Here is a 115,343-nt window from a genome sequence, read left to right as displayed (position 1 = left end):
TCCCTGCAACGGTGCTGAGTTCTTTGAGAGTATCAATATCGAGTGAATTTAGCTGCTCAATGATTGGTTCAGTGTTTTTTTGTTGGAAAATCCATTCAACAACATCTTTTACTAAGTTGAGTCCTCCTTGCTGAACAATACGTTTATAATTATCTGCATCCTCCAATATTTCACTAATTGTATCGCCAAGTTCTGATTGTGATATAGTTGAGAATTTCTCATAGTCATTTTTTTCAATGAGGCCATAAGATTTTCTTTCCTGCTTTTCATATGAGCGAAAATTTGTAATAAAGGTTTCCAATAGATTGATTTCATCAATATTCTCATCATCAAGAGTAAATGTTCGCTCCTCTTGGTGTTCCCACCCTCCCTTAAATTTCTTGTAAGACTTTAAGGTCAAAACATTATGATGATGTTCTTTTGTTTCCCGGTCAAGTATTTCATGAATTATAGCAAATTTATAAGTTTGAGGTCCTTCTTTTATAAAACAACTCTGTGTCTTGCCGACATTGGGATTGTTTTTGCTAAAGTTCCTTTCGATTTCAGCCTTAACCTGTTCTGGTGTCGTCTCCGCAGAAAAGTCAAATACTCTACTTGCTGTCACTGCCATATTAGAATAGAAGATTATACTTAAATATCTGTAACGCACAAAAAACTTACCAAGTCGTGGCTTATCCAGTATCAACTACAAAAAACTTGACTTTCAGTACATTCTACCTGTCGCCTAAACGCTGTATTTTTAGCAATTTTGGAATATACATCCAATGGGAATAAGGGCTTGTAAAATCTTAGTTAACTCAATTTTATGAAGTATTTTTAACCTTTGTATCCTCGTTTGATTGGGTTATGGAGGCTTTTTAAATGAAAATTGCGAATTTAGATTAACAATACTGTTCTACTTTCCAGTCGCTTATATTTCGCTGAACTAAATTGCAGCCAATACCAATAAGAAATATTTCTTTTCTTTTGATTAAATATTTTTCAAAATACTTCTGTCCTTTGATTTGATTTAAAGCAATATTGGAGTTAGTTGTTTTAAATTCCATTATTATGATTTTTGTGTCTAGCTCAATCAATGAATCTATACGACCTATGTTTGTTTCATCTTCACTTATTATTGCAAAGCCAAGAGTTTTAAGTAAAACATGAACACTGGTATGGAAATACGCTTCTGTAACTTTTATATTATATGATAAACTGGCGAAAATAGACTTTACATCCTCAAAGAATTGATCAAATTCTCCGTCAATTAAGAGTTGTTTCATTTTGTCATTTAGATTGTACTTTGATATTTCTGTCTTTATTTTTGGTAATGGTAGCCAAGCAATATGCCTTGCAACCTTCTTGTCGACTTGTGCAAACTTCGAGACTAAACCTTCGATTAAATTTTTTTCTTTACTATAATCAGATTCTAGCTTGTTTAAATGTTTTCCTTTTATTAAGATCTGGTAAGAACAGATTGCCCAATCTTCAAATTCAAGGGCTGCTAAATCTTCGAAAAATTCCTCAATCTCAGATTCTCTAATAATTTCAGCCGAGATATTTCTTCTATATCAACTAAATACCCAAAAACTTCTTCTTTTAAATTCATATACAATTCGCTTTAATCACGCATAACAATTAGAACGTTTCTTTAAGCAAGTAAACACCCTAAACTTATTTTGTCTTGTCTAGCAAAAGTATTACGCTATAACAAGTTAGTTACTTAACGAGCCGTAAATCTGTCGCCGAAAAGATGGCATAAATATTTTATCTTTAAACCCATTAAGCCCTTAACGTAGTAAAGGACGAAAAACTACTGAACCTTATCATTGAATGAATCAGCGAGAAATAGTTTGCTGTTAAGCCTCCAGGCTAGCACTTTGTCTCCTCTTAAAAAAGAGCCCTCTTCTCTGCAAGCTACCCCTTTCCCCAAATACCTTTCCCAAACTTTATTAAGCGGCTAAAAACAGGGTAATCTTTCTGCCAAATACCCACTTTCCCAAATGTTTCCAAAATTGAGATCGTGTTTTGTACACACTTGACCGGGAGTCAATCTAAGCACGGTCAAGTTGTTGTGGATGAAAAACGCACATTTTCAATGTTACGCACAACGGCCGCCAACCGATTCTGTGTTCCGAAGAAAAACAGCTCTGTTGCTGCTCGGCACGGGGCTACTCACGTTTCAGGCATCGGGGCAGTCACTCAACCTCAATCAGGTAGTTGAACAGAGCGTTCGGCAATACCCGTTTCTGAAAGCCAAACAGGCCGAAATCAGTAGTGCCGAACGACGGGTGGCTGCCAGCCGGACGGAGTTTCTGCCAAACATGATTGTTCAGGATCAATACAATTATGCCACCAGCAACAGCCTGAACGGCTCGTTTTTTCCGAACGAAGGCACAAATATTTCTACGTCGGGTGGCGTTCGGGCGACCAACGTTTCGCAGGCTAGTTTCGGTAGTTTTACCAGTGCGTCCATCGAATGGCGGGCCATTACGTTCGGGCGGGTGAAAGCGAACGTAGCGGTGGCCAATGCCGATCTCCAGCGCAGTCGGGTTGACTACGAAAACGAGATTTTTCAGCACCAGGTCCGCACGATCGATTCGTATTTACAACTCCTCATTAATCAGAAACTGGTTCAGATTCAGCGGAGTAATCTGGAGCGGGCGCAGACGTTCAAACGCGTGGTCGATTCGGGCGTCCGGTCGGGCATGAAGGCGGGGGTGGATAGTTCACTGGCTACGGCCGAAGCCGTTCGCGCCCGGCTGCTGCTCCTCGAAAGTCAGCAGCAGGAACAGGTTCAGCGGTTGCGACTGTCGGAACTGACGGGCCAACTTCAGGCGAATATGCAGGTCGACAGCATGCAGTTCTATACAAGTCTTCCGAACGGTACGTTCCTGTCTGACTCACTCTCTCCGAAAAACCCAGCGTTACGACTTTTTCAGTCGCAGATCAATCTGTCAGCAGCCCGCAGTCTGGCCACGCAGCGGTCGGGTATGCCGACTATTTCGCTGGTTGGGGTTGGCAATGCGCGCGGTTCGGGCTTTTCCAATCAGGGGGATATTTTCCAGAGCAATCAGATCAATGGCCTTGGGTATCAGGTATCAAACTACCTGGTGGGCGTAGTCGCCCGATGGAATCTGACCAATATGCTACGTAGTCGGCAGGATTACCACGCCGATCTTTTTCAGGTGGAACGCTCACGGCAGTTGTTCAATACGCAACGGCTACAAATCACCCGCCAGTATCAGGAAGCCGAAACCCAATATCAGGTGGCGCTGGAGCAGGCCCGGCAGGCACCGATTCAGTTACGGGCCGCCCGGCAAGCGTATAATCAGGCAAAATCGCGCTACGAAAGCGGCCTGGCCGATCTGATAACGCTGCTTCAAACGGTTGTAACGCTCAACCGGGCGGAAGTCGATGGCTACGTAGCAACCAGCAACGTCTGGCGTTATTTGCTCCTGAAATCTGCCGCCGATGGCGATCTGTCACTGTTTATGAATCAGGTAAAATAAGTCGATAATCTTCAGTTGATAGTCGTTTGTGAAAAAGCGACACGAGCTATGGACTGAGGACTACTGACTAACGACTAAAAAATTATGTACAACATCATTCGTTCTGCGTTGCGAAAACCCATTTCGGTGGTCGTGGCCGTTATGGGGCTTCTGTTTTTTTCGGTCATGTCGTTGTTTACCATTCCGGTCGACATTTTTCCGAACCTCGATCTGCCGACGATCTACGTCGTACAGCCCTACGGCGGTATGGCGCCTGATCAGATGGACGGCTTCATTGCGACCCGCTATCAGGATCACTTCCTGTACGTATCGGGTATCCGCGACATCGACGTGAAAACCATTCAGGGGTTGTCGCTGATCAAACTCTCGTTCTATCCCGGCACCGATATGGCCCAGGCCGCGGCTGAGGTTGCCAACAACGTATCACGCGCCAAAGCCTACATGCCGGAGGGTACCGTGCCGCCCCAGGTGGTTCGCTTCGATGCCAGCTCGGTGCCGGTGGGCCAACTGGTTTTCGAAAGCCCAAGCCGCTCACTGAACGAAATTCAGGATTATGCGTCGTCGCGGGTGCGGCCGATGTTCTCCCGGATTGCGGGCGTTTCTAGCCCTCCGCCGTTCGGGGGTAACCAGCGGACGGTCATTGTCAAGGTAAATCCGCAACTGGTACGTAGCTATCAGCTAACACCCGAGGAGGTCATTAAGTCGATTGTCGCCAATAACCAGCCATCGCCCGCGGGCAACATTCGTATCGGCGAGAAAACTTTAATGACGCCAGTAAACTCATTAGTGAAACGGCCCGAAGATTTCCTTAACATTCCCATTCGCGTTGGTTCAGGCCCAACCGTATTCGTGCGTGACATTGCTACGGTTGAAGATGGTGCCGACGTAACGGTGGGCTACGCCCTTGTGAATGGTCGTCGGGCGGTGTACATTCCGGTGGTGAAAAAATCGGACGCGTCCACGCTCGACGTTGTGAACAACATCCGCAAAGCCCTGCCTGAACTTCGGGCAGCCGTGCCGGAAGATGTCAAGATCTCTTACGAATTTGACCAATCGGTCTACGTAACAAACTCGTTGAAAAGTCTGGTTACGGAAGGCATTCTCGGTGCGGTATTAACAGGCCTGATGGTGTTGCTTTTCCTGCGCGACTGGCGTAGTGTGATCATTGTGGTACTAACCATCCCTATTTCGATTCTATCGGCGGTGATCATGCTCAATCTGGCGGGGCAGACGATCAACATCATGACCCTGTCGGGACTGGCGCTGGCCATCGGAATTCTGGTCGACCAGGCCACGGTATCGATTGAAAATGTTCATCAGCACCTGGAAATGGGCAAACCCAAAGCGGTGGCAATCTGGGATGCCTGCAAAGAAATCGTTTTTCCTGAATTCCTGATTCTGCTGTCGATCCTGGCCGTCTTTGCCCCCGCGTTCGTGATGAGTGGCGTACCGCGTTCGATGTTTCTGCCACTGTCGCTTTCCGTGGGTTTTGCCATGATTGCGTCCTTCCTGCTCTCGCAGACATTCGTGCCCGTGATGGCAAACTGGTTGCTGAAAAGTCATCCCGCCCACGAAGCGCCAACATTGGCACTCGATGCGAACGAACGGCACATGATTGAGGATGAAGGCGCTCATCCGGTAAAGAATGCCACTGGTTTTGATAAATTTAAACAACGGTATTCGTCATTTCTCGACCGGATTCTGAACATCCGGGGCGTGGTAGTTGGCGGGTATCTGATTGGTAGCCTGGCGATTATCGTCGTCTGCTTCCTGTCGATCGGAACGGATATTCTGCCGCATGGCAATAGTCACCAGTTTCAGATGCGCCTTCGTATTCCCGATGGAACGCGGGTTGAACGTACCGAAACCGCTACGTTGAAAGTGCTGGATATTCTGAAAGAGACGGTTGGTAAGGATAATGTCGAAATCTCGTCGGCTTATGTCGGTACAGTGCCGTCCAGCTATGGTACGTCGAACATTTTCGTGTTCAACAGTGGGCCGCATGAGGCTGTGTTGCAGGTGTCGTTGAAGGAAGAGCATCCCGTGAAGATGGACGATCTGAAAGAAGAGCTTCGGACACGTATTGCCAAGGCCTTACCAACGGCCAGCATCTCGTTTGAGCCCATCGAGCTGACTGAAAAGATCATGAGCCAGGGCGCTTCGACGCCCATTGAAGTGACCGTAGCGGCTAAAGACATCGCTGAAGCCGGGCGGTTTGCCAACAAGATTCGGGAGCGCATGGCAAAGATTGATTTCCTGCGCGATGTGCAGATTGCGCAGCCATTGGCATACCCGGTTCTGAACGTAACAATGAATCGCGAACGCGCTGGACAACTGGGCGTTACGTCGACGCAGGTAGCCCGGTCGATGGTGGCCGCTACGTCGTCAAGCCGCTTTACCGACAAAAATCTTTGGCTCGATGAGTCGAAAGGACTGGCGTATCAGGTGCAGGTGCAGATTCCTGAATACCAGATGGGCAGCGCCAGCGACATTGGCAATATTCCGCTCAAAAGTGGTGAAATGCACCCGCTACTGTCGGATGTAGCGACCTTCTCGGAAGGAACGGCACCGGGTGAATACGACCGCGCTGGTCCAAATCGACTGGTAACGATCACAGCTAATTTGCAGAAAAAAGATTTGGGTACGGCGCAGAAAGCCGTTGAAAATGCCATTAAAGAAGCGGGCGAACCACCACGGGGTGTACTCGTTGAAATGGGCGGCCAGACGAATCTGTTAACCGATACGCTCAGCAGTTTGCAAACGGGTCTGCTGGTAGCCATTATCATTATCTTCCTGCTGCTGGCCGCTAACTATCAGTCGTTTAAATTGTCGCTGGTTATTCTGGCGGCTATCCCAGCGGTGGTTGCCGGGGCCTTATTGATGCTTCTGGCCTGCGGTGCTACGTTGAATCTGCAATCGTACATGGGTTTGATTATGTCGGTGGGTGTGTCGGTGGCCAACGCCATTCTGATGGTGACCAATGCGGAAAACCTGCGGCTGGAAATCGGGGATACGCGAAAGGCGGTGGTTCTGGCGGCCAACAGCCGGATTCGCCCGATCCTGATGACCAGTATCGCGATGATTGCCGGGATGGTACCGATGGCATCGGGTCTTGGCGAAGGGGGCGACCAGATTGCCCCGCTGGGTCAGGCCGTAATTGGTGGATTGATTGCCTCGACGCTGGCCTCGCTGCTGATTCTGCCCTGCATCTTCACGCAGCTTCAGGCGAAAGCCGCCATTCAATCCGTATCGCTCGACCCGGAAGATCCGGAAAGCAAATACTATCATCCGGAAATGAGCCCCAGTGTTTAAACAGCTCTCAGCCATTGTTCCTCGTCAACTTTCAACGGAAACAACCATGACTTCCCCAATCATTATTCGTGCTTTCAATCTTTCGCTCTTTCACTCTTTGTGCCAGAAGAAACCGTTTTTTAACTTGATCGGGTCGGCCTCTCTTGCCGTTGGCATGGCAGCCTGTTCGACGGCCAGTAGCGATAACAAACCCGCCGAAAAAGCGCCTGAAATCCAGCAGGTTGACGTATCGACTGTCCAGGCGTTGCAACCCAGCAAGCAGGTCACGCTTCCGGGTGAACTGAAACCCTGGAATCGGGTAAATATGTATGCCAAAGTGAAAGGCTTCGTGCGGGATATTTCGGTCGATCGGGGCACACAGGTCCGCAAAGGGCAGGTGCTCGCCCGACTCGACGCCCCCGAAGTAATCTCGGAACTGAGTCAGGCGCAGGCTCAGCTACAGGCGCAGGAGGCTACGCTGGTCGAACAAACGACGCGTGCCCGTGCCAGTCGGTTAACGTACCAGCGATTGCTGCAAACGGCAAAAATGGAAGGTGCGGTTTCGTTGAACGAGATCGACCAGGCGCAGGCTAAAATGCAGGCCGACAGCGCGATGGTAGCCGTAGCGAAGGGAACCGTGCAGGCTGCCCGCTCGAATTATCAGGCCAAAACCGAACTCCGGCAGTACCTCACCATCACGGCCCCGTTCGATGGGATGGTAATCGAGCGGAACATCAGCCCCGGTGCGCTGGTTGGGGCGGGGGATAGCGGCAAACCGTTATTTGTGCTGGAAGACAGCCGGACACTACGTCTGACGGTAGCCATACCTGAAACATTCGCCAATCAGTTAAAGACAAAAAGTGCGGTTTCGTTCACGGTTAACGCTATGCCCAATCGCCATTTCAACGCAAAACTGGCCCGTTCTGCCCAAAGTCTGGTGGAAGCTAACCGCGCGATGATGGCTGAGTTCGACGTAGCTAATCCCAGCCACGAACTGAAAGCTGGTATGTATGCCGACGTACTGATGCCGATTGAACGAACGGGTAAAACGATGTTCGTTCCCACAACCTCTGTGGTGAGTTCGAGCGAAAAGATGTTCGTGATCAAAGTGAACGACAAGCGCGCGCAATGGGTGTCGGTGCAGAAAGGCAACGTAGTGGATAGTCTGGTGGAAGTGTTCGGCGATTTGCAGGCGGGTACGACGATCGTCAAGAAAGCATCCGAAGAAATTCGGGATGGTCAGGAAGTAAAAGCAGTAGCGAAGAAGTAATTCTAATCGACTATATGATTAACGGACAAGCCGAAAGTTTATAACTTTCGGCTTGTTATCTTTTATAGACATTTAGCAAGCCACAAATCACCAAAACATGCAGTCAGATCAGTTAGTGAAGCAAATTGAATTTCTTAAAGAGATCGATAAGCTTAAATACATCCAACGTAAAACGAAACTGTTTAACAGCGACAGAAACGAGAATGACGCCGAGCATAGCTGGCATTTAGCGATGATGGCGATTATTCTGGCCCAGCACTCCAATACAACGATCGACCTGTTGAAAGTGCTGAAAATGCTCCTGATCCACGATATTGTGGAGATCGATGCGGGCGACACGTTCATATACGATACGCAAAAAAGCCATACCAACACGGACCAAGAACGCCTGGCTGCCGAACGTATTTTCGGGCTATTGCCCGCCGAACAGGCCGCCGAATACATGGGCATATGGGAGGAATTTGAGGAGAGTCAAACAGACGAAGCGAAGTTTGCCCGGTCAATGGATCGATTGGAACCGTTACTTCAAAATGCGTCTAATAATGGCGGTACGTGGCAGGAATTCGATGTTGATTATGCTAAAGTTTACGAAAAGAAACAGGTGATCCAAAACGGATCTACGGCCATTTGGGAATACGCCGAACAAGTCCTGAACGATAGCGTTGAGCGAGGTATCCTGAAGAAAAACAGGTAAATAAAATAGTCAACGTACTAATACCAGACGCCCCTTTCTTACGGGCCTACTGGCTGTAGTACGTAGTGTATACGCATAAACGCCAACGGGCAGGCTCGCTCCATTCAGCGTGCCATCGAATGGGTTTGGGTAACCCTTGGCAGACGAATAAATCACTTCGCCCCAGCGGTTGAAAATAGTGACCTCCGCATCAGGAAAGGCTTCAATGCCCGGTAGATCCCATACGTCGTTCAGGCCGTCGCCATTGGGTGAAAAGGCATCAGGTATCCAGACACCATTATAAACGGTAATATGAATCGTGTCTTTGGCGGCACAACCTGTACTGTTTTTTACCTCAAGCATGTAAGTGATGTCATTATCAATTGACATGATGGAGGGGTTGCCCAGGCTCGGATTGTCCAGATACGTAGCGGGTGTCCACTGAAACTGATTCGGGTTGCCGGTATACACAGGATCTAACGTAAACGTATTGCCTTTGTAGGTTGTCAGCGAATCGATTAGTTTAATGGTCGGAATAGGGGCAACGACGGCTACTCGGGTGGCAACCGTTCCGGCACATTCGGGAGCCGCTTTAACGGTATACGTGAGTTTATGGTCGCCAATATCCGCTGATTTCGGACTGAATTGATTCCCCGTTACTCCGACGCCAGCAAACTCGCCCCCCGGCGGACTACCCACGAGCGTATACACCGGATTGTCGGGACCGCACACCCCCGGAATCGAGTCAAGCGTGACAAGAAGAGGAGCGAGCTGGGTTATCGTGAGTGCGGGAGACGTACCATCACACCCGTAAGAATCGGTAGCCGTCACACTAAAAATTCCGGCTGTTCGGGTCGTATACTGGCTCCCATTGCCACCTACTTTTGTCCCATCTTTTTGCCATTTATAGGCTTCGCCACCGCTGGCATTCAGCGCTAATGAGTCATTTGGGCAAATTCGATTCTGGCCCGACGCCGATTTAATCAGTGCCTGCACGGCTGCCGATCGTTCGAGTGAAGTGGTGTCGCTGCTCGCTTTACAGCCTACCGTTTTCTGGGTCAGTGCCGCGAAGTAACGGCCCGGTTCGGTCGTGAAAAGCGTGTCGGTTGTTTGACCTGGTAAGGCCTGATTGTCCCGATACCATTGATAGGCCAGTCCGGTGTCGCCCACGGCGGTTAGGATAGCAAAACCCGTTGTGGCGCATAAGTGACCGAGGGTACTAATTTTTGCTTTGGCACTGATTTGTTTAACCGTTAACGTATCGGAATCGCCCGACTTGCTGCAAACGGCTTTCTGAGAGACAAGTAACGTATATTGACCTTCATCACGAACCGTGAGCGTTGCGTTGGTCGCGCCCACTATATTGGTCCCATCCCGACGCCATTGGTAATTCCAGTCGAGGTTGACCGTTGCTACCAGAACGGTCGATTCGCCCGTACAAATAGTCGTTGTTGTGACCTTGGGTCTATCCATAATCTGGACAGTCGGCTCGGGTGTTGTTTGGGGCGGGCACTCAACGACCAGCAACTGGAAGTCACGCCGTACTTCGCCAATCTTGACACCACCGCGATATTCTTCCACTTTTACGGCAAAGACAAACAAACCCAATTGAGTCGCCGTCACTGTTAACTGGCCGGTTTTGGCATTTACGCTCAGGGTGGGGCTACCAGGCATGGCATTGGAAGCACTAAAGCCCGAAAGCCAGCTGACATCCGGATAAGGTCCTGCCGAAATCGCATTCTGATTCGTGCCTTTCTGGTTGAGGGGTGTCACCATAGAATACCGAAGCTCGTCGCCATCAGGATCAGTACCACCAAACGGAAACTTGAATGGATCGCCTATGCAGACATATTCGCCATTGATAGTACCGAAATGAGGAGACGAATTCGTGAAATATAGTCCGTTTTGCTGAAGGGCCGGAAATTCAAGGTAAAAGGTGAACCCTGTCTGATCGGGGTTGCTAATGTTATTGATACCAGCGTTACGGTTACGCGTCTGGTATGAAATGTAATAACCCTGGGGATCATTGTAAGAACCCGGAGCCAGCTGAATAGTGGCTTGATACGTAATGACGACAAACCTGAGATTGCGTTGTGCCGCGCAAAATTCATTCGCATAAACGACTGGTTGCTTGGAACCGGTTTGAGTGACGACGAATGTCGTCATTTGCCTATTGTCGCTTTTGCGGAAAATTCCAAGCATCCCAGAAGTAGCCTGGGTGGCTGCTCCACGGGTTCCGTCTTCAATATATTGGGTGACTGTTATCTGGTAATGACCTTGTACGTCGCCAATGTAGCGCATTTCGATTTGCCCGCCTACCTGATGGGTAGCCAGCGCAGGTATAGAGAGGCTCAATAGCAGGAGCCAGAGTAAAAACGGGAAGGTAGAAATGCGCATAAACAAGTCGTTCTAAATCTCCTGCTTGCTGTATAATTACGACTGTGTTAATTGGTACCTCTTCATAGAAATGGGAACCTGTTACTGAGTAATAAACAAACAAGTTACTTCTAATTTGCCCATTGCGCCAGTTCAATGGCCTTTTTACTGTAAAGAAAGATTATCCGTATTTATACGCATCTACAGGAGGCTGGATGCATTCCTGAATTCGCTTACCTGTCAGTCGGCTATTCAGCATAACCTGACCTGATCAGGGTAATGGCTATAGAAAATCGGATATTATTAAGCAATACGTAAAGCAGGTCCGGCCCGTTGCACAGCCATCTTTACGAAGTACTGTGCAACGGGCCGGACCTGCTGAAACGGGAGTCAGATGCCTCATTCATCCAGCATCAACCAGTGTTGCGTGTCATCGTTATCGAGAAAATACCGGCAGGCCAGGTCACTGTTTTCAGCCATGATCGCTCTGATGATCAGGTCGGAACCCATTTTCCCAAATTGGTTGAGATCATTCAGGATAATGGCTATTCGTGCTTTCCTGGGCCAACCAGAATTGCTTTGGTTAAGGCAATGTTGAATAAACCAGTGCAAATCAACCGGATTGAATACGCGTAACTGTCGCAGGTCGATCCGCCACCGTTTGATTTGATGCCGCCTGGCTAAAGCGATCGTAGCCAGTGATCCATCTCTGAAATTTTCGCTGGAGGGAATCCCCACCCACGTTTGCTGCAACAGATGCACACCGCACTCAGTTACTACCGTGACGTGTTCGTTATGATACGTTTTCATTAGGTGCAATAAAACAGCAACGGATTATGATACTTGCGCAGTCAACGTAGCAAATGCTTTTTCTGAATACGCCCGCTGTAATTCGGCTTCAGCCAGGCGGTAGGCATAGACGAACTTATCGTTTTCCTGCTGGATAATACCCATGTCTTCAAGTTGTACAACGTTGTTCCAGATACGTTGCAAACTTCCATAAAACTCATCTTCTGACTGGGATAGCAAAACCTGTAAGGTAGGCTGGGCCGTAGTGTCCGAAGGGGTGGCTGCGGTTGGCATGGCTGTACGTGTCATCTTCTGGGGTATTCAGGTTGACCGCTGTTTCACGGTTTAAGAAGGTAACGTATAGGTCCGGCATCTGATATTGGATTTGGGGCAACCAGGCATTTTAACACCCTTTTTTATATACTTTTAACGATTGACAGATCGGGCTTATGGCTTTATGGCCTGTCTGTTAATGCCGCAGAAACGCTTTTAAGTCTGATAATAGGGGCAATCCCTATGTTTCCTGCCTGCCTATATAGATACGTGAAACTGAGGAGGTCCGTTGCGAATGCCTATCACGATGGGCAAAGAAAAAGCCGGATTGTCACGACAATCCGGCTTTTTTAATAACTCTTATTATTAATACGGCAGCGTATTAGGTGCCCGACGTAATGAACAGCTTCACCTGCATCTGATCGTTCGGCCGTTGCTGATTCCCTAGCACCACCCGCTGAACCAATGATTTCATGCTGAAATAGCCGGTATTAGGGGTTGGAACCGTAAGGATTAGGGGTTGAGGAAGCGATTTCTGTTTTAGAATCTGGCCCAGATAATACGTCAGGTCAAACGTGTACGAATCGGAAATTAACGGTGAATTTGCATCGTAGCTGTAGTAAGTTGTTGCGGCTACAGCGGCTAAAGGATTCGTCCCTCCCGGCACCGTTGCAATCACCTGGTTTTGATTGTTCGTCACGTACAATTCCACCGCGTCCGGGGTTTGACCCGCAATCAGCGCTTGACCTGGAGGAGGAGTATTATCCTGTAAGCTACGCCGAACGGGGCTTATAACTAATAAAGCTTTGTTGATGTCAGCAAATTTTACGGGCCTGTCAAATTGATTGAGATACGGGAATTCAATTCGGGTTTGGAGACCGGCGCCCAGGGCTATAAACGTCGTGTTGTCCGTTAGGCGACTATTAACGGCGTCAGAACGGCTTTTTAACGCACTCAGTGGGGTACCAGTAAAATCAGTTATGAACTTGGTGAAATGGAGTGATGCAATCGGAAATAATAGGCTCACTGCCGTTTGTGCATCATCGACCGTGTGATAATAGAGCCTTAGCCCGCTTGCTCCGGCAGCCGCTGAAAAGCCCGCAATCGTATTATTTGTAGACGTACTGATAAAGGCAAAGCCAGGCAGAAATTTCTCAAGAGACTGGGCATCATTGATCTGACCACTCAGCAGTTGCGAATAAAACGATTGAGCCAGCGCATCAGACGTGCGGAGCCGTATCTGCTTGCCTCGACTTTGTGGCTGGGGCAGTACCGTTTTCTGCAGAAATGGAGTCGCTTCGTACGGAACCGAACTCGTATTGTAATATAACTGAGGAACGAGTGGCTTCGTCAGGCGGTGCACATTGATACTATAGGCAGACGTAGTATCACCGTATACGAATGAATAATTCATCTCCAACACTAATGAATCTAAAACCAGATTCGTTTGCGTGGAAAGCGTGTTGGCCGTATAGTCAAGCTCGGCAAAAGCACGCATGCTTAATTGCCCACTTTGGGGGTCACTCCAGCGCCCGACCAGTATGTCATTATCGGCCGACGTAATAAACGAATCAGGCTTCATGACCGTCGATGACCGAACCGTTATTGTGTCAATAGATTGTATTGTCAACTCCTGTGGGTTGATGACCGACTGACCGACGTTAAGATCACCCGATTGACAGGCAAACAACAATATACCGGTTAGCAAGAGCAAACCGGCGTACCAGAAAGTACGCATAAGCAATGAATTCAGGGAATTTTTACGCCTAATTGACGTAGCTCTTCGTTGGTCAGCGTAGGCAACGCCTTCGTCTGTTGTATTTTCTCAATCACCCGCTCACCGACCCGTTGGGCCTGTTCCTGGCTGGAAAAACCAACCATACCGGATTGACCCGGTATGGTTGGCTGATGAATGAATAGGTTACCGTGATTCAGAATATCATACCCCCAACCCGATGGCGTTGAAAATACCTGAACCTGATAGGGGTTCTGCCGGCGGTAGATTTGATACCCTGTCAGACTAGCTAAAGCGATCAGGATCAGGATCAATCCCACTCGAATCAGACGAGTCCGAGACGGTCGATTTTTGTTCGTATTGATGGCGTTTGGCACGCTTACAGTACTTGCTCAATGGTTGGGTCAAAATCCCACAAGTCATCATAAGGCGCTGAAAGACTGCTACCACCCGTGGTAACGTATCCCTTATTGCCGATAGCAAACCCAATGGCATACGCGCGGGGTGCACCTTCAAAAGCACCTAGTGATGCCCAAAGATCAGTGGCAGGGTCATATTCCCACACCGTAGTACCGGTCGACGTACCACTTCCCAGCGTGACATAGCCTTTACCACCTACCGCAAAACCAACGCCGTAACTGCGGGCAATAGACGCCTGATCGGTGGTGAAGTCTAGCTTCTGCGTCCAGACATCCGTAGCCGGATCATACACGTACCAGTCTTTCTGCTGGGTTGAGTTGTTGTTTCCCGTACCAACATACGCCATGTTGTTGATGACGAACGAAACAGCACCTACCCGTTTGGCACCACCGTAGCTGGCTACCTTCGCCCAGGTGTTAGACGTTGGTTCGTAGGACCAGATGTCTTTCAGGTAGTTACCGTCATTGCCGGTTCCAACGTAGCCTTTCGCTCCAATGGCAAATGACACGGCCTGATAACGGGCTGTTCCACCAAAATCGGCTACCTTTTTCCAGGTGTTGGCGGCTGGGTCATACTCATAAAAGTCTTTCAGTAGATCGCCGTTCACGTTGATACCCGTGCCAATGTAGCCTTTGTTATTACTGGTGGCAAAGCCTACACCGAAATTACGGGCTGCACCAAGGTAGTTAGCCTTTTGCGTCCAGGCGTTTTTGGCGGGATCGTAGGCCCAGAAATCCTGCAGGCGCTGGCTTTTATTGTCGAGCCCGGTGCCCATATAGGCGATGTTGTTAAGAACGAAATTGGAGGCTCCCGTGCGGGCTACGCCTTCAAATTCCGATTTAACTGTCCAGTCACCCAGGGTTGCTACCGTGCTGGAGCCACTGCAACCGACCAATAAGCCGGTCCAGCCTAGGCAAAGAACGCCCAACGCCCAGTTGATGCGCTGCTGTTTTTTTGTTTTCTTAGTTACAAGAGCGGAAAGAGTCTCAGAAGCTACGGATTGTGACCGAGAGTCGGTTGCCGAAAGAAATCGAAATGGTAAATGAATCATGAAAACGAGCGTAAACGAACGGACTAAAATGTAAAGTTATATCAATTTGAGTTAAGAACGGCGATTTTGCCGCCCGGATCAGCCTGAATCAATCTGGAGCGAAGCCATTGGGCGTTGCCACAGGACATTGCTTTGTCGCTGAAATAGAGAATAAGTAGGTTTGACAAAATTACGTCAAACACCTATTACTTAGCAACGTGGGGCTTTCATAAAAATTCTTAATTGTTGCCATATACACCAAACCTTTGCTAAAAAATGAAACGATTACGTCACAAAGACCCCCTTTGTGACGTAATCGTTGGAATGACAGTTGAAAGACTGGACTTATAATTTTAACGTTTTGAGCACTTTAACCATTGACTGGCCACCCGCCTTTCGTTGAATAGACGATCTGAGGGGCTTCAACGGATTGGTGGTAACACCTGAACGCGTGCTGGCACTACCCGAGATCTGCGCCAGAGCTGTGCTTAATAAGGCTTCTTTCGTATCGCCCAGCGGCAACAGATTAATAGGTTCTTCTACTTCTATGTTAGGTGTAAAGCCGGTTGAATAGTCGGATTTCCCGGCACTGTTGAACGATTTAAACACAATTGGCTGCATGCCCCACTTAAATCTTCCGCTGTCGTCGGTAACGGTAATCGAACCAACGTTTTTGCCGTAAGTTGTTGTACCAATGGTCGTTACCGTCATGTAGGGGCGCAAGCCATTGATGATCAATTCGCTGGCCGACGCCGTATTGTCTGTTGTCAGCACAAATACCCGCGAGAGGTTACTACCAATGTTCTGCGATTTATCCAGGAAGTTCTGAATGAAAAAGCTGCTGCCGTATTGGGGATCGTTAAGGAGAAGGGGTGTAATGGTGGCGTTCCATTCTTCACGGAAATACAACTTGCTCGAACTGATGCCTTTACCGATAAGACTGGCCAGGTTTGCCGACGAAGACGTATAGCCACCTGGGTTGTAACGCAGGTCAAGGACCAGCTCGTTGACGCCCTGTGCTTTAAAGTTGTTGAAAATAGCGTCGACCTGGTTGTCGTATGTGTGGTCATCCGGGCCGGATGGACCCGTAACGAACTGGTTATAAACAAAATATCCAACCTTTTTGCTGCCAACCGTGTAGACAGAGTCCATAAACACCGGATTCTCCTGGAAAACCGTTGCCGTTACGGTTACTGTTTTGTCGGTATCCACCAGCGATTGCCCGCTCAGTGAGGCCAGACCATAGGTGAACGTAGTACCCGTGAACAACAAATCCGAGTAGTTCGTGGTGCTAAGCGACGTACCGGCTACTTTCGAGATAATATCACCCCGTTTCAGGCCCGCTTTGGCGGCTGGTGAATTGGGTAATACGTAAAGCACCTGGGCGATTACATCGGTTGAACCCGATGAACGGAGGTACAAGGTAAAATTCATCCCGGTTGTGGTCGATTGTCCACTCAGTTCGGATTTTAACGTATTGCCGTCATCTTCAATCCACGAAAAACGGTCGCCCGTGGGGTTGGTCGTGGCGTTGTAGGTGTTCAAAATGGACGAAAAGAATTTGTCGGGGGCTAGCGTTGTATCGGGATTGGCCGGAATCTTATCATTCCAGTAATATAGATACCGCATCTCGTCCAGAATCCAGCCATCTACTGACTGACTCGCGCTGGACGACGTGCTAAGCTGTGGGGTGACGTCGTCTGTCGTCTTTTTGCAGGCTGATAGGCAGACAACGAACCCGGCAATGAGTAGCCAGTTCAGCGACCATACACGCTTTGGAAATTGATAGTTGAAAGTGTTCACAACGTATTTTTTCATGTGATTTTTCTGTAAATAGACTGCATTACTTATCGACCTTACGACAAGAAGAAGCCTACTGTTGCACAGCGGATTAATAGATAGTTGGATTTAACGACAGTTTAATGAAGTTCATCGACGTATGGACAAATTGAATCGACAGGGACAGGGCGGGGTGAGACGAAAATCGACGCCATGTTTGGGACAAAATAAACTTGTATCAGCGTATAAGAAGAACAATCGAGTGAAGCCGTATGTTCGTAGATAACGATTAGTAATCAATAAAATTTATAGATTTAATAGATTTATAATTCTTTCATTTTGTACTCACTAGGGTAATCCCTAAAATGAAGCCGCAGGCCCGAAAAACAGGTCAGAGCGGCATCGACCAATGTGAGTTAGTTTGTATCTTTGACAGAATAAACAGAATCCAATCAAGTATCCTGTGGAAAGACGTAATGCGTTAAAAACAATGGCTGGTGCCGTTGGTGGGCTTATTAGTCTGCCTGCCTGGGCCAATGGCTGGACGACCGAAACTGTCCATTCAACCCACCAGATTCTCTCACGTGGCCAGGTTAATTTGCTGGCCGAAATGGTTGAAACGATTATTCCAGCAACGGACACGCCCGGCGCTAAAGCCCTCAACGTTCATCAGTTTATTCAAAAAATGGTGGCGGACTGCTACGCGAAGCCAGCACAGGAAACCTTTCGCACGGGCCTCGATTCCCTGGATGGATTGGCACAGAAAGCATTTTCGAAACCCTTTGCTGAGGGAGACGTAGCGCAACGAACAGCCTTGCTAACACAACTCGGACAATCGACCGAGCCAGCGCAAAAAAACTTCTATTCGTTGGTTAAGGGCTTGACGATCCGAGGCTACATGAGTTCGGAGTACGTCATGACGAACCTGACTCACTATCAATTTATTCCCGGTCATTATTACGGCTGCGTGCCAGTTCAGGCAAAAGCTGTTACTCAACCTAAATAAGTTAAAAAGAAGTCGTCAGTCGATAGTCAATAACCGCAACGGCGGACCGCAACTATTGACTATCGACTGACGACTTATCACTGACGACTCTTTTCTATGTCCTACTTAAATATCGACGCTCAAGCCCTCAATACCTACGATGCCATTGTTATTGGTTCCGGTATCAGCGGAGGCTGGTCGGCCAAAGAACTGACGGGCAAAGGTCTCCGGACGCTCGTTCTTGAACGCGGTCGCGATGTGCGCCACGTGACTGATTACCCAACGACCAACACGCAGCCGTGGGAATTTGAACACCGTAATCAGCTCCGGCAGGAGGTGCGGGATGCCAACCCGATCATCAGTAAGTGTTACGCGTTTTACGAAGGCACTGAGCAATTTTTCGTGAAAGACGCCGAACACCCCTACGTTCAGGACAAACCGTTTGATTGGATTCGGGGCTACCAGGTGGGCGGAAAATCGCTGATGTGGGCACGCCAGACCCAGCGGTGGAGTGACTTTGATTTCGAAGGACCTGCTCGTGATGGATTCGCTGTCGATTGGCCCATTCGTTATGCTGACATTGCGCCCTGGTATAGTTACGTCGAGAAGTTTGCCGGTATTACGGGGAATAAGGATGGTATTGCTACGTTACCCGATGGTGAGTTTTTGCCTCCGCATGAGTGGAATTGCGTGGAGAAACATTTTCAGTCGAAAATAGCGGCCCGTTATAAAGACCGACACGTGATCATGGGGCGGGCGGCTCATCTGACGCAGCCCAAACAGGTACATTATGATCAGGGACGGGCGCAGTGCCAGCACCGGACCATCTGTGAGCGGGGCTGTCCGTTTGGGGGTTACTTCAGCAGCAATTCGACGACAATTCCCTGGGCCGCCAAAACGGGCAAGATGACGCTACGTCCTAACTCCGTCGTTCATTCCATTATCTACGATGAGAAGAAGGGCAAGGCAACCGGCGTGCGGGTGATTGACACCAACACGAAGAAGATGACAGAATATTACGCCCGCATCATCTTCCTGAATGCGGCCGCGTTGAACTCGAACCTGGTCCTGCTGAATTCCACATCGAACCGTTTTCCGAACGGGCTAGGCAACGACAGTGGTGTATTAGGTAAATATGCCGCTTTCCACAATTACCGGGCGGGCATCTCGGGCGAATACGATGGTGATCTCGACTCGACTACGGACGGTCGTCGTCCCAATAGTCCTTACATTCCACGCTTCCGCAACGTATTGAAACAGGAAACGGGCTTTTTACGAGGCTATGCCGCTGGTTTTTCGGCTGGTCGATCCTCGAATTCCGATCAGAGTTTAGTGGGGGCAGATCTCAAACAGAGTTTATTAAATCCGAAACTCGGTGGTTGGCATGTTGGCTCGCACATGATGGGTGAAACGATCCCGAAAGAGTCCAACTACGTAGCACTTGATAAGAACCTGAAAGATCCGTATGGGATTCCGCAACTGAAAATTTCCATAGCCTACGACGACAATGACGATAAAATGGTGAAGGATTATCAGGAGCAGATGACAGAGATGTTTACCGAAGCGGGTTTCAAAAACATTCGCGTACGTGACGACCACCGCAACCCCGGCCTCGATATTCACGAAATGGGTGGTGTGCGCATGGGTAAAGACCCCAAAACGTCGATGCTCAACAAGTGGCACCAGCTTCATGCCTGCAAAAACGTATTCGTGACCGACGGCGCCAGCATGACCTCAACGTCAACGCAAAATCCATCCCTGACCTACATGGCCTTCTCCGCCCGTGCCGTCGATTATGCCGTAAAAGAGATGAAAAAAGGATTGCTATAAGCGAGATTTTTTGCGTAGTACAATGGGGTTGGGCTTGAAAGTCCGACCCCATTGTGTTTTAACTCCATTCTCCCGGACTTGCGTTCGATCGATCAATAACGCCAACCTCAGTATGCGGGTGCAATAAATAGCTTTTGATAAAAACATACCCAATTTTATCAAACTCATGTACAAACCTTTTCTCGGTCTTACCTGCCTGCTCGCTTCGCTGGTAGCGACGAACTGCCTGGGCGACAGCAATTCCGGCAAGCATCCCACAAACACACGTAACATAAAGAAAGAGAATCCTTCTGCGGACTTGAAGCTTCCGGCGGGTTTTGCCGGCACGATCGTCGCGAAAGATCTGGGTTCGGCCCGGCACATTGCCATCAGTAAAACCGGAGATATCTATGTGAAACTCGCCAAGTTGAAAGACGGGAAAGGAATTTATCGGCTGCGTGACACCAATAAAGATGGCGTGATCGATGAACAGGTCGGCTTCGGTGATTATCCAGGCACGGGGATTCTCATCAAAAATGGTTATCTGTATACGTCTTCGAATAGCGCTATCTACCGCTACAAACTCAATGAGAATCAGGAGGTCATCAATCCTGAACAGCCCGAAAAATTAGTGTCGGGTTTACGGGAAAAAGATCGTGATAAATCAAAGTCGATTGCAGTTGACAATCAGGGTAATATCTATGTCAACGTAGCGTCCGACAATGATGCCTGTCGGGAGGCAGGAACCGGGAAAGGAATCATGCCGTGCCCGTTGCTGGATTCGGTGGGTATCTGGCGCTTTAAAGCCAGCGTGCCCAATCAGACCACGTCTGATGGTGTCCATTATGCAACGGGTTTGAAGAACGTAGTGGGGCTGGATTGGAATGATAAAACCAACTCCTTATTTGTGACGCAGCACGGTCGGGGTAAATTCGATGATTTTTATCCGCAGTACTACACTCCAAAGCAAAGCGCCGAGCTGCCCGCCGAAACCATGTATGAAGTGCACCAGGGCGATGATGCGGGCTGGCCGTACATCTACTTTGACTATGTTCAGAAAAAGAAAATTCTGGCGCCGGAATACGGCGGTGATGGCAAAAAAACAGGCGCTCCCAAGGCGATAAATCCGGTAGCGAATTTCCCGGCTCATATGGGCCCGAATGGGTTGTTATTTTATACCGGAACCGGCTTTCCTGAACGCTACCGGAATGGTGCATTTGTGGCCTTTCATGCGCAATCGTCGGTTTTATACAAAGGGTATCTGGTTGGCTTTATCCCGTTTAAAAATGGTAAACCCGCAGGCCCATGGGAAATTTTTGCCGATAATTTTGCCGGTACAGACCTGGCTAAACCAACTGGTCCTGTTCAGCATCGGCCCTGTGGGCTGGCGCAGGGCCCGGATGGCTCATTATACGTAACGGATGATTTAAATGGAACGCTTTTCAAAATTAGTTACAGTGGAAAGGCGACAGCATCGGCGAAAAAATAAGCATCTTCGCCATAGTTCATGAATAGACTGACCGGTGAGCGATACTCACCGGTCATTTTGTTTGCGGGTATCAACTGACGACCAGGCGTTTAACAAACATTAACTTGGCGAAACATAACGAATAAAGAATCTTTGCAGACCTATAAAATTCGTATCTACATACGTATTAATTGCTTGAAATGAGGTACGTACTCATACTTGCTCTCGCCGGATTTCTGGTTCAGCCGTCCAGCGCCCAAACAACCTATGCTGTTGACGATACCGCTTATGTAAAAGCCGTCGAGAACGCTTTTGCCTCTCTGAAACAGGGTGATTGCAAAACGTGCTTGGCTCAGTACCAACGTGCCTTTGCGATTTCGAAGAAGAGCGCTATGAGTACACTACGTGCGGCCGTTTGTGCATACCAGTGTCAACAGACTGAACTGGCACGTATCTACATTAGTAAGGCTACGTCAATCGACTTCTGGATTAGTGAGGATATTTGGGAAAACCGCAACGACTATCCCGAATTCGAGATCTTGCGAGCCAGCTCATTAATGGCTGACTTTCAGGCCAGTGTTGATAAGCAAAAAATAACAGAGGGTCGGAACCCAATTCTTGAACGCGAACTGAAGGAAATTTTTCGGGCAGACAATCAACCCCGTTTGCGGCTGGATTCGATTGGTCGGCAATATGGGTTTAATTCTCCGCAGACTAAATCGCTTTGGACAGAAATAAGCCGTGTTGATTCAATAAACTTATCTAAAATTGAGCGTATTCTACAGCAATATGGGTATCCAGGAAAACATCTCGTGGGGGAGAAACAGAACATCACCGCCTGGCTGGTTATTCAGCATTCGCCATTGGCTATTCAGGAAAAGTACTTACCTATGATCCAGAAAGCAGCTGATCAGGGTGAATTGAACAAGTCGAGTGCAGCGCTTCTGGTAGATAGAATCCGGGTATATAAAGGTCAAAAGCAACTCTACGGTTCTCAGGTAAGGTTAGGTGCAGGTGCCAATGACAAAAATTCATTTGATCCGATTGAGGATGAAATCAATGTCGATAAGCGACGGGCGGATGTAGGATTACCTCCCATTAAAGACTACGCCCGGCAATGGGGCATAGAGTATATTCCTCCGAAAAAATAAACCAATCAGGGGCTGATCGAGTAATCACTTTATGAGCATCCATATTGGTACGTCGGGCTGGAGTTACGACCATTGGCAGGGCGTTTTATACCCAGATCATACGCCCGTTCATGATCGATTGGGTTACTACGTTCAGCGTTTTCAGACGGTCGAACTGAACAGCAGTTTCTATCGCTGGCCGAAGCAATCCACCTTTGCCAGCTGGCGACGGCGTTTGCCCGATGGTTTTCAACTAACCGTAAAAGCACCCCGCGGATTGACTCACGCCAAAAAACTCTACGCGCCCGAAGTCTGGATGGAACGGATCAAAACCTGCTGGCACGAATTGCGTGAGAAACGGGCAGTATTGCTGGTCCAGCTTTCACCCAACCACAGTTACGATTACGACCGACTGGCCTATTTCCTGGATCAGGTTCCTGACTGGATACGCGTGGCAGTCGAATTTCGGCACCCAAGCTGGAATAACGACGCTATATTTACGTTGCTGGAACACCATCAGGCTGCCTACTGCATCATGAGTGGAGCGCACTTGCCGTGTATTCTGCGCGTTACGGCTCCGTTTGTGTATGTGCGTCTGCATGGACCCGATACGGACTGGCTATACGGTGGCTCGTATTCCGATACCGATTTGCACTGGTGGGCCGACCGCATCCGGGAGTGGGCCAGAATGGGGAAAGATGTGTTTGTCTATTTCAACAATGATGGTGGCGGCAACGCGGTACGTAACGCTGAAACGCTACGTTGGATACTCGGGTAGGAGAGGAGATGTATGGGGATAGCTGCTCAAACCTAATTTCTTAACTCACTCGGCAGGTAGCCAAATCGTTTTTTAAAAGCATTCGTGAAATGATGGATTTGACTATAGCCCAATGCGTCAGCTGCTTCGCTGACTGTACGGTTCTCATTCAGTAACAAATGCTTCGCATAATTCAGACGCAACTCAGCCAGGTAGGTGAATACCGTCGTATGGAATAATTCGCGGAAGCCCTTCTTTAATTTAAAATCATTCAGACCAGCCAGACGGGCGACCTCCAGTAAAGTAACGGGTTGGAGAAAATTAGCGTCCAGCCATTCCCGAACCGCCATCAGTTTGTCAACTTCTGTTCCTCGCAAACTCGTTGAACGACTCGACTTAGCCTGATCAAGTTGCTCAAGTTGTAGCGCGACAAGCTCCAGTAGTTTACTCTCCAGAAACAATCGCTTGATTAGTCCTTTGTAGGGACAATGCAGAATGGTATACAGACAGGCTTTCATCGCGGGCGTAATCATGGCATGACAGTCTGCCAGCAATTGTGTTTGCCCTTTCTCTACCGCTTCACCCAATCGCTCCAGCGGGCCAGATGTTCCGTACAGAATACGTTCGAAAAATGCAGTTGAAAATTGAACGACAAAGGTCGCTATATCGGGGCCACTCAGTTGAAGTTCACCCTCGTAGGCAGGTGTATGAATTAGGTTGCACTGCCCCGATTTGTACGTTCGATTGGGCTGACCGGACCGCTGGATTGCACTGCTGCCCGTCAGTTGCAGGAAAACATCAACGGTTGGCCGGGCTTGCTCGGTTCGCAGAATCATATTCTGGTCAAGCTGCGTTTGGGCATGAATGATCGTTACGTTTTCCAAAGCCAGTTCGGTAATCGCCCAGGGTATGACCGGGTCAGAGAGAAGAATTTTCTTCTCTACCAAACCAGCCTGTTTATCGGTCTCAACCTGATACCGGTTTTCGTAGGAAGCAAACTGGCCGGTTGCATTTCTTGCTTTGATAATCATACTCTATAAACAACTTAATGGCTTAATGTTCAGTCGTATAACCAGGATAAAAACGAGTGATCGCGTAAGCCTGCGTTTAGCCGAAAACAAATAAATCCGAATAGAGTGGTTTTAAATCCGGATTGCGTTCAGCGCTTAGGTTGGCGTAGAGCAATTTTGGGTGGTTTTGGTAAACACTAAATCGCCAGCGTTATGTCACGGATTTCGTTTTTTTTCTATTGCGGGTGGTTCATTCTGGGTAGTCAGTCGGTATGGGCTCAGAAAGTGGTTGAGCAGCAGACCCGTTTCCGCTTCGCTCAAATGCACATCGGCATCGACGGTCAATACATACCGCCGGTTCAGGGAGGCTATGTTAGCGCAACCGGCGAGCAACGACCGTTAACTTTGCCTGGTACGTATCATCCCCGATTTACCATAGGCGCTACGCACTTCTGGGGGCTGGTCGATCTCTACGTATCGTTCCCGCTCACCTCAATACGTCCCAAAATTGATGAAGTTCAGGAGTACGGCGTGTCGACCAACGTAGCGACCGGCGCCAGGATACATCCTTTACAATTGCGGTATCACCGGATCAATCCGTATTTGGGCGTCAATTGGTCAACTTTGTCATACATCCAGCGAGTGAATGAACAACTATCGGGAGCTACATTCACGAAAGATGTCATCGCGCTGGAAGGTGGTCTGAACTGGATTACGGGTCATCACTGGTTTGAGTTGGGTGCACAGTATTTACCCGCCCGTGATTTTTCGTACGCTACGTCCCGTGAGACTCGAACACCCGTTCGTTTTCCGGCTTTTACCGCTCAGCTTTCATATAAGTTCCTGATCGACGTAACCCGACCGCTGGAGAAAGACAATAAAGCTGCCTTCGGGCAATACCTGCGTGACCATCGGCAACTCAGCGGGTTTCATATTGATGTGGGGCCGTCGGCGGCTTTTACGTTACCCCGGTCGGAATACAATGCCAGAACGCGGCCTTACCTCAATAATCCATCGGGCAACAGTACGTTTCTCGACGCGTCGATAGGCTATTATTTTTACAAGCCCGACTTCGATATTCGGTTAGCGCACCGCCACATTGTGGCCGACCACGCAGCCTATGGGTTGAGCCAGCAACTCGACCGGAGATCCATCAGCCTGGAAGTCTACAAATACCTGCTGGATTATCATGGGTTTGTACCATTTCTGGGCTTGAGCCTTTCGCGGGAGCAATTGAAAATCCACGAAATAGATAAGGGAGTTCAGGTAACAGACCAGGATGAACAGCAGCTAACGCCGGGACTGGTGGTTGGCTGGGACATCCGGCCGGTTCGGTATGAGTCGATATTGCTACGTACTAACCTGCGGTATTCGCCTTTTCTTAAGACTCGGGTTAACGGACAGACTATCTCGTTTCAACAACTTGAATTTAATTTTATTCAGGCGGTCATTTATCCGCAGCGCATCCTGGCCCGTCGTAAGTTTCTGAAAGAGAATCGCTAAAGAAGATGTTTGCGTTCCTAAAACCATGTGTCAGGAAAGTCGCAAACAGTAAACCTTTTCGTTCGCTATCTTTAGCCACTACAAGCGCGGGTATTCCGCCCGTTGTTGATTAACCGGCTCTACAGTCCCATGAATCAGTCCTCTAAAATTACCCGCCAGCAGTTTCTGAAACTGGGCGCATTCGCTGCGTCGGCGGCATTACTGCCACAATTCGATGCCTTTGCCGCATCAACCAAAAAGGTTGGGCTACAACTGTATACCCTGCGCGATTTGATGGCGAAAGATCCCGTTGGTACGCTTAAACAAGTCGCTAAGATCGGCTACAAGGAAGTCGAGCCATACGGCTACTCGGATGGGAAATTCTTCGGCAAAACGCCCAAAGAGTTTGCGGCTCTGCTGAAAGAATTGGGCATGGTAGCTCCCAGTGGTCACTACACGACGGGCAAAACAATGCCCAAAATGAAAGGAACGCTGACCAACGACTGGAAACGGGCCGTTGACGATGCCGCTGCCATTGGCCAGAAATACATGGTTTGTGCGTATCTGTTCCCCGAAGAACGCACCAAACTGGACGACTATATGCGGTTTGCTGACTTGTTCAATAAATCAGCGGAGGTATGCAAAGCGGCTGGTATTCAATTCTGTTACCACAACCATGATTTTGAATTTAAACCACTGAGCGGTAAAGTGCCTTACGACGTATTATTAGGCAATACGGATAAGAATCTGGTGAAACTCGAACTGGATTTGTACTGGGCCACTTTTGCTAAGCAAGATCCCGTTGCCTTGTTTAAAAAGAGCCCCGGCCGGTTCCCGCTCTGGCACGTTAAAGACATGGAGAAAACACCCGAACGCGCTTTTGCCCCAGTTGGAACCGGTTCAATTAACTTCCAGCGCATTTTCGACGCGAAGAAAACCGCAGGCATGACGCACTACTTTGTGGAGCAGGATGTCTGCAAACTGCCACCGTTGGAGTCTATCGCGATCAGTATTAAAAATATTGAGAAACTAACTGTGTAAACTAGTTAGTCTGGGTGAAAACAGCCCATTAACTTAGTATACGTTAAGCCATAGAAACGACAAACGTCAGTTGCACAACTGACGTTTGTCGTTTCTATTTTTTCGGGTTCTTAGGGTAAACGTAAGCGAAGCGTTTGGTTTGTGTTACTGGCAGGCACATTCCCTGTTCTATCCGGGGTCTTGCTACTATTCATTAGCCCGTAGCGTTTCGCTTTCTAGGGTGGCTTCCCGGCTTTAGTGGGTGCTAACTTTGTGTAAGCCGCTAAAAGCACTTTCAGCATTGCACAGTGTTGCGTTTGGTTTAAAACTACGGTTACAGAACGGGTACTATTTGTCCATTTTTGCATTCGCTGAGTTGATATAAGTAACGGCGGCATCGACGGCAGGCTTAGCCAGTGGATTGGCCGCTCCCCAATACCCGGCTAAGTGGCCCAAACCGGGTAAGTCGACGACCTGAGTCGATACGCTGGCTGCTTTCAGTTTTTCGGCCAGTACAAGACCATGTTGTTTGATCTCATCTTTTTCACAGACGATGATTAAACTTGGCGGATAGTCCTTGAAATTTTCGCCCAGGATTGGGGACACCAGGGGATTAACAGGATCAGCACCATGTAAGTACCAGTTAGTTACTAATGCATAGTAGTCAGCCCCAGCCGCTGTTGGTCTCATGTCAATGCCTGGATTAACAAAAACCAAGGCAAGTGGACGGCCAGGATGGCCTTCCACTTGTCGCATTACTTGCAGAGAACCAATAAATAACCCGCCCGCGCTGTCGCCAATCAGACTAATTTTTTTGTTATCCCCTTGAATACGTTCGGCGTTTTGATCGATCCAGTTCCAGACCGCATAACAATCGTTGATGGAAGCTGGAAACGGGTGCTCGGGCGCTACGCGGTAATCCACTGAAACAACGACTGAGCCGGTTCGATTGCACATAACTCGGGCTATGTTGCTCTCTAACGCACTCATAATAAAGGCACCACCATGAACATTGTACAGGATAGGCAGATTACGCTTGTTATTCGGGTAGTAAATCTGAATAGAGATTGAGTCCGAACCCGACCAGATTTTTCGAACCTCGGTTTTGAATACGCTTTCTAGTGGCATTTTCGCCTGTTCCCCTCCCCGGTTTATAGACGATCTTACCTGCTCAACAGTTGGCGGGCCATTCTGAGCGAACGTAATGAGCGAGCTAAAGAGGAACGTAATAAAAAGAGCCTGACGGATGGTTAGTTGCATGGTAGATGGACGTTATTGCTGTTTATTTTAGTCTTATAAGGCTATTTATCAGTAAGATACATTTTAACGCAACACTCTAAAAACAATGTTTGTAAAGGTAGCGGTTTGGTTCTGCCGGTCCTGGTTTGTAACAACTTCACGCAGGTTCAACCGGGTATAAACGTGTAACTCAGAATCAATCAGCTCGACATCAATTGGCTGGCCATTCGATAGGGTAGCCCCTTTATAGATCAGCACTGCACTGACTGGATCGGCCGATGGATCTTTCTTCGATTTATAAACTTTCAGGTTGCAGTTCGAAGGTAACGTAATGCCTTTCTCTAAATCTCTACGAACAACCGTCAGCAGACTTTGCAATTGTTGCAGTGTTTCCTGAGGTCGGAAGTGGTAGTAGACTTTGTCTTCTGCCGCCCCCTGTTTCGCTTCAACGTAGCCCAGCATAGGGCCGAGTGCCTTAACCAGCGATAACGATTTATCAGATGGAATAATGATCGGGTCAACCAGTAACAGATTCCGAGGTGCCATTCGGTTTGCGAAATAACCTGAAGCGACCAACTCCAGTAGCAAGGCACCACTAGTCGAAGAACTTAACAGACTAATATGCTGGTAGCCTGCTTTGGTGAGCGCATCGTATTCGGCCATAATAGCGCTCTGCCAGTCCTGCCAGGTCGATTTTTTGAACTCCTCGTAGCTACGTCCATGCCCGTTCAGCAGCACCTGCGACAGGTAAAAATCAGCACGGCCATTTGCCCAGGCACGAAATTCATCCCATTCGAACGTAGTTGCCGAATAACCATGACAAGCGATTATAACCGGCTTTTTTGCCTGTTCAGCCGTGGGAACAGGCACGGCTTTGGAAACCAGATAAAGTTCCGGCTTATAGATCGACGGATCAAACAGGGTGCCCCCATCTACCATCTCGTTTGTAATCGTGGGTTCTCTCGAGCAGGATAGGCCAATGATGGCGAACACGAAAAGGCTAAAAGCTGTTTTCATATTAGTTTGTCGATTTCTTCTTTGTCGTTTTCATCAGCACGTCCCAGGTGAGGCTCGTCTGCACAAAAACCGGATACAGCGTTCCGGGACCTACTATGCCATTGCCGGTCAACAGATTGTAGCCAATGGATGCAGTAACCTTAAGTGGAAAACGGGGACAGTAGCAAAGGCCAAATTCGGGTGAAGCCAGCAGCGACGTATGGGGTAGTTCTTTAAAAAGTTCACTCTCATAATCCGCTGTGAAATAGCCCACATTAGCTTTAACAAGGGGTTGAACCAGCCACTTCGGTTGAAAGAGGTACGTAGCAGACGTCAGGAAATTATCCTGCTTGATGGCGTTGGCGTTCAGGGCTGTTCCCAGGCGGGACGTTACGTAGCTGACGCCTAAAAGCAGACGTTTTGAGGCCAGTTTTTGATTCGAATATTGAGCCGTAATACCATTTTCGGCGTAGAGATTGATCGATTTTTGAAGCCGGATGCCCACATCCAGTACCGCATCCTTAGAAGGCCGGTCCTGACCTAAAGAAGCTAGAGTACTAAAGCCAACGAACAGGAACATAAGCCGGTACGTTTTCATAAATTGGTTTTGTGTGGGTTGAATCGGATTAACCGGGGGTGTTTCATGACTTTATTTATGGAAATCGACGCACTGGGAATGTGACCCGAGTTAGGTTGCGTATCATGGTTAAAGTCGATATTTATCCGTAATCAGAAAACAAGTATTGAGGGAACGGTTTAGTACTATTACGGCTTGGTAACCCAAGCATTAAATTGGCTCTACGACGGTCATGTTTTTAGCGTTGGTATATATATACGCTTACTCGTTGCTAGATTTGACAACGCAAAAGCGTTTTAACCGTAATTTTTGATCAGCTAAATCAATCGATTCGGTTTGTTTCATGAGCGACCGAATAATTTAATTTTTAGAATCGACAAAAAATGGATTTACAGGTAAGTGGAAAAACCGCCTTGGTCACTGGTTCGACGGCTGGCATTGGACTGGCAATTGCTAAAACACTGGCGCAGGAAGGCGTCGAAGTCATACTAAATGGCCGAAGCAAGGAACGGGTCGAAGCGCTGGCACGCCAGCTAACGGATGAATTACCCGGCACGCAATTTCGGGGCATTGCGGCTGACTTCAGCAAGGTTGACGACATAAACGTATTATTAGCAGAACTGCCTGAAATAGACATATTGATCAACAACGTTGGTATTTTCGAGCCTAAGGAGTTTACGGAGATACCCGATGAAGACTGGTTCAAGTTTTTCGAGGTGAATGTCATGAGTGGGGTTCGCCTGTCTCGCCAATACTTCCCGAAAATGCTGGCGAAGGGGTGGGGGCGGATTATTTTCGTATCCAGTGAATCGGCCTTGCAGATTCCAACGGAGATGATCCACTATGGCATGACAAAAACCGCTCAACTGGCTATTTCACGCGGTCTGGCCGAACTGACTACCGGAACGGACGTTACCGTTAACACCGTTCTCCCAGGTCCAACATTTTCGGAAGGGGTTGGTGATTTTATCAACAGCATGGCTACCCGGAACGGCGTATCGGTGGAGGAAATGGAAACGGATTTTTTCAAGAACGCTCGCCCGACGTCCATTATTAAACGCTTTGCGACTACCCAGGAAATTGCCAATCTAGTTGCTTACCTCTCGAGTCCGCTGGCATCCGCCACCAACGGTGCCGCGATCCGGGTGGATGGTGGTGTTACCAAGACCATCGTCTAGGCTCCTGATACCAAACTCACCTAACTGGATACCATCTGGAGATTCTGTGTAAAAGTTCGTTTGGGGTAGCTGATGAACCGGCATCTCAGGTGGGACTTTCAAATTGAATCAGCCGATTCCTGAGTAGAAGAGACGTACTATCGCGATCTGGGGCCTGTCAACTCGCATCACTACATCAGGGTTCAATGTAGTACTGTTTAAACAGTAAAAGCTCCGAATGGAGCTTTTACTGTACTGGTTGTCAAGTAACTAAGCGTAATTTATCACGAGCTTATTCCAGTATTAACTCGGCAAAAGCCTCCTTACTAAACCCTTTTAATTCAAGGGTTCGGCCTGTTTTTATTTTGGTGACCCAATTGGGATCAGACAAAAGCGGCCTGCCTACGGCTACCAGGTCAAAATCACCCCGGTCCATCCGGCGGCTCAGTTCATCCAGCGAGGCCGGTTGAGAGCTTTCGCCCGCAAAGGCCCCGAAGAATTCCCCCGTAAGGCCAACCGAACCTACCGTGATGGTGGTTTTGCCGGTCAGCTTTTTGGCCCAGCCGGCAAAGTTAAGGTCAGATTCATCGAATTCGGGTTCCCAGAAACGGCGTTGTGAGCAATGAAGCACATCGACGCCTGCATCTACCAACGGCTGAAGCCAGGCCTCCATTTCCTGGGGTGTTTTGGCCAGCTTGTGGGTATACTCAGCGGGTTTAAACTGCGACAGTCTGATGATTACGGCAAAATCATCGCCTACCTGTTTCCGAACCTCCTTAATTACATCCGTAGCAAAACGTGTGCGCTCCGCCAGAGTTTTGCCGCCATAGACGTCAGTCCGCAAATTGGTAGCCTCCCAAAAGAACTGGTCGATCAGATAGCCATGCGCCCCGTGAAGTTCGACACAGTCAAACCCTGCTCTTTTAGCATCGGCTGCGGCTTTACCGAACGCCAGGATTGTGTCGTCAATATCTTTTTGGGTCATGACAGAGCCATTGGTGAAGCCGGGTCGGTTGAGTCCCGACGGTCCTTCAAAGGGTACGGGCGGCACCCAGCCGGAACGGTGATTGTCCATAATACCCATGTGCCAGATTTGCGGCCCCATTTGCCCACCCTGGGCGTGTACCTCATCAATGACGTATTGCCAGCCCGCTAGCGCTTCCTGACCGTAGAAATGGGGTACGTTGGCATCGTTGGAAGCCGAAGGACGGTCGATGACAGTGCCTTCCGATAGAATCAGCCCAACTTCCCCTTCGGCTCGTTTCTGATAATAAGCGGCTACCTTTTCGGTAGGTATGCCATTGGGTGAAAACGATCGCGTCATTGGGGCCATGACAATACGGTTTCTTAAATTCAGTGTTTTCAACTGAAAGGGCCTGAACAAACTTTGGGTATTCATCTTTTTAAGGTTGTATTAGAACGTTGAATAAATAAGTTTACTTAACCATCAAAGGCCATTTCGTTACGTTTGAAATACGTCCATTCTCCGGTGGTTGGCCTTAACAAAGCCGTTCCGTTGCAGGATTATGTGGTATTCAGCCATCGTTGATTGGGTGAGACGGCCTTTAAGCATACCAACTTTTCTTGTGCTCAAAGCCAGGATAGGTTCGTTAGCAATCTTCGCATTTTCGATTAATAAACATTTACTGCGGAGGGTTGATCACAAATAAACTTAACGTTCTGAAAATGAAGAATTTAATGGTGCCACGCTGGTGGCTAATGATTGCCAGGGGCATACTATATACATTAATTGGGGCCACTAAGTTTGTTTTTTCGAACATATACTCGGTGCGGTCGGGCCAGCTACGCTACTGCTTCGCAAGCTTTTGGGGCTATGCCGTGTAGTTATTTGGGTTTGGCTCAACTCAATTCTTGATCAGTGCTATTCTGTTTTTGGGTTTTATTATTATCCAACTTTAGTCTTAGCACAAGCTTACTGATGGTATTAATTACAACTTGACACCTGGCTGGAGACTGAAGAAATTTCAGTAAAAGAGCAAAACGTATCATCTGTCAGACCGTTGGTCAATGTCAGACAAAATGTGGACTATCTTTTCAATTTATTGCTGCTGGCGAGGAACCATTCATAGGAACGGCTTCTTTTTAAGGAGCCACAAGTATTTCTTCGCTAGTGAAGTAGTATCGACCAACTGACACACCACTACTTCGCAAACTAATTCAGTAACAATGACCACAAAACGATACGTCTTTTTAATTCTGATTTTGGGTTCCTTATCAGCGCTGGGGCCTTTTTCAATTGATATGTACCTGCCTGGTTTTCTGGCTATTGCCAACGATCTGCATACGACCGTTGCCCGTGTCTCACTTTCTCTGTCGAGCTTTTTTATTGGTATTTCGGCCGGGCAGTTACTATACGGACCGCTACTTGACCGATTTGGGCGAAAGAAGCCGCTTTATCTGGGGCTGATTCTCTACGTAGTAGCCTCCGCCGGTTGCCTTTTCATTCACTCGGTTGATGCGCTGATCGCCCTTCGATTTGTTCAGGCGATTGGTAGTTGTGCCGCTGCCGTTGCTGCGGTGGCCATGGTTCGGGATTTGTTTCCCATTGAGGACAATGCCAAGGTATTCTCCCTGCTCCTGCTGGTGCTTGGGGCTTCCCCCATGATTGCTCCCACCCTGGGCGGCTATGTAATTGCGGGCTATGGATGGCAGGCGGTATTTTTAATTTTGATGGTGTTGGGCACGCTTATCCTGCTGGCTACCTTTTTCTGGCTACCTGAAAGCTATAAACCTGATCCGTCGTATTCGTTAAAGCCAAAACCAATCCTTACCCGGTTCTGGTCGGTGCTTCGGGAACCCCAGTTTTTCACCTATGCGCTGGCCGGTGCGGTTACGTTCTCGGGTTTGTTTGCTTACGTAGCTGGATCTGCACAGGTGTTTATGGGTATCTACCAAGTCAGTAGCCAGGGATATGGATGGATATTCGCCTTTTTGTCGGTCGGCTTTATTGGCTCCAGCCAACTCAATAGTGTCGCTTTGCGTTACTATCGAAGTGAACAGATTGTTCCTGTGGCCTTATTGAGTCAGTCGATTATTGGCCTCTTGTTCTTACTCAGTGCGGGACTGGGCTTGCTGGGACTTTACAGCACGATTGCGTTTTTATTTGCCTTTTTGTGTTGTCTGGGTTTCACCAATCCGAATACGTCAGCGTTGTCATTGGCTCCGTTTGCGCACAATGCCGGAAGTGCTTCGGCGCTGATGGGGGCTCTTCAAATGGGCGTTGGCGCGCTTGCTTCGGTAGCTGTTAGCCTATTTGATTCTCAATCGGCAATACCCATGATCAGTATAATGGCTGCGGCCGCAACAGGAGCCCTGATGATTTTGCTCATTGGTCGTCGGATGATTGTTCGACCTGTAGTAGAGAGTAGTCAAACAGAACCGGTTTTGCATTGATGGCCATTCCGTCTATACAGAACCAGTATTACGTTAACAACCAGAACTGTCCCTTTTTCTGGGGCTGTTGCAGGACAACCTATCTAAGTACCGTTCCGTGAGCTAGCTCCAGACTACAATAAAGGTTATGTCCAAAAAGATACGTCTTCCTGAATCACTGGTTCGATAGGGGAGCCCCAAAGATTTGACAATAATAGTATCGTTTCGTGCGCTTACTAGGGCCGGCAACGCCTACACCGATGTCGCTTATATCATTCGCCAGCATATTTTGACGGTGTCCTTTCGACTTCATCCACTGTTCATAAACCACAAACTGACCATCTAAATCCGTATTGAGGGCAATATTCTCCCGAACGGTTCGATACACGTATCCTACCCGCTGCGCTTTATCAACCAGACTAAGACCACCGATCGTATGTGACATTTCATCCCGGGCGGCCATCAACTCAGCGTATTGCTGGGCTGCTGTCATCAATTTCGGGTCCTTATGCAGTAAAGCCCTGCTTTTAGCTGCCCGTACAGCGTTCGTAGCCTCAAATATGTTATCAATTTCACGCTTTACCTGTAACGTTTGGTTGATTGGCCGAGTTAGAGACCCTCCCCTGGAGGGGGCGGCAAAATCAAGCCCTAAAGTGAGCGTGGGTAATAAGCAAGCTATAAATCCAATACGTCTTAAATTCATTGTTTTATACAGATATATAACCAGGCTTACTGACGAGTTACTCGTTATTTAAACGCTGCCGGTTAACCCTTATTGGCTGTTGGTGGCCCGGTGAGCCTCCCGTACTTGGGCTCCAGGTGAGCAAAACAGGTTTTAGTAGAGCAGGCTACTCAAGACCATTCCACAAAATTGCCCCGATGGAGGTATTTACGTAGTGGATTAAAATCAGGCGTTCAATGGAAAGACATTGCCGCGTCGGCGGTTCAACTGGCCTCCAAGTGAACTTTGCAACCGCTGGCGCAAGCGGGATTTACGGATCAGCTGGCCGGGTTGCTGGTGCGAATGGTGATTCCATGAATTACGAAGCGGGCAAAACCTTTTTACAGAAGCGATCGGACCGAGTTCACTTAAAACGGTTGCCGGGTTACAGTACATTGGCGATCTGACCCGAACTTAAGCCTACTAAGCTGATGTGGAGCCAGTTATAACAATGGCTGAAAAATTAAGTATTTCTTTCGCGCGCCCTTACGTAATTCTTTGCTAATTGAATGTGAAAGATACCAATCGGATCGTAGTGATTCTGATTAGTATCTGGCCAAAAGTGTAAAGGTTAGAGCCTGCTTTTTGTCGATACGGACAAAGGGTTTATGGTAGCCCTATCCGATTGAATTCTAAACGTATTAGTAACGATTGATCTAAAGGTTTGCCCCCTTTTCGTTAAATTTTAAATGATCTGTTGTTAATCCGGAGAGACTTTTCGATTGAATTGAATAGGTTGATTAGTCGGGTTTGATCTTCTGGAGATGCCTCATCTATGAATCTGGCAGCAACTTCAAATACATATTGTTCCAACAAGGTAGTGATATTGATTTTTGATTGAGTCATTTTTTATCGACAAGCTAAACAAATAAGGTTTAACACGACCCTAAACGACTGTTCAATCCTTTTGTTAAAAATAGTAGCGGGGGCGAGGTTTTTTAATTAAAAAATTAGAAGTTGGACTGATCTTTAGAAACATAGCGTCGATGATGGCAGGAGAAATGCTCGTCAAGTTTGATATTTTGTGGATCTATAATCAATTTTTTTAGGGAAATTCAGGCTATCCCACAGGAGTTTATTCCAAGAGCCCGCCGAATCTTTTTGTTCCATTGCTGAATGGTCCGGGTTTGCTTTTGGAGGTTTTTTATTTTTAATACTGTATCATGTTCTTCCTCTACACTACTTATGTCAATTAGAAGATCATTCAGTACATCGACTAACGTCAGACGTAGTTGCGTAAGATCTGTCATCGCCTGCTGATTACCGATTTTACCAAGGGGGTTAATTACATCTTCATTCGTCAGACAATGAGCCTCAAGTATGCTGATCAATTTATCATTCCATTGATTGAAATTCTTGATGGCATTAGCCCAATCGCTCACTATACGTTGAGGGTCAGTTTCAATATTTTCATCCTGCGAGTTAACTATTTTAGATCTAGTCATAGCCCAGTTATTTACCACGAAACATCTATTTATGCTTAAAAATTTTGAGGCAGTCTACTTATTAATTAATAAATTATTTTGTTTTGTCGAAAGGTTAGTGAGCTCGAAACTACAATAAAATTTAAAAGAACAAGACGTATTTGTTTATATAGAATGAGTCAAAAGTATAGCTGTAAAATAATAGTGTCTGGCCGCAAACGTATGTAAATGCTTATGTAAATATTGATTATAAAAGTGTAGTCTTATATTTTATTTAATAGTTATTTAAAATGGGCTCTAAGGATTTAAAAGCTATCGCTAACAGGTTATTGACTTTATGAATCACTGATTAACGAATGAATGATCAGTCAGTAATTGCTGGAACCAGCGTCCAGATGCTTTCACGATACGTTGCTGGGTACGGAAATCGACATACACTAAACCAAATCGGGGTCTGTAGCCTTCGGCCCATTCGAAATTATCCAGAAATGTCCAGGCGAAATATCCGTCTACCGGGAAACCTTCCTGCTTAGCCCGCAAGACATTTTGCAGGTAATTCTGATGATACTTAACTCGTGCCTTATCATTAACCTCACCATTTTGAACGGTATCATAGAAAGCAGCCCCACTTTCGGTGATATACATTTTTTTGATGCCTTCGTATTGGCCGAATTGCTTGATAACCCGATACATGCTTTCGGGATAGACTTCCCAACCCATTTCGGTAATCGTAGGAACACTCCGCCGGAGTGGCGAAACATCTTTTGCCCAGAGATATGGCATAAAATAAGACTGTTCGACAACCGCCCGAAAATAATGCTGTAAGCCAATGAAATCGAAGTCGAACGCTAACTGCTCCATGTCGCCGGGCTTGGCTACTTTTTTGGCAATTCCGGCCAGAAAGGGCAGTTCTTTGGTCGGATATCCCAACCCAAGGGCAGGTTCGATGAAAAGCCGATTCATGAGCGCATCAACGCGGCCGGCTGCGGCCTGGTCGCCGGGTGTAAATGGATCAACAGGTGAGCAGGAGAACGTAGTGCCTACGTGAGCGTTCGCTACGTTGCGTCGAACGACACGACCACCTTCTGCCTGCGCCAGCGTGGTATGATGAATGACAGGAAGCAGGTTTCGGAAACTCCGTCGGCCGGGTGCGTGCTGGCCGGTAAAATAACCCAGGATGGAAAAAGCCAGCGGTTCGTTCAGGATAATCCAGTGCTTAACTTTATGACCAAAGGCTTTGGTGCAAACGTCGGCAAAATCAGCGAACCAATCGACAATTTTTCGGTTCGGCCAGCCGCCTTTGGTTTCGAGCGCCTGTGGTAAATCCCAGTGATAGAGGGTGATCCAGGGGGTAATGCCCAGCGCAAGGCAATGATCAATGAGTCGATCGTAAAAGGCCAGTCCGGCTTCATTGATACGTCCCCCATGCAGCGGACCGACGCCATTGGGCAAAATGCGCGACCACGACAGCGAGAACCGAAACGCGGTTAACCCTAACTCTTTATGAATAAGGAGATCGGATTCATACCGATCATAGAATTCGCAGGCAATGTCGGCTGTTTCGCCGGTTTTAATTTTACCTTTCTGCCGACTGAACGTATCCCATACACAGGGTGTACGCCCGTCACGGTCAACGGCTCCTTCAATCTGGTAGGCAGCGGTGGCGGTTCCCCAGATAAAATCGGGACCGAAATCATGGCGATTGAACGTCGGAAGGCTGATTGGTGAGAGAGATGGGTTCGTCACTACGTTGCGTGGCTGGCTGGCGCGCAAAAGTAAGGCATAGCTGAAAAGGAAATTCCCCAACCCGATAATTTAACATACCGGATTGGGGAACGTACAGGACTCGGACGGACCTAGCCACGACGACCGTAAGGAGCGGGTTGGTTTCTGTTGTAAGGCACGCTTTGCTGAGTCGCGAATAAGCGGTCACGTTGCGCCGAAGTCAGTACGGCCAGCATGTCCTGACGTTTACGGAGTTGAATCTGACGCAGGCCATCGGGTGTCATACGAGACGTCGACATAATGCGATCGTAGTTATCTTCGATTTTGTGTAGTTGTTTTTCCTGACGGCGCGACAGACCAACAATGGCATCTATACGGTCAATTTTTATCTCATCCTGATATTGGTCACGGTCGTTACGTTGACCGCCATATTGATTTGTACGATTGTCAAAAGGTCTTGAATAGACTCCCTGAGCGAAGGTTACACCAGTTGCTAAGGTGAAGAGAGTCAGGGCGGCAGCGATTGTCTTTTTCATGGTCAGTTGTTGTTTTTTTAAGGTTAACTGATCGTTAGAGGCAAACGGGTCGTCTGCGTTTAACAAGGCTCTATAGCCTTGTGGCTGAATGCCATTTTTTGCTGGTTAAACGTGCGTAAAATGCTACCGAATGGCGTTTTTTTCTGCTCTCCAGAAAATCGTAAACCCATAAACTTACCGAGTACTAAAGAGCAAAGGATACGTAGTGGTTATCTTTGCCGCCAATAATAGGTTTGTAATTCCCTCGTGTAGCGTCTAATTTCGCGAGTTAGGCTACCCGTTCATTAGGCGGGTCCTGGAACACTGTCTATCTTGCCTGATCAAGAAATTGAAAACGTCTAATCAAGTCGAGTGTCAGCAACCTTGCCTGTAGTTAGATCCACATTTACCAATAATCGTAGACTCATTCGAGTATTTTATGACAAGTGTTTTTAATTTTTTGTCGAATAAAAAACAACAAGTACTATTTATTTCATTGCTATGGGCGCTTCTGGCAATATTGATAAATCCAGTTGGTGAATTTCCCTTCAACGATGACTGGGCGTATGCCCAATCCGTAAAAGTGTTGGTTGAAAAAGGCACTTTTTTCTTTTCAAGCTGGACCGCTGTCAATCTAATTGCTCAAATAGGGTGGGGCGCTTTATTCTGTTTACCCTTTGGTTTTTCCTTTACAGCCCTTCGTATATCTACACTGGTGGCCGGTCTATTTGGGTTGTGGGGTACGTATCAATTGCTTGATAAAGCAACCGACAGTCGAAAAACCGCTTTTATTGGTACGCTTCTCACACTGGTGAATCCATTGTATTTAAATTTATCGGCTACGTTTATGACCGATATTCCGTTTTACGCGCTGACTGTCTGGTCGTTGTCTTATCTGGTAACGGGCTTAAAACAGGATTCTACCCGTCAATTGATTATTGGTCTTCTGCTGGCCGTTGTTGCGTTATTAATCCGGCAGTTTGGGATTATACTTTTTGTAGGATTCAGCGTGGCCTATGTTGCCCGGAAGAACTTCGCGGTAAAGAGTCTGGTGGTGGCCTTTGCAAGTGCGCTTACCGGTGTACTGGTTCAGGCAATTTATCAAAAATGGCTGGAGCATGTACTTGAAGGTACGGGGCACGTATACAATGCACAGGCGAACAATTTTTTACATCTGAGCTATTATAAACTGCAGCTTATTGCTGGCTTCATCCACAATACATTCATTGCACTGATGTATTTGGGTTTGTTCATGTTTCCTTATTTTTTGCTTCTCCTGACAAAAAGTAGTCAATCCGCTTTCCGAAAAAATATTGGCCTCTGGCTTTTACTGACAGGGATCGTTATTGGTCTATGGCAATACTTTTTCGACGGTATGAACATGCCGATCTGGTGGAATACGATAAGTGCATTTGGCCTGGGACCCGTTTTGTTACGCGATATTTATTTCCGTTTATATGGATTTCCGCTCCCCAGTCTTCTGTATTTTATAACCGTCTGCAGTACAATCTGTAGTTTACTGGGTAGCGTTGGTCTACTTTTTTATATGGTCAGAGCAGTTAAGTATTTAGCTCGCTGGCCGCTAAGTGTACCTCAGCGTACGATCGGAATTCTTATGGTTTCGGTTGGTGGAATTTACTTTTTTCCCTTGGGTTTGCAGGGCTTATTTGATCGCTATCTATTGCTATTGCCTGTGTTAATCATCGTACTGGTTCATATTGTTCAGCAAAATTTTGGTGAAAACCAGACGGATCGTCCACGGCGTTTGCCGCTTTATTTATCAATAGGTCTATTTGTCGCTTATGCCCTATTCAGTGTTACCGGTACCCATGATTACCTGGCCTGGAACCGCGTTCGCTGGCAAGCCCTGGGTAATCTGATGAAGGACGGAGTATTAACGACTCAGATCGACGGCGGATTTGAGTTCAATGGATGGTATTTATATGAGAGTAGATTCAAGCCTACCCCCGGCAAAAGCTGGTGGTGGGTTCATGATGATACGTATGTTGTGGGGGCGAGCGTGCTGCCCGGTTATTCTCTTTTTCAGCAACATAAAGTCGACAGCTGGCTTCCCTGGGGCATGACGCATGTTATTATTGGCAAAAAGAACGAGAAAGCACCCCTGAAATCGACCAGTTAGTACGTATCAGTTTTTCGAATAGTCTCGAAAAATACCCGGGCTTTTTAGACTTCCCTGCGCCAATATGCTGGCTACAATAAGCTGAAGGGCATGGTAGATCATAATGGGCAGAAGCACGACACCGGCAATGCTGCCTGCAAATAACATACTTGCCATTACCGTTCCCTGAATAAGCGACTTTTTAGAACCACAGAATAAGGCAGTTATCAAATCGTCTCTGCTAAAATTAAGCCACTTACCAAATAAGGTGATCAGGCCAAAAATGAGGAAAAATAAACCTAGTAGAAGACCCGCTAACCATAGTAAATCTCCTGCCGAATATTTCGCAAACAAATTGCGTGAAAAAGATTCACAAAAAGCTGTGTAAACGATGAGGAGAATGATAAGCTGATCGAAATAGCGCAACCATGATTTGTTTCGCTCGGCCAGCCAGCCCAGCTTACGATTGAGGAGAAGGCCAATTACAACAGGTACAATAACCTGTATCGTCAATTTGCCAATGACGCCCGCCAGATCATACTGTCCACTGGTATTGGCCAGTAAAAAACTCATCCATAAGGGCGTAACAAAAACGCCAATCAGGCTGGAAATACTCGCGTTGAAAATGGCCGCTGGAATATTGCCGCCCGCAATCGAAACCATCACAACGGATGACGAAACTGTAGATGGCAATGCCGCTACGTAAAATATACCTAACCAGAGCAACATAGTGTCGGGTGTTATAAGCAACGCTCTGGCAGCCAGCACCACAGCTGGGAAAATAATAAACGTGGTCAGTTGAATGACTAAATGAAGCCGGTAATTACGTAGACCAGCCTGAAGCTGAGTAAAATTCAGTTTCAGGCCGTAGAAAAAGAAGATCAATGAAACGCCTACGTTCGCCAGAGACGACAGTGATAATGGGCCTTCCTGAATTCCGGGGCCGGGCCAGAGTTTGGCCAGACCGATCATACTTACTAAAGCAATTATAAACCAATCCAGCCCAACACGAGCCAGTAAAGAACTTAACGTATTTTTTGCCATATTGAATAGTAACCGGCATTGAGCGACTTTCGTTTAGCTTATTGGCAACTATTCGGCATGCATCGGTATGGCTACACCAGGAAGAAAGAGTTCAATATAGACCAGTTAGATACCATTTATAAGTAGTAGGAAATTGTCAAATAAACAGGTTACTAACCGAAATGGAAGTTAGTTTTTTGTTGCAATAATCTGATCGTTCGAAATGAAATATGCTGTACTTGTATCGAGTAATTATACGCAATTAATTACGTGTCGTCTAGCTGCTCTTACAAGCTACTTGAATCACCAGAAGCGGATAAATAAGGAAAACTCACATTGTTATACAAACTTACTACGTAGTACATTGAACCTGTTTAGAAGTTTTCTTTGCCCAAAGGAAATAATATATATCTAATTTATTGTTAGCAAAGAAGAATAGGTAAATTGATTCCTAATTTGACATATTTTAACTTATCGATGATAAATTGTTTTTTTGGTATTCAGACTTACTATATTTGCACGTTGCATATTTTAAGAACAATAAATAAATTAACGAATGAAAGCTAAGCAAATTCGGTTCTTTTCGCCTAATGAGAACAGCGAATCTAAGAAGGAAAAAAAGGAAAAAGTAGCTAAGGTTATTCCCGCTACTGGCTATATTTCGTCAACGGGAAAGCTGGTATTCCCCGATAAAACGATCGCTCAATTAGGTTTAGATCCGCAAAGCAATCAGTTTAAAATAGGTACTCAGGAAGGGAAACGGAAAATTAAATCCCTTTACCTGATTCCTGGTACTGAGGGCGAAGAGGAGACATTCGAACTGGAAAAAGCGGCTAAAAGCTATAGTGTTGCATTGCCCTATATTCTACAAAAGGGAGGCATTGACTACGCAAATACAAAACATACGTTTATGGTTAAATCCTTCGAATATAGCGACGGTGTAACAGGCTATGAACTGAAACTAGCTAACGAAAGTCCAAAAGCTGAATATACAGGTAAGCCTCGGGGTCGCAAACCTAAAACAGTAGCCTAAGAAAGCTATTCAATTGGTGTACAGAGATTTTTCTTATGTCGCACCTATTGTGACAAATAAAAAGCGGACGAGTTGTCCGCTTTTTATTTGCAATGCTGTAGAGTAGCCCTAGCCAACTGAATTTAACAGTCGTTAGTCTGTTTGTAACCTGGCCTTTACCTTTGCCGCTCTTTTCATCTCAAAATTATAGTTGAAGACAACAATAGGCTACCGCTCCGGTTACCTGATTATGACCCGTGATCAACTCGAAGAACTTATTGCTCAGAAAGAAAATATACGATTAGAGTTCAAACGGCATCTTTCGTCGTCGCATCGTATTGCCAGGACATTGGCTGCTTTTGCTAATACGTTGGGGGGAATCATACTCATCGGTGTCAATGATGATGGAAAAATCGTGGGCGTACCATCGGAGTTTCGTGAGGTGAGTAAGATTGAAGATGCGACCGACCGATTAGTTGAACCAGCTCTCACGATTAGCTATGAAACACTAACCCCCGACGGTCGAATGGTGTTGGTAGTCAGCGTTTTAGAAAGCAATGAGAAGCCGCACTACGTATTGAATGAAGCCGGAAAACGAACAATCTACGTCCGGGCAAAAGATAAATCAGTACCCACAAATAAATTGATTATTGCGCCGGAAATAGCCAATACTGAACTTATAAAATCGCCAATGGCGCGTACGTTAATTCAGTACCTGCGAAAAAATGACGATGTGACGGCTGACAAATTCGCCAGGCTAATCAATATTTCTGATTACCGGGCTGGCAAGCTCCTGCGTCAACTCGCCGAACAGGGCCTATTACTCCTGATTGACAAATCGCGTCCTGTGCGCTATGCACTGAAACTGACCGAATAGGTGAGTTATATAGTTCGGTGAAAAGCATCTATCAGTCTATTTAGAACGTGGTTTATACATCACCCTGACAAAAAACTGCGAACTTTGCCCGCATGATGACTTCGGAACAACTCATTACAAAAGAAACAATTACGGCTTTCTTTATGGACCTGCAAGATCGCATCTGTCAGGCATTAGAAAAGGCAGATGGTCAGGGGGAAGAACAGGCTGTACAATTTCGGGAGGATGCTTGGGAGCGACCTGGTGGGGGCGGAGGACGCTCACGTACCCTCACCAACGGAACCATTATCGAAAAGGGGGGGGTTGGGTTTTCGGCTGTTCAGGGGGAAGCCACGGAGTCCACGCTACGTTCGCTCAATCTGATGGATCAAAAAGGAGACGCTACGCCCCATTTTTATGCTACGGGTGTCTCGATTGTGCTGCATCCGCGAAACCCGATGGTGCCGATTATTCACATGAACGTTCGGTACTTTGAGATGAGCACCGGTCAAAGCTGGTTTGGTGGTGGTATTGATTTAACGCCCCACTACGTTGTAGACGAAGATGCCCGCTGGTTTCATCAATATCTTAAAACAGTATGTGATCGGCACGATCCAGCCTACTACCCTAAATTCAAAGCCTGGGCTGATGATTATTTTTACATTCCGCACCGCCAGGAAACCCGGGGTATCGGGGGCATTTTCTTCGATTACCTGAAGCCAACTGATGCCGTGCCCAAAGCGGATCTATTCGCTTTTGTGCAGGATGTAGGCAACGCCTTCGCGCCTATCTACACATACTTCATGCAGAAAAATCGTAAGCTGCCGTTTGGCGAACGCGAAAAAAACTGGCAGTTTCTACGCCGGGGGCGTTACGTCGAGTTCAATTTAGTTTGGGATCGGGGTACTAAATTTGGCCTCGAAACCAACGGCCGGACTGAATCTATTTTGATGAGTATGCCTCCCCAGGCTAACTGGGTATACGATTTCCAGCCCGAACCCGGTAGCCAGGAAGAGCAAACTGTAGGCTTGCTCAAAAAAGGCGTAGCGTGGACGTAATTGATCCACGCTACGCCTTTTTCTTCTCTCTTTGCAACGTAGTCTCCCACCGTGACGTACAGACTGGTTGTAAGCTATATTATGGGATTATATAAAGGCCCGGCCGCTTGAGTCGGGCCTTTTTACTACTGCTCAGCTTCGAAGATAACCATCGCCTTGTCAATTGTATCGTCGTCTACCCCATCAACGGTTAGTTCATTATCGTTCTCCACGTTGCTGATCACGATGACCGTATCCATATTTAAACTGGGGTCTGCCAGGAACAGCGCAGCCCGAAACCGCTCTTCGATTTTTCTGTTCAGAGCATCGTTGACATTATGGGTTAGCTCGTTAGCCAGTTCAATTTCCTTTTTGTTGTTATTCATGTGTCTGCATTAAGTTGGGACGGCAAAGGTAGGAAATACGACTGATCTGCTGAAGAGATTCGCTGGAGATTACTAAAAAGCAAGCATTTTTCTGGAATGTTTAGACGTTATTGTACGAGCCTGATAATGATACTATTCCATCATTTTTGATACTTATTTAGTGCACAAATTCAACTTTCTGCCACTATTTCTTTCTATATAAAAGATTAAACTTTGATTAATACCAAAGATTTTTTATAACATTGTATGTAATTCAACGTTTCTCTGCGAACAAAGGGCTCTGTAATGTAATGAAACTGATAGTAAAAAATATCGCGAATCTCTGGTTCAGTGCTGACACACCTATCCGCCAGTATAAAATCAAGTTGCACCCTGAAGTGTGGGCTGCCTGCCAAAAAGTTAACCGATACTTCAAAGCACCTTCGGGTGCGGTTCGAGTTGAGCAGTATCGAAAGTCGGATAAAGTTGCCTTTGCCAATGCCGTGCTTGACGTACTGGAAAAAACCGATACGCCTGCCAAGGAAGATGTGAGGGTGTATGACTTTGCTTAAACAACACTAGACCTTTCGCTCATCGAAATTCTCATCACCGTAACTCCGGTGATGAGAATTTCGGTGCCATACCACTTCAGTTGTTGTCATAAAATGTACTATAGCTTCCTGTGGACAACATAGACTAAATGTCTTCCTGTAGTAGTTGTATATGTTTTATTTGCCTTTCTTTTTATAGGCTTCCAGTACCATTAGGCATAACAAAAGGAATAAGCATATTGGTGTCATCACAAACGAATCGAGATAACCAAACAGACATAAAGGTAGCATAGCCAGAGTAGCTAGCAGCGTTATCAGTACAGGTTTACTCATTAGTAGTAGTTCGTATGGCGATTGAGTTTAAAAGTACGGTAAGCTTGGATCATCAACCAGGCTTATCGTACAAACGGTTATACATACTCCTAAACTGGTGTATAAGATGCCCGATTAGGTCTCCGAAACTAAAAAAATCTCCTAAAAGGTAACAATGATTGTGCTGATGTGATAGACTGAGTTATAGTTTGCCATCCTGTTGGCAGAGCTTCACTTATTGGTTCTTATAAACTCACTGTATTCAATATACGCACTATCAGGTAATTATACAGCTATGGCTCAACGTAGTATTACCTGTTTATAATTATGCTTTCAATAGATCTCTGCTAGATAAAAAGGGTTGTGCTAAGTATTGACCTACGTTAAACCTGCTGCCACTAAAAGCAGGTAGGTTGATTCCGATTAGTTTTTGGTAAGAAGTAAACCGTTGGAAGGTGAAGCACGAGGGCGTTGCTCCTGGTTTTAATTGATCGACTTAAAATTACTTATAGAGTAGGTGATCAGCTAGCTGTCAATTTATAACTATGATCGAGCTGATATTCAGGAGGGTACCGACTTTTTTTACACGGCTCAGATTATACCTCATTAATCGCGGTTGTAGAGCCATCAATGAAGTAAGCCAACGATAACCAGGGCACAGATTTTTGTCTATTGATAGGGAAGCAGATTCAAGCCAACGGGCAGGAATAAAAAAAGCCTATGCCAGGAACGGCGGTCTCCAGGCCCTGGCCTGTCCCATCCGAATGCCCTGAGCGATTGCTTATATAGTAGAGCACAATGGCGCCCCATATACCAATGAGAATCCGGTTGATATAATTGATAAGGGTGAAGATTTTCATTGCTGACCTACAGCCGTTAACTCGTTTGCCAACAAAAGTAGTTAAGCAATGATCTGGCCTGTTCGTGTCAGCTGTTGTTGGCAACGTGTTCAATATCCATCCTCGCTATTTTTCCTTCGTTCAGCGTATATATGTGCTTGACCTGCTCATCTGCCAGGATTTTTCCTGTCAACTCTTTAATAACCTGATGGACTACAACTTCGATTCTGCCATCAGGCCTTAGTTGAAATGAAATTGGAAGAACACGGGGATCGAGTTGCTGCCATTGTCGCGTCCAATACGTCCGTACAGCATTATGCCCGTGTTCGTAACCACCCTCCCAGCCGTTAGGCCAATCAACGTCGGCATGCATTAGCGCCAGCACAGAATCAATATCTCTGGCGTTGAAAGCCTGATAGGCTCGGTTAAGTAGGTCCTGGTAATCCATGGTATAGATCAGTCTCGATTTTTAATTGTCAAAAATAAGGCAGATCTACAGGCAGCTGGCGTCGGCGAAAGTTGAGATTATGTAGGTTTTGCTTGATAAAGCGATAGCCCGATTGGCACCATAGCGTCCTTGAATTGTCGTTTTCAGTTGCCGGAGTGAACTTAAGTGGGTATCTAGGGGAAGAATCACCGGGAAGTGTGGGTACATGCCAATCACAGGCATGAATCAGGAGCAGGACGTACCTGATTAGAAATGAAAAGTGGTGAAATCAAAAACTGATTGGCAAAGATCATTTCTCAAAAAGCCCCGTGCCATAGGTTTCCTGCATGTGTCGATCAATGACTTCCAGCGCTAAGCGCCTTGCTTGCTCAGAGGATAAGCCATAACGTAGTGAAAGGGCTTTGCCGACAGAAGTGAACAGAAGGTCTATAGCACGCATAGTCTTGTTGTCATACATCTTGATTATACTGGTTACCATCTCGTCATACGTAATGAAAGCAAAGTGGTCCTGATGAATGGGCGCTGGTTGCTGGCGCATGGCTTGTTTCGCGAGTTTATCGTCATGCCAGAGTTTAGCTAGGCTGATAAATTCGCTCCGAAAGCTGGGAGTATCATATATTTCCACAAGTAACGCCTGATGCCTGGTAAGTATGTCCTGTACTAGTTCCTGGCTCGATAGATCGCTGAACCACCACTTGGCGGGGTTTCCTCTTTCCTGGGAAAACTGTCGTTGATAGGCTGTTTTGAACAGATGCAATAGGAACGTATAATGATTTTCCAGCTCTTCGTCTGACAGTACTGGATCAAGCTTTAACCGAAATCCCATCTTCTTCAGGACAAAGCAGGGCGTATAGGTTGCTCCTAAAGAACTACCAGCCAGCGCCTGCTCAACATCGGAGTCAACAGGCGCTGTTCGCCTTACCAGAAACGAGAAATCAAGTAGCTGTTCCCTTTTCTTATCCTCATCCAGATGACTAAAAGCCTCAAGCAGTGCTACGTCCGAGTGGACTCCCTGCCCGAATCGATAAAACGCTATTTCCTCTTCTAAGCTCATTCGGGTGTTGTTTACAAGGGCTACGTAACAGGAGTACATGTAAAAAAGCTACTCGCTAAAACAGGTACATACCCGCATTTTTGCCAACTGGCAACGGGGCCTCATACCTTGAAAACAGGAGTTGGTTATAGCGTATCTTCATAACCATAGCCCGTTTCCATCGAATCCAAGCCTTCAAATTCAGCGATTACGTGTTGACGAGATGATACTACGTTTTTTATAAAGGGAAAGCAAGTCGATTTTCTCCTCAGATAGCAACAACGTGAATGAAATTTTGCTACCGGATAAAAAACAGGGTAATTTCCTGGCTGGCGACCGTAGGTTAGTCTGGCCGGATGCTAACTAGAGATTTTGGCTTTTTTTTAAGTAATTGGCATGATTTTGTACCAAAATCGTGCGCAAGCATTCACCACTAAAATTTAATTGACCATGAAAAATTATTTGACGGGTATCCTGACAGGCGTCGTTGCAGGGCTGGTGATCGGTTACCTGACAGCTCCTGATTCAGGGAAGAAAAATCGCAAAAAGATGGTGAAGGCCTTTGACAAGAAAACAAAGGAATTGACCAAAAACATGAGTAAGCAATGGGATAAGACGCTAGCTATAGCAGAAAACGCCATTGCTGGCGTGCGTTCATAAACCCACACGATAAACAGCCTACGTTAAGCGTACTCAACCTGACAAGACGAAGCCTTGATTTTTTACGATCAAGGCTTCGTTTTTCATACTGATACCGTTCTGAGCTGTCGGTTGCAAGGCTGGTCTAGCTTAAATAACCATACCTGGCCGATTTTCATTCTTCGGGCTCCTGACTGCCCTTTTCGGCAGTTTCCACAAACTCCTCAGTTGATACAATGTGCACGTATGGATCGTCGAGGTCCTCATCAGGTTCTGGATCGGGATCGGTGGTTGGGCTGTCTACTAACATGGGGCTGTCTACCATACTGGTGATTTGGCGAAGATACTGAACGAGCTACATTACGTAAGTCAAAATGAGTCTTTTTATTGTCAGGCCATTCGCTCAGGGACGTGCCACCGCTACGTTGGACCGTGGTTTCTACTAACGCTCAGTGAACCTTTGCATGGTTCTGAGCGAACGTTCTGTACATGAATACTTCCCATTGGTACTTGCACAACTGGTCATAAAAACGCCCTTATATTGTCATGATTCCCCCTCGTCCCCGGCCCTCGTCGGGGTTAACTTTGTGCAACCAGTAAACGAATAGCAAACAACATGAGAACGATCCGAATCATTGAACACATCTCACTGGACGGCGTGATTCAGCATGAAAACGATGAAAACTTCGCGTATGGCGATTGGACGACACCCTATCGAAGTCCGGCTGGCTTGGAAGCCGTTATGGAGGCACAGGGCAGCGTCTTCGATCTGCTGCTTGGCCGCCATACCTACGATTTATGGGCCGCCTACTGGCCCAAGGCCGGGAATAGTCCAATCGCGAACAGGCTGAATGCTGCGACGAAATACGTAGCGACCCACCGGCCGGACAGCCTCGAATGGGGTCCGGTCGGGAACTTGGGCGCGGACAACATAGAAAGTATTCGCGGCCTCAAGTCAACGGACGGCCCTGACCTGATCGTTTGGGGAAGTTCAACCCTGACGTCGGTGTTGCTCGACCAGGGCTTGGCCGACGAGGTTGTGCTGCTTGTCTACCCGGTCTTGCTGGGCCGGGGCAAACGCTTTTTTTCGGACAGTGTCGACCCGTGCGAACTCGCTTTCGTCAGCACGAAGGTTACATCCACGGGCGTGCTCATAAACACGTTCCGGTATGTTGGACCGCTGCGAGCTTAAGTCTGTTATCGGAAACACGAATTAGGCGTGTCTCCTGGTCGAAACCTACAGAGGTAATTTTAGTCACTATTTCAATTGCACAACAGAGCCTGGCCACGGAGCCAGGCTTTTTATTTCCATCGGTATTTGATACTATTCGATCGGATTGATTGTTCTATGTTTGTCATAATTACTTTCAATCACTACAAGCTCGTGATATGAATAAGACCTTAACACTCAATCAACCTGAGAGTAGCATACTAAAGTGCATGGCTGAGGATAAAGAGACGGTAGAAGCGTATTTCAAGAATGGCGATAAGTCCGAAAAACCCGAAGGAATACGATTTGTCAAGCCAATTTCCGTACGACCTCGGAGAAAATGAGGACGGTATATGGGTTTGATAAAACGGCCAAAATCGAAGTTAATCAAACTTACATTATTCGTACTGGACAATCAAACTACTTAGCCACTCATCGAAGCGATTTCTTAAAACCCAGAAATAGTGAGATAATACGACCGTTTTTTGGTACCATTTGGAAATTAGCAATGCCTGGCGGCCTAGCCAGGCATTGCTAATTTCCATAACTATAATACAAAAGACTGTGCTTACTTATATGCAGGCTTATGACTGTTTAAGAACCAAAAGTTAAAATCCATTGAATAGCCTTTGCCGTCATTTGGGAAGTGAAACCCGTTAGTAAAGATTCTGGGAAAGCGAAAGCCTATATCACTTACGGCTTCTGTTTCGGTAATCTCTACAATAGTTGCATCAACAATCCCCCAACTGCCTTGTGCATACAGTTGATCGCCTACTATCAATGTTTTACTTATGATGGACATGATTAATGACTTTTATGGTGATTAATCAGGCAAATCTGTTGCTCGGCTATGCATTAATAACCCTGGTTTTACTACTTCACGCCAATGATCCTCATATAAAGGTAAGTAATCAATCTCGGGAGGCTTAGGTTTGCCATAAAAATATAAATTTATCTCTTCAAAGCCTTCAATTGTCTGATTAGTGATCAAGCCAATAGGTGTTTCTGCCGTTTCAAATATTGGCCGAATCAAGCTTACGAATTCCTCAAAGTGAGCATCTCCTTCTTCTCTTTTTACTGCTCCTGAAGCTGTGATAATTGATGAATGTAATCTAATTTTTGGTATAGGGTAAAATTCTGAGTTTTCTGAGCGTACATTATCAATCAATCGAAACATTACCCAGATGGCAAAGCCCCAGTTAAACATAAGTCCGACTTCTGTAGAGGCATATTTTTCCCGAATTTCTTGGTACGCATCAGGAGAAAATCGCATGCTTTGAAATAAAAATCCTACCCCCTGAACTGATGCCCAGGAATCAGCATCCCATTCCAGGACTTTACTTGTAAGTGGTATTAAGTCAACGTCTGTATCGGAATCAAATTCCATAATAAAAGATTGACTAGTTAGCGAATTAGAGTAATGAACGTGTCCATTTCGTAAATGGCACAACTCGTGTTCTACTAAAAAAAATAGTGCAAATTCAGTAAGTACTGCCGCGTGCTCTTCTCGGATTGGATCAATAGGCAAAACGACTGATGACAGATCAAAGGTGTCATAATGACTTTCTATTTCTACGTAACTGGTCGGTAGTTTGGGGAGTCGATCGGGGGATTCTTCCAGATAGGCAGAGCCAATTTCTGGTAGTATCTCTTCATGGGCCATCATCCGATTAAACGTATCGAGTAATATAAGTACTGTGCCATAATTTACCCCAATAAACTCGTTGCCAAATTCATCAAATCCAGCTAAGGCATTGAACGTTAAGCTATCGATTAGGTCAAAATGAACATAAGGCATTTTTCCCTTGGCAGCGGTTTGCCTACTGTGTTGATGTAAATTAATGCGGTCTTGTAGGTTATTCTTAAATGCATCAAAAAATAGTTGCTTCTCCACATCGAGCTCTTCTGTATCGAAGCGACCAATTTCTCGCTTTATTTTTTTTAACGTTTCCTTCCGAATGAATTTATCGAAAGCGACTTCGTAATCTTGAGTTGTCATGGTTTATGGGTAGATAGAATTGTCAATTTTTGCTCTAATTAATACAAATTTTGTATCAGCGGGTATTGCTTGCATTCAATAAAACGAAAAAGCCCAGTCAATCTGACTGGGCTTAGTTAGTGAGAATCCTTTTCTTTCTTTCGCTGCTGCAGCACCTGGCTGGCCTCCAGCTCCGCTGCCACCCGGCGCTCATCGGGCCGGCCGTAGACCTCGAGTCCTTTATCCGACTTTCGGCCCAGGACGACTTTTACCGAGTCAGTACTGAGCAGGAGCGTATTGAAACACCAATCGGTGAAGGTTTTGCGGCCGGCTTTGCTGGAGAGGTCGGCGGGCAGATCCAGCGCGGCCGCTACGAACTTGAGCCACTCGTTGAACTGGGTCAGGGACCGGATCGGCAGCTTTTCCCAGCCGCCGTACTTGGCCACGATATCCTTCACTTCATCGAAGAGCGGAACCCGGGTGGCCACTTCGGTTTTGATGCGGTCCTTGATCAGCCAGAGCTCGCCGTCGACACCCTTCCGGAGCGCGGTGTTGTGCTTCTTCACAAAGTCCTCCAGATCGCCGTAGTGAAAGCCGCACCGGCAGAGAATGATAAACACGTCGGCCGTCTCCTGTAGGTTCGAATTGGAAAAGCTGTGGGCCCGTAACCGTTCGAACTGCTCATTGGTTAGAAACACCGGATCGCCATATTCGGCATTTTTGATGCGCAGGCCTTCCAGGGGATTGTCATCGGCAATTTTGTGGAGTTTGGCCCAGATGAGAACATCTTTGATCGTCTGCACGTGCTTGACCACGTAGCTGTCAGCATGGCCGATCTTGCCACCATCGAGCGGCACCTGCTTCATCCAGCGCCGGTATTTCTTCACCCAGGATAGATCGAAATCCTATACCAGTAGATCCAGCGCTTTTTCCTCAATCAGAAACGTAGTGAGTTTCTTTCGCACATTGTCGTACACCTCCAGGCTGGCTTCTTTCAGGTTTCGCTCCTCATCACCCGCGCTATCTTTTAGATACATGGCGAAGGCCGAGAGCAGGGTAATGTTGACGGTCTGGCCCAGGTAGGCCCGCTTGATCTTGGCGGGGGTGATCTTTTCTTTCTTTCGGAAAAAATCATTGAAGATGGCCCGGAGCTGGTTGCGCATGATATCGAGCTGCTCGTTTTTGAAAAAGGCCTCCGGATCATGATCCGAGATGCGCTCCCCATCCCAGTGGTCGGTGTAGATAGTCAGGCCCGTGCTGCCGATTTCGGCCCGTTCGCCATCCATGGTGATCCGGCAGTAGAGTTGCGCTTTGCCGGCCTGTTTGCTTTTGTGTTTCCAAAAGCTGATTTCCATTCTGTAAAGATTCATTTCGCGTTGCGATTAGTGCAACGCGGCCAGGTGAGAGTTTGGGGGAACTTAAATAGTTGGCAAATGCCAAAAGTTTAGGCAAATAGTCCTATGTATATTAAGCGGTAGGAAATGGCGATTCATGTGAAAAAAGAATTATGTAAAGGGGTGCCACCTGGGAGAAAGGGGTGCCACCAACTTTGCCTTTCGAATAAAAAATGGGGGGTAAAACGGGAAAAAAGGGCAAAAAAAAAGCCCGATACGGGTTTTGTATCGGGCACCTGGACGTTAAAATGAGCTATTTGCAGAGAGAGAGGGATTCGAACCCCCGGACCTGTTACAGTCAGTGGTTTTCAAGACCACCGCAATCGACCACTCTGCCATCTCTCTTTCTGGGTGCAAATATACGAACGTTCGGAGATTTGTCAACCCATGACCGCCCTCTTTAACGCAAAAACCCTAATTTTGTCCTATTCAATGAGTAATGAGCGACGTGTAAACGTAGTGCCTGAGATTTGTCTCAGCTAGTCATTCCTTCTGCCACTCGCTCATTCACAATTAGATAACATGGACGCTACCGAATCGCTACCCTCGCTTGAAACCGCCCAAAAGCTGGGCCTGTTACCCGAAGAATTTGACCGAATCGCCGAAATTTTAGGCCGTCGCCCGAATTTTACTGAACTCAGTATCTTCTCGGTGATGTGGTCGGAACACTGTTCTTACAAAAATTCCATTGTCTGGCTCAAAACCCTGCCCCGCGACTCTGATCGGATGCTGGCTAAAGCCGGAGAAGAAAATGCGGGTCTGGTCGACATTGGGGATGGGTTAGCCTGCTCATTTAAAATCGAATCGCACAATCACCCGTCGGCGCTGGAACCTTACCAGGGCGCGGCAACGGGTGTGGGCGGTATCAACCGCGATATTTTTACGATGGGTGCCCGGCCCATTGCGCAATTGAATTCGCTACGTTTCGGGAACCTCGAACTGGCGAAAACCAAACGCTTGCTGCGGGGGGTCGTTAAAGGCATCGGCGATTATGGCAATGCGTTCGGCATTCCAACGGTAGGGGGTGAACTGTTTTTCGATGAGAGTTACAATACCAATCCACTCGTCAACGCGTTCTCGGCGGGTATTGTGGAGGTGGGTAAATCGGCGAAAGCAACCAGCTTCGGGGTGGGAAATCCGGTGTTCATTGTTGGATCGGCAACCGGGAAAGATGGTATCCACGGCGCTACGTTCGCATCGGAAGATATCTCGGCCGCTTCGACCGACAAGCTGCCTGCCGTACAGGTGGGTGATCCTTTCATGGAAAAACTCCTGCTCGAAGCGACGCTCGAAATTATTGAAACGGGTTATGTGATTGGTATTCAGGATATGGGTGCCGCCGGGATCATCTGCTCGACCTCCGAAATGAGCGCGAAGGGTGAACACGGTATGATTATCGACCTCGATAAAGTGCCCACGCGTCAGCCGAATATGGCGCCGTTCGAGATTCTGCTTTCCGAGTCGCAGGAGCGGATGCTGGTGGTCATTGAAAAAGGCAAAGAGCACATCATTCAGGGGATTTTCGACAAGTGGGATCTGAACTGCGCCCAGATTGGCGAGGTGACGGCTCCCGGCGAAAACGATCTGGGCCGGATTCACTTCTACCGCTACGGCGAACTCGTTGCCGACGTACCGGCCTATGATCTGGTACTGGGTGGTGGCGCTCCTCAATATAACCGTGAATACAAAGAGCCTGCCTATATTAAGGAGTATGCCAAATTCGATCCGTCGAACGTAGATGATCTCGAAGCGGATGAGATCAGGGACGTAGCGGAACACCTGCTGTCGCACCCGAACATCTGTTCCCGCAAGTGGGTCTATGAGCAATACGATTCGATGGTGGGCACGGCGAACCGGAGCACCAACGCGCCGTCGGACGCAGCCGTTGTGCGGGTGAAAGGGCCCGGCTTGCCCGCCACCGAAAAATCGATTGTGATCACGGTTGACTGCAACAGTCGTTATGTGAACGCGAACCCGCGGCAGGGTGCCATGATCGCCGTGGCCGAAGCCTGCCGCAACATCGTTTGCTCCGGTGGCGAACCGCTGGCTGTGACCAATAACCTAAACTTCGGAAATCCATATGTACCGGAAGTCTACTGGCAGTTTGTGGAAGCTGTGCAGGGCATGGGCGAAGCCTGTCGCCGGTTCAGTACACCCGTGACGGGGGGCAATGTGAGTTTCTACAACCAAAGCTCCGATGATGGTCCGGTGTTTCCAACGCCAACTATCGGGATGCTGGGATTGATGGAAAATCCGGCGCACCGTATGACGCTCAATTTCAAAAATGAAGGTGATTTGATCTTCCTGGTCGGTGGGTCCACGAATGATATTGCGTCGTCGGAGTATTTGTATTCCTACCGAAACGTAACGGCATCACCAGCCCCGCTCTTCGATTTTGAAGATGAATGGCGGGTTCAGGAAGGCATCAGAACCCTGATTCGGAACGGCTGGATTCAGTCGGCACACGATGTGTCGGATGGTGGCCTGTTCACTACGTTAGCTGAATCGGCGATGGCGGGAAATGTTGGCTTCCAGGTTGTAACGGATGATCGGCATCGGCTGGATGCTTTTCTGTTTGGCGAAAGTCAGAGCCGGGTTATCATTTCTGTTTCGCCCGATCAGCGCCAGCACGTAGAAGGCTATCTGGACGATACCGTCCTTCCGTTCAAGTATTTGGGCACCGTAACGACGGGCAACTTCATCATCGATGGAGCCACCATTCTAACCGTTGCCGAGGCAAAAGGTCTGTACGACAATGCGTTGGGAAATATAATGAAGTAAACGCTTAAACCGATACGTAATAAACCGGCCGATGACCCCGTCTAATGCAACTGCATTGGTGGATCATCGGCCGGGTTGTTTATAGGGCGTTACGTCTGTTTCTAATTGATCTTCATAATTCTGAATGTTCGCTGGCGATCCCCAACTTTGGCCGTGAGGATATATAGACCTGTCGGATAGGAAGACATTGGAATTGTTTGGTTTCCAAAATTATTGATGGGCGTATCTTTTTGAAATAACAGGTCTCCGCTCATAGTTCTCAACGTTAGCGACAGCGTACCGACTTCGTATGCCAGAACCCCAACTCTAAGTATATCAGTCGTAGGATTGGGAAAGGCAAAAGCTTCCAATATGGCTATGTCGTAGGATTGCCCCACCACGTCAACAATCATTGTAGCGTTGTCTGAGACAATTACTCCATCTCCACAAGTGGGCGTATTTACCTGCAACAGTTTGTATTGTTGGGACGTATCAACCCGGGGGCGAATGGTATGAATGAAATTGGGCGCCCCAAACCCATCTGAGATGCTAAAATAAGCACTGGACAAGGCATACCGAAAGGGCGGAATGCCCGTAAATTGTAACGTGACAGTAGCCGATTCACCTTTTTTTACTTGCTGTTTGGGGCTGATTATCTTACCCGTAACCGGAGGTGAAACGGCAATCGGTTGACTTGATGATGAACCCGTTACAACTGGATTACTTGAGGCAATGCGCAGTCGATACGTGCGACCCGACGGATGATCTGCTGGTAACGTAAATCGGAATTCAGGGGCGGCACCTACCGAATTTGTAGCGATGGTACGATAATTCTGCCCTGTCGAATCGGACAATTGTAAGGAAAACAGGTTTCCTGCATCAAACGTACCTATTGGCTTGAACGACACGTAGGATTCTTTGCCAGCGCATAAGGTGTTATAATTTCCTATGTAGTTAACTTCAATAGACGGGGTTGTCCGGGGTGTAACGATCACCGTAACTTCGCCAGATACTGTACCAACACCGCAGGAGTTCGATACAGCCGCTAATCGATACGTAGTGGTTTGCTTTGGCGTCATTTCAACTGTTGGTAAATCGAAATAGCCGGTTAATAAGGGACCGTTTTCAAATCGTAGGTCATTGCCACCACCGCCACTAACTAATTCGATGGGAATGTCAACCGATTGTCCAGGATAAATGGTGGTCGTAGAAGGAATTAATCGGGCGGTGGGCCGTTGTCGAATGCTCACATCCGTCATTTCATACGTTATTGCTGGATTTGATGAACGCATAATGAGGTCGCCAAATGCGCCAGCCCGAATGGTTGATGGCAACTGAAATGTTACTGGTCCCTGTGTCTGTTTTGTTCGGACGAAAATAGACGTAGAGTCGCGGGGAAATGGTCGAAATTCGAAGGTGAATTCGTTGTCCGGCGCAAACGCCCCTACTGTTTGGTAATTCAGTTGAGCGGGTTGATCTTTACATAGCGATCCAATCAGTGAAAACGATTTAATGGCGGGTTGGAAACTGACGTCAACCTGTCCAGTGGTGGGCATCAGTCCACAGGCGCTGACGGCCTGCGTGATGGTATAAACGCCTTCCTGGTTAAATGGTACACTATACGTTCCTTCATATTCAGAATACGATTGGATGATTGTTCCATTGCTGAGCCACACAGATACCGGTCGGCCGCCTGTTACAGTAACCGCCCCCTGGGCCATATCCGAACCTCTGGCGATCGTCAGCTTTCCATTGACCCCGCCAGTTAACTGAACTGTGCCCACCTTGTGTATGATGATACTATAATATTCGTTTTCAGTTGTCGATAGAACAGAATCACCCAACATCATGAACAATCGAACTCGATACTGGCCATTGAGGGCTGGCACCGAATCGACGCGAACCGTAACGGGTGTAGCAGGGTCGAGTACCGTAAGCTTTTGCAAAAACTTTCCGTCCTGTCCATATAAACGGGCTTCTAAACGGGCAGATGAGGGAAAAACACCGCGCAGAAGGTAAGGGAATCGAAAAATGCCCCCCTCGCAGTGAATATTATGCTGCGATCGATCATCAAATTCACCGGCTGTCAGAATCTCAGGCTTAACGATAGGCAAGGCTTTAACCTGAAATGGTTCCTGAGGCAACTCAACAGGAACAGCACAGCCACCCGTTGCGGAGACAATACTATACGCAGCTGGAGCCGTAGAAGTTAACGTTACCGGAGCCGAATAAAACGCTGCATCACCTTCAACACCATTCGACAACCGGTAATGAAATGGTGGGCGACTACCTGAAAAACGAATACTTGTCCGAATGGGCTGGCCCGTAAACTCCGCATTTGTAGAGGACCAAGCGGCAAGTAGTTTATCGGAAATATACACACGTACCGGTACACTTACCTGCCCCGTTTCTGTCGATTTGACACGTAGCCAATAGACTCCTCCTGTAGCGGGAAGTTTAACTTTGACAGCCCCAGATCTTACCGGGCCTGTGAGATAGGTCCCTGCCCAACTACTTTCATTCTTTGAAAATTCAATTTGATAAATCGGAGTATTGGGTAGGTTAGTCGCTCGGATAGTAACCTGTGCGGAATCGCCAGGGCAGTAGTCTGGAATGGCCGAAAAATTGTAAACTAGCGATACCTGAAGACCGAGCGACGATAAGGATGGTTGGCTAACTGTCAGGTCAACACTACCCGTAGCCACTCCCACACCGCATTCATTTCGGACCGACATGATGCGGAAGGTGTTGGTTGTTTTCTCCGCAAATACTTGAACTAACAGATTTTCTGTAATATCAAGGCTTTTTCGGATCGCCTGTCCATCCGACAGGCTGACGTCCAACGCATTCGATCGTGTACCGCTTTCCATTTTCAGGTAATAAACACCGGGCCGGTCGTAGGCAGATAGGCTGGGATTGTACGAATCAGTTGTAGACAAGCGGGCGATAGGGGGTGTTTTCACGATCAGCAGAAAGTCAGATGATCGACCAGAGAGACCATCCCAAATCGGGGTAAGTACGTAGGAACCCGCCTTGATTGTGGAAGGAATCTGTACCTGAAATCGCTTCGCGTCCAGAATTGTAGCGACAACTCGCTCACTACCAATCTGTAAGGTCAAGGGAGAACCAGATGGAGGAGTAAAATTAGCCCGGTAATAACCTGTTATCGATGTGCCGGTACAGACCTCATAACTGGAAAGCGAATCAATGACAAGGCCTGGTGCCACATTGACTGTGTATCTGAGCGGCCCTTCGGTCGTAGCGGCCCCACAATAGGCCGATCCAACTGAACGTATCGTATATACGGTGTTTTGGGTCGGTGATACGTTACGCGTGTATTCATCTACTGAATACCCTCCCGTCTCACCAACAAATCCATCATCAAACGTAATGCGCTGATAAAGAGCATCGTATGTGGTGCTCAGTTTTGCCGATGCACCAAAGGCAATCGTTTGGACTGGGTTACGGATTGTGAATCGGTTTGTGCGAGTCACCTGAACGGAGCTGCTCCCCGGAATATCGACTCGTAATCGGGGTGAATCTGACCGCAGGGAAATGTGGTAATAACCAATCTGAATGTCGGTTGGCGCGATAATGTCGAACACCCCGGCTGACGTTGTGGACAATACGCGTGCCCGGTACGGAGAACCTGCTGTGCCTGTGAGGGGTGTCAGGATCGCATATAACGTAGTGCTGGCTGGCAATGGGGTAGTCGAAATTACTTTTATTGGAAACGGTTTGCCTGCGCATACATACGATGTGCCAAATTCAGGAATGAACATCGATATCGGATTAACAATGGCGGAAAATGAGTTGGCCGTTACCGTACCTACGCCACATTCGTTACGTACGCGGCTAATCCGATACACAAATGAACGATCGACAGTCCGGGGAATCTCTTTTCGATATTCATCAATTGGATGCGTACTACTGTCGTTAAGGGTTATCTGGTAAGGGCCACCTCCCGTTACGGCGACCTGGAATGCCAGGTTACTCAACCGATTGAGTTGAAGGCTATCCATACTGATGCCTCCGGGATACAAAGGATTGTTATAAAGATCGCTGGTCTTCGCGCTCACTAATCGCGCTGAGGGCAAACCATTGATCGTTATTGATAGGTCGTTTGAGATCAGGACTGGCTCTATGGATGATACGTGTAGATAGATTGTTTTTTCGGTTGGAAGATTATCCGGTAAAACGGTTTGAATCGTACTCGTTCCTGTAAGTTGGCTACTCAGCGTTTGCCACTGAACCTTATCTGAACTAATCTGCACTGAAAATCCTCGTGATGAGTTGATGTCAGAACGGATGTTTAGTTGAAGCTGAACTGCCTGACCACGACAGGCTCGCTGAGGACCTAGGATGGTGAAAACCTGGGCTATACTGCTGGTATTGATAAGTAAGAGGATAATCAGGCGGAGAGCTATTTTCATAGATTGAAACGTATTAAAAGCGAAAGTTAGGGGTAAAAGTCAATCTGATAGAGACACTTATAAGTAATTTTAGTGCTAGTGTTTATTTGATACGTAGTAGTTTTAAATTTAAGCTTGATATAAGCTTAAGCGCGTACCTTCGACGTAATGCAATACTTGTCCCCTATTCCGAATTCTTCTTGTCCGTCCTGAGTTAATCAGAAAAGTCCCATCTTTTTTGACAACGAACATGGAATTAGGTATCAGTAGCTTTGGCGAGATAAGCCCGGATGGCGTAGCTGGTAGAGCGGTTAATGCCCATCAACGGATGCAGCAATTGCTGGAAGAAATAAAATTGGCCGATGAAGTAGGGCTGGATGTGTTTGCCCTGGGCGAACACCACCGACCTGATTTTGTGGTGTCGGCACCCGAGGTGATTTTAGCCGCAGCCGCGACCATTACCAAAAACATAAAATTGTCCAGTTCTGTAACGGTGCTGAGTTCGGCCGATCCGGTACGAGTCTTTCAGAACTTTGCTTCCCTGGATCTCATTTCGAATGGCCGGGCCGAGATCATGGCGGGCCGGGGTTCGTTTATCGAATCGTTTCCGCTGTTCGGCTACGACCTGTCCGACTACGACGATCTGTTCACCGAAAAGCTGGATTTACTGGTAAAAATCAATCAACAGGAGTTTATCAGTTGGAAAGGAAAACACCGGGCGAGCATTAATAACCTGGGCGTCTATCCGCGTCCGTATCAGGCATCGCTCCCCATTTGGCTGGCCGTTGGCGGGACACCGGCGTCGGCGGTTCGGGCGGGAAAAATGAACCTGCCGATGACACTGGCTATGCTGGGTGGTTCGCCCGATCGGTTTGTGCCGTTTGTAAATCTGTTTCGACAATCGGCCAAAGAGGCCGGGCATGATGTAGACCAGTTGCCGCTGGCGATCAATTCCCATTTTTACGCAGCCGATGCGTCGCAACAGGCGTCCGATGAGTTATTTCCAACGTATCAGGACATGATGAACCGGATCGGGCGGGAGCGGGGCTGGGCACCGCTGGGACGCGATCAGTTTGAGTCGATGCGAAATTATGGCCCGCTGGCGGTGGGTAGTCCCCAGCAGATCATCGACAAGATTCTGCATTTCCATGAGTTGTTCAAAAATACCCGTTATCTGGCTCAGCTGATTGGTGGTCAGCAGTTTCCGCACAAGCAGACGCTGCACGCCATCGAGTTATTTGGCACTAAAGTGGCCCCGGTAATTCGGAAAGAATTAATGCTTGTCGCTAAGTAAAAAGAAGCAATAATGGCACGAAATGTGTTGTAAGATTCATCAGACTTCCATATGAACCGTTGGTTCTGGTTCAAGTTAATTGATTGTTGGGCTTACTAAAAAAAGAAAAAAGCATATGAATATTGAAACCGCAATTCTGGCTGGAGGTTGTTTTTGGGGGGTAGAAGAACTTGTCCGCACGTATCCGGGTGTAACGTCGACGCGGGTTGGTTATACGGGTGGCGATGTCCGCAATGCTACGTATCGTAATCACGGTAGCCATGCGGAGGGCATTAAAATCACGTTTGACGCCGACCAGTTATCATACCGTAAGTTGCTGGAATTTTTCTTCCAGATTCATAATCCGACAACACGCAACCGGCAGGGCAATGATATTGGCACTTCCTACCGTTCCGCAATTTTTTATCTGGATGACAATCAGAAAACGACCGCCGAAGAATTAATCTCGGAAATGGACGCTTCTGGTGTCTGGCCGGGAAAGATCGTAACCGAAGTGGTGCCCGCGTCTGATTTCTGGGATGCTGAGGAAGAACACCAGGATTATTTGCAAAAGCATCCCTATGGCTATACCTGCCACTACATCAGGCCGGATTGGCAACTTGCTGAACACGCCAATCAGTAGGCGATTGCCTGAGTTTCTCCGTCACCGAGACTAATGCCCACAGCCCAAACTTACTTAACCGTTTGTTTGGGCTTATGCTTTCTAGTCCACTCAGCAACCACCGCTAATTAATCCCAACCAGGTCAATCGTGAAAACCAGAATGGAATTAGCCGGAATTTCATTTTGCTCCTGCGAGCCATAGGCCAGACTAGGTGGGAGGTATAGCGTAATACTACCACCGGGTGCCACCAGTGGAATACCTTCCTGCCAGCCAACAATGAGTTGGTTCAGACCAAAGCTTATCCCCGAAGCACTATCAAATGTTTTTCCATTGGTCAGTTTGCCTGCATAATTGACCGTTACGTTGTCGCACACCGTTGGCTTGGCTCCCTTACCGGGCGACTGAATAACGTAGTAAAATCCCCGTTTGTCGGCTTTGGCGGGAATGTGGTTTGCCTCAATATATTGTTTTAACGTAGTGACCTCGCTTTCAGGAGCGGCCGTGGTGATGGTGGTCTGGGTGCAGGGGGCGTCTTGCTTGCAACCGCCAGCAAGCAAGGCACAGACCAGGAACGCAAATGGATATTTTTTCATCATCAGTAGCTTACTCAGCGAAGCTACTTCTTTTTATTGAAAACGACCTTTCTACGTTACCGATCGTTTTCAGTACAGAATAGTCATGACTTTAGAATCAGACTTTCCGGGAAACCATAACTGCCACTCCTTTACGCACTTATCATGAAACACCTAATCGCCCGAAACTTGCTGGCAAGTTTTAGCCTTTTTGCCGTCGTTGGCGATAGCCAGGCCAGCACCCTGCCCATTTTGGATAAATCACCTGGTAGGGCTCAGCCGACGAAAAGCAAAGATGACACGGGTTGGCGGCAACTGTTTAACGGGAAAGATCTTGGCGGCTGGAAGCATGTGGGCAAGGGAAGTATGTCGATCGAGAAGGGCATGATTCGGGGCCACGGCGGCTTGGGGCTGCTGTACTGGACGAAGGAGAAGTTCAGCGATTGTACTATTCGGGTAGTGTACCGGATGCAGAAAGAAAACAGCAATTCAGGGGTCTTTATCCGGATACCCATTAAGCCGTTTGAGGAATGGATGCCGGTTCATTATGGCTACGAAGTGCAGATTGACAACCACCCAGAAACATCCAAAGAGGACGATTACCACATTACGGGGACGCTGTATTCACTGACCAAACCGCTGGCAAAGCCCGGCAAACCCGGTCCGCAATGGAACACAATGGACATTACGCTGGATGGCCCACGTACCATCGTTTACGTCAATGGGATAAAGGTGACGGATTACAAAGAGGGCGATCCAGTAGCAGCCCGCAAATTTGATTTCGAGCCTTATCACGGTCTGCGGCCCAATTCTGGCTATATTGGGCTACAGAATCACGGGGACCACGATGTGGTTTATTTCAAGGAAGTTGCGGTAAAGCCGCTTTCAAAGAAATAGAGATTAAACATAGAGTGGTACGCCATTGCGGCACAGAGAACACAGAGTTTTTTATTGTAGGTTTTAAATTATTTGAAACTCCGTGTTCTCTGTGGCTCTGTGTTTAAATTTTGTTTTATAAAAGTTCTTAAATGCCCAAGTCCCTGCAACCATTCATCCCAAAATGTATTCGATTTAGTTAGTCGTACTTATTTTTGAGAACATCCCTAATCACTTCGCTATGCAACTGAGTATCCAGCACTTATCAAAAACGTATCCCAACGGCGTCAAAGCCCTAGACGATGTATCACTTACCATCCCGATGGGCATGTATGGGCTGTTAGGCCAGAATGGCGCGGGCAAATCGACGCTCATGCGGACGCTCGCCACGTTACAGGACGCCGATCGGGGGAGTGTGATGCTGGACGATCTCGACGTACTGAATCAGAAAGATGCCGTTCGGCGGGTGCTGGGTTACCTGCCGCAGGAGTTCGGGGTTTATCCCAAGGTATCGGCAACCGATCTGCTCGACCACTTCGCCATCCTGAAAGGCATCACAAATGGCCGCGAGCGTAAGGAGTTAGTCGAAGCGTTGTTGCATCGGGTAAATCTCCACGATGTTCGTAAAAAAGCGGTCAGCAGCTATTCCGGTGGCATGAAACAGCGATTTGGTATTGCACAGGCCCTGATCGGCAACCCCAAACTCATTATTGTGGATGAGCCGACGGCGGGTCTCGATCCCGGTGAACGTAACCGATTTTATAACCTGCTGTCGGAAATTGGCGAGAATGTCATTGTAATTCTATCCACACAAATTGTTCAGGACGTAATGGAGCTATGCAACAACATGGCGATTATCCACAAAGGGCAGGTGCTGTACAGCGGTTCTCCGCAGGCGTCGGTGACGAAACTCGAAGGGAAAATCTGGGAGAAATCCATTACTAAAAGTGAGCTGGCAACGTACCAGCAACGCTACAACGTAATTTCCAACAAGCTCGTGGCGGGCAAGCCGCTCGTCCACATCCTGAGCGAACTCGATCCGGGCGAAGGGTTCCAGCCTGCCCATGCTGATTTAGAGGACGTCTTCTTTTCGACGATTGAGGCCGGAACCGTGGTGAATGAGTAACTGATACGCTATCCTAAAATCACTCATTCTTAGCCCCAAACCGACCATGTTCCGACACATATTTACGTTTGAAATTCGCTATTGGTTGCGACAACCGATGGTGTACGTTTTCCTGCTGGTTAATATACTGATGTTCACCTGGGCATCCGCATCCGACGACCTCACCATTGGCGGTACGTTCGGTAATATTTACAAGAATGCACCCTATGTTATTCAGAATCAGTACGCTATCTGGTGTGTATTTGCTCTATTGATGACAACGGCCTTTGTGCAGAGTGCAGCCATTCGCGACTTTACGTACAAGACGAACCAGATTGTTTTTGCCTCGCCGATCCGTAAGTTCGATTACCTGGCCGGGCGATTTTTGGGCTCGTTTCTGGTTGCTCTTATTCCATTTCTGGGCATTTCGATTGGCATCATCTTTGGCTCCTGGTTCGGACTCATAACGGGTGCCACCGATGCCGACCGCTACGGCCCAATCGACTGGCTGGCTCACCTGAACAGCTTTCTGATTTTTGCCATTCCGAATACGTTTCTTTCGGGTGCTTTCATTTTTATGCTGGCTGCCCTGACGCGCTCGTCCATCACGGCGTTTCTTGGGGCAATTGTGCTGCTGGTCGCGCAACTTATTGCCGCGACCTTCCTGAGCGACGTTGAAAACGAACACCTCGCCGTCTACTTCGACGCTCTGGGTGTCGGACCCTTTCAACTGATTACCAAATACTGGACCGTCAGTGAGAAAAATACCCGCTCGGTCAGTCTGGCCGATGGGCTGGAACTGCTTAATAGGGCCATCTGGGTGGGCGTTGGTTTGTTGCTATTGGTCGTTACTTATGTTCGGTTTTCGTTTGAAGAGAAGGTCAAGAAACTACGTAAACGGCGTGATACGTCCGTCGATGATGCCGCCGGAAAAGCAGTATTTGTGCCATTACAAACACTACCTCGCGTACATATACACCACGGCTTGTCGGCGCAGTGGACCCAGATGTTCCGGGTTTTTCGAACCGATTTCTGGGGTACGATAAAGGGGACAGCTTTTATTGTGATTCTCTTCGCGGGACTGCTCAATATGGGTTTTTCGCTGCAATACGCCGGGAAGTTTTATGGACTGAGCTCATATCCCGTTACGTATCAAGTCATTCAGCTCATTCATAGCACGATTTCGCTGTTCTTGTTTGCCATTATTATTTTCTACTCGGGCGCCCTGATCTGGAAAGAACGTGATGCCGATCTGGATCAAATTTACGATGCAATGCCGCATCGAAACTGGAGCGTGTTCGTCGGAAAATTCATCGCCATGATGGGTATCGTGGCCATCATTCAGATTGTGTGTATCATCGCGGGTCTGACGACGCAGGCGCTGATGGGCTTTACTGACGTTGGAATAGGTCAGTACGTGATGGAGTTTCTGGTGATCGACCTGCTACGTTATGCCCCAATTGTTATCCTGTCGATGCTGGTCCATACGCTGGTCAACAACAAGTACATAGCGTTTTTTGCGGTCGTCGCCCTCCTGATTTCAAATGCCTATATCTGGACACCCCTGGATGTACAGAGTAATCTGGTGCAATTCAACGCGTCGCCCAATTACCAATACTCCGATATGAATGGCTATGGTCCGTACGTGGCCTCAATAACGTGGTTTCGCGTGTACTGGTCATTGTGGGGAATAACGCTGGGACTGGTGGCGGTTTTGTTCTGGGTACGGGGAAAAGATACGGCCTGGAGCAATCGACTTCGGTCGGCGGGGCAGGCCCTGAACGGGCAGCGACTGGCGATAGTGGGTCTGGCCATGGCACTGGTATTGGTGGGCGGTTTCATTTTCTACAATACGAAGGTTCTCAATCGCTACGAAACTACCAAAGTCAGGGAAAAGCAGCAGGTAGCCTATGAACAGAAATACAAGCGTTATGAACACCGGGAACAACCACGCGTCGCCAATGTAAAGTATACCATTGAGGTCTATCCCGAAGAGCGAAATCTGGTGGTGAATGGCGATTATGTATTGGTGAATAAGGCCACGAAACCAATTGATTCCGTGCACATTGTGCTACCCAACCGGCTGGACTTTATACTTAAATTAGATCGCGCTACGTTGGCGATGAACGATTCGTTGCTGCAATACCGAATCTATAAACTGAGCCCTGCCCTGGCTCCCGGCGATTCGCTGCACCTGCACTTCATAACCAAAAAACAAACGCACGGCTTCGAAAATGAGGTGCAGTATACGAAACAGGCAAATCAGAATGGCTCCTTTTTTGACAATTCCGACATCGCCCCGCAAATTGGTTATCAGGAGCAGGGGGAATTGGGGGACAAGAACGATCGCAAAAAATATGGCCTGCCCGAAAAACAACGGATGCCGAAACTAGAACGTAACTGCACTGGCGACTGCATGGACCACTATGTCAGTAACAATTCCGACTGGGTGATGGTAGAAACGATCATCAGTACGTCGCCCGACCAGATTGCGGTTGCACCGGGTTCGTTGCTGAAAGAGTGGCGGCAGGATGGTCCCAATAAACAACCCCGACGGTATTTTCACTACAAACTTGATCATCAGTCGCTTAATTTCTATTCGTTCATTTCCGCGAAATATGAAGTCGCCCGTGAGAAGTGGAATGGCATTGATGTAGAGGTGTATTACGACAAAAAGCACCTCTACAACGTCCGCGACATGCTTGAGTCGGTCAAGGGATCACTGGCGTATTATACCGAACACTTCGGGCCCTATTACCACAAACAGGCCCGGATTATTGAGTTTCCGCGTTACGCCAGTTTCGCACAGGCGTTTCCGGGCACGATGCCCTATTCGGAAAGTATTGGGTTCATTTCCCGAATCGACACCGAGGAAGATATAGACATGGTCAAGTACGTTGTGGCGCACGAAATGGGCCATCAATGGTGGGCACACCAGGTAGTCGGCGCGTATATGCAGGGGGCTACTATGCTGTCGGAAACGCAGGCGCAGTATTCAGCGCTGATGGTGATGGAAAAGGCGTATGACAAGAGCCGCATGAAACGGTTTTTAAAATTTGAAATGGACCGCTACCTGTCCTCGCGCGGATCAGAATCGCTGAAGGAAGTGCCCCTCGAGCAGGTAGAGAATCAAGGATACATTCATTATCGGAAAGGCAGCGTAGTGATGTATTATCTAAAGGAATTGATTGGCGAAGAGGCTGTCAACAAGGCACTGCAAACAATGATCAGTCAGTACGCCTACAAGCAACCGCCTTATCCGGTTTCTTACAATATGGTAGACTTATTCCGCCAGCAAACACCCGATTCGCTGCAATCGGTCATCACCGATCAGTTTGAACGGATAACGATCTTCAACAACCGTGCTACGTCGGCGTCAGCTAAAAAACGATCTGACGGTCAATATGACGTAACGGTGGAGGTGCAGGCAGAAAAGTTTTATGCAGACTCGCTCGGTCGGGAAACGCCAACGAAGCTAAATGACCTGATCGACGTCGGCGTGTATGGTAAACCCGCAGAAGGGAAAAAACAGGGCACGCTTCTGGTTGTCCGGCGCGAGCGGATGCGGCAGAAGAACGGCAAATATACATTTTTGGTAAAGCAGGAACCCTTTGAAGCCGGTATTGACCCTATCAATTTCCTCGTTGATCGGGTGCCGGATGATAACCTCAAGCGGATAAGTAATTTGTAATTTCTGGCACGGTGGGGTCACCCGACGGTTCAAACCCGCGCCAGACATGTAGTTTTTCGGAACAAAATGAGTCGCTACCCGATTGTTTAAGGGTAAACGAACGAGTAGTATGACAAAGGATTTGGCCGCCCTCACGCGCGAGATTAATACGATTGCCACCGATGCAGGGGCGTTTTTACTTCAGGAACGTAGCCGGTTTCAGCGCGACGCTATTGAATACAAGGGCCTTAATAACCTGGTGTCCTACGTAGATAAAGAAACGGAGAAGCAACTGGTGGAGAAATTGAGCAAGCTGCTTCCCGAAGCCGGGTTTATCACCGAAGAAGGCACAACGGGGCAGGAAGCCGATCAAAATGCCCTGAACTGGATCATTGATCCGCTCGATGGTACAACAAATTTCATCCATAGCCTGCCCGTTTTTTCGGTTAGTATCGGCCTGGCGGAGGGCAAAACGCCAATTGCTGGTGTGATTTACGACCCCAACCGCGACGAATGTTTTTCGGCCTGGCAGGGTGGGGGAGCCTATTGCAACGGGACGGCCATTCACGTATCGCCCGCGACGCAACTCGGTGAAAGCCTGATTTCTACGGGCTTTCCGTATTACAGCTTTGATAAAATGCCATCTTATCTGCACATTCTGGAATCGTTGATGAAGGAGACACACGGATTGCGTCGGATGGGATCGGCCGCGATTGATCTTTCCTACGTAGCATGTGGTCGATTCGAAGCTTTTTATGAATACAACCTTAACTCCTGGGACATGGCCGCGGGTGTGTTGCTCGTTCGTGAGGCCGGTGGTATCGTAACCGACTTCAAGGGGGGCGATGAATTTCTTTTTCGGGGCGACGTCGTTGCCGCCTGCGGTATCCACCCCGAACTGATAAACGTAATTCAGGCATATTGGAAATAGTTTTAATACGGAGTTAAAAGGAGATACACCGAGAATTAATAACATCTCGGTGTATCTCCTTTTTTTCCATGCATCCATTTCGACGGCCCGGTCCGTGTTAAAAAAACATCTCCCGCTTGTCCAGTTTCTAAAGACCTAAACTAACAATCGCGCTACGTGGCGGTTGACCTATTATTCATTTGTTACGAATTGCCTTACGAAAAGGCACATGACTTTCGGGTATTTACACCTGAAAGGTCATGTTATATGTGAATAAAACCGTTTACGTCTTCATGTTTGTTAAAGCCAATGTTAATGCAGTACTGATAAGCTTTCTCTTTTTTATGGCTCTGGTGCCGGCAAAGGCGCAGGATACCACCAGAACGACGGACAAGTCGGTTGCCCAAACTATTCCGGATACCTTATTATTCAAAATACAAAAAGCACAGTCGGTTATCACCCAAATCAAGGCGGATGATAAAAAAAGGTATGGCCTTACCCGCATACGGGCCGGACTGGCGGAAGTAAAAACCAACGTAGCACCCGTTTCCGCGGATTTGCGCGCACACGGAAAAACGGTTGAACCGAAGAACTTATCTAATTATAACCTGATTCTGAATGATGCCCTAAAAAAGCTGGCCGACTGGCGAACGATACTTTCCAGGACAAACAACGATTTACAAGGCAATCTGGATCAGGTACTTGCCCTGAGCACCGACTCACTACTGACCGTCGCGGGGAATGATACGACCGAAAAGAAGCTTTATTCGGATCAATTAGTTGGGCTGAAATTTCAACTGCAGGATGCGGGTACCCGCACCAGTACCCGGCTGGATACCGTTAGCCGATTGCTGGCCGATGTATCCGGTACGTATTTAACCGTTAGCAGCCTACAGACGACGCTTAATGAGCGGCTACAGAAGTCAACGGAAAATGCCCTGCAGAAAGAGTCGCCTTATTTATGGGAAGCCCCCATGGCGGTTTCGGCCGATAATCTGGGTTTACTCCTCAAATCGAGTTATCAGGGGCAGGACAAAATTCTCAAGTACTTTTTTGCCTCCACCTGGGACAATCGGTTTCTGTTAGTCATGCTGGCTGTGCTCTATTTTGTCTGGGTATTTACCAACTACAAAAAAGCACGGGACCCTGATTTACAGCAAAAAATTGCCCCGTTCCGGCTCGAAAACCTACGGCCTGTACCGATCGTGGCTACGCTGATTGTGTTGCTCAACCTGACACCGCTGTTTGAGCCTCAGTCGCCTTCTATATACATCGAGATTACCCAGTCCTTGCTATTTCTGGTCCTCACCTTTCATCTGTGGCCGAAGTTCTCCACGCAGGACAGGCGCATGTGGGTACTCACGGGAACGATGTACGTACTACTCATTTTAACCAACGCGATTGTTGGTGATTCTGCCCTTATGCGCCTGGGACTGATTGCCTTGAATGCTGGATTTTTGTACATCGGCATTGTCTTTACCGACCGACTACCACGGCAGCACATCAGCACGCGTATTGTTCGGTCAGTACGTATGTTTTACCTGCTGCTACTGGGTCTGGCGATTGTTCTGAATATTTTCGGGCGAATAAGCTTAGCCAAAACCGTGAGTATTACGGCCGTTATCGGATTGATCCAGCTGACAGGCTTAAGCCTATTTATGGTGGTCGTGCTGGAGGCTTTGGAGCTACAGATAAAAATAAGCGCTGGCTCAACCGGGTTCTTTTCCCGATTGAATGTCAGTCATATACGTTCCTCCTTTAAAAAGGGGCTGAGTGTTGTCGCCATTGGCTTATGGCTGCTGGTGTTTTTTATAAATGTGGGAATCGTCGACGTAGTCTTTAACGTAGTGTTTCATATCCTCACCAAACCTCGTTCGTTCGGTAGCCTTGCCTTTACGCTGGGCAACGTATTGTCGTTTTCGGTGATCATTTACCTGTCGAGCCTGCTGCAAAAAAACATCGGGCTGTTCTTTGGCGAGAGCCAGCTTCCAACGGCGAGCGGATCGACAGAACATGTAAGCTCAATCCTGGCGTTGGTACGATTGGTTATTGTTATCGCCGGGGTTCTGCTGGCGGTTGCCGCTTCGGGTATTTCCATCGATAAGTTTACGGTGGTACTGGGCGCGCTGAGCGTCGGCATTGGCTTAGGTATGCAGAACATTGTCAGCAATTTTGTATCGGGAATCATCCTGATTTTTGAACGACCGTTCCAGATTGGCGACTACGTTGAACTGGCCGATAAAAAAGGCCGGATACGCGATATTGGCATCCGGGCCAGCCGAATGATAACCTCCCAGGGATCGGAAGTTATTATTCCGAATGGTGATTTACTGTCGAATCGATTAGTGAACTGGACATCGAGTGATACGTACCTGAAAACAGAATTGACGCTGAAAGTGAGTGCTGAAACCGACTTAAACACGATTCAGAATATCATAACCCATGAAGTGGATCAACTGGACGGAGCCCTGAAAAACAGGCCACCAGAAATTGTCGTCACGGCTATTGGCGCGGATGCTGTCGAACTGAAAGTGGTGGTATGGATAAGCAGTATTTATACCGAAGTCAGTCTCAAAAGTCAACTGCTACAGCGTTTATTAACAGCATTCAAAGCGGCATCCATTAAACTGGTATAGCGTGTAATTCGTGATTTTAACCGCCCTTACAAAAACATCGGCTGCATAAACAGGCCAGTCTCTCAAAGCCATGCCACGGTTCTTATTAACCGGGTAAGTAGCCGTGGCTTGACTTTGAGAGAATAGCCTGATGAAACAAAAAAGTTAGGTTTTGGGGCGCATACCGCCTGAGAAATTATAGGCTCATTAGCTTCGAAGGGCTGATTTATCCATTACCTGAAGCACCTCTTTCGTTGAAACTTTCCTGCCCGTCCGGGCTGCTTCGAAAATGGCGCTTAGTAATTGTACATCCCGCATACCCAGTTCACCAGGCACAGTTGTCGGCTGGTTTTTTAAAATACACTCAGCAAAGGCATCCATTTGGCGGGCCTGCTGGGGTACGTTCTCGATCTCCATGTTGCCCTGGCTTGTCTTTCCTTCCAGCCCTGAATACCCGAAAGACGGAGCCAGCTCGAACCAGCCTTTGGCCGCTTCGGCACGTAGTTTATTTAGCTGTTTGTTGAAACTGGCTGTACAGTTGGCCACGGTGCCATCCGCGAAATGCAATTGAAAGTCAGCGCCTTCCTCCACCTTACTAAATTTCTCCGGGTCGGTTATCGGGTGGAACTTCGCCGTAACGGCAACGGGTACCTGGCCCTTGGTGTAGATAGCCCCCTGCAGACAGTAAACACCCACGTCGCGGACCGGACCACCGCTACCAATGCCCCGCCCGAGCCGCCAGGGCGAGCTTTCGTCCTGAACCTGACCATTTTCGGCAATAATGTGATTGATTTTACCGAATACCTCTTTCTGCCCCAGGCGCATCATTTCCTGGTTATGGGGCTCAAAATGAAGCCGATAGCCAATGGACAGTTGCCGATTGGCCTTTTTGCAGGCATCAATCATTTGCTGGCACTCCTCCGGAGTCATCGCCATTGGCTTTTCGCAGATGACGTGCTTGCCCGCTTTGGCCGCCCGAATGGTGTATTCAGCATGCAGGGCATTGGGTAAGACGACATAAACGATGTCAATGTCCGGGTTGTCGGCGATCTGGTCGAACGTTTTGTAATCGTAAATGTTCTTATCGGCAAGATCGTATTTCTTCTTCCAGGTTTCGGCTTTGTCCGGCGTGCCGGTAACGATACCTGCCAGACGGCAGTTGGTTGTTTTTTCCAGCGCTGGCGCCAGTTGCCCCTCACTGTATTTGCCCAGGCCCACCAGGGCAATACCGAGTTTGCGTTCCGATCCCGTTTTGGTGGTGGCGGAGCTGGCTTCGTCGGCGGTTGATTCACTACGTTTACTGGTGCAGCTCTGCAAACCCAGCGTTGTTATACCGGGCATCAGTAAGGAGGCAGCACCCAGGTGCTGAATGAAGTGACGACGTGAAAAAGACGATTGTTTCATAACGAAGAATGAGTTGAGCCGTAAACTGATCGAACTGGTCTAAATCTTTAATGTATTTTTAACCTTAGTCTGCTTCAAATGTTGGCTGGTCGAATGTAAGAATCTTAACCTGCTAACGGATACGTTACGTTCGTAGAACCGGACTAGGTCCTAAAAAGAAATCGGACGATCTTAAAAACCAACGGCGTAGGATATTTGTAGTAAGGAGCCAATTCAGTCCTTTTTTAACCTGTAGGCCGGATAACAACTATGCAAGATCTCGATTCTCTCCGCTATCCCATTGGTGATTTTGTTTATGGGCAGTCATACTCGCCTGAGGATACGAACCAGCACATTGCCGTCATTGACCAACTGCCCGTAAAGCTGACTGAATTGGTTGGCAAGTGGGGCGATGATCGTCTGGATACACCTTATCGCCCGGAAGGCTGGACCATCCGGCAATTGGTACATCACGTAGCCGATAGCCACATGAATGCCTATGTTCGGACGAAGCTGGCGCTGACCGAAAATAACCCTACGATCTCGCCCTACGAAGAAGGGGAGTGGGCGAAACTTCAGGATTACGACCTGGATGTAGCGATCTCGTTAGTGCTGCTACGGAGCCTGCACGCGCGCTGGGTACAGGTACTTAAATCGCTTACCGAGCCTGATTTACAACGTACTTATTTTCACCCCGGCAGTCGGCGTATCTTTCCACTCACGGAGGTGATTGCGATGTATGCCTGGCATAGTGAACACCATTATCAGCACGCCTTTCGACTCGCCGAACGGAACGGTTGGGTGTAAAAAAATGTATGATATATGACATAGGACGTATGGCTCTTGCCGAAAAACATACATCCTGTGTCATATATCATACATCCAACGTATCATGCAGGAACTCATCATCTTACTGATTTTTGCCGCTGCGCTGGTATACCTGGGTAGTCGGGCATACCGAAGTTTTTTTGCGAAAAAGAAGGCTGGATGTGGCAAAGGATGCGGTTGCGAAACGGACGTTAAATCACGGGCGTTAGTCACCGAAAAGTGAATATAGTTTTAGCTCGCTAACATTTTGTTGATCCGGTGTGTTTGTTGTAGCAGTGAATGCTCGACAAATCATCGGATTTTTTGTTGTAGTGGTAGCCCTGGCCGCTTCCATAAGTTGCCAGCGTGTTCGGCCAAACGCTCCCGCCAACGAGGAGTTCGAACCGGCGGTTGTCGATCCGGTTTCCTACATGGCCGGAAAACTTACCTTCAATATCCGGGATCTGGAGAAGAAAGTGAACAAAGGGCTGTCGACCACGCTGGTGACGGAAGAAACCTTTGAGGGTAAATCGGGGGAGGCCTGGCATTTGCGCGTCGAGCGAACCGGCCCCGTACGTATCACCTATGCAAACCGGCAGGTTTATTTTTCCGCTCCCCTACAGGTCTGGTACACAAATCCGATTGGCTTGCGAAAAAGCAAAAATCGCAAAAGCCGTCCCCTCTGTGCGCTTGCCGTGAATTTCGTTAGTCCGGTTGGCGTTGGCCCCCGCTGGCGATTAGAAACCAAAGCCCGCTTCGAAAAATACGAGTGGATTCAGAAGCCAACCGTTCAATTACTGGGTATAAAAATCAAGGTTACGAACATTGCGGAAAAACTCCTCGACAAACGTAAGGCCGATATTGAAGCCGCTATTGATAAAGCCGTTCACGACGGGCTTCGGCTCGACCGGGAAGTCAGCAAAGTCTGGCGGGATATGCAAAATCCGCTACGCATTGCCAAAGTGCCCGCCAACATCTGGTTGATGCCTCAGCCGTTTAGTATTGCCGTGGCTCCGGTGTATGGCAATGCGAAACAGATTACCGTACCTATTCAGATCGCGTTTCGGGTGAAGACACGCCTTGGCGACAAACCGATGGTTGATACGCTGCAATTATTACCTCGGCTGCTACGTCGGAAAGTGCTGCCAGATTCGTCCCGCCTGGAGGTACTTGCCTTCATTCCGTATACCGATGTTAACCAGGTGCTGGCCCGCACATTTGCGAATCAGAAATTTGATCTCGCCAGGGGCAATGTTCAGGTGAAAAGCGCGTCGGTTTATGGAAGTGGGAAAAAACTGATTCTAAAGGCCGACGTAGGAGGAACCGTATCGGGAACGTTGTATTTTCATGGAAGTCCGCGGTACGATACGTTGACCAATACACTACGTATGCTGAATGTAGATTTCGATGTGGACACCAAAGAGCGTCTGTTTTCTACCGCCGACTGGCTCCTGCACGATCACCTCCGCGACACGATTCAATCCGTGATGGTGATTCCGCTACGTCAACAGCTTTCTACGCTACCCGAAAAAATAGAAACGGCTTTTGCCCGCGCCAAAGTCGGTCAGAAAACGGCGCTCAACATCGATACCTTTCGATTAATCCCCCAGCGCATTGTAGTTCGCCCCGATGGCGTGCAGGTCTTAATCAAAGTGAAATCGAAAGTAGCCGTGAAGGTGAAGCGGTTGTAAAATTAGTCGTCTGTCAATAGTCTTTACAAGTCCTATACTACTCTCGACTGATTACTAACGACTGTTGACTAATTTTCTGGTTTCCAGCGCCACAAATACCGGCTGGCTTCGGTTCGATAGGGCCGCCAGGCGTTCGCAATTTCGTGCAAAACTTTGTATAAGGGCTTGCCCATTAGCCCTTCGGTTTTCTCCGAATAGGCACGTAGCATTCGCTGCCGAATCACCAGATCATCAATCGGAAAAACGTCGGGTCGGCTGAGCACGAACATGAGCATCATCTCAACCGTCCAGCGGCCAATGCCTTTTATCGGGATCAAATACTGCACAATTTCTTCATCGCTCATTGGGTCAAGGTGGGCACGATCGATTGGATTAGCCAGCGAAAACTCGGCGACACTTTGCAGGTATTTAATCTTCTGAAACGAGAGGCCCGCGCTGCGTAACTCGTCGGTCGTTTTGAGCAGCAGTGCGTCGGCATGGGGATAATTATCGGGAAATAGCCTCCGGAAGCGGATAAAAATGGCGTTAGCCGCTTTTACGGAAATTTGCTGGGATACAATACTTTCGAGCAGGGCCAGATACACATCGTCGGCATAATCATTGAAAATTTTGGGCGAAGGCGTTTCGGCAATAAGGCGTGCCATGATCGGGTCCTGAGCGATATGGGCAAGCGCTGGATCATTCATACTACGTATCGGTACGGTTGCTTATGAACTGGTAACAAAAAAATCCCACACCTGATTGCAACGGGCGTGGGATGTTGGGTAATTTAAAAAATTTAGAACGGCAGGCTCATACAAAAAGCAAGGTTCTCAATCGCTATCGACGCGATGCTAATACGTCCTGTATGCTCGTCCAGGTTACGTCCGGATAGCGGTCGTTGTCGAGCGGATCGTTCTGCACGCTGAACATACTCTGCATATACTGCCCTCGTTGCCAATCTGGATAGACTTCCTGTTCGCCTTCGGGATGGGCAGCACGCTCACGACGGTTATAAGCGGCCAGTTCGTCGCGACTACCCATACGGATCAATGTAAAAGGTTCCTTCACTACGTCCTCGGCAACGGTTTTCAACTCGTTGGGGCTGATCTGAAAACTGGCAATCCGCAGAACTCTTGGTGTAGTCGGGTCCATGGCGGCAGCCGCTGTAAAGGCTGCGGTGTCGTTCATGGTCGTGAAGTCTACCCGCCAGTCGGGACTTTCCCAGTAGCCGACGCTCTTGTTTTTGATATTGAGCATCGGAATATTGTAGGTCAGCAGTTCCGCGAAGGCTCCATTGAGAATGGACGTGCCCCGGATAGCCGTCTTCGTATTCAGGTGGTCGTTAAACGCACGGCGTAAGTCGAAGTTGCGGTTATCGCCCGGAGTCAATTTCGTAAAGTCGCTCGAAAAATCGGATGGAATGAACCTCGGTACACCGGCTGCCAGCGCTGCGTCGAGGAGGGTAGACTGGGCGTCGATAATTACGTCGTGTAAACCCTGTAACGCAGAGATAACGCAGGAAGCACCCACACAGGCTTCGGTGAGGCCAGCAATATTAGTCAAGTCAACCCGGATGACCGTTACTCCGCGCTGCTCAAGCGTCGCCACTTTAGCTGCATCGGTGCTGGGGCGAACCAGCGCGCGAACTTCGGCACCTCGTTCAAGCAATGCCTTACTAATTCGAACGCCGAGATCGCCCGTGCCACCCGCTATTACAATAATTGGGTTCATTTCGTATATTCTTTACACAGACAAAGGCCCTGTTGACGCGAATTGTTTGATCGTAGTATGTAGACCCGAGGGGATAAAAGAGAAAACAGTCAGGATGGGGCCTGGTTGTTCCAATCAGATGGACTACCATAAATCGTAAGCCGCTACGTTAGCCCAGGTAAAGAGAACCAACGTAGCGGCTCAGAAAAGACAGGTGACGATCTAGCGTCCGCCCAGCGGGAACAGATAACCTACCGATAGCATCGCATTCTGGGGTTTAAGTTTTGTGCCATCGTCGTTGCTCGAAAATAAGTAGGAGTAACGGGCTTCCAGTTGAACGGCGCCCGGTCCAGCTTGTAGAGCAACGCCAGCGCCACCCGAAACCCCGAACGAAAAACGGCCTGAACCCGTTATGTCGATCTTCTGTGATCCTGACTGACCCGCTTCCTGCACCGAAATCGTTCCGCCCATCGTGTAACTACCTACCGGGCCGGCATTGATGAAAAACCGAAGATTAGGTTGACCAAAGGACACTTTGAACAATACAGGCACCTCGATAAGGTTGTATTTCAATTGCAGATAATCGGGGCCAGCGGTCATTTTAACGCCATATTGGGTATACAGGATTTCGGGTTGTACCGAAAAGTTTGGGCCGCCGAAGTTGAACATCACGCCCCCGTGGAAGCCAATGACACGGGCAGCTTTAACACCTTCGCCAAAATTTGCCGGATCAAAGCCGCCAATTGTCGACGAGTTAGCACCTAATCGAAACCCAAACCGGAAACGGCTGTTATCAACAGTTGCGGGAGCCGAATACTGAGCCGGACCACTGACTGGTGCCGCCTGTGTCTGGGGAGCCGCATACACGGCCGCTGGTTGTTGCTGCGGCTGAGCAGCGGGCGTTGCATTCGCTGTTTGTGGAGCGGTGTATTGGGCTGCCGGAGCGGGCTTTTTCGCCGGAGCTGCAGTAGTTCGGCTAACGGCCGGACGCGTAGTGGTGGTTGAGTTGCGAACGGCTGGTTTAGTCTGGGCCAGCAGGCTTTGAGAGACAATGGATAGTGTCAATAAAGAGAAGAGGACTTTCATGATTCAAGTAGTTATTTGTTGTTTACTGAATCAAAATTGCGGGATTCCCCCGTCGTGTCCAGTGTTATATAGTTTGAACTGGCATTTCAATTGATTGAAGTGATAAAAGATTGTCTTGGGATGGAATGAGATTCATCATTTTTTATTCTCGCCGGGTTAAAACCCAGCGCAATTCATCCGTCCTATGTTTTTGCGATGGGTTTTAACCCAGCGAATCCTGTAGAAACACGTATATTTCTGGTACCATTGACCTGATTCCGAAACCCCAACCATGAAAAGCCGCTCGATTCAACATTCGCTACGTATTGCGCTATATTTTCTACTGACTACTGCGTTCTGTCAGGCGCAAAGTATCAATCCTGTAAAAGCCATTTTTCCGACGGACACGCGCTTTATTGCGAACGTAGCATACGCGGGTGATACATTGAAAAAGCACTTGCTGGATATCTATCTGCCCGCTAAAACCGGCACCAATCCGCCGTTAGTCGTCTGGGTGCATGGAGGGGCCTGGATGCAGAATGACAAGTATGCTGATATGAGCTACATGAAAAATACTGTCCGGTCGATTCTGGAAAAAGGGTATGCCTTTGCCTCAATCGACTACCGGCACAGCACCACGGCTCCGTTCCCGGCCCAGATTCAGGACTGCAATCAGGCACTGGAGTTTCTGTATCAGAACGCAGCTAAATACGGCTTTGACCGAAATCGGATTGCGCTCATGGGCTTTTCGGCGGGTGGGCATCTGGCGTCGTTGCAGGCCCTTTCCAACAACAACGATATGCCTGATTTCTACGCCAATCGGAAGAAACCGTCGTTTCATATCAAAACTGTCGTTGATTTCTACGGCCCGGCTGATCTGCTGGCGATGGTACGTCGGGATGCACCGCTGTCGGATACGGCAGTCGCCAGTCCCGAAAAGAATCTGCTGGGGGCATCCCCGTTACTACGTCCCGATCTGGCAAAACGAGCCAGTCCTGCTACGTACATCGATAAAAATGATCCGCCCTTTCTCATCATTCAGGGCGAGAAAGACGAGTCGGTTCCTGCTGCTCAATCGGTTATGTTAAGTTCCTGGCTGACGCTGGCACAGGTAAAAAACAGGCTCATCATCGTACCGGGCGCTCCGCATTACGGCGTTATGTTCGATAGCGATTTTAACCAGAAGGCCATTTTCGACTGGCTGGATACGTATCTGAAATAAAGGAATCGGCGATTCTGAAAACGATTCGTCTGCTGGTGAGTTTCTTTAATGAAGAAAGTAAACTCACGGTATGGAATACGTACGATTCGGAAATACGGGGATGGTTGTCTCCAAAATCTGCCTGGGCTGCATGACCTACGGACAGCCAACGGACCGCTGGCCCTGGGCGCTGAACGAGGAGCAAAGCCGCCCATTTATTCAGAAAGCCCTTGAATTGGGCATTAACTTTTTCGATACGGCCGATGTCTACACGGCGGGAGCCAGTGAGGAAGTGGTCGGGCGGGCGCTACGTGATTTTGCATCCCGCGACGAGGTGGTTCTAGCCACGAAAGTCTTTAATCCGATGGGCCCCGGCCCCAACGACAAAGGCCTTTCCCGCAAGCACATCATGAGCGCCATCGACGCGAGTCTGAAGCGGTTAGGAACGGACTATGTAGACCTTTATCAGATTCACCGCTGGGATTACGATACGCCGATTGAGGAAACGATGGAAGCACTGCACGACGTAGTGAAAGCCGGGAAAGCCCGTTACATTGGTGCATCGTCCATGTTTTCCTGGCAGTTTGCGCAGGCGCAATACATCGCTGATCTGAACGGCTGGACGCGTTTCGTATCCATGCAACCGCAATATAATCTGGTCTATCGCGAAGAAGAACGCGAAATGCTGCCCTTTTGCCAGGATCAGAAAATTGCCGTCATTCCCTGGTCGCCACTGGCGCGGGGACTGCTGACGGGCAAACGTAGCAGAGAACGTAACGAAACAGAACGGGCGAAAACTGATGCCTTTGGCAAGTCGTTATATACGCGCGACGATGATTTCGCCATTGCCGACCGGGTGACGCAACTGGCCGAAACCCGTGGAATTCCTGCTACGCAGGTTGCTCTTGCCTGGTTATTTTCCAAACCTATTGTCACCGCGCCCATCATTGGAGCCAGCAAGCCGGGTCATCTGGAGGATGCCGTTAGGGCACTTTCCGTTACGTTGTCGGATGATGAAATCAGGCAATTGGAGGAGTTATATCAGCCGCATCCGGTGCTGGGCTTTTCGTAGTTACATTTACGTAGCGTGGTGCTTCAGCCCGCTACGGTAAGCGAATGCCAAACATCTTCCGTGTTTTAAAGCGCTCCGTGCCTCTTTGGCTAACATTTTCCTTCAACACTTCTTTTATCAGGATACTACGTCAACGCTAACTTAACTCACTTCATGAAAGACGATGAAATCAACGATGGTTCAGTAGAAAACCCGGGGTCGTCCCGGCGGGGTTTTCTCAAGCAATCATCGGCACTGGCCGCATTGGCCATGACACCCCCGGCCGCTCTAACAGCGGTTGAAAAAGGGCTGGACGAAAAACTGGCAGTTGCCTTCGAACAGATTCCGCTGAAGGTGGAAATAAACGGGGCAATGCAGCAACTGAAAATCGAGCCACGCGTTACGTTGCTGGATTTGCTGCGGGAACAACTGAATCTGACGGGCACGAAAAAAGGATGCGATTACGGCCAGTGCGGTGCCTGTACCGTCCACGTCGATGGGCAGCGGGTCAACGCTTGCCTGACGCTGGCGATGACGACCGACGGTTGTAAAGTAACAACCATCGAAGGGCTGGCCGAGGGCGGCCCGGAGGGTAAGTTACATCCGATGCAGGAAGCATTTATCAAACACGACGGCTTTCAGTGCGGGTATTGCACACCCGGTCAGATCATGTCGGCGGTGGCCTGTATTCGGGAAGGACATGCCAAAAACCCGGATGAGATTCGGGAGTACATGAGCGGTAACATCTGCCGCTGTGGTGCGTATTCGAACATTGTGGACGCAATTATGGACGTAAAACAGGGAGGGGCCAAAGTATGAACCAGTTTCAATACATGCGGGTCACGAACCCCAAAGCAGCTGTTGCAGCCGTCTCGAAAGATAACACAACGATGTTTCTGGCCGGTGGTACCAACCTGATCGACTTGATGAAGCGCGGGGTTGAGGCTCCCGAAAAACTCGTTGATATTACCCGGATTCCACTCAATACCATCGAGAAAACAGCCACCGGACTACGTATCGGTGCATTAGCTAAAAACACGGCGGTGGCCGAGCATGAGCTGGTTGTGAAAAATTTTCCGCTACTCTCAATGGCGCTCAATGCCGGGGCATCCCCCCAGCTACGAAACATGGCGACCATAGGGGGCAACATGATGCAGCGCACCCGATGTTCGTATTTTTACGACACCGCCCTGCCCTGTAACAAACGAGAGCCCGGCAGTGGCTGTGGCGCCATCGGTGGCTACAACCGGATGCACGCCATTTTTGGCACCTCAACAAAATGCATTGCCGTTCACCCCAGCGATATGTGCATTGCACTAGTGGCGCTGGATGCAACCGTGAATGTATCGGGTCCAAAAGGAGATCGCCGGATTCCGTTCGCTGATTTTCACCGACTGCCCGGTGATACGCCCCAGAAAGACAACATGCTGCAACCCGGCGAACTGATCATGTCGGTTGATTTGCCAATGAACGGATTTGCGGGGAACTCGCATTACCTCAAAGTTCGCGATCGGGCGTCGTATGCGTTCGCACTGGTGTCGGTCGGTGTGGGATTGAAAATGAGCGGTAATACGATTCAGGACGTACGGCTGGCCATGGGTGGCGTCGCGCATAAACCTTGGCGGCTGACTGAAGCCGAGAAGTTTCTGAAGGGGAAGCCAGCTACCGAAGCGACATTTAAGCAAGCCGCCGAACTGGCCATGAAAGGTGCCAAAGGCCACGGCGAAAACGATTTCAAGCTGACCATGGCGCCCAACTCAATTGTTGAAGCCCTGAAAACAGCGGCTAAAACCGCGTAATCCCGACCATGACGAAAGACACAAAAAATCCGCCCATCGACCGGGTTGACGGGCGCATGAAAGTGACCGGCGGGGCCAAATACTTCGCGGAGTTTGAGATGCCCAATACCACGTACTGCGTGATTGTTGGCAGCGAAATCGCTAAAGGAGCCATTGCCAGTCTTGATACCAAAAAAGCGGCTGGTGCACCCGGTGTGCTGGGTGTCTTTACGCACCAGAACATGCCACCGATTCCGGGCTGGGATGCGCCCGTGCAGGGCAATGGCAACGGACCTCCGCCGGGACCACCCTCAGGCGGTGAGAAATACCGGATTCTGCACACGAACAAGATTCTGTTTTACGGACAGCCGATGGCGATGGTTGTGGCCGATACGTTCGAACGGGCCACCTACGCGGCTTCGCTCGTGAAAGCAACCTATACTAAACAGCCCCACCAGACGGATCTGACCAAAAATCTGGAGAAAGGGGTTACGCCGAAAGGTCCTCGCTTTGAAGACTACTTGCGGGGAAATGCAGATGCCTACAAATCGGCGCCAGTGACGCTGGAAGTCAAGTACACGATCCCCATTGAAGTGCATCAGCCGATGGAACTGCACGGGGTTTTGGCGGGCTGGACCGGCGATGACAAGGTGATGGTCTATGCTAAAACGCAGGGTGTTAAAGGGACGCAGAAGTCGGTAGCAGAAGCCTTTAAGATTGATCCCAACAACGTTCACGTCCATACCGAATTTATGGGTGGCGGCTTCGGGATGGGGCTACGTACCTGGCCGCAGGAGATCGCGGTGGTGGCCATCGCCAAAAAAGTAGGACGTCCGGTGAAGCTGGTAATTACACGCAACCAGATGTTCTCGCTGGTAGGGCATCGACCGACAACGGTGCAAACCATCAACATGGGGGCCGATACCAATGGAAAACTGGTTGGGCTCTCCCATGCTGCTACGGGTGAAACCGCTACGTATGAGGACTTTACAGAAGGCACGGTGAGCATGACCAAGTTCATGTATGCCTGCCCGAACGTGAGCACGAAATACAAAATCGTGCCACTCGACCGGGGTGTACCGATCTGGATGCGTGGACCGGGCGAAGCCACAGGGGCTTTTGCACTGGAGTCGGCGATGGACGAAATGGCAACCAAGCTTAAACTCGACCCCATCGAATTTCGACTACGGAATTATACTGAAACCGACCCCGAACATAACCGGCCATACTCGGATAAGAACCTGAAAGAAGCTTATCAGAAAGGAGCCGAGGCCATTGGCTGGAGTAGTCGAAAGGCAGAGCCGGGCAGTAATCGAGATAGTGACTGGCTGGTTGGCTACGGAATGAGTTCCGGTACGTTCAATGCGAGCAAGGGCGGGGCCACCGCACGGGCCGTACTGAACGCCGATGGTACGTTGCTGCTGCAATGCTCGGTAACCGATATTGGACCGGGTACAGGTACGGCCATGACCATGATTGCGCACAACGTACTGGGCGTTCCGGTCGAGAAGATCAAGGTGGAGTACGGCGATTCGGCATTGCCCAACTCGCCCCAGCAGGGTGGTTCAACCATCACGTCGACAGTTGGTTCAGCGGTTCATCAGGTCTGTACATCTGTTAAAAAGTCGCTGATAGATATGGCGACGCAATCGGGTACACCGCTGGCCGGGATTAAAGCCGACGATCTGACAGTTGCTGATGGATTCGTGTCTGCCGATGGTGATAGCAGCAAAAAAGTGGCGATTGCCGATCTGCTGAAAAAGGCGAACCTGACGACGCTCGACAAAACCGAAGAGTCGAAAGCGAATGGCAAGCCGGATGAACAGAAATATTCCATGTATTCGTTTTCGGTGCACTTCGTGCAGGTGCGCGTCAATCCGTCAACGGGTGTCGTGCGGGTGTCGAAAGCGGTCAGCGTGGCCGATTCAGGACGTATCATTAGCCCTAAAACGGCGGCTAGTCAAATGATTGGTGGGGTAGCGGGTGGTATCGGGATGGCCCTGACCGAAGAAGCCGTCATCGACCATCGCTTTGGCCGGATCGTCAATAACAACCTGGCCGATTACCACGTAGCGGTCAGCGCCGACGTACCGCATACCGAAACGATTGTCATCGACAAGCCCGATCCGTACATCAATCCGATGGGGGCTAAAGGCATGGGCGAAATTGCCCTGATCGGGTTTGCGGCTGCGGTCGCCAACGCGGTGTTTAACGCTACCGGCCAGCGCATCCGCGACTTGCCCATCACGCCCGATAAATTGCTGAGAACGGCGTAAAGAAAAAGTTACTCCGAATCATCCGCTACGTTTGTCTTTACGAAGGCAGACGTAGCGGATTTTTGGTACATTGTGCTTGATACAACCTTACCTTGTTGAAAGCCTTCCTATGCAAACACGAAAGCAGTTTTTGAAAAGCGTATGTACCCTGGCGGCTGGAGCTGCCTGGCTACCCGTAGATAGTCTGGCGGGTTTTGCCATGCCTGCTCCGAAGAAGTCGATCTATTTCGATTTTCACTGCCATCCGGGATGGTCAATGACAGAACGCAACTTCGTGAATAACCCGGAAACCAGGCTGACCCAAACGGTTAACGACATGAAGCAGGGCCAGTTGACGGGTGGCTTTCTCGCGTTGGTTGCCGATGCCCCGCTTATAAAACCAGGTCCCAAAGGAATAATTATTACCCGAAAATACGCGCCGGGCGAGGAATGGGTTGAGTATAAACGCCAGCTCCAACGGCTCAAAGAAGTTTTCAGTGCCCAATCCATTCCGTTTTCAACGGATCTCAGCGGTCTGAACGCCGAACAGAGTAGTCCCTTTGGTTATCTCGCGGTGGAAGGGGGCGATTTTCTGGATGATCAGCTTCAACGGCTGGACGAGGCCTATCAGGATGGCGTTCGATCCGTTCAACTGGTCCACTACGCCCCCAACAATATCGGCGATCTTCAGACGGCCGAACCTACATTTAATGGGCTATCGTCGTTTGGGAAGGACGTAGTAAAAAAGATGAATGAACTGGGCATGGCGATTGACGTAGCACACGCTTCCTTTGAAACGGCCAAAGCGGTAGCCAGCCTTACGAAGGCCCCTATTTTGTTGTCGCACAGTGTTCTGCAAATGGAAGCCGATCGGCCAATTGCCGTCCGGGCGATTTCAAAAGAGCATGCAAAAGTAGTGGCTGAAACGGGTGGAGTAATTGGCGCCTGGCCCTCCGGATTTAACAAAAGTTTCGACGAATATGTCGATAACATAAAGCGGCTGGTGGACGTAGCGGGCATCGATCATGTGGGTATTGGCACGGATATGAGCGCCAACTTCCAGCCGGTTATGACTAGCTACACGCAGTTTCCTCAAGTAGCGGAAGCCCTTAAAGTAAAAGGACTTTCCAGTGACGAAGTCGACAAGATAATGGGCGGAAACGCTAAAACGGTGTTAGCCAAGATAGCGAAGTCGCGGGCAAAGTGATCACAATAGTTAATTACGTATCTCCGTAATACCAGGAGCAGGACGAATGGTTGGCGCTCAGGACTCGCCAAAATCTGTTAGTGAGTGCCAGCCGTATGTATGAAAAAGTGAAAATGACCAATGATGAACCAGCGAATTGAACAGATTAAAAAAGGAATTGAGCCGTTACGGGAGGAGATCATAAACCACAAGGTTTATGCCGCGATTCAGAGTGTTGAGGATATACGGGTGTTTATGCAGTACCATGTGTTTGCCGTCTGGGATTTTATGTCATTACTCAAGGCGCTGCAAACGAATCTGACCTGCACATCGGTCCCCTGGTTTCCGAAAGGATCGGCCGAGACGCGCTATTTGATCAATGAAATTGTGGCTGGAGAAGAGTCGGATGTGGATAGGGAGGGTGTCCGGAAAAGCCACTTTGAGCTATATCTGGATGCGATGCAGCAATGTGGAGCTGATACGTTACCCATTGAAACCTTTATTGCCGAATTAAAAGAAACCGGCGATTTTGACCGGGCATTTACGCGGTCGGGAACGCCGAAGGCCGCCGAAGACTTCGTTCGTTTCACGTTTGACGTGATTGCGAGCAACCGCGAGCACCTGCAATCGGCGGTGTTTACATTCGGACGGGAAGATTTGATTCCCGGCATGTTCATGTCCATCATCGACGACCTGCATACCAAATTTCCGGATAACCTGTCAATCTTCAAGTACTACCTCGAACGCCACATTGAAGTAGATGGTGATCACCATAGCAACCTCGCGCTGCAAATGACGGCGAACCTGTGTGGCGACAACGAACAGTACTGGCAGGAAGCCGAACAGGCAATTCGCCAGGCGTTGCAAAAACGCATTGACCTCTGGGATGGTGTATATAACGAGCTAACGGAGAAGCGATTAAATCAGGCACCAGAAGAAGTGGTTACTATAGTTTAGGGTGCCGATATACGGTTGAGAACCGCATAATCAATTGAGCAGACTGAATCATCCGCTACGTTTATCTTTACGAAGGTAGACGTAGCGTTTTTTTGTGGTGGACAAATGAGATGGAAAAAATAAAGATTGCTATAACGGAAGATCACCGTCTTTTAAGGGAGTCTATCAAAATGCTACTTGAGAAAAATGGTGATTTCGACGTTTTGATAGAGGCATTAGATGGACAGGATTTGTTGGATAAATTAGAGAAGTCAACTTCCATTGATCTCATTCTGATAGATATAAATATGCCGGGAATGGATGGCATTGAAGCGACAGGAATTGTAAAACAGCGCTGGAGTTCAATAAAAATAGTTGCTCTTAGTTTAATCGACAGTCAAGATGTGATCGATAAATTTTATGGTCAGGGTGGTGATTTATATCTAATCCATGGCTTGCCAAAAGAAAAATTAACATCAGAATTATTACGAATCATGAATAGATAATTTAGTGTCGTTTCTTCACCGTTAGAGCAACAAACCGCCGGGACATTCTTTGCTCGAATGTCGTAAATAATACCTCGCTGGTTAGATAATACAAAATCGCATAACTACCAAGATACGTAATGTATCCGTATCTCCACAAGTAGCAATATTAAAAGCTACACTTTAGCTAAATGATTGTCCTCTTCCTAAAGCGTTGCTATTTAACCCCTACTCTCAAAGTCCATGTCTGGTATTGATAGAAAAACCTTCCTGAAAGAAATGTCACTACTGGCGGGCGCTACGCTCGTGTCGGGAGGATGCTGGGCGAGTGAATCGGTGCGGGAAAAATCAGCCATCAAGCTGGGGTTTGTTACGTATCTGTGGGGGAAAGACTGGGATTTACCAACGCTGCTCAAAAACTGTGCGGATGCCCGCATCCTGGGTGTTGAGTTGCGCGTCGAGCACGCACACAACGTAATGCCCGAACTGAATGCGGTCCAACGGCAGGACGTCAAAAAGAGATTTGCCGACAGTCCGGTTAAACTCGTTGGGTTAGGCACCAACCAGCAGTTCGATTACGTGGATCAGGCGAAACTGAAAGCTTCCATGGAACGGGCTAAAGAATTCATCCGCTTGAGCGCCGACGTCGGTGGAACGGGCGTGAAAGTGAAACCCAATGCCCTGCACAAAGAGGTGCCAGTTGAAAAGACAATTACTCAAATAGGGGAGTCCCTGAACGAGCTGGCCCGCTACGGCGCAGAGTTTGGGCAGCAAATCCGGCTGGAAGTTCATGGCGAGGAAACGCAGGAATTGCCCATGACCAAACGGATTATGGACGTAGCCAACCATCCGAACGCCACCATCTGCTGGAACTGCAACCCACAGGATTTGAACGGCAAGGGCTTCGAATCCAACTTCAATCTGGTCAAAGATCGGTTCGGTGCTACGTGCCATGTCCGCGAACTGGACCGAACCGATTATCCCTACCAGTCGCTGCTGAACAATCTGGTCAAAATGAATTACAACGGTTGGGTACTCCTCGAATGCCATACCAATCCGGCCGATAAACTGACGTCGATGAAGGAACAGCGGGCGGTGTTCGACCGGATGATTGTCAAAGCATAGTCTTGAACAATTGATCGACAAACTCGCCAAGAAATTAGGTTAACTACGTAGCGTCCTTTACGCATTTACTTTAGCGTTCCTGGCGATTAAATAATAGATTTAGAATGACTATTGAACCGCACCAACTAAACGACAGTCGAATTGCCGAATTAATTTCGGACGATCTTATCATTAAAACGGCTGAAGATGGTCTGGATCTATTAGGAAATTTGTATTATCAGGACTTCGATAGTATTATCCTTCATGAGAAAAATATTATACCTGATTTTTTTAATTTAAAGACCGGAATGGCAGGCGAAATCCTACAGAAATTCTCAAATTATCGAATGCGTTTGGGCATCGTTGGTGATTTTTCTCACTACACTGGCAAAAGCATCAACGACTTCATGTTTGAAAGTAATAAAGCTGGACAAATCAATTTTGTTAAGTCATCAGCAGATGCTCTGACTAAACTTTCAAATCTGTGATTGCCAAACTTGCCATTTTCACCCGGTGAGTTGAATCAATATAGACTTATTGAGAAGTTCGAAAAGCAAAAAATAGTGTACCAAATGACCATACAATTTAGCCCGCAGGAGATCGAGGTTATTCAGCGCTATTTTAACAAAGTTAGGTCTGGATTTCTCCAGACACAGTTGCCTCAGGAGTGCCCTGAATGGACAACTGTTTTTCTATTACTCAGAAAGTTACTTGCTTTCGGTATTTATGCTGGCCTGCAAACAGACTCGGGAATACCTTATAAAGAGTTGCAGACAAAAACCCAAAAGCCTGAAACCATGCTGGCGAATGTACACACATACGCTGGCACATTTGAGCAGCTACTAGCGGCCTACACGGCGCATCACTAACGAGAATTGGTAGACACCGTTTCCGCTTCATTTTGGCTACAACATCCGTGGGTTTGGCTACAGTCTGCGCGTTGCAAGCAGTGACCTTTGTGGTCGTAAGTTAGATAACAGCGATTATGATTCACTCGAAAGGATATGCAGCGCAAAGTGCTGAAACGGATTTAGCCCCCTGGGATTTTGAACGACGGGATGTTGGCCTGCACGACGTATTGATCGACATTGCCTACTGTGGGGTTTGTCATACCGATGTTCATCTGACACGTAACGAGTGGTTCCCCGGTCTGTTTCCGATGGTGCCCGGTCATGAAATTGTCGGTATTGTTTCGCAAGTCGGCAACCACGTAACCAAATTCAAAACCGGCGACCGGGCTGCGGTGGGTGTCATGGTCGATTCGTGCCGGGCGTGCGAGGACTGCAAAAATGGACAGGAGCAGTTTTGCGCCGTTAGTCCGGTGGTGACCTACAACAATCTGGACCACTACAATATGCCTGCCTATGGTGGCTATGCCAACAACATCGTGCTGAATGAAGATTTTGCCCATCATGTCTCCGAAAAGCTAGACTTTGCTGCGGTGGCACCCCTGCTGTGTGCGGGCATCACAACGTATTCGCCACTACGTAGGTGGAAGGTGGGTGAGGGGCATAAACTGGCTGTCGTTGGGCTGGGTGGATTAGGCCATATGGCCGTAAAATTCGGCGTAGCCTTTGGGGCGGAGGTAACGGTGTTGAGCACATCGCCCGGCAAGGAAGAAGCGGCCAAAAAGCTGGGTGCACATCATTTTGTCGTCACGAAAGATGAGGAGCAAATGAAGTCGACACTACGTTCGTTCCACTTTATTGTTGATACGGTAGCTGCCAATCATGATCTTAATCCGTATCTCGCACTTTTAAAAACCAATGGCGTTTATATCAACGTCGGTATGCCTGCCGAACCCTGGCAGCTTTCGTCGTTTACGCTGGCCACAGGAAATAAAGTCGTATCCGGTTCGGGAGCGGGTGGCTTGCCCGAAACCCAGGAAATGCTGGATTTTTGCGCTGAGCACAACATTGTTTCCGACATTGAATTGATTAACATCAAAGACATTCATACTGCATTCGACCGCATGTTGAAAGGGGATGTGTTGTACCGTTTTGTGATTGATATGGCAACCTTATAGCCATAGAACGCAGATTATCATGATGCTTTAAGATCTTATTTTAATCAAACTGATCATAAAAATCTGCGTTCTATTAAAGGACTTATGAAAAAAGAGCCAAAGCCACCCTACATCTTCAATTCCATCGCTGAACTGCACAAAGCGCTGGGGTTGCCCAAGCCGTTGCATCCGCTGGTGAGCCTGAGCAATTTTCAGGACATGAAAGCAGATATGACTGAGTTAGGGAAGGGGTTGATGACGAATCTGTACAAGATTTCGTATATAAAGCAGTTTACGGGTCAGGTGCCATACGGCCAGACTTATTATGATTTTGATGAAGGTGGACTCTGTTTTGTTTCGCCGAATCAGTTGATTTCCCGTGTCGATGGTCAACGGTATGATGAAGGTTTTTCGCTGATGATTCATCCTGATTTTCTTCGTCCGTATCCGCTGGGGAAAACCATCAAGAACTATGGGTTCTTTTTATACTCATCCAATGAAGCCCTGCATCTTTCGGAAAAGGAAAGAGAGACCATTATGGGCGTGTTCAGAAGCATTGGCGAAGAGCTGGCGTTACCCATTGATCAGTATAGCCAGGATGTAATTGTCTCGCAGATCGAATTACTGCTCAATTACAGCAACCGGTTTTATAACCGCCAGTTCATTACCCGCAAAGCCGCCAATCACGACATACTTACCCGGCTGGAAACCTTGCTGTCTGCTTATTTTGATAGCCGGAAACCGTTGACAGACGGCCTGCCAACGGTTCAGTACCTATCTGAGCAATTGAACGTATCGCCCCACTATTTAAGTGATATGCTACGTTCCTTAACGGGTCAGAATACCCAGCAACATATTCACAATAAACTGATTGACAAGGCAAAAGAGTTGTTAAGTACAAATGCCCTGACAACCGCCGAAGTCGCTTATCAACTCGGCTTTGAGCACCCGCAGTCGTTCAATAAAATCTTCAAACGCAAGACGAACGTATCACCGATCGCATTCCGGCAATCGTTTAACTGACGCATTCCCGCCACACGAATAGTTTCTCAGACATCATTCCTCTGCTTCAATCATGTGTTGACGATATGATTTAGGGGTGATACCTTCCAGCAGTTTGAAAAGACGCGAAAAATAATGGGGATTGTTGAAGCCAACCTGGTCACTTACTTCCGACACGCTCAGGGCCGGATTTGCCAGCAACCGACGGGCCAGGCTGATCCGCTCCCGAATAATAAACTCGACCGGCGACAGGCCAAATACGTCCTTAAAAGAGCGAAAGAAGTTGGACTTGCTCATGCAGGCCTTCTGGCACAATACGTCGATACTGATCTTTTTGGTCAGGTGTTCGCGGATATAATTGACGACCGACTCGAACCGATTATTGGCTGGTAAACCATCTTCGATCATGGCCATATTCTGCGTTTGAATAACCCGGATCAGCAACGATTTCAGGGTGAGATCCGCCAGCGCATCTTTAGCCAGGTCATCTTCCATACTGATGTTGATCAGTCGGTTCATTACGTTCGTCAGCTCCCGGTTATTGTAAAAATGGTACTGACTAAAATTCAGTTTCCAGTCGGGGCTATTGCCTGGGCGGGGGTAGTGCTCGTTAAGGAAATCCAGTGTCTGCTCAACGACAGCCCAGTCCAGCGCGATGGTGGCACACTGAACCGGATGTTTGGCATCGGCTTCCGGAAAATCGACTTTCATCGATACCCCTTCGGGAAGGATTACCGTTTCGCCGGGTAAAAAATTGAACCCTGGATTTTCCGATAAATACATCACCTTCCGTCCGCGCATCATGCTGGTAATGACCAATCCGTTGTAGGACAGCACCACATCGGAGCAGGGTTTATAGGTCTCGAAAATATTTAACTCACACTGGTTTAAGGTGAATACCCGGCGGTTCTCGACCAGTGAAGTCAGCTTACTGGCATCCGACAGGTTGATGAGATCTAAAGCATATTTACTGGCCATGGGCGTGTAGGAGATTTCTTCTGTAAACTACGAATTTGGGCAATTTGTACGGCAATCCACACAATAGAACTGGACAATAGTAACACTCATTGGGATTATAGTGTAACTGGACTGGAAAACCGAATGCATAGCTTTGTTATACATTTAAAATTCAAGTTTGTTCACCAATTCATTTTAGCACATTCACCAGTTAAAATTATGGGTATTACCTTAGAACAGGCCGAAGCGGCCGTCAAAGCCGCTAAAGCCAAAGCCGTTGAAATCAATACGTTAATGAATATCGCGGTCGTTGATGCTGGGGCCAACCTGGTCGCGTTTGCCCGTATGGACGGAGCCTGGCTCGGCTCGGTTGATATTGCGCAAAAGAAAGCGCGTACAGCCCGCTATTTTGATATGCCAACCGGAGAGGTCGGCAAACTTTCGCAGCCCGGCGGTTCGCTCTACAATATTGAACACTCGAATGGCGGGCTGATTACATTTCCGGGCGGTATCCCCATCAAAAACGGCGAAGGGGTCATTATTGGGGCTATTGGGGTGTCGGGAAGCACCGTCGAAAACGATAACACCGTTGCCCAGGCCGGTGTAGATGCCCTCAGCCAGTAATCGGTAAGGGCATCCGAAAATCAGCTTTTACCCTACTACTAAACCTTTTAAACCCTTACTACTATGTGTCATAATCATGGTGTTGCCTACATCAGCCCTGGTGTAGTGGAGGTTCAGTCAATTGACTACCCGAAACTGGCGCTGGGCGACCGTAAATGCGAACACGGGGTTATTTTGCAAATCGTATCGACCAACATATGCGGTAGTGATCAGCACATGGTACGGGGTCGGACAACGGCCCCGGCAGGTCTGGTGCTGGGGCACGAAATCACAGGACTAGTCATTGAAGCGGGTCGTGATGTCGAATTTATTAAAGAAGGTGATCTGGTATCGGTGCCCTTCAACATTGCCTGTGGGCGCTGCCGGAACTGCAAAGCGGGCCAAACGGGCATTTGCCTGAATGTTAACCCCGGTAGGGCGGGCGGTGCGTATGGGTATGTCGATATGGGTGGATGGATTGGCGGGCAGGCTGAATACGTTATGGTGCCCTACGCTGACTTTAATCTGCTCAAATTTCCGGACAAAGATCAGGCTATGGCTAAAATCCGGGATCTGACACTGCTTTCCGACATTTTCCCAACGGGTTATCACGGTGCCGTGACAGCAGGCGTAGGGCCGGGATCGATCGTGTATGTGGCTGGTGCCGGTCCCGTGGGATTGGCCTGCGCGGCATCCTGTCATTTGCTGGGTGCGGCCGTCGTGATGGTTGGCGATATGATTCCCGAGCGACTGGAGCAGGCCAAAAGCTTTGGTTGTGAACCCATCGATTTACGTAGTGAAACCCCACTGGCCGATCAGATTGCCCAACTCGTTGGTGTACCTGAAGTTGATTCGGTCATCGATTGTGTGGGCTTTGAAGCCAAGGGTCACGGAGCCGGAGCGGATGCCGAGCAGCCAGCCACCGTTCTGAATGCGGCCATGACCATCACCCGTGCGGGTGGTGCCATTGGTATTCCGGGCCTGTATGTTACCGGCGATCCAGGGGCAAAAGACAAGGCTGCTCAGGAAGGTAGCCTGAGTATTCGCATCGGGCTGGGCTGGGCGAAATCGCACTCATTTTTTACGGGACAGACACCCGTAATGAAATACCATCGGCAGTTGATGAATACTATTCTGTACGATAAAATCCAGATTGCCAAAGCCGTAAACGTGGAGGTGATCAGTCTGGACAAAGCACCGAAAGGCTATCAGGATTTTGATAAAGGTGCCGCTAAAAAATTCGTAATCGATCCCCACGGGCTGATCCCGAACTGAGTTTGCAGGTGCTGAAACACGAAGTCTCCAAACCAGACTATTTTATGTTGTAGGATTTTCGCCTGGAGTCGGGCCAGAGTTCAAAACAGTGGCCCGGCTCCAAGCGAAAATCCTATATTGATTTCTATGCTTTTGTTGCATGGCTTCCCTTCTCAGACTTAACTTGTCAGTTTCCCTGATAGCAAAACGTTATCAGAGCACCGAGCCACTTGTTTGTTGAACGGAAACTTTAGGTCGCTTATCGCTTTTCTTTCCACGATACCACCAGACGATAAAACCCGTTACGGGCAAACTGGCGCCAATTAAACTGACAAAAAAAGCCAGAATTTTCGTGGGTAGACCCAGAATCTGTCCCACGTGAATATCAAAGTTCAAGCGGTAAATCTGTTCGCCTGTTGTAAGTTCTTCGTAGCGTCGCGATTCGTCCGACGGTAATTCGTTGAGCGTGTTCCGGTCAAAAAATCGGGTAACCGTTTTGTAAATGGTACCGTCCTCCGGGTTTATAGTCACTTCAAAAGGGTCTCTGGCTTCCTCCGGAAAGGACAGGCTCAGCCGACCTAAATCGCCCGGAAGCTCCCGACGAATCTTTTGCCAGATAATATCTTCCGGTTTTGAGTAAGCAGCAGCGGTTATGGTCGTGTCGGATAAGGGGTGTTCGTGCGATCGGGTGTGATGATGCGTGTCCTGGGCGTTGCCCGTTAATAACCAGTGGTATCCCTTGTCGAACCAGGAAAAGCTGTAGACAATCCCTGAAATCGTTAAGGCCATGCACACCAGCAGCGAATAGAAGCCTAATACGTTATGCAAGTCCAGGTTGACCCGCTTCCAGTTTGCGTTCCATTTGATGGCAAAGCTTTTCTCGCGGGTCGACTTCGTCCATTTTTTGGGATACCACCAGATGAGTCCGGTAATCATCAGAATGACGAAAATGATACAGGCGCTGCCGACCAGTGGGCTGCCGATTTTTGGCGGCAGAAAGAAGAACCTATGGCCACTGCGGGCAAAAATGAAAAACGTTTCAGCTGTCGATGGGCCTGTTTTACGGTGGATGATTTCACCCGTGTACGGATTCAGGTAAAGCGCATAGAATTTATCTTCGGTTGGTTTATAGTTAACGAATGCCGATTTATTCGGTCCACCATACGTAATACCGGTTAGCGTAACTGACTTTCCTTCGGCTTTTTGCGCAAATGCCTGGGCTTTCTTCAGTAATACCGATGGCGACAGGAAGGGCTGATTCTGAGGCTCAATCCGCTGATAGGTTTCGGTAAAATACCAGACTTCGTAGCGAAACACCCACAAACAGGCGCACAAGCAGACAACAAAAACGACGATACCCGACGCCAGCCCCAACCATAAATGGAGCCATGCGTTGATTCGCCTGAAAAGTGAACGTTTTGACTTACTCATGAAAAGTGGAGCTATAACCTAGGTGAGTGATTCGATTGTACCCACGGGCTGAAGCCAAACGCGGCCCGGCTCGTGGATACGATTATCAGTAACTAAGAGCCGGTTAAAATTTGAATGTCAGCGATCCCGTGAATTGCTTTAAGGGCTGGGGAAGCCCATAATTTGAGAAATAAGCCTGGTTGGTCAGGTTATTTCCTTTGAACGTAATGCGCCACTTCGGCTGATCGTAGAAGACCGATGCGTTAAGGAGCGTATAGCTGGGAATGGTAATGATGTTGGCCGGATCGAAATAGCAATCCGATACGTAGTTGCCACCGATACCCAATCCCAGGTTCTTCAGCGCCTGACCAGAAAATTTGTAGCTGAGCCAAAGGTTAACAAAGTCAGTAGGCATCTGCGCGACATAATTGCCAACGTAGTCGGCCGCTTTGGTCACTTTATTTTCATTCTTCGAATAACCAGCCACGATGTTAAGGCCCGTAACTGGATTGGCGATCAACTCGATTTCGTAACCTTTACTTTTCTGAGAGCCATCCTGTAGCGTGAAATTATTTTCCAGCCGGGTCGCATTGTTAATGGCAATGTCATAGTAGCTGATACTGCCATTTAGTTTCCGGTTAAAGGCTTCCGCTTTCAGGCCCACTTCCCACTGATTTGCATTTAAAGGCTTGAAAACCGACGTAGCGCCATCGGGTTGAACAACGGGTGCTACGTTCTGAAACCCATTCATATAATTCCCGAAAAACGACAACTGATCGGGCACGAGTTGGTAGACAAAGCCAAACTTGGGCGACAGTGCCGTCTGCTCATAGTTGTTGGTAGCCGCTACGCCGTCGGTAATGCTGGGGTTATTCACAAAGCGGTCGACCCGCAAACTCAGCATCACGATCAGCCGTTTCGACAGGTTGAGTACGTCAGACGCATAGGCGCTGTACGTGCTTAATTTGGTTTCCGAATTTGTGTTGACTTTTGTGGCAATCAGCGCGTCTATTTTTTCCAGCACCATGCCCGGAATCGCTCGCTTTGTATTGACGATGTCATACGTACCGACATTGGTGAACCGTAGCTGGCTCGTGGATGAGAAGATGTCTATCCCCGCCAGCAACCGGTTTTGCATACCGCCAATCTGGAAATTTCCCACAAAATTTTGCTGGGCGTTGATGGACGTGAAAATGCGCGGTCCGTAATTGAAGACATTACGATTGAACGTTGTATCACTCGTCCAGTTTGGATAAATCTGATTGCTGTGCTCAATGCGATTATTACCAACGGCCAGATTCGTTTGGGACGTCCATTGGGAATTGATCACGTATTTTGCCCCCGCCATGTAGTTCAGCGACGTAAGATCGGCGTCTATATTTTCTCCGCCGAGCGATGTTCGGATATCAACGGGAATGTCCTTGAAATTACGGTAGGAGGTTCGGTTCAGGGTTTGATAAAACGCTACCGTCGACCGATTGGTTGAATTAAGCTCGGCATCGAAACTAAACGACAGCCGATCATCGACTTTGTAGGATAGGCTAGGGGTAACCGTAAACCGCCGGTTATGACCGAAATTCTGGAAAGAACCTTCCGAATGAGCGGCTGCATTCACCCGGAACAAAACCGTTTTATCCGCGTTCAGTGGCGTGTTGATGTCCGCCGTGAATCGCGTCAGTTCGTAACTCCCGGCCGTATAGGAAACTTCTCCTTTAAACGTGTCGAACGGTTTTTTCGTCACCTGGTTAATCAAACCCCCAAAACTGATCAGGCTGGAGCCAAACAACGTACCAGACGGACCTTTAATGACCTCAACCCGTTCCAGATTGATCACATCCGACTGGTAAATCTGAACGGCCATCCCGTTTCGAATGGTTGTGGTCGCGTTGAATCCCCGAATGGTTGCGCCCGTTCCCCCGGCCGGGTTATTGTTGGGGGCCACGCCCGGAACATTCCGCAGCGCGTCCTTGAAATCGGTGACCACCTGCTCACTGATCAACTCCTTATTTACGGCTGTATAAACCTGAGGATTTTCCAGGTTTTTGATGGGCAGGCGAGCCACGAAATCCGATTCTTTGTTGGCAAATTTGTTCCCATTTCCTCTCACCAATACTTCCTGCAATATGTTGGAATCTTCGTTGAGACTGATCGCTGGGATGGACGTCATTTCATTGGCGACAACGTCCACATTCAGCTCAACCGGCGCATAACCAACCAGTTGAACCACTACGGTGTGAGCACCTTCTGATACGTTCTTGATCAAATAGCTACCATCCTCATTGGTGATGGTTCCCTTGCTCAGTCCTTTAATAGATACGTTGACGAAGCCAGCGGGCTTGCCGTCGGCAGTTTGAACTAAGCCTCTTACATTTCCCCGACCAGCTTCAAAAAGTCGAGTGTCGGCGTAGGTGAAATTGAGTGATAGAAATAGCGCAATGAATAGACACACACTACGTGAGCCCGTACGCCCATAGTACGTAAATTGTTTCATACTTTTGTTTACTCTGTTAATCGTTTTGGAGAATGATTTGACGGATACCCGGTGTAACGTTTGGCGACTGTGCACCGGGTTTTGTATTTGAACTGGGTAAAAAAAGAAGTATGGTCAAACCACGATATCAACAGGCCACCTGTCTAGTGCTTGCCATCATTCAATCATTACTCAGTATATTTATATTTATTTAGATTAAATATAAATAGCGACGCAAACTTAATGTAGATTGAAAGTATACGCAACTAGTATGGAAAATAAACGGCGTGCGTCCGGGTGATGGATGAAAACGTTTGTTTCCTCTGGACTACCCCAAACGCCAGGATGAGGACGACTTTCTTTTAAGCGCGACAGCGTTTTGCGGTGCAGTTATTGGCGTATTTTTGACAACTAAATCAAACGTCCATGTCTTACTGCCGCGCCATTGACTTCATGCCCGAAGAGCGAAAAGCCTTACACAAAGCTTATCATGACCATCTGTATGGCTTTCCCATCCATGATGACAATGAACTGTTCTGTCGGCTGGTGCTGGAAATTAACCAGGCCGGTTTGAGCTGGGAAACCATTTTGAAAAAAGAAGCTACGTTCCGAAAAGCCTACGATAATTTTGACCTGAAAATCGTGGCTGCTTACACCGATGCTGACCGCGAGCGGTTGTTAGCTGATCCGGGTATCATTCGCAACCGGCTGAAAGTGAACGCAGCTATTGACAATGCGAAGACTATTCTTCAGTTACAGGCAGAACATGGCTCATTTGAAAAATGGCTGGAGCTGCACCATCCCAAAACGAAGGAAGAATGGGTGAAGCTCTTTAAAAAGACATTCCGCTTTACGGGTGGCGAAATCGTCAACGAGTTTTTGATGAGCATCGGATACCTGCCCGGCGCTCACTCTGCCGACTGCGCTATCTATACGAACGTAGTGGCCGCCAGGCCGCTTTGGATGAGTCAGGTATGATAATAAACGTTCAAATAGTCCAGGGAACGAGAATTTGTGTAGCCAAGACTAGCGTAAAATAAAATGCCCGCAAAAGTAGAATGTAAAGCATCCTACTTTCTTTACGTATGACAAAATTCGGTTTCTGTATTCTCCCGCTCTTGTTCGCTGGTAGCGTTTCGGCCCAACAGGTTATTCCATTGTATTCCGGAGCAATCCCCAATGCTACGTCCTATACGATGAAGGAGTTAACTACAGAAAAAGAAGGTAAAATCGTTTGGTACCGAAAGGTATCAAAACCGACCATGACGATTTTTCTGCCATCGAACGAGAAGGCCAGTGGCGCTGGAGTTGTTATTTTTCCAGGTGGTGGTTATTCCGGGGAAAGTTATGACGCAGAAGGCGTTAAAATTGCGGAAACCTTTACAAAGCATGGCGTCGCTGCCTTTGTGGTGAAATACCGGTTACCCAGCGACTCCATCATGGTCGATAAAACGATAGGACCGCTTCAGGATGCCCAGCGAGCCATAAAAACCGTACGGGAACGCGCCAGCGAATGGGGACTCAAGTCCGACAAAATTGGTATTATGGGCTTCTCGGCGGGTGGACACTTGGCTGCTACTGCCGGAACGAAGTTTAACGAGCCGTTTATCGAAAATACGAACAAAACCAGCTTACGACCAGATTTTATGATTCTGATCTATCCGGTTATTTCGATGAATGAGACACTAGGTCACAAAGGATCAAGAGCAAATTTATTAGGGACAAACCCCGCTGCCGAGAAAATTGAGCAATTCTCGAATGAACTGCACGTAACGAAACAGATTCCACCTACCTACCTTACCCATGCGGGTGATGACAAAGTCGTTGATGTAGACAACAGCCTTGCTTTTTACGAAGCGCTACGTCATCAAAGCGTCCCGGCCGAAATGCATTTATATCCTAAAGGAGATCACGGATTTGTCCTGAAAATACCCACCGAAGAGTGGATGCAGCCCCTGTTTGTCTGGATGAAGAAGAATGAGTGGGTAGCTAAATAGTCGCTGGTCAGTAGTTATTCTTAAAGCAATAGACTCCAATGTAAAGCAATCTATTGTTTTATAATGGAGTCTATTGCTTTAAGAAATATTTACGGCTCCTGTTCAGAAGCAACTTTATCGACTACGCAGCTTGGCGAAGGGTACATCAATCCGGAAAAATACCTGCTACGTAAGGGCTTGATGACATTGATTGTAGTCCCAAAAGCCATCGACACGGCCCATGTATCGTCAAAACATGATCGTATAAACTCCCTGTTAGAACTCTTCTCCTATCAAATTGGGGACTATTGCTTTCACTTTTGGGGCAAATTAATTAGAAAAGTAATACTATTTCTTCTAATTGTTTAGCTTGAAGTCCAGATTGGTCTGTCAGGCTTTTCTGTGTACAATAAAACCACTTTCAAAATTTACACGTATGAAAAATATCTATTTACAACTGGCACACCGCCTTTGGCTTGCCCTATTCGGTATAGGGTTACTAACTAGTCAACCAGCCTGGGCCCAGCCAATTCCGGATGTCCAATGGACGAAGACCGGAACCGCTTTAGCCGTAACCACAGACGGCAATATTATATCGACCGTATTTATCAATCAGGGCAACAATCCCGGTTTCCCCAGCGTCGTAGGCGATGGCATCATTAAAAACTCGCTACAGGGAAATCAAATTTGGAGCACTGGTCTATTAAAGGGTGGATTTTACCTTGGCGGAAAAATTCCTGGCTATGATTACGAAGCGATTGCCGGTACTCATTTTGCTGCAGCAACCACTGACGGGGGGGTAGCTGTTGCAGGAAAAATATCGTTAAGAGGAAATAGTGTTGCCACCAAAATCAACGCAAACGGGGGGGCAAGAGTATGGCAGGATAGCGACCTCTTCGGAAATTCCTCTACGAATGAGGATTTGATCGGTACACCGGATGGTGGGTTTTTGCTGATTCTGTCAGATCCCCAATATGGAACGGGGAGTAGTGGCATTATAACGTATCAGCTCATTATCCGAAAGTATGACGCATCGGGTACGTTTGTCTGGTCTAAACAGATTGCCTATCCCACGCCAAACCCCGCCAATCCTGACATCAGTTTGACCAAAGGGGAAGCGGTGACAAATACGCCCGATGGGGGCTACCTGGTCACGGGCTATTTTAACACATCGGGTAAAGTCAATGATTTGAGCAACAGTAGTTTGACTGAAAATACAGGTTGGGTGGCCAAGCTCGATGGACAGGGGAATGTGGTCTGGCAGAAATTGCTGGATGGTCTCCCGATAACCCCAAACGTGGCCAGTTCAATCAGTAAAATGTACACTGTTACGGACCTGATGCTGTCAATTGATGGAACCGGTTATGCCCTGGTCGGGGCTGGGCTGGTGCCGGGTGCGAGCCCAATAACCGCCATGCTGGAATTGGACTGGAATGGTAACTATAAACGGGCCAAGTCGCTGGGCACGGCGCCTACACCAGCCTACATTACCCGGTATTCTGGCAACTACTACGCAGTTGGCAATACGTCGTTATCCAATGGGGCCGACCCTCAAATTTTAAAAGTCAGTGCTGCCAATGTAAGTTTGAACGACCCGAATTTATTCAGCATTGTGGCACAGCGGGTCTTCGACAGCTCGTCGGATAATTACTTACAGGACATCAATCGCGCGGGAGATGGTAGCCTGGTGTTTTTGAAATCCACGTCAACTTACGGTGAGGTGGTTAAACTGAATGTAGAGCCGGCAGCGCCTGGCCTGACGCTCACCGCGCCGACCTACAACTGCCAGACGGGATTCATTACGTTCAATACCAGTGGGGGTGATGGGTCAACCATTACCTACATTGCACCGGGCGTCAGCCGGGCTTCGGCTACCGATAATTTCGGTACTGTCGAAGCAGGCCTACGTAGTGACCCCAAGTTCATTGCCATTACGGCTACCCAAAACGGGGTCAGCGTAACGTATAATTTTGATCTCAAAGCGGCCTGTAGCAGTACTACGCCACCAACGCCACAGCCCCCCGTGAGCCAGCCCATTCCCGACCAGTTCCTGACTGTCGGTCAATCATTTCCAGGTTCGGGTTTTGCGGTAGGGAGCTACTTCTCGGACCCCAATCTGGGCGTGATTCCCAACTACGTGCCGGGCTGGTCGTTCACAATTACTGGCCTGCCCGATGGATTGTCTGTCTTCTCCCGATCCCAGGATCTGTTATATACACCAGCGGTGCTTATTGTAGGTGCGCCCACCACGGCGGGGGTCTATATGGTAACGGTAAGAGCCAGCACGGAGGCTTTTCGCGGTAACCCAATTGTCACAACATTCAAGATTACCGTCTCGCCAACCAGCCCCCCTGTGGGCACTTCGTTTGCGTTAATTGCCCCTGACTACAATTGTTCGACGGGGGCCATTACCTTCAAAACCACCGGCGGAGATGGCAGTCCCATCGAGTACCAGGCCGCGGGTATTACTGGCTGGACGACCAACCCCAATCAGTTTGTCGACAAGGACAGCCGCACGGCCAATGATGTTAAACCCTTCACTCTAATGGCCCGCCAGCATGGTAACGTAGTGATCTATGTCTGGGACCTGAAAGCGAGTTGCAATAACAGTACACCCACTCCCAAACCGCCCGTGGTTCGTCCTATTCCCGATCAGACCTACACCGTCGGTCAGTCGGTTTACTTCGTGCTGGGCGGTTATTTCTCTGATCCAACAAGCGGGGTGCCGGACTACCGCCCTTACTGGTCGTTCGGAGTCAATGGCTTGCCGCCGGGTGTGTCGCTGTTTTTGGAGACGGTAGAATTGATGTTTACCCCGGCTGCCATCCTTGTTGGGACGGCCACGACGGCTGGAGTGTACACGGTCACGGCTACCGCTCATACCGTTGGCGGCACGGTCAGCACAAGTTTCAAGATCACCGTCTTGCCAACGACTCCTCCGGTTGGGGGTGCGTTCGCGTTAGTTGCGCCTGACTATAACTGTACCTCGGGGGCCATTATGTTCAAAACCACGGGCGGAGATGGTAGTCCAATCGAATTCCAGGCGGCTGGCATTACGGGCTGGACAACCAACCCCAATCAGTTTGTTGACAAAGACAGCCGCACAGCCAATGATGTTAAACCCTTTACCCTGATGGCTCGCCAGAATGGACAGGTGGTAACTTATGTCTGGGATTTGAAAGCAGCCTGTGGCCGGGCACGAGTGGGTCTGGAGGAACCCAATGCCGGTTTACAGGTGCGGGTCATGGGCAACCCGGTGGTGGGCCAAACGGCCGAGGTTGAGATCTCTGGCGTATTGGGTGAACGGGTCCAACTGAATCTGGTCGATGGTCAGGGCCGCGCTTTATATCAGCATACGATTGGTCAGGCGGGCGTTCGGGAGCAGGTGAGTGTACCGCTGGGACAACGTAGTGGTTTATTCTTATTGAAGGTGCAAACCGGCAAAGAACATAAGACAGTGAAGTTGCTAAAAGAATAATTTCGTCCACACCAACTATAGCATGGGGCGGGGTGCGCGGGGCAGGGATAAATCACTTGTGGATTTCTCTCTGCCCCGCGCACCCCGCCCCATGCTATTCAGAACGTAGTGATTTCACCGGATTTACTAAAGCGGCTTTAATACTCTGAAAGCCTACCGTAAAGAGGGCAATGGTGATGGCCATCAACCCGGCCAGCGCAAACACCCACCAGTCGAGGTCGATTTTATAGGCGAAATCCTTCAACCATTGGTTCATGGCCCACCAGGCAATTGGAGAGGCAATGACCAGGGCGATGAACACTAACTTGAGAAAGTCTTTCGAGAGCAACCCTACGATGCTGGCCACTGAGGCACCCAGTACCTTTCGTACCCCGATTTCTTTGGTACGTTGCTCCGCCGTGAAGGTCGCCAGTCCAAACAATCCCATGCACGAAATCAGGATGGCAATGGCTGTCGCGGTGTTGACAAGCTGGGCCGTTTTCTGCTCTTTTTCGTAGAGTTTGGCGATGGACTCATCCAGAAATGTATAATCGAACTTATTGTCTGGATACACTTCTTTCCATTGCTGCTCGATACTCGACAGCGTAGTTTTTAGGTCGCTCAACTGTCCGCCTTTGGTGGCTAGTTTAACTCCAATATTTTTGGCTTGCCGGGGCATGTACCCAAGGAAGACGGCACCTATCTTTTCGTGAAACGATTGTTCATGAAAATCTGCGACGACACCAACAATCGGGTACGGTTTCCCTTGAAAATCAATGAACTGGTTGACCGCATCGGCTGGCCTCTTAAACCCCAGCGCTTTCGCATACGTAGCATTGATCACCATTTCGCGAAGTGAGTCGCTCTTCATGTAATTTCGACCGGCCAGAAAACGGAGCTGATAGAGCGGAATAAAGTTCTCGTCGCCAATCTTGGCCGATACGTCCATTTCCACCTCTTTCTTGCCTTTGTATTTCAATTTAGTAACCATGTGACTTTGCCCCATCACAGGAAACCATTGCATCGCAACCCGCTCAACACCCGCTAGTTGTTTAATTTTCTGGGCTAGCACCAGGCTTTTGTCGTCGCGCAGAGTATTTACCTCAATAATGGCATCGGTCGAGAAACCAAGATCTTTGTTTCGCATGAAATTGAGTTGTCGTCCAACCATCAGTGTGCCAATAATGAACACCAGCGACACGGCGAACTGGAAAATAATCAACCCCTTGCGCAAGTAGCCTTTTTGTCCGCCGGTTAAGGCACTCTGGCCTTTCAGCGTAAGCGCTGGTACGTAGGAAGACAACACCCAGGACGGATAAAACCCGGCTAATAAGGACGTAGTGAGTACGACAATACCCAGGAAAAGAAGTGTTTGAGCGCTCAATAAATCGAACGTCAATCCATTGGGAGTCAGGGTTTGGAAAACGGAAAGTATTGGCTTGATAAGCGCCAGCGCAATCAAAACCGAAACGAGTGTCAACAGAGCCGTTTCGCTTAAAAACTGGATAATTAACCCTTTTCGACTGCTGCCCATCACTTTTCGAATACCCACTTCCTTAGCCCGTTGTACCGACTGGGCCGTTGCCAGATTAATGAAATTGATGGCAGCAATCAGGAGAATGAACCCCGCTACGGCCATTAATCCATAAAGCGTCGGTAAGTGGGCTTTGCGCGAATAATTGTCCTGATAATCGTCATTGAAGTGAAGATCGGATAAGGGTTGCAAGCCAGGCTCGAATTTTACTTCCTTCTGAATGTGGTTCCGGGAAAATTGCTGGAAGGGCACAGCTAACTGATCCGGCGTTACGCCTTTTGGTAGTTTAACCAATGCCTGTGATGCCGACCAGATATCATTCCATTGATCCAGATTGATTTCTCGCTTGAGCTGACTGGCCCGGATGGTGGCGAATGAGATGAAATCAGTGAACGTGAAATCGGTTGGTTGTGACCAGTCTTTCACGATGCCCGCTACGCTGACCCGCACCGAATCCACGTAAATAACCTCTTTGCCCAGTATCTGTTCCAGCGGCAAATCCCCAAAATATTTATGCGCTTTCTGTTCCGATAAAACCACTTTAAAGGGATCATTCAGCGCGGTTTTAGGATTTCCGGCCAGCCATTCGTACTTTAAAATATCGAAGTATTGCGGCTCTGCAACGATAATATCGGCGTTTCCGCCGGTTCGTCTGCGGCTTTCAAATCGCTTCGGTTTCTGGCTGCCGTTCGGGATCAGTACATCCGATTCTACGCTGTGAAAAGCGGCAATGGTTTCAATGCCCGACACCTCCTGCCGGAGGGCTAAGGGAACGGCATTGGGTGGGAAACCTACCGGGTGTTTTTCGCCGGTTGGGCCGAATTGGGCTTCTCCTACCAGCCGGTAAATTCGTTCGCTGTCGGGGTGGAACGTGTCATAACTCAGTTCGTAATTCGTGATCACATAGATGACCAGGCAGGCCGTAACCCCCAGGGTCAAACCAAATAAGTTAATGAGCGTACTGACTCGATGTTTGGTCAGGTTGCGAACGGCCGTTTTAAGATAGTTGCGTAGCATAACAGGGCTTAAAAAAAATGTGGTCCGGTATTCCGGTGATGAATATTCACTGGATTGACGTTTGATGGCAAACGGCCTTAAAAAACCCAATACGTTTAGGATATATTTCTGATTCGCTTTTGCCACGCCCAGTTGCCTAACATCCCGGACGTAGCGTTCATACAAATCGCCCTGTACCTCTTCCAGTAGGTGAGGGGCGCAGAATAATTCAAGCAATAGATCGGCGAAACGGGGAGGGTTTTTCATAGGTTTCTGGTAAAGAGCAAGGTGCCTGGAGCATGGTTAGCCGGAGAAATTCCATGCTCCAGGCACCTTACACCCCGCTATTCGCTACGTAGTGATTTCACCGGATTCATCAGGGCGGCTTTAATACTCTGGAAACTTACCGTCAGCAAGGCGATACCGACGGCCAGTAATCCGGCCAGGGCAAACATCCACCACGCGATAGGAATTTTGTAGGCAAATCCCTGTAACCAGAGATTCATAACGTACCAGGCAATGGGCGACGCAATGACGATGGCAATGACGACCAGTTTGAGAAAATTACCCGCTAACAGGCCAACGACGCTGGTAACCGAAGCCCCCAACACCTTACGGACGCCGATCTCTTTAGTACGTTGTTCCGCCGTGAACGAGGCTAGCCCAAATAACCCTAAGCAGGCGATGAAAATGGCCAGGATCGCAAAATAAGTTGACAATGTTCCCACGACCTGTTCACTTCTATACAGCTTCTGAAACTCCTGATCGGCAAACGTGTAATTGAAAGGGAATTTGGGATTAAGCTGTTTGCAGATCGTCTCCAGACTGGCCAATGCCTGTTTGGTTTGGCCGGGTTGAGTGCGAACCAGCAGGTATCCATAGTCGTCTTTTTCGCCAAATCGAATAATCAGTGGCTGAATGGGATCGTGCATAGAGGAAAAATGAAAATCCTGTACAAGACCGATAATCTTGCCTTTTTTGCCCCAGAAAGTCAGCGGTTGATCGATTGGATTTTTGTAGCCAATTCGCTTGGCAGCCTGCTCATTGATGATGTAGCCGACGGAATCGGTTGTGAAATTTGGGGAGAAGTCCCGACCTTGTAGAAGCTTGACTTTGAGACTTTTCGCCAGGTCGTAACCGGCTGATACGTTTACGAAATTGATTTTCACCGTTGGGTCTTTCCCCGTCCAGTTGGCATCGCTGGTTCCATTGTAAATCCCACCCGGTTGTTCGCTCATCCGGGAAATGGCGGCAATGCCGGGCAACTGCGTGAGCTCTTGCTTCAGCGTTGTGAATTTTGGGGGCAATTCACCTTCCAGCGGAATATAAATCAGATTTCCACGGTCGAAACCCAGGTTCTTGGTCTGGATATAATTCACCTGCCGATAGACAACGACGGTACCCAGAATGAGCAGCATTGAAATAACGAACTGCACGACGACCAAACTTTGCCGGAAGAACGTAGCACCCGGCTGAAATTTCAGACTTCCTTTCAGTATTTTGACGGGTTGCAGCGATGACAGAAACAAAGCCGGATAACTGCCCGCCAGGATACCTGTGACGGCGACAATGCCCAGAAGTGTTAGTCCAAAGGATGGTTCAGTAAACGGCAGGGCAATTTTCTTGTCGGTCAGTTGGTTGAAACCCGGTAATAGGATCGCAATCAATACCAAAGCCACCACGACGGCGATCAGTGTCAGCATCATAGCTTCGCCAATGAATTGCCCGATTAGCCGCGACCGCTCGGCTCCAACGACTTTCCGAATGCCCACTTCCTTCGCTCGTTTGGCCGATCGGGCGGTAGACAGATTCATAAAATTGATGCAGGCAATCAGCAGCAGAAACACCGCTACGACGCTGAAAAGTCGAACATATTCGATTCGTCCGCCGGATATTTCGCCATTGGTCATTTCAGAATTGAGGTAAATCTCTTCAAAGGGCTGAAGGAACAGCTCGATGTCAAAACTGGCCAGGTTTTTCAGGTCGATGCCTTTGTTGTAATTGTGCAGGAAAGGTTTGAGCTTCGCTTCAAAAGCTGCTACGTCGGTGTCGGGTCGTAACTGTACAAAAGCTCTTGGGCCCTGGTTACTCCAGTCGTTTGCCCAACCGTTATTACGTCGTTCAAAATCATCCCAGGGCAGCAGAAAATCATATTTATCAGAGGAGTTTTCGAGTAAATCTTCAAAAACAGCCATGACCTGATAGTCGTCCTTGTTTTCAATACGTATCGATTTGCCGACAGCCGCTTCCGGACTTCCGAAATAATTGACGGCTAACTTTCGGGAGATCGCTAAGCTGGTTGGCGACTTCAGCGCTGTTTCGGGCGAACCCGCCAGCAGGGGCACACTGAACATCTTGAACCAGTCGGCACCCGCCCAGTTACCATTTTCCTTGCTGATTTTATTGTTAGCGTCGAAGGTGAGACTACCTGGCCAGCTAAAACCAGCCGCATGAACGATTTCTGGAAACTTTTTGGGTATCTCCAGCGAGATTGGCCAGGGTGTGCCGGGTGACGCAGTGCGCTTGCCATCGCTAAACTGACGCTCCATGAGCCGGTATAAATGCGGCCCATTTGCATGGTAATGATCGATACGTAGTTCGTCCCGAACCCACAGAAAAATCAGCAGGCTACAGGTAAGGCCCAAGGCTAACCCCAGAATGTTAATAGCCGAAAAAGACTTGTTACGCCATAAGTTGCGCAAGGCAATTTTAAAATAATTACGTAGCATAGCCGGATGTAGGAATAGTGGTTGAGGGTATTCAGTAGGTTGACGCTTGATGGCAAATGGCCGAAAAAAACTCAGTACGTTAAAAATATAGTTTCGCTTCGCTTTGGCCACACCCAACTGGCGCACATCCCGCACGTAGCGCTCATACAAGTCGCCCTGCACCTCCTCCAGCAGGTGAGGAGCACAGAAGAATTCGAGCAGCCGGTCGGCGAAATGGGGCGGGGTGTGTGGCATAGGGCATGGGGGGCAGGGTTAGGAGCGTGGAACAGGGTTAGGAGCGTGGAACAGTGACTTTTTCAGACTAGCCAAGCTCCTTGCTATTCAGAACGTAGCGATTTAACCGGATTTGTCAGTGCCGCCTTCACACTCTGGAAACTGACCGTTAGCAAAGCAATCCCAACGGCCAGTAAACCCGATAGCGCGAAAATCCACCATGATAGTTCGGTTTTGTAGGCGAAGTCCTGTAACCATTTGTCCATTATCCACCAGGCAATAGGAGATGCAATCACAATGGCAAGTAGTACCAGTTTTAGAAAATCAGTCGAGAGCAGCGTAATAATACTGGAAACACTGGCCCCCAAGACTTTACGGACGCCTATTTCTTTTGTGCGTTGTTCAGCTGTGAAGGCTGCCAACCCAAACAATCCCAGGCAAGAAATTAGAATGGCTAAGACAGCAAAACAGGTAGCTAACTCACGAATAATCGTTTCGCTTTTGTACTGCTGCCGAAAGGCATCATCCGCGAATTCGTACGAAAAAGGATAGGCAGGGTTAATTTCTTTGTGAGCCTTTTGTAAGATCAATAAGGCTTGTTGTGTCTTGCCTGCCTGAATCCGAGCGACAATATTGCCCCTGGGCTGTGGTTCAAAATAAACAATGAGCGGCTCAATCGTTCTGTGCAGCGATTGCATATGAAAATTCTTCATTAGACCGATCACCGTCCCTTTCTTACCCCATAAGTCAATTGGCTGGCCAATTGGATTCTTCAAGTGCATTCGTTCTGCAGCCACTTCATTGAGGAGAAAGCCAGCTGTATCTGTACGAAACGCTGGAGAGAACGAGCGACCTTCTTTTAGTTTGATATTCAGTGTTTTAGCAAAGTCATAGGAGGCTCCCATGAGCCAGATTGAGAATTTGTCGGTAGGTTTCTTGGTCGTCCAGATCAAATCACTAGTCGCATTGCCCACATCGGTCGGAATCGTATTGATCGTTGTTATGTGCTCAATCGTATTGGATTGAAGCACCGTCTGTTTAAAGGATTCGTATTTTTTCCCTAACTCTCCTTCCAGTTTAATGTATAGTACATTTTCTCGACTCAAACCAATATTCTTGGTTTGAATGTAGTTCATCTGCTGATAGACGACTAACGCACCAATTATCAGCGCAAGCGATAATGTAAATTGAAAGACGACCAATCCTTTGCGGAATGTTGCTATACCGGGCTTCGTTGAGAATGACCCTTTAAGCACATTAACGGGGTTGAATGAGGAGAGAAATAAAGCTGGATAGATACCTGACAGCAAAGTAGTTATCGTAACCAGTATCGTTAGCTTGCCCACAAAGGCAGGAGTGTCGAGGGGAATTTCGATAGTCTTTCCCGTGATTGAGTTGAAGGTAGGAAGTAGTAAAAAAGATAAGAGAATGGATAGAGAAGCGGCTATTAGTGTCATCAATAAAGATTCGCCCATAAACTGGCCAACCAGATAGGCTTTTGCTGCTCCAACAACTTTTCTAATGCCAATCTCTTTGGCTCGTTTGACGGAACGGGCGGTGGCTAAATTGACGAAGTTGATACAGGCTATCAGCAGCACGAATAGAGCGACTACCGAGAACAATCGCACATACTCAATACGCCCTCCAACCGGAATGCCATTCTCGAAACGCGAGTACAGATACTGATCTCGGTAAGGCTGCAAGGATAACGTTTTATCCGTAACCGTTTTGTCATGCTGCGTTAGGAAGCGACGAATTTTGGCGTTGACTTTTTCTAAGGAAGCATCTGATCGAAGCATCACAACCGTAGAAGGGCCAAAGTCGCTCCATCCGTCTACAATCCAAGGGTTATTTTTGGCGAATGATTCAAATGAGCGGACATAATCGAATTTGATTGAGGAGTTAGCGGGAACGGTAGCAAATACCCCGCTGACTACGTAATCGTCTTTTTCATTCAATCGAATCAGCTTACCGATTGGGTCCGCAAAACCGAAATATTTGTTTGCCAATCGTTGAGAAATGACCAGGCTATTAGGGGCTGCGAAGATAGTACGGGGATTACCCTTCAGGAGCGGAAACGAAAACATCTCGAAGAAGTCAGCACCAACTATGCGGCCCTTCTCGTTAGTTGCTTTCGTGCCTACACGCATTCGGTCTTTGTTCTCCCAGGTTATGGTTGCAGCATGGCTGATCTCAGGGATTTCTTTCTTGAGTATCCCCGACAATACACCCGGAGAATTCTCAAAACTGTTCGATATTTCCCCCGTCTTCTCTATCGAGTTAACTATGACCCGGTAAAGGCGGTCTCCATTCGCGTGAAATTTATCATACTTGCGTTCATCCTGTACCCATAAATAAATGATCAGGCTACATACCATACCAAGAGAAAGCCCCACTATGTTGATGAATGAAAAGGCTTTGTTGTTAGCGAGGTTCCGCCAAGCGATTTTGATGTAATTACGTAGCATGTCGACACTGAATAAAGGAATTGGCGGATATTCGCTGGAGCGCCGTTTTAGGGCAAAGGGTCGTAAAAAACTCAGTACGTTATAGGTGTAGGTTCGCTTTGCTTTTGCTATGCCCATCCGGGTCACATCCCGAACGTAGCGTTCGTGCAAATCACCCTGCACCTCCTCCAGTAAGTGAGGGGCGCAGAAGAATTCGAGCAGCCGGTCGGCCAGGCGGGGTGGTCCAGCGTTGCGAGAATTTTTCATATACTAATCGCTGGTAAGGCATTCGGTGAAATCGAACTCCACAATTGATCGCGCATGGCCCGTATGTCGTGAAGCGCACGACTGCCCAGTGCCGTCACGGTGAATAGCCGCTTGCGACGTCCGCCACGCTCGGCGGTGGCTTCTCCCATGGCCGATTTGAGCATGCCTTTTTCCTCCAACCGGTGCAAGGCCGCATGAACCGCACTAATGCTCACCGAACGACCCGTTTGCCGGTCCAGCTCGTCGGTGATAGCGACACCGTAAGCACTTTCGTGCAGGACGGCAACGGTTAATAGTACGATTTCCTCAAACTCGCCTAAATACGTTCGTTTCATGGCTAAGAATTACATTAACTTTTGTAGAACAAATGCTTTGCCAATTTGTAAAGGTGGCTCTCTGGCTCAAATAAGGCCATTCGAGTCCATATGGATTGTCCGAAATCGTACATCCGCTGTCCGAAGCCGAACAATACAAACGTAAATAGAGTCATACAATGCGCGCAGGTCTTTAACTTGCAGCCGCATTCTGATCACTGTTCACCGCTAACTGATACCTAACAACATGGCCTTACAAACGCTGGTTAAAATCTCTAACGTAACTAACCTCAGCGACGCCCGCTATTGTGCCGGTATGGGCGTTGATATGCTTGGCTTCTCCATGGATGCTGATTCGGCAGACTATGTTGAGCCCAAAAAGTTTGATGAAATACGGGCTTGGGTAGCAGGCGTTCAGATTGTCGGTGAAACGGCCAGTACCGATCCTGAACTGATCGAACAGCTTCTCGATACGTATCACCCCGACCTGTTGCAGGTAGACGAAGCCGCTTTGTTGCCCTACCTTGGTACGTTTGGTAAACCGCTTATACTACGTACTGATTTAGCGCAGGTAACGCTCGACCAACTCGATACGTTGCTGCAGACTGGTTCTACCGGAGCCGATTATGTGCTGCTCGAAAGCAATGGACCAATTCACCTGGATGATGAGTTGAAAACGGCCCTCCAGCGATTGTCGGCCCGTTATCCAATCTTACTAGGAACGGGTGTTTCGGTGGCTAACGTCCATGAGTTACTGGCCCAACTACCCGTTCGTGGGATCGCGCTGAGTGGTGGGAATGAGGAACGGCCCGGCAATAAAGAATTCGGCGAGCTAATGGATATTCTGGAAGCGATTGAAGAAGATTAAAAAGTCGTCAGTCAATAGTCGTCAGTCATCTGGGGTAAGTGAAAATTTGAGGCTTATCGTTAGCTACTAACGACTATTGACTGACGACTAGCGACTAATTTTCCGGTACTGTGCATTACCTACTATCATTGAAAACATACATCCATCCATAAGCGCGTCCATTCTTCCTATTCTCTTTCCGCCAGACACTGATACCTAGTACGTTTACATCGGTTTTAAACAAATCAAAGCCATGAACAAGCGATTAGAACGTATTGCTGACCAGGCCCAATTAGGGGGCGTATGTGCTGGTTTAGCCGATTATTTTGGAATTGACCGCGCGTTGGTTCGCGTACTTTTTGTCATTGGAATTTTCCTGCCGCATTTTCCGGCTGTCATCATTTACATTATCTTGTGGATCGCCTTGCCAGTACGTCATTTTAGTGGCTCGACGCTTCAGTCAACCGTTTACGCAAACCCTGTTTTCTCCATGAATCCCTACAACCCCAATAAACCCGCATCACCCGACCGCAGCCTGGTCGGTGGCGCTGTGCTGATTATCCTTGGCGTGCTGTTTCTGATTGACCGTTACTTCGACATCGACTTCGGCGATCTGTGGCCGTTCATGTTGATCGCCATTGGCCTGTGGCTGATTTTTAGAGATCGGATCAAAACGCCATTTGACCAGAATCAGAACGATATCAATAACGACCCTAACAACGGCACTTTGTAAGCGATGTATGGTGTAGGATATAGGACATAGTGCTTTCGCTGAGGTCCAGCATTCGATGAACTTATATATCCCTACACCCTACATCATATATAAACTAAGATCATGCAACGAAGAAATGGATTGTTCTGGGGGATTTTTCTGCTTACGCTGGGCGTATTATTCCTGGCCCGGCGAGCTGGATGGCTGGATGTCGACTGGCACTCGCTGGTGAATTTGTGGCCCGTCTTGTTGATTCTGGCCGGTGTTAACCTGATTCTGGAACGGCGTGGAAATCCGGCTGCGTTTATTACGACGGTGATGCTGGCCGTCGCTGTACCGGCTACGTTGTTTGGCTTCTTCAACCATAATCGTGACCGGGATCGCGACGGATTTCATATGCGCTGGAACCATGACGACGACGATGATGACGACGACCATTCGTCGGACAATGGGGATGATGACAGCGACAACGACAATGAAGATGATTACCGCGCTGAACGTGAAAACCGGGATTCAGAAACGGTCAAATCGCACACCAATACGTTCACGGAAACGATGGATGCCAATACCAGCGAAGCCGTGTTGAAACTGGCTGGTGGAGCCGGTCGGTTTATCATCAGTGACCCGACCAGTGAATTGATCAAAGCGGATACGAAGCAAACGGTTGGTAACTATTCCATGTCGGTAGATCGCGATCCATCGACGCATATTCCGACGATCGAGCTGAAACCCAAGGAGGAAAACCATCATATTGACTTGAAAGATGGTGATTACGAAAACCGCGTTGATGTGCATCTGAATGCGAAACCCGTCTGGACAATGGACGTGGCGCTGGGCGCGGGACAGGGCGATCTGGATTTGAGCGCCTACGCTGTCAAGACACTGAAACTGGCCGCTGGAGCCGCCGAACTCGATTTGAAATTAGGGTCCAAAGCCGACCAGTCAGACGTAAAGTTAGATGTTGGCGCGGCTTCCGTTACGGTGCGCGTGCCGAAAGAAGTAGGTTGTCGCGTTACCAAAGATGGAGCGCTGAATATCGAGCAGTTAGACGACTTTACGGATATGGGTGGTGGTGAGTTTCTCAGCCCCGGCTACGATGCCGCCAAAAAGAAAATGACTATCCGCTTCGACGGTGGTATTTCGCACTTGAAAGTGGTGCGCTACTAATCCGACCGCGCGGGCGGCCCCGCCGGGATTTATGTGATTTTTCTGACCGACTATGATTTTTTTGTATAGCTTTCTTCAAAAGCATTTTTCATAGTCAGTCAGAAAAATCACATAAATCCCGGTTTAGAGGGATTTTCTTACAATAAGCTGAAACGGATTTTCGATGTGCTCCGCGCTC

The 115,343-nt window shown here is 48.3% G+C and carries 95 protein-coding genes and 1 tRNA gene (2 of these 96 running past the window's edge); 53 read left to right on the top strand and 43 right to left on the bottom strand.

Translation table 11 applies throughout. The annotated features are described in order from the left end of the window. Nucleotides 1-610, bottom strand: partial view of a Shedu anti-phage system protein SduA domain-containing protein gene (locus BM202_RS02655; protein WP_093822901.1) — the 5' portion only. 584 nt of this gene lie to the left of the window's left edge; 610 of the gene's 1,194 nt are visible here — the first part of the coding sequence; it begins with the start codon at nucleotides 608-610; its stop codon lies off the left edge, out of view. Nucleotides 611-881: 271 nt separating this feature from the next. Next, entirely contained in the window at nucleotides 882-1,265 is a 384-nt protein-coding gene (locus BM202_RS02650) for a PD-(D/E)XK nuclease domain-containing protein (RefSeq protein ID WP_093822900.1), read from the bottom strand. A 795-nt stretch (nucleotides 1,266-2,060) separates the two neighbouring features. Here BM202_RS02650 and BM202_RS02645 point away from each other — a divergent pair. The 4 genes from BM202_RS02645 (at nucleotide 2,061) to BM202_RS02630 (ending at nucleotide 8,749) form a co-directional block, all read left to right on the top strand. Beyond that, nucleotides 2,061-3,494 (top strand): TolC family protein, encoded by a 1,434-nt coding sequence (locus BM202_RS02645; protein ID WP_093822899.1) that lies wholly within the window; start codon nucleotides 2,061-2,063, stop codon nucleotides 3,492-3,494. Nucleotides 3,495-3,578: 84 nt separating this feature from the next. After that, nucleotides 3,579-6,806, top strand: a complete 3,228-nt coding sequence (locus BM202_RS02640) for an efflux RND transporter permease subunit (protein WP_093822898.1) — start codon at nucleotides 3,579-3,581, stop codon at nucleotides 6,804-6,806. A 46-nt stretch (nucleotides 6,807-6,852) separates the two neighbouring features. Further along, nucleotides 6,853-8,055 carry an efflux RND transporter periplasmic adaptor subunit gene (locus tag BM202_RS02635; RefSeq protein ID WP_093822897.1) on the top strand — a complete coding sequence of 401 codons (1,203 nt, stop codon included), beginning with the start codon at nucleotides 6,853-6,855 and terminating at the stop codon, nucleotides 8,053-8,055. A gap of 97 nt (nucleotides 8,056-8,152) precedes the next feature. Further along, entirely contained in the window at nucleotides 8,153-8,749 is a 597-nt protein-coding gene (locus BM202_RS02630; protein ID WP_093822896.1) for an HD domain-containing protein, read from the top strand. Between the two features lie 9 nt (nucleotides 8,750-8,758). Here the strand turns inward: BM202_RS02630 and BM202_RS02625 are convergent, their stop codons facing one another. The 7 genes from BM202_RS02625 to BM202_RS02595 form a co-directional block, all read right to left on the bottom strand. Beyond that, nucleotides 8,759-11,125, bottom strand: a complete 2,367-nt coding sequence (locus tag BM202_RS02625; protein ID WP_093822895.1) for a T9SS type B sorting domain-containing protein — start codon at nucleotides 11,123-11,125, stop codon at nucleotides 8,759-8,761. A gap of 378 nt (nucleotides 11,126-11,503) precedes the next feature. After that, a complete protein-coding gene (locus BM202_RS02620) occupies nucleotides 11,504-11,914 on the bottom strand; it encodes a hypothetical protein (RefSeq protein ID WP_093822894.1) in 411 nt (136 codons plus the stop codon). 24 nt (nucleotides 11,915-11,938) lie between these two features. Then, nucleotides 11,939-12,202, bottom strand: a complete 264-nt coding sequence (locus tag BM202_RS02615) for a hypothetical protein (RefSeq protein ID WP_093822893.1) — start codon at nucleotides 12,200-12,202, stop codon at nucleotides 11,939-11,941. Nucleotides 12,203-12,548: 346 nt separating this feature from the next. Continuing rightward, nucleotides 12,549-13,904, bottom strand: coding sequence for a DUF4270 family protein (locus BM202_RS02610; RefSeq protein ID WP_093822892.1), 1,356 nt, complete (start codon nucleotides 13,902-13,904; stop codon nucleotides 12,549-12,551). 11 nt (nucleotides 13,905-13,915) lie between these two features. Next, nucleotides 13,916-14,278: a DUF4907 domain-containing protein gene (locus tag BM202_RS02605; RefSeq protein ID WP_245776494.1), complete on the bottom strand. Its 363-nt coding sequence runs from the start codon at nucleotides 14,276-14,278 to the stop codon at nucleotides 13,916-13,918. Between the two features lie 2 nt (nucleotides 14,279-14,280). Next, nucleotides 14,281-15,372: a Kelch repeat-containing protein gene (locus tag BM202_RS02600; RefSeq protein ID WP_093822891.1), complete on the bottom strand. Its 1,092-nt coding sequence runs from the start codon at nucleotides 15,370-15,372 to the stop codon at nucleotides 14,281-14,283. A gap of 324 nt (nucleotides 15,373-15,696) precedes the next feature. Next, the gene (locus BM202_RS02595; RefSeq protein WP_093822890.1) at nucleotides 15,697-17,169 is read right to left on the bottom strand and encodes a S41 family peptidase; all 1,473 of its coding nucleotides are present in this window, start codon (nucleotides 17,167-17,169) and stop codon (nucleotides 15,697-15,699) included. Between the two features lie 451 nt (nucleotides 17,170-17,620). On the opposite strand from BM202_RS02595, the gene BM202_RS02590 reads away from it, so the two are divergent. The 5 genes from BM202_RS02590 to BM202_RS02570 all read left to right on the top strand — a co-directional run bounded on the left by BM202_RS02590 (nucleotide 17,621) and on the right by BM202_RS02570 (nucleotide 23,300). Beyond that, entirely contained in the window at nucleotides 17,621-18,136 is a 516-nt protein-coding gene (locus tag BM202_RS02590; protein WP_093822889.1) for a gluconate 2-dehydrogenase subunit 3 family protein, read from the top strand. 96 nt (nucleotides 18,137-18,232) lie between these two features. Continuing rightward, entirely contained in the window at nucleotides 18,233-19,945 is a 1,713-nt protein-coding gene (locus BM202_RS02585; protein ID WP_093822888.1) for a GMC oxidoreductase, read from the top strand. Nucleotides 19,946-20,111: 166 nt separating this feature from the next. Beyond that, nucleotides 20,112-21,413 (top strand): PQQ-dependent sugar dehydrogenase, encoded by a 1,302-nt coding sequence (locus BM202_RS02580; protein WP_093822887.1) that lies wholly within the window; start codon nucleotides 20,112-20,114, stop codon nucleotides 21,411-21,413. A gap of 179 nt (nucleotides 21,414-21,592) precedes the next feature. Further along, nucleotides 21,593-22,543 (top strand): DUF6624 domain-containing protein, encoded by a 951-nt coding sequence (locus BM202_RS02575; protein ID WP_093822886.1) that lies wholly within the window; start codon nucleotides 21,593-21,595, stop codon nucleotides 22,541-22,543. Nucleotides 22,544-22,574: 31 nt separating this feature from the next. Further along, nucleotides 22,575-23,300: a DUF72 domain-containing protein gene (locus tag BM202_RS02570; RefSeq protein WP_093822885.1), complete on the top strand. Its 726-nt coding sequence runs from the start codon at nucleotides 22,575-22,577 to the stop codon at nucleotides 23,298-23,300. Nucleotides 23,301-23,332: 32 nt separating this feature from the next. Here the strand turns inward: BM202_RS02570 and BM202_RS02565 are convergent, their stop codons facing one another. Continuing rightward, on the bottom strand, nucleotides 23,333-24,310 hold the full coding sequence (locus tag BM202_RS02565; protein ID WP_093822884.1) for a helix-turn-helix transcriptional regulator: 978 nt from the start codon (nucleotides 24,308-24,310) through the stop codon (nucleotides 23,333-23,335). Between the two features lie 192 nt (nucleotides 24,311-24,502). Between BM202_RS02565 and BM202_RS02560 the strand changes: the two genes are divergently transcribed. Together BM202_RS02560 and BM202_RS02555 are read left to right on the top strand one after the other, a co-directional pair. Next, nucleotides 24,503-25,792, top strand: a complete 1,290-nt coding sequence (locus BM202_RS02560; RefSeq protein WP_093822883.1) for a hypothetical protein — start codon at nucleotides 24,503-24,505, stop codon at nucleotides 25,790-25,792. A gap of 129 nt (nucleotides 25,793-25,921) precedes the next feature. Next, on the top strand, nucleotides 25,922-26,812 hold the full coding sequence (locus tag BM202_RS02555) for a sugar phosphate isomerase/epimerase family protein (RefSeq protein ID WP_093822882.1): 891 nt from the start codon (nucleotides 25,922-25,924) through the stop codon (nucleotides 26,810-26,812). Nucleotides 26,813-27,139: 327 nt separating this feature from the next. On the opposite strand, the gene BM202_RS02550 is transcribed toward BM202_RS02555, so the two are convergent. From BM202_RS02550 to BM202_RS02540, 3 genes are all read right to left on the bottom strand, one after another. Continuing rightward, nucleotides 27,140-28,051 carry an alpha/beta hydrolase gene (locus BM202_RS02550; RefSeq protein ID WP_093822881.1) on the bottom strand — a complete coding sequence of 304 codons (912 nt, stop codon included), beginning with the start codon at nucleotides 28,049-28,051 and terminating at the stop codon, nucleotides 27,140-27,142. 63 nt (nucleotides 28,052-28,114) lie between these two features. Next, nucleotides 28,115-29,047, bottom strand: coding sequence for an alpha/beta hydrolase (locus tag BM202_RS02545; RefSeq protein ID WP_093822880.1), 933 nt, complete (start codon nucleotides 29,045-29,047; stop codon nucleotides 28,115-28,117). A 1-nt stretch (nucleotide 29,048) separates the two neighbouring features. Continuing rightward, entirely contained in the window at nucleotides 29,049-29,624 is a 576-nt protein-coding gene (locus BM202_RS02540) for a hypothetical protein (protein WP_245776493.1), read from the bottom strand. Nucleotides 29,625-29,986: 362 nt separating this feature from the next. On the opposite strand from BM202_RS02540, the gene BM202_RS02535 reads away from it, so the two are divergent. Continuing rightward, nucleotides 29,987-30,781, top strand: a complete 795-nt coding sequence (locus BM202_RS02535; protein WP_093822879.1) for an SDR family NAD(P)-dependent oxidoreductase — start codon at nucleotides 29,987-29,989, stop codon at nucleotides 30,779-30,781. A 271-nt stretch (nucleotides 30,782-31,052) separates the two neighbouring features. On the opposite strand, the gene BM202_RS02530 is transcribed toward BM202_RS02535, so the two are convergent. After that, nucleotides 31,053-32,159, bottom strand: coding sequence for an NADH:flavin oxidoreductase (locus BM202_RS02530; RefSeq protein ID WP_093822878.1), 1,107 nt, complete (start codon nucleotides 32,157-32,159; stop codon nucleotides 31,053-31,055). Nucleotides 32,160-32,947: 788 nt separating this feature from the next. Between BM202_RS02530 and BM202_RS02525 the strand changes: the two genes are divergently transcribed. Then, entirely contained in the window at nucleotides 32,948-34,174 is a 1,227-nt protein-coding gene (locus BM202_RS02525; protein WP_093822877.1) for a multidrug effflux MFS transporter, read from the top strand. Nucleotides 34,175-34,328: 154 nt separating this feature from the next. Here the strand turns inward: BM202_RS02525 and BM202_RS02520 are convergent, their stop codons facing one another. After that, entirely contained in the window at nucleotides 34,329-34,856 is a 528-nt protein-coding gene (locus BM202_RS02520) for a CAP domain-containing protein (RefSeq protein ID WP_093822876.1), read from the bottom strand. A gap of 215 nt (nucleotides 34,857-35,071) precedes the next feature. On the opposite strand from BM202_RS02520, the gene BM202_RS37050 reads away from it, so the two are divergent. Next, entirely contained in the window at nucleotides 35,072-35,281 is a 210-nt protein-coding gene (locus tag BM202_RS37050; protein WP_218160503.1) for a hypothetical protein, read from the top strand. Between the two features lie 648 nt (nucleotides 35,282-35,929). Here the strand turns inward: BM202_RS37050 and BM202_RS02515 are convergent. The 3 genes from BM202_RS02515 to BM202_RS02505 form a co-directional block, all read right to left on the bottom strand. Then, complete coding sequence (locus tag BM202_RS02515) at nucleotides 35,930-36,319, bottom strand: hypothetical protein (RefSeq protein ID WP_093822875.1); 390 nt, start codon at nucleotides 36,317-36,319, stop codon at nucleotides 35,930-35,932. Nucleotides 36,320-36,640: 321 nt separating this feature from the next. Then, nucleotides 36,641-38,020 carry a GH1 family beta-glucosidase gene (locus BM202_RS02510; protein ID WP_093823611.1) on the bottom strand — a complete coding sequence of 460 codons (1,380 nt, stop codon included), beginning with the start codon at nucleotides 38,018-38,020 and terminating at the stop codon, nucleotides 36,641-36,643. A gap of 134 nt (nucleotides 38,021-38,154) precedes the next feature. Next, nucleotides 38,155-38,559, bottom strand: a complete 405-nt coding sequence (locus tag BM202_RS02505) for a hypothetical protein (protein WP_093823608.1) — start codon at nucleotides 38,557-38,559, stop codon at nucleotides 38,155-38,157. Nucleotides 38,560-38,977: 418 nt separating this feature from the next. On the opposite strand from BM202_RS02505, the gene BM202_RS02500 reads away from it, so the two are divergent. Then, on the top strand, nucleotides 38,978-40,678 hold the full coding sequence (locus BM202_RS02500) for a glycosyltransferase family 39 protein (RefSeq protein ID WP_093822874.1): 1,701 nt from the start codon (nucleotides 38,978-38,980) through the stop codon (nucleotides 40,676-40,678). 6 nt (nucleotides 40,679-40,684) lie between these two features. Here BM202_RS02500 and BM202_RS02495 read toward each other — a convergent pair whose 3' ends face one another. After that, nucleotides 40,685-41,701: a bile acid:sodium symporter family protein gene (locus tag BM202_RS02495; RefSeq protein ID WP_093822873.1), complete on the bottom strand. Its 1,017-nt coding sequence runs from the start codon at nucleotides 41,699-41,701 to the stop codon at nucleotides 40,685-40,687. 535 nt (nucleotides 41,702-42,236) lie between these two features. Between BM202_RS02495 and BM202_RS02490 the strand changes: the two genes are divergently transcribed. The 3 genes from BM202_RS02490 to hemF all read left to right on the top strand — a co-directional run bounded on the left by BM202_RS02490 (nucleotide 42,237) and on the right by hemF (nucleotide 44,606). Next, nucleotides 42,237-42,713, top strand: a complete 477-nt coding sequence (locus BM202_RS02490; RefSeq protein WP_093822872.1) for a hypothetical protein — start codon at nucleotides 42,237-42,239, stop codon at nucleotides 42,711-42,713. A gap of 190 nt (nucleotides 42,714-42,903) precedes the next feature. Next, nucleotides 42,904-43,569, top strand: a complete 666-nt coding sequence (locus BM202_RS02485; protein WP_317039667.1) for an AlbA family DNA-binding domain-containing protein — start codon at nucleotides 42,904-42,906, stop codon at nucleotides 43,567-43,569. Nucleotides 43,570-43,664: 95 nt separating this feature from the next. Next, nucleotides 43,665-44,606, top strand: coding sequence for an oxygen-dependent coproporphyrinogen oxidase (hemF, locus tag BM202_RS02480; protein ID WP_093823606.1), 942 nt, complete (start codon nucleotides 43,665-43,667; stop codon nucleotides 44,604-44,606). Between the two features lie 125 nt (nucleotides 44,607-44,731). Here hemF and BM202_RS02475 read toward each other — a convergent pair whose 3' ends face one another. After that, nucleotides 44,732-44,971 carry a hypothetical protein gene (locus tag BM202_RS02475; protein WP_093822870.1) on the bottom strand — a complete coding sequence of 80 codons (240 nt, stop codon included), beginning with the start codon at nucleotides 44,969-44,971 and terminating at the stop codon, nucleotides 44,732-44,734. A gap of 290 nt (nucleotides 44,972-45,261) precedes the next feature. Here BM202_RS02475 and BM202_RS02470 point away from each other — a divergent pair, with 290 nt between their 5' ends. Beyond that, complete coding sequence (locus BM202_RS02470) at nucleotides 45,262-45,522, top strand: hypothetical protein (protein WP_093822869.1); 261 nt, start codon at nucleotides 45,262-45,264, stop codon at nucleotides 45,520-45,522. A 980-nt stretch (nucleotides 45,523-46,502) separates the two neighbouring features. Here BM202_RS02470 and BM202_RS37045 read toward each other — a convergent pair. The 3 genes from BM202_RS37045 to BM202_RS02460 all read right to left on the bottom strand — a co-directional run bounded on the left by BM202_RS37045 (nucleotide 46,503) and on the right by BM202_RS02460 (nucleotide 48,154). After that, on the bottom strand, nucleotides 46,503-46,673 hold the full coding sequence (locus BM202_RS37045; RefSeq protein WP_177236484.1) for a hypothetical protein: 171 nt from the start codon (nucleotides 46,671-46,673) through the stop codon (nucleotides 46,503-46,505). Nucleotides 46,674-46,740: 67 nt separating this feature from the next. After that, entirely contained in the window at nucleotides 46,741-47,100 is a 360-nt protein-coding gene (locus BM202_RS02465; RefSeq protein WP_093822868.1) for a nuclear transport factor 2 family protein, read from the bottom strand. A gap of 289 nt (nucleotides 47,101-47,389) precedes the next feature. Beyond that, nucleotides 47,390-48,154, bottom strand: a complete 765-nt coding sequence (locus BM202_RS02460; RefSeq protein ID WP_093822867.1) for a DUF5958 family protein — start codon at nucleotides 48,152-48,154, stop codon at nucleotides 47,390-47,392. Nucleotides 48,155-48,583: 429 nt separating this feature from the next. Here BM202_RS02460 and BM202_RS02455 point away from each other — a divergent pair, with 429 nt between their 5' ends. After that, on the top strand, nucleotides 48,584-48,793 hold the full coding sequence (locus tag BM202_RS02455; RefSeq protein ID WP_093822866.1) for a YtxH domain-containing protein: 210 nt from the start codon (nucleotides 48,584-48,586) through the stop codon (nucleotides 48,791-48,793). Nucleotides 48,794-48,947: 154 nt separating this feature from the next. Here the strand turns inward: BM202_RS02455 and BM202_RS37040 are convergent, their stop codons facing one another. After that, the gene (locus BM202_RS37040) at nucleotides 48,948-49,097 is read right to left on the bottom strand and encodes a hypothetical protein (protein ID WP_177236468.1); all 150 of its coding nucleotides are present in this window, start codon (nucleotides 49,095-49,097) and stop codon (nucleotides 48,948-48,950) included. Between the two features lie 291 nt (nucleotides 49,098-49,388). On the opposite strand from BM202_RS37040, the gene BM202_RS02450 reads away from it, so the two are divergent. After that, nucleotides 49,389-49,964, top strand: coding sequence for a dihydrofolate reductase family protein (locus tag BM202_RS02450; RefSeq protein WP_093822865.1), 576 nt, complete (start codon nucleotides 49,389-49,391; stop codon nucleotides 49,962-49,964). A gap of 586 nt (nucleotides 49,965-50,550) precedes the next feature. Here the strand turns inward: BM202_RS02450 and BM202_RS02445 are convergent. The 5 genes from BM202_RS02445 to BM202_RS02425 all read right to left on the bottom strand — a co-directional run bounded on the left by BM202_RS02445 (nucleotide 50,551) and on the right by BM202_RS02425 (nucleotide 53,699). Further along, nucleotides 50,551-50,784, bottom strand: coding sequence for a hypothetical protein (locus BM202_RS02445; RefSeq protein WP_093822864.1), 234 nt, complete (start codon nucleotides 50,782-50,784; stop codon nucleotides 50,551-50,553). Nucleotides 50,785-50,805: 21 nt separating this feature from the next. Next, nucleotides 50,806-51,981: a hypothetical protein gene (locus tag BM202_RS02440; RefSeq protein ID WP_093822863.1), complete on the bottom strand. Its 1,176-nt coding sequence runs from the start codon at nucleotides 51,979-51,981 to the stop codon at nucleotides 50,806-50,808. Nucleotides 51,982-52,097: 116 nt separating this feature from the next. Continuing rightward, nucleotides 52,098-52,847 (bottom strand): site-specific integrase, encoded by a 750-nt coding sequence (locus BM202_RS02435; RefSeq protein ID WP_177236483.1) that lies wholly within the window; start codon nucleotides 52,845-52,847, stop codon nucleotides 52,098-52,100. A gap of 18 nt (nucleotides 52,848-52,865) precedes the next feature. Next, nucleotides 52,866-53,330 (bottom strand): Arm DNA-binding domain-containing protein, encoded by a 465-nt coding sequence (locus BM202_RS02430; protein ID WP_093822861.1) that lies wholly within the window; start codon nucleotides 53,328-53,330, stop codon nucleotides 52,866-52,868. Between the two features lie 284 nt (nucleotides 53,331-53,614). Beyond that, nucleotides 53,615-53,699, bottom strand: a tRNA-Ser gene (locus BM202_RS02425). A gap of 177 nt (nucleotides 53,700-53,876) precedes the next feature. On the opposite strand from BM202_RS02425, the gene purL reads away from it, so the two are divergent. Next, nucleotides 53,877-56,135, top strand: coding sequence for a phosphoribosylformylglycinamidine synthase subunit PurL (gene purL, locus BM202_RS02420; protein WP_093822860.1), 2,259 nt, complete (start codon nucleotides 53,877-53,879; stop codon nucleotides 56,133-56,135). 101 nt (nucleotides 56,136-56,236) lie between these two features. On the opposite strand, the gene BM202_RS02415 is transcribed toward purL, so the two are convergent. Then, nucleotides 56,237-60,547, bottom strand: coding sequence for a T9SS type A sorting domain-containing protein (locus BM202_RS02415; protein ID WP_093822859.1), 4,311 nt, complete (start codon nucleotides 60,545-60,547; stop codon nucleotides 56,237-56,239). Nucleotides 60,548-60,776: 229 nt separating this feature from the next. Here BM202_RS02415 and BM202_RS02410 point away from each other — a divergent pair, with 229 nt between their 5' ends. Both BM202_RS02410 and msrA read left to right on the top strand, forming a co-directional pair. Beyond that, entirely contained in the window at nucleotides 60,777-61,820 is a 1,044-nt protein-coding gene (locus BM202_RS02410; RefSeq protein WP_093822858.1) for an Atu2307/SP_0267 family LLM class monooxygenase, read from the top strand. A 115-nt stretch (nucleotides 61,821-61,935) separates the two neighbouring features. Beyond that, nucleotides 61,936-62,442: a peptide-methionine (S)-S-oxide reductase MsrA gene (gene msrA / locus BM202_RS02405; RefSeq protein ID WP_093822857.1), complete on the top strand. Its 507-nt coding sequence runs from the start codon at nucleotides 61,936-61,938 to the stop codon at nucleotides 62,440-62,442. A 103-nt stretch (nucleotides 62,443-62,545) separates the two neighbouring features. On the opposite strand, the gene BM202_RS02400 is transcribed toward msrA, so the two are convergent. Next, a complete protein-coding gene (locus BM202_RS02400) occupies nucleotides 62,546-63,019 on the bottom strand; it encodes an FKBP-type peptidyl-prolyl cis-trans isomerase (RefSeq protein ID WP_245776491.1) in 474 nt (157 codons plus the stop codon). A 141-nt stretch (nucleotides 63,020-63,160) separates the two neighbouring features. Here BM202_RS02400 and BM202_RS02395 point away from each other — a divergent pair, with 141 nt between their 5' ends. The 5 genes from BM202_RS02395 to BM202_RS02375 all read left to right on the top strand — a co-directional run bounded on the left by BM202_RS02395 (nucleotide 63,161) and on the right by BM202_RS02375 (nucleotide 72,192). Continuing rightward, nucleotides 63,161-63,892, top strand: coding sequence for a 3-keto-disaccharide hydrolase (locus BM202_RS02395; protein WP_093822856.1), 732 nt, complete (start codon nucleotides 63,161-63,163; stop codon nucleotides 63,890-63,892). Between the two features lie 220 nt (nucleotides 63,893-64,112). Next, nucleotides 64,113-64,997, top strand: a complete 885-nt coding sequence (locus BM202_RS02390; RefSeq protein ID WP_093822855.1) for an ABC transporter ATP-binding protein — start codon at nucleotides 64,113-64,115, stop codon at nucleotides 64,995-64,997. 46 nt (nucleotides 64,998-65,043) lie between these two features. Beyond that, entirely contained in the window at nucleotides 65,044-68,667 is a 3,624-nt protein-coding gene (locus tag BM202_RS02385) for an ABC transporter permease/M1 family aminopeptidase (RefSeq protein WP_093822854.1), read from the top strand. Nucleotides 68,668-68,776: 109 nt separating this feature from the next. Beyond that, nucleotides 68,777-69,577, top strand: coding sequence for an inositol monophosphatase family protein (locus BM202_RS02380; protein ID WP_093822853.1), 801 nt, complete (start codon nucleotides 68,777-68,779; stop codon nucleotides 69,575-69,577). 323 nt (nucleotides 69,578-69,900) lie between these two features. Beyond that, the gene (locus tag BM202_RS02375) at nucleotides 69,901-72,192 is read left to right on the top strand and encodes a mechanosensitive ion channel domain-containing protein (RefSeq protein WP_245776490.1); all 2,292 of its coding nucleotides are present in this window, start codon (nucleotides 69,901-69,903) and stop codon (nucleotides 72,190-72,192) included. Between the two features lie 186 nt (nucleotides 72,193-72,378). Here BM202_RS02375 and BM202_RS02370 read toward each other — a convergent pair whose 3' ends face one another. Then, a complete protein-coding gene (locus tag BM202_RS02370) occupies nucleotides 72,379-73,575 on the bottom strand; it encodes a Gfo/Idh/MocA family protein (RefSeq protein ID WP_093822852.1) in 1,197 nt (398 codons plus the stop codon). 249 nt (nucleotides 73,576-73,824) lie between these two features. Between BM202_RS02370 and BM202_RS02365 the strand changes: the two genes are divergently transcribed. The 3 genes from BM202_RS02365 (at nucleotide 73,825) to BM202_RS02355 (ending at nucleotide 76,052) form a co-directional block, all read left to right on the top strand. Beyond that, nucleotides 73,825-74,361 carry a YfiT family bacillithiol transferase gene (locus BM202_RS02365; RefSeq protein WP_093822851.1) on the top strand — a complete coding sequence of 179 codons (537 nt, stop codon included), beginning with the start codon at nucleotides 73,825-73,827 and terminating at the stop codon, nucleotides 74,359-74,361. Nucleotides 74,362-74,446: 85 nt separating this feature from the next. Continuing rightward, on the top strand, nucleotides 74,447-74,605 hold the full coding sequence (locus tag BM202_RS02360) for a FeoB-associated Cys-rich membrane protein (RefSeq protein WP_093822850.1): 159 nt from the start codon (nucleotides 74,447-74,449) through the stop codon (nucleotides 74,603-74,605). Between the two features lie 37 nt (nucleotides 74,606-74,642). Further along, nucleotides 74,643-76,052 (top strand): DUF4403 family protein, encoded by a 1,410-nt coding sequence (locus BM202_RS02355; protein WP_317039666.1) that lies wholly within the window; start codon nucleotides 74,643-74,645, stop codon nucleotides 76,050-76,052. Nucleotides 76,053-76,120: 68 nt separating this feature from the next. Here the strand turns inward: BM202_RS02355 and BM202_RS02350 are convergent, their stop codons facing one another. The 3 genes from BM202_RS02350 to BM202_RS02340 form a co-directional block, all read right to left on the bottom strand. After that, nucleotides 76,121-76,738: a DNA-3-methyladenine glycosylase family protein gene (locus BM202_RS02350; RefSeq protein ID WP_093822849.1), complete on the bottom strand. Its 618-nt coding sequence runs from the start codon at nucleotides 76,736-76,738 to the stop codon at nucleotides 76,121-76,123. A gap of 133 nt (nucleotides 76,739-76,871) precedes the next feature. Continuing rightward, complete coding sequence (locus tag BM202_RS02345) at nucleotides 76,872-77,765, bottom strand: NmrA family NAD(P)-binding protein (protein WP_093822848.1); 894 nt, start codon at nucleotides 77,763-77,765, stop codon at nucleotides 76,872-76,874. 201 nt (nucleotides 77,766-77,966) lie between these two features. Beyond that, the gene (locus tag BM202_RS02340; RefSeq protein ID WP_093822847.1) at nucleotides 77,967-78,830 is read right to left on the bottom strand and encodes a porin family protein; all 864 of its coding nucleotides are present in this window, start codon (nucleotides 78,828-78,830) and stop codon (nucleotides 77,967-77,969) included. 271 nt (nucleotides 78,831-79,101) lie between these two features. On the opposite strand from BM202_RS02340, the gene BM202_RS02335 reads away from it, so the two are divergent. The 13 genes from BM202_RS02335 to BM202_RS02275 all read left to right on the top strand — a co-directional run bounded on the left by BM202_RS02335 (nucleotide 79,102) and on the right by BM202_RS02275 (nucleotide 91,833). After that, nucleotides 79,102-80,031 carry an alpha/beta hydrolase gene (locus tag BM202_RS02335; RefSeq protein WP_093822846.1) on the top strand — a complete coding sequence of 310 codons (930 nt, stop codon included), beginning with the start codon at nucleotides 79,102-79,104 and terminating at the stop codon, nucleotides 80,029-80,031. A 70-nt stretch (nucleotides 80,032-80,101) separates the two neighbouring features. After that, nucleotides 80,102-81,082, top strand: coding sequence for an aldo/keto reductase (locus BM202_RS02330; protein ID WP_093822845.1), 981 nt, complete (start codon nucleotides 80,102-80,104; stop codon nucleotides 81,080-81,082). Between the two features lie 153 nt (nucleotides 81,083-81,235). Beyond that, the gene (locus BM202_RS02325) at nucleotides 81,236-81,880 is read left to right on the top strand and encodes a (2Fe-2S)-binding protein (RefSeq protein ID WP_093822844.1); all 645 of its coding nucleotides are present in this window, start codon (nucleotides 81,236-81,238) and stop codon (nucleotides 81,878-81,880) included. Then, on the top strand, nucleotides 81,877-82,860 hold the full coding sequence (locus BM202_RS02320) for an FAD binding domain-containing protein (protein WP_093822843.1): 984 nt from the start codon (nucleotides 81,877-81,879) through the stop codon (nucleotides 82,858-82,860). The genes BM202_RS02325 and BM202_RS02320 overlap by 4 nt, the downstream gene beginning before the upstream one ends. Nucleotides 82,861-82,868: 8 nt before the next feature. Continuing rightward, nucleotides 82,869-85,115, top strand: a complete 2,247-nt coding sequence (locus tag BM202_RS02315; protein ID WP_093822842.1) for a xanthine dehydrogenase family protein molybdopterin-binding subunit — start codon at nucleotides 82,869-82,871, stop codon at nucleotides 85,113-85,115. Between the two features lie 109 nt (nucleotides 85,116-85,224). Next, nucleotides 85,225-86,301: a dipeptidase gene (locus BM202_RS02310; RefSeq protein WP_093822841.1), complete on the top strand. Its 1,077-nt coding sequence runs from the start codon at nucleotides 85,225-85,227 to the stop codon at nucleotides 86,299-86,301. A gap of 123 nt (nucleotides 86,302-86,424) precedes the next feature. Continuing rightward, nucleotides 86,425-87,237: a DUF3050 domain-containing protein gene (locus BM202_RS02305; protein WP_093823599.1), complete on the top strand. Its 813-nt coding sequence runs from the start codon at nucleotides 86,425-86,427 to the stop codon at nucleotides 87,235-87,237. Nucleotides 87,238-87,347: 110 nt separating this feature from the next. Further along, nucleotides 87,348-87,722, top strand: coding sequence for a response regulator (locus BM202_RS02300; protein ID WP_093822840.1), 375 nt, complete (start codon nucleotides 87,348-87,350; stop codon nucleotides 87,720-87,722). Between the two features lie 222 nt (nucleotides 87,723-87,944). Beyond that, nucleotides 87,945-88,826: a sugar phosphate isomerase/epimerase family protein gene (locus BM202_RS02295; RefSeq protein ID WP_093822839.1), complete on the top strand. Its 882-nt coding sequence runs from the start codon at nucleotides 87,945-87,947 to the stop codon at nucleotides 88,824-88,826. 104 nt (nucleotides 88,827-88,930) lie between these two features. After that, the gene (locus BM202_RS02290; RefSeq protein ID WP_093822838.1) at nucleotides 88,931-89,293 is read left to right on the top strand and encodes a DUF4180 domain-containing protein; all 363 of its coding nucleotides are present in this window, start codon (nucleotides 88,931-88,933) and stop codon (nucleotides 89,291-89,293) included. An 84-nt stretch (nucleotides 89,294-89,377) separates the two neighbouring features. Then, nucleotides 89,378-89,674 carry a hypothetical protein gene (locus BM202_RS02285; protein ID WP_143100620.1) on the top strand — a complete coding sequence of 99 codons (297 nt, stop codon included), beginning with the start codon at nucleotides 89,378-89,380 and terminating at the stop codon, nucleotides 89,672-89,674. A gap of 116 nt (nucleotides 89,675-89,790) precedes the next feature. Further along, nucleotides 89,791-90,831, top strand: a complete 1,041-nt coding sequence (locus BM202_RS02280; protein ID WP_093822836.1) for an NAD(P)-dependent alcohol dehydrogenase — start codon at nucleotides 89,791-89,793, stop codon at nucleotides 90,829-90,831. A gap of 84 nt (nucleotides 90,832-90,915) precedes the next feature. Further along, a complete protein-coding gene (locus BM202_RS02275) occupies nucleotides 90,916-91,833 on the top strand; it encodes a helix-turn-helix domain-containing protein (RefSeq protein WP_093822835.1) in 918 nt (305 codons plus the stop codon). A 33-nt stretch (nucleotides 91,834-91,866) separates the two neighbouring features. On the opposite strand, the gene BM202_RS02270 is transcribed toward BM202_RS02275, so the two are convergent. After that, nucleotides 91,867-92,790 (bottom strand): AraC family transcriptional regulator, encoded by a 924-nt coding sequence (locus BM202_RS02270; protein ID WP_093822834.1) that lies wholly within the window; start codon nucleotides 92,788-92,790, stop codon nucleotides 91,867-91,869. 198 nt (nucleotides 92,791-92,988) lie between these two features. Here BM202_RS02270 and BM202_RS02265 point away from each other — a divergent pair, with 198 nt between their 5' ends. Beyond that, a complete protein-coding gene (locus tag BM202_RS02265) occupies nucleotides 92,989-93,393 on the top strand; it encodes a GlcG/HbpS family heme-binding protein (protein WP_093823597.1) in 405 nt (134 codons plus the stop codon). Nucleotides 93,394-93,456: 63 nt separating this feature from the next. After that, complete coding sequence (gene fdhA / locus BM202_RS02260) at nucleotides 93,457-94,647, top strand: formaldehyde dehydrogenase, glutathione-independent (protein ID WP_093822833.1); 1,191 nt, start codon at nucleotides 93,457-93,459, stop codon at nucleotides 94,645-94,647. Between the two features lie 192 nt (nucleotides 94,648-94,839). Here fdhA and BM202_RS02255 read toward each other — a convergent pair whose 3' ends face one another. Together BM202_RS02255 and BM202_RS02250 are read right to left on the bottom strand one after the other, a co-directional pair. After that, on the bottom strand, nucleotides 94,840-96,057 hold the full coding sequence (locus tag BM202_RS02255) for a PepSY-associated TM helix domain-containing protein (protein ID WP_093822832.1): 1,218 nt from the start codon (nucleotides 96,055-96,057) through the stop codon (nucleotides 94,840-94,842). A 103-nt stretch (nucleotides 96,058-96,160) separates the two neighbouring features. Further along, entirely contained in the window at nucleotides 96,161-98,527 is a 2,367-nt protein-coding gene (locus tag BM202_RS02250) for a TonB-dependent receptor (RefSeq protein ID WP_093822831.1), read from the bottom strand. Between the two features lie 405 nt (nucleotides 98,528-98,932). Between BM202_RS02250 and BM202_RS02245 the strand changes: the two genes are divergently transcribed. From BM202_RS02245 to BM202_RS02235, 3 genes are all read left to right on the top strand, one after another. Continuing rightward, nucleotides 98,933-99,484: a DNA-3-methyladenine glycosylase I gene (locus tag BM202_RS02245; RefSeq protein WP_093822830.1), complete on the top strand. Its 552-nt coding sequence runs from the start codon at nucleotides 98,933-98,935 to the stop codon at nucleotides 99,482-99,484. A 107-nt stretch (nucleotides 99,485-99,591) separates the two neighbouring features. Then, nucleotides 99,592-100,503, top strand: a complete 912-nt coding sequence (locus BM202_RS02240) for an alpha/beta hydrolase (RefSeq protein ID WP_093822829.1) — start codon at nucleotides 99,592-99,594, stop codon at nucleotides 100,501-100,503. Nucleotides 100,504-100,918: 415 nt separating this feature from the next. After that, the gene (locus BM202_RS02235; RefSeq protein WP_093822828.1) at nucleotides 100,919-103,960 is read left to right on the top strand and encodes an Ig domain-containing protein; all 3,042 of its coding nucleotides are present in this window, start codon (nucleotides 100,919-100,921) and stop codon (nucleotides 103,958-103,960) included. Nucleotides 103,961-104,054: 94 nt separating this feature from the next. On the opposite strand, the gene BM202_RS02230 is transcribed toward BM202_RS02235, so the two are convergent. The 4 genes from BM202_RS02230 to BM202_RS02215 all read right to left on the bottom strand — a co-directional run bounded on the left by BM202_RS02230 (nucleotide 104,055) and on the right by BM202_RS02215 (nucleotide 112,460). Then, nucleotides 104,055-106,736: an ABC transporter permease gene (locus BM202_RS02230; protein WP_218160502.1), complete on the bottom strand. Its 2,682-nt coding sequence runs from the start codon at nucleotides 106,734-106,736 to the stop codon at nucleotides 104,055-104,057. A 77-nt stretch (nucleotides 106,737-106,813) separates the two neighbouring features. Next, nucleotides 106,814-109,432, bottom strand: coding sequence for an ABC transporter permease (locus tag BM202_RS02225; RefSeq protein WP_218160501.1), 2,619 nt, complete (start codon nucleotides 109,430-109,432; stop codon nucleotides 106,814-106,816). 83 nt (nucleotides 109,433-109,515) lie between these two features. Continuing rightward, complete coding sequence (locus BM202_RS02220) at nucleotides 109,516-112,125, bottom strand: ABC transporter permease (protein ID WP_218160500.1); 2,610 nt, start codon at nucleotides 112,123-112,125, stop codon at nucleotides 109,516-109,518. Next, a complete protein-coding gene (locus tag BM202_RS02215) occupies nucleotides 112,122-112,460 on the bottom strand; it encodes a PadR family transcriptional regulator (RefSeq protein ID WP_093822827.1) in 339 nt (112 codons plus the stop codon). Before BM202_RS02215 ends, BM202_RS02220 begins: the two co-directional genes overlap by 4 nt. A gap of 226 nt (nucleotides 112,461-112,686) precedes the next feature. Here BM202_RS02215 and trpF point away from each other — a divergent pair, with 226 nt between their 5' ends. From trpF to BM202_RS02200, 3 genes are all read left to right on the top strand, one after another. Then, nucleotides 112,687-113,307: a phosphoribosylanthranilate isomerase gene (trpF, locus tag BM202_RS02210; RefSeq protein WP_093822826.1), complete on the top strand. Its 621-nt coding sequence runs from the start codon at nucleotides 112,687-112,689 to the stop codon at nucleotides 113,305-113,307. Between the two features lie 232 nt (nucleotides 113,308-113,539). Further along, the gene (locus BM202_RS02205) at nucleotides 113,540-114,019 is read left to right on the top strand and encodes a PspC domain-containing protein (RefSeq protein WP_093822825.1); all 480 of its coding nucleotides are present in this window, start codon (nucleotides 113,540-113,542) and stop codon (nucleotides 114,017-114,019) included. 102 nt (nucleotides 114,020-114,121) lie between these two features. Next, nucleotides 114,122-115,165, top strand: a complete 1,044-nt coding sequence (locus BM202_RS02200) for a LiaI-LiaF-like domain-containing protein (RefSeq protein ID WP_093822824.1) — start codon at nucleotides 114,122-114,124, stop codon at nucleotides 115,163-115,165. A 123-nt stretch (nucleotides 115,166-115,288) separates the two neighbouring features. On the opposite strand, the gene BM202_RS02195 is transcribed toward BM202_RS02200, so the two are convergent. Further along, nucleotides 115,289-115,343 carry the 3' end of a GntR family transcriptional regulator gene (locus BM202_RS02195; protein ID WP_093822823.1) on the bottom strand. Its footprint extends 962 nt past the window's final position, so only the last 55 of its 1,017 coding nucleotides appear in the window; the start codon falls outside the window, past its right edge; its stop codon occupies nucleotides 115,289-115,291.

The organism is Spirosoma endophyticum, from assembly GCF_900112365.1.
Taxonomy (GTDB): Bacteria; Bacteroidota; Bacteroidia; order Cytophagales; family Spirosomataceae; genus Spirosoma; species Spirosoma endophyticum.
Note: the sequence above shows the minus strand (reverse complement) of the source record. Positions and strands in the feature narration are given on the sequence as shown.

What these genes read in the sequence shown, in the direction of transcription:
- BM202_RS02650 (WP_093822900.1), bottom strand. Translation starts at nt 1,265, where the DNA reads ATGAAACAACTCTTAATTGACGGAGAATTTGATCAATTCTTTGAGGAT.
- BM202_RS02645 (WP_093822899.1), top strand. Translation starts at nt 2,061, where the DNA reads ATGAAAAACGCACATTTTCAATGTTACGCACAACGGCCGCCAACCGAT.
- BM202_RS02640 (WP_093822898.1), top strand. Translation starts at nt 3,579, where the DNA reads ATGTACAACATCATTCGTTCTGCGTTGCGAAAACCCATTTCGGTGGTC.
- BM202_RS02635 (WP_093822897.1), top strand. Translation starts at nt 6,853, where the DNA reads ATGACTTCCCCAATCATTATTCGTGCTTTCAATCTTTCGCTCTTTCAC.
- BM202_RS02630 (WP_093822896.1), top strand. Translation starts at nt 8,153, where the DNA reads ATGCAGTCAGATCAGTTAGTGAAGCAAATTGAATTTCTTAAAGAGATC.
- BM202_RS02625 (WP_093822895.1), bottom strand. Translation starts at nt 11,125, where the DNA reads ATGCGCATTTCTACCTTCCCGTTTTTACTCTGGCTCCTGCTATTGAGC.
- BM202_RS02620 (WP_093822894.1), bottom strand. Translation starts at nt 11,914, where the DNA reads ATGAAAACGTATCATAACGAACACGTCACGGTAGTAACTGAGTGCGGT.
- BM202_RS02615 (WP_093822893.1), bottom strand. Translation starts at nt 12,202, where the DNA reads ATGACACGTACAGCCATGCCAACCGCAGCCACCCCTTCGGACACTACG.
- BM202_RS02610 (WP_093822892.1), bottom strand. Translation starts at nt 13,904, where the DNA reads ATGCGTACTTTCTGGTACGCCGGTTTGCTCTTGCTAACCGGTATATTG.
- BM202_RS02600 (WP_093822891.1), bottom strand. Translation starts at nt 15,372, where the DNA reads ATGATTCATTTACCATTTCGATTTCTTTCGGCAACCGACTCTCGGTCA.
- BM202_RS02595 (WP_093822890.1), bottom strand. Translation starts at nt 17,169, where the DNA reads ATGAAAAAATACGTTGTGAACACTTTCAACTATCAATTTCCAAAGCGT.
- BM202_RS02590 (WP_093822889.1), top strand. Translation starts at nt 17,621, where the DNA reads ATGGCTGGTGCCGTTGGTGGGCTTATTAGTCTGCCTGCCTGGGCCAAT.
- BM202_RS02585 (WP_093822888.1), top strand. Translation starts at nt 18,233, where the DNA reads ATGTCCTACTTAAATATCGACGCTCAAGCCCTCAATACCTACGATGCC.
- BM202_RS02580 (WP_093822887.1), top strand. Translation starts at nt 20,112, where the DNA reads ATGTACAAACCTTTTCTCGGTCTTACCTGCCTGCTCGCTTCGCTGGTA.
- BM202_RS02575 (WP_093822886.1), top strand. Translation starts at nt 21,593, where the DNA reads ATGAGGTACGTACTCATACTTGCTCTCGCCGGATTTCTGGTTCAGCCG.
- BM202_RS02570 (WP_093822885.1), top strand. Translation starts at nt 22,575, where the DNA reads ATGAGCATCCATATTGGTACGTCGGGCTGGAGTTACGACCATTGGCAG.
- BM202_RS02565 (WP_093822884.1), bottom strand. Translation starts at nt 24,310, where the DNA reads ATGATTATCAAAGCAAGAAATGCAACCGGCCAGTTTGCTTCCTACGAA.
- BM202_RS02560 (WP_093822883.1), top strand. Translation starts at nt 24,503, where the DNA reads ATGTCACGGATTTCGTTTTTTTTCTATTGCGGGTGGTTCATTCTGGGT.
- BM202_RS02555 (WP_093822882.1), top strand. Translation starts at nt 25,922, where the DNA reads ATGAATCAGTCCTCTAAAATTACCCGCCAGCAGTTTCTGAAACTGGGC.
- BM202_RS02550 (WP_093822881.1), bottom strand. Translation starts at nt 28,051, where the DNA reads ATGCAACTAACCATCCGTCAGGCTCTTTTTATTACGTTCCTCTTTAGC.
- BM202_RS02545 (WP_093822880.1), bottom strand. Translation starts at nt 29,047, where the DNA reads ATGAAAACAGCTTTTAGCCTTTTCGTGTTCGCCATCATTGGCCTATCC.
- BM202_RS02540 (WP_245776493.1), bottom strand. Translation starts at nt 29,624, where the DNA reads ATGAAAACGTACCGGCTTATGTTCCTGTTCGTTGGCTTTAGTACTCTA.
- BM202_RS02535 (WP_093822879.1), top strand. Translation starts at nt 29,987, where the DNA reads ATGGATTTACAGGTAAGTGGAAAAACCGCCTTGGTCACTGGTTCGACG.
- BM202_RS02530 (WP_093822878.1), bottom strand. Translation starts at nt 32,159, where the DNA reads ATGAATACCCAAAGTTTGTTCAGGCCCTTTCAGTTGAAAACACTGAAT.
- BM202_RS02525 (WP_093822877.1), top strand. Translation starts at nt 32,948, where the DNA reads ATGACCACAAAACGATACGTCTTTTTAATTCTGATTTTGGGTTCCTTA.
- BM202_RS02520 (WP_093822876.1), bottom strand. Translation starts at nt 34,856, where the DNA reads ATGAATTTAAGACGTATTGGATTTATAGCTTGCTTATTACCCACGCTC.
- BM202_RS37050 (WP_218160503.1), top strand. Translation starts at nt 35,072, where the DNA reads ATGGAAAGACATTGCCGCGTCGGCGGTTCAACTGGCCTCCAAGTGAAC.
- BM202_RS02515 (WP_093822875.1), bottom strand. Translation starts at nt 36,319, where the DNA reads ATGACTAGATCTAAAATAGTTAACTCGCAGGATGAAAATATTGAAACT.
- BM202_RS02505 (WP_093823608.1), bottom strand. Translation starts at nt 38,559, where the DNA reads ATGAAAAAGACAATCGCTGCCGCCCTGACTCTCTTCACCTTAGCAACT.
- BM202_RS02500 (WP_093822874.1), top strand. Translation starts at nt 38,978, where the DNA reads ATGACAAGTGTTTTTAATTTTTTGTCGAATAAAAAACAACAAGTACTA.
- BM202_RS02495 (WP_093822873.1), bottom strand. Translation starts at nt 41,701, where the DNA reads ATGGCAAAAAATACGTTAAGTTCTTTACTGGCTCGTGTTGGGCTGGAT.
- BM202_RS02490 (WP_093822872.1), top strand. Translation starts at nt 42,237, where the DNA reads ATGAAAGCTAAGCAAATTCGGTTCTTTTCGCCTAATGAGAACAGCGAA.
- hemF (WP_093823606.1), top strand. Translation starts at nt 43,665, where the DNA reads ATGACTTCGGAACAACTCATTACAAAAGAAACAATTACGGCTTTCTTT.
- BM202_RS02475 (WP_093822870.1), bottom strand. Translation starts at nt 44,971, where the DNA reads ATGAATAACAACAAAAAGGAAATTGAACTGGCTAACGAGCTAACCCAT.
- BM202_RS02470 (WP_093822869.1), top strand. Translation starts at nt 45,262, where the DNA reads ATGAAACTGATAGTAAAAAATATCGCGAATCTCTGGTTCAGTGCTGAC.
- BM202_RS37045 (WP_177236484.1), bottom strand. Translation starts at nt 46,673, where the DNA reads ATGAAAATCTTCACCCTTATCAATTATATCAACCGGATTCTCATTGGT.
- BM202_RS02465 (WP_093822868.1), bottom strand. Translation starts at nt 47,100, where the DNA reads ATGGATTACCAGGACCTACTTAACCGAGCCTATCAGGCTTTCAACGCC.
- BM202_RS02460 (WP_093822867.1), bottom strand. Translation starts at nt 48,154, where the DNA reads ATGAGCTTAGAAGAGGAAATAGCGTTTTATCGATTCGGGCAGGGAGTC.
- BM202_RS02455 (WP_093822866.1), top strand. Translation starts at nt 48,584, where the DNA reads ATGAAAAATTATTTGACGGGTATCCTGACAGGCGTCGTTGCAGGGCTG.
- BM202_RS37040 (WP_177236468.1), bottom strand. Translation starts at nt 49,097, where the DNA reads ATGGTAGACAGCCCCATGTTAGTAGACAGCCCAACCACCGATCCCGAT.
- BM202_RS02450 (WP_093822865.1), top strand. Translation starts at nt 49,389, where the DNA reads ATGAGAACGATCCGAATCATTGAACACATCTCACTGGACGGCGTGATT.
- BM202_RS02445 (WP_093822864.1), bottom strand. Translation starts at nt 50,784, where the DNA reads ATGTCCATCATAAGTAAAACATTGATAGTAGGCGATCAACTGTATGCA.
- BM202_RS02440 (WP_093822863.1), bottom strand. Translation starts at nt 51,981, where the DNA reads ATGACAACTCAAGATTACGAAGTCGCTTTCGATAAATTCATTCGGAAG.
- BM202_RS02430 (WP_093822861.1), bottom strand. Translation starts at nt 53,330, where the DNA reads ATGAATCTTTACAGAATGGAAATCAGCTTTTGGAAACACAAAAGCAAA.
- purL (WP_093822860.1), top strand. Translation starts at nt 53,877, where the DNA reads ATGGACGCTACCGAATCGCTACCCTCGCTTGAAACCGCCCAAAAGCTG.
- BM202_RS02415 (WP_093822859.1), bottom strand. Translation starts at nt 60,547, where the DNA reads ATGAAAATAGCTCTCCGCCTGATTATCCTCTTACTTATCAATACCAGC.
- BM202_RS02410 (WP_093822858.1), top strand. Translation starts at nt 60,777, where the DNA reads ATGGAATTAGGTATCAGTAGCTTTGGCGAGATAAGCCCGGATGGCGTA.
- msrA (WP_093822857.1), top strand. Translation starts at nt 61,936, where the DNA reads ATGAATATTGAAACCGCAATTCTGGCTGGAGGTTGTTTTTGGGGGGTA.
- BM202_RS02400 (WP_245776491.1), bottom strand. Translation starts at nt 63,019, where the DNA reads ATGATGAAAAAATATCCATTTGCGTTCCTGGTCTGTGCCTTGCTTGCT.
- BM202_RS02395 (WP_093822856.1), top strand. Translation starts at nt 63,161, where the DNA reads ATGAAACACCTAATCGCCCGAAACTTGCTGGCAAGTTTTAGCCTTTTT.
- BM202_RS02390 (WP_093822855.1), top strand. Translation starts at nt 64,113, where the DNA reads ATGCAACTGAGTATCCAGCACTTATCAAAAACGTATCCCAACGGCGTC.
- BM202_RS02385 (WP_093822854.1), top strand. Translation starts at nt 65,044, where the DNA reads ATGTTCCGACACATATTTACGTTTGAAATTCGCTATTGGTTGCGACAA.
- BM202_RS02380 (WP_093822853.1), top strand. Translation starts at nt 68,777, where the DNA reads ATGACAAAGGATTTGGCCGCCCTCACGCGCGAGATTAATACGATTGCC.
- BM202_RS02375 (WP_245776490.1), top strand. Translation starts at nt 69,901, where the DNA reads ATGGCTCTGGTGCCGGCAAAGGCGCAGGATACCACCAGAACGACGGAC.
- BM202_RS02370 (WP_093822852.1), bottom strand. Translation starts at nt 73,575, where the DNA reads ATGAAACAATCGTCTTTTTCACGTCGTCACTTCATTCAGCACCTGGGT.
- BM202_RS02365 (WP_093822851.1), top strand. Translation starts at nt 73,825, where the DNA reads ATGCAAGATCTCGATTCTCTCCGCTATCCCATTGGTGATTTTGTTTAT.
- BM202_RS02360 (WP_093822850.1), top strand. Translation starts at nt 74,447, where the DNA reads ATGCAGGAACTCATCATCTTACTGATTTTTGCCGCTGCGCTGGTATAC.
- BM202_RS02350 (WP_093822849.1), bottom strand. Translation starts at nt 76,738, where the DNA reads ATGAATGATCCAGCGCTTGCCCATATCGCTCAGGACCCGATCATGGCA.
- BM202_RS02345 (WP_093822848.1), bottom strand. Translation starts at nt 77,765, where the DNA reads ATGAACCCAATTATTGTAATAGCGGGTGGCACGGGCGATCTCGGCGTT.
- BM202_RS02340 (WP_093822847.1), bottom strand. Translation starts at nt 78,830, where the DNA reads ATGAAAGTCCTCTTCTCTTTATTGACACTATCCATTGTCTCTCAAAGC.
- BM202_RS02335 (WP_093822846.1), top strand. Translation starts at nt 79,102, where the DNA reads ATGAAAAGCCGCTCGATTCAACATTCGCTACGTATTGCGCTATATTTT.
- BM202_RS02330 (WP_093822845.1), top strand. Translation starts at nt 80,102, where the DNA reads ATGGAATACGTACGATTCGGAAATACGGGGATGGTTGTCTCCAAAATC.
- BM202_RS02325 (WP_093822844.1), top strand. Translation starts at nt 81,236, where the DNA reads ATGAAAGACGATGAAATCAACGATGGTTCAGTAGAAAACCCGGGGTCG.
- BM202_RS02320 (WP_093822843.1), top strand. Translation starts at nt 81,877, where the DNA reads ATGAACCAGTTTCAATACATGCGGGTCACGAACCCCAAAGCAGCTGTT.
- BM202_RS02315 (WP_093822842.1), top strand. Translation starts at nt 82,869, where the DNA reads ATGACGAAAGACACAAAAAATCCGCCCATCGACCGGGTTGACGGGCGC.
- BM202_RS02310 (WP_093822841.1), top strand. Translation starts at nt 85,225, where the DNA reads ATGCAAACACGAAAGCAGTTTTTGAAAAGCGTATGTACCCTGGCGGCT.
- BM202_RS02305 (WP_093823599.1), top strand. Translation starts at nt 86,425, where the DNA reads ATGAACCAGCGAATTGAACAGATTAAAAAAGGAATTGAGCCGTTACGG.
- BM202_RS02300 (WP_093822840.1), top strand. Translation starts at nt 87,348, where the DNA reads ATGGAAAAAATAAAGATTGCTATAACGGAAGATCACCGTCTTTTAAGG.
- BM202_RS02295 (WP_093822839.1), top strand. Translation starts at nt 87,945, where the DNA reads ATGTCTGGTATTGATAGAAAAACCTTCCTGAAAGAAATGTCACTACTG.
- BM202_RS02290 (WP_093822838.1), top strand. Translation starts at nt 88,931, where the DNA reads ATGACTATTGAACCGCACCAACTAAACGACAGTCGAATTGCCGAATTA.
- BM202_RS02285 (WP_143100620.1), top strand. Translation starts at nt 89,378, where the DNA reads ATGACCATACAATTTAGCCCGCAGGAGATCGAGGTTATTCAGCGCTAT.
- BM202_RS02280 (WP_093822836.1), top strand. Translation starts at nt 89,791, where the DNA reads ATGATTCACTCGAAAGGATATGCAGCGCAAAGTGCTGAAACGGATTTA.
- BM202_RS02275 (WP_093822835.1), top strand. Translation starts at nt 90,916, where the DNA reads ATGAAAAAAGAGCCAAAGCCACCCTACATCTTCAATTCCATCGCTGAA.
- BM202_RS02270 (WP_093822834.1), bottom strand. Translation starts at nt 92,790, where the DNA reads ATGGCCAGTAAATATGCTTTAGATCTCATCAACCTGTCGGATGCCAGT.
- BM202_RS02265 (WP_093823597.1), top strand. Translation starts at nt 92,989, where the DNA reads ATGGGTATTACCTTAGAACAGGCCGAAGCGGCCGTCAAAGCCGCTAAA.
- fdhA (WP_093822833.1), top strand. Translation starts at nt 93,457, where the DNA reads ATGTGTCATAATCATGGTGTTGCCTACATCAGCCCTGGTGTAGTGGAG.
- BM202_RS02255 (WP_093822832.1), bottom strand. Translation starts at nt 96,057, where the DNA reads ATGAGTAAGTCAAAACGTTCACTTTTCAGGCGAATCAACGCATGGCTC.
- BM202_RS02250 (WP_093822831.1), bottom strand. Translation starts at nt 98,527, where the DNA reads ATGAAACAATTTACGTACTATGGGCGTACGGGCTCACGTAGTGTGTGT.
- BM202_RS02245 (WP_093822830.1), top strand. Translation starts at nt 98,933, where the DNA reads ATGTCTTACTGCCGCGCCATTGACTTCATGCCCGAAGAGCGAAAAGCC.
- BM202_RS02240 (WP_093822829.1), top strand. Translation starts at nt 99,592, where the DNA reads ATGACAAAATTCGGTTTCTGTATTCTCCCGCTCTTGTTCGCTGGTAGC.
- BM202_RS02235 (WP_093822828.1), top strand. Translation starts at nt 100,919, where the DNA reads ATGAAAAATATCTATTTACAACTGGCACACCGCCTTTGGCTTGCCCTA.
- BM202_RS02230 (WP_218160502.1), bottom strand. Translation starts at nt 106,736, where the DNA reads ATGAAAAACCCTCCCCGTTTCGCCGATCTATTGCTTGAATTATTCTGC.
- BM202_RS02225 (WP_218160501.1), bottom strand. Translation starts at nt 109,432, where the DNA reads ATGCCACACACCCCGCCCCATTTCGCCGACCGGCTGCTCGAATTCTTC.
- BM202_RS02220 (WP_218160500.1), bottom strand. Translation starts at nt 112,125, where the DNA reads ATGAAAAATTCTCGCAACGCTGGACCACCCCGCCTGGCCGACCGGCTG.
- BM202_RS02215 (WP_093822827.1), bottom strand. Translation starts at nt 112,460, where the DNA reads ATGAAACGAACGTATTTAGGCGAGTTTGAGGAAATCGTACTATTAACC.
- trpF (WP_093822826.1), top strand. Translation starts at nt 112,687, where the DNA reads ATGGCCTTACAAACGCTGGTTAAAATCTCTAACGTAACTAACCTCAGC.
- BM202_RS02205 (WP_093822825.1), top strand. Translation starts at nt 113,540, where the DNA reads ATGAACAAGCGATTAGAACGTATTGCTGACCAGGCCCAATTAGGGGGC.
- BM202_RS02200 (WP_093822824.1), top strand. Translation starts at nt 114,122, where the DNA reads ATGCAACGAAGAAATGGATTGTTCTGGGGGATTTTTCTGCTTACGCTG.